The organism is Cryptosporangium japonicum, from assembly GCF_039524755.1.
Classification (GTDB): domain Bacteria; phylum Actinomycetota; class Actinomycetes; order Mycobacteriales; family Cryptosporangiaceae; genus Cryptosporangium; species Cryptosporangium japonicum.
This window is the reverse complement of the sequence record NZ_BAAAGX010000012.1, coordinates 1-113,475: the sequence shown is the minus strand read 5'-3', so window position 1 is coordinate 113,475 and position 113,475 is coordinate 1. Positions and strand designations below refer to the sequence as shown.

At 71.9% G+C, this 113,475-nt stretch carries 109 protein-coding genes, 1 pseudogene and 1 riboswitch (1 of these 111 only partly in view); of the genes and pseudogenes, 43 read left to right on the top strand and 67 right to left on the bottom strand.

What is annotated here, in order from left to right:
* From ABD437_RS16005 to ABD437_RS15995, 3 genes are all read right to left on the bottom strand, one after another.
* Nucleotides 1-86, bottom strand: partial view of a response regulator transcription factor gene (locus tag ABD437_RS16005; protein WP_051569974.1) — the start only. The gene continues 610 nt to the left of window position 1, outside the view; the window shows 86 of its 696 coding nt (coding positions 1-86); the start codon lies at nt 84-86; its stop codon lies beyond the left edge, outside the window.
* Nucleotides 87-245: 159 nt separating this feature from the next.
* A complete protein-coding gene (locus ABD437_RS16000; RefSeq protein ID WP_344649632.1) occupies nt 246-1,805 on the bottom strand; it encodes a sensor histidine kinase in 1,560 nt (519 codons plus the stop codon).
* Between the two features lie 124 nt (nt 1,806-1,929).
* Complete coding sequence (locus tag ABD437_RS15995; RefSeq protein WP_344649631.1) at nt 1,930-3,717, bottom strand: AMP-dependent synthetase/ligase; 1,788 nt, start codon at nt 3,715-3,717, stop codon at nt 1,930-1,932.
* A 99-nt stretch (nt 3,718-3,816) separates the two neighbouring features.
* Between ABD437_RS15995 and ABD437_RS15990 the strand changes: the two genes are divergently transcribed.
* The 6 genes from ABD437_RS15990 (at nt 3,817) to ABD437_RS15965 (ending at nt 8,195) form a co-directional block, all read left to right on the top strand.
* A complete protein-coding gene (locus tag ABD437_RS15990) occupies nt 3,817-4,626 on the top strand; it encodes a metallophosphoesterase family protein (RefSeq protein ID WP_344649630.1) in 810 nt (269 codons plus the stop codon).
* Nucleotides 4,627-4,635: 9 nt separating this feature from the next.
* Entirely contained in the window at nt 4,636-5,079 is a 444-nt protein-coding gene (locus tag ABD437_RS15985) for an SRPBCC family protein (RefSeq protein ID WP_344649629.1), read from the top strand.
* Nucleotides 5,070-6,218 carry an ArsA family ATPase gene (locus ABD437_RS15980; RefSeq protein WP_344649628.1) on the top strand — a complete coding sequence of 383 codons (1,149 nt, stop codon included), beginning with the start codon at nt 5,070-5,072 and terminating at the stop codon, nt 6,216-6,218. Before ABD437_RS15985 ends, ABD437_RS15980 begins: the two co-directional genes overlap by 10 nt.
* Complete coding sequence (locus ABD437_RS15975; protein ID WP_344649627.1) at nt 6,215-6,478, top strand: hypothetical protein; 264 nt, start codon at nt 6,215-6,217, stop codon at nt 6,476-6,478. Before ABD437_RS15980 ends, ABD437_RS15975 begins: the two co-directional genes overlap by 4 nt.
* A 107-nt stretch (nt 6,479-6,585) precedes the next feature.
* On the top strand, nt 6,586-7,530 hold the full coding sequence (locus tag ABD437_RS15970) for an ROK family glucokinase (RefSeq protein ID WP_344649626.1): 945 nt from the start codon (nt 6,586-6,588) through the stop codon (nt 7,528-7,530).
* Nucleotides 7,527-8,195, top strand: a complete 669-nt coding sequence (locus ABD437_RS15965; RefSeq protein WP_344649625.1) for an endonuclease/exonuclease/phosphatase family protein — start codon at nt 7,527-7,529, stop codon at nt 8,193-8,195. Before ABD437_RS15970 ends, ABD437_RS15965 begins: the two co-directional genes overlap by 4 nt.
* Here the strand turns inward: ABD437_RS15965 and ABD437_RS15960 are convergent.
* From ABD437_RS15960 to ABD437_RS15950, 3 genes are all read right to left on the bottom strand, one after another.
* The gene (locus ABD437_RS15960; RefSeq protein ID WP_344649624.1) at nt 8,185-8,406 is read right to left on the bottom strand and encodes a hypothetical protein; all 222 of its coding nucleotides are present in this window, start codon (nt 8,404-8,406) and stop codon (nt 8,185-8,187) included. The two genes, ABD437_RS15965 and ABD437_RS15960, sit on opposite strands and share 11 nt — an antisense overlap.
* 82 nt (nt 8,407-8,488) lie before the next feature.
* The gene (locus ABD437_RS15955; protein WP_344649623.1) at nt 8,489-9,574 is read right to left on the bottom strand and encodes a hypothetical protein; all 1,086 of its coding nucleotides are present in this window, start codon (nt 9,572-9,574) and stop codon (nt 8,489-8,491) included.
* On the bottom strand, nt 9,571-10,350 hold the full coding sequence (locus ABD437_RS15950; protein ID WP_344649622.1) for an alpha/beta hydrolase: 780 nt from the start codon (nt 10,348-10,350) through the stop codon (nt 9,571-9,573). Before ABD437_RS15950 ends, ABD437_RS15955 begins: the two co-directional genes overlap by 4 nt.
* A gap of 200 nt (nt 10,351-10,550) precedes the next feature.
* On the opposite strand from ABD437_RS15950, the gene ABD437_RS15945 reads away from it, so the two are divergent.
* From ABD437_RS15945 to ABD437_RS15935, 3 genes are read left to right on the top strand one after another with little or no spacing between them, the layout of a single operon-like run.
* The gene (locus ABD437_RS15945) at nt 10,551-11,261 is read left to right on the top strand and encodes a lysophospholipid acyltransferase family protein (RefSeq protein ID WP_344649621.1); all 711 of its coding nucleotides are present in this window, start codon (nt 10,551-10,553) and stop codon (nt 11,259-11,261) included.
* 7 nt (nt 11,262-11,268) lie between these two features.
* Nucleotides 11,269-12,396, top strand: a complete 1,128-nt coding sequence (gene macS, locus ABD437_RS15940) for a MacS family sensor histidine kinase (RefSeq protein ID WP_344649620.1) — start codon at nt 11,269-11,271, stop codon at nt 12,394-12,396.
* Nucleotides 12,383-13,033 carry a response regulator transcription factor gene (locus ABD437_RS15935; protein ID WP_344649619.1) on the top strand — a complete coding sequence of 217 codons (651 nt, stop codon included), beginning with the start codon at nt 12,383-12,385 and terminating at the stop codon, nt 13,031-13,033. The genes macS and ABD437_RS15935 overlap by 14 nt, the downstream gene beginning before the upstream one ends.
* Here ABD437_RS15935 and ABD437_RS15930 read toward each other — a convergent pair.
* Both ABD437_RS15930 and ABD437_RS15925 read right to left on the bottom strand, forming a co-directional pair.
* A complete protein-coding gene (locus ABD437_RS15930) occupies nt 12,997-16,593 on the bottom strand; it encodes an AAA family ATPase (protein ID WP_344649756.1) in 3,597 nt (1,198 codons plus the stop codon). The genes ABD437_RS15935 and ABD437_RS15930 overlap by 37 nt on opposite strands.
* 470 nt (nt 16,594-17,063) lie before the next feature.
* On the bottom strand, nt 17,064-17,753 hold the full coding sequence (locus ABD437_RS15925) for a Crp/Fnr family transcriptional regulator (RefSeq protein WP_035850016.1): 690 nt from the start codon (nt 17,751-17,753) through the stop codon (nt 17,064-17,066).
* A gap of 243 nt (nt 17,754-17,996) precedes the next feature.
* Here ABD437_RS15925 and uvrC point away from each other — a divergent pair, with 243 nt between their 5' ends.
* From uvrC to ABD437_RS15900, 5 genes are all read left to right on the top strand, one after another.
* Nucleotides 17,997-20,123, top strand: a complete 2,127-nt coding sequence (gene uvrC, locus ABD437_RS15920; RefSeq protein ID WP_344649618.1) for an excinuclease ABC subunit UvrC — start codon at nt 17,997-17,999, stop codon at nt 20,121-20,123.
* Nucleotides 20,120-21,046 (top strand): RNase adapter RapZ, encoded by a 927-nt coding sequence (gene rapZ, locus ABD437_RS15915; RefSeq protein WP_425558159.1) that lies wholly within the window; start codon nt 20,120-20,122, stop codon nt 21,044-21,046. The genes uvrC and rapZ overlap by 4 nt, the downstream gene beginning before the upstream one ends.
* 160 nt (nt 21,047-21,206) lie before the next feature.
* A complete protein-coding gene (locus ABD437_RS15910; RefSeq protein WP_344649617.1) occupies nt 21,207-22,148 on the top strand; it encodes a gluconeogenesis factor YvcK family protein in 942 nt (313 codons plus the stop codon).
* A gap of 66 nt (nt 22,149-22,214) precedes the next feature.
* On the top strand, nt 22,215-23,195 hold the full coding sequence (whiA, locus tag ABD437_RS15905; RefSeq protein ID WP_344649616.1) for a DNA-binding protein WhiA: 981 nt from the start codon (nt 22,215-22,217) through the stop codon (nt 23,193-23,195).
* 1,424 nt (nt 23,196-24,619) lie between these two features.
* Nucleotides 24,620-24,928 carry a hypothetical protein gene (locus ABD437_RS15900; RefSeq protein ID WP_344649615.1) on the top strand — a complete coding sequence of 103 codons (309 nt, stop codon included), beginning with the start codon at nt 24,620-24,622 and terminating at the stop codon, nt 24,926-24,928.
* A 204-nt stretch (nt 24,929-25,132) separates the two neighbouring features.
* On the opposite strand, the gene ABD437_RS15895 is transcribed toward ABD437_RS15900, so the two are convergent.
* The 7 genes from ABD437_RS15895 to ABD437_RS15865 all read right to left on the bottom strand — a co-directional run bounded on the left by ABD437_RS15895 (nt 25,133) and on the right by ABD437_RS15865 (nt 31,381).
* Nucleotides 25,133-25,441 (bottom strand): SCO4225 family membrane protein, encoded by a 309-nt coding sequence (locus tag ABD437_RS15895; protein WP_344649614.1) that lies wholly within the window; start codon nt 25,439-25,441, stop codon nt 25,133-25,135.
* 47 nt (nt 25,442-25,488) lie between these two features.
* Nucleotides 25,489-26,337, bottom strand: coding sequence for an STM4011 family radical SAM protein (locus ABD437_RS15890; RefSeq protein ID WP_344649613.1), 849 nt, complete (start codon nt 26,335-26,337; stop codon nt 25,489-25,491).
* Entirely contained in the window at nt 26,337-27,644 is a 1,308-nt protein-coding gene (locus ABD437_RS15885; RefSeq protein ID WP_344649612.1) for an STM4012 family radical SAM protein, read from the bottom strand. Before ABD437_RS15885 ends, ABD437_RS15890 begins: the two co-directional genes overlap by 1 nt.
* A complete protein-coding gene (locus ABD437_RS15880; RefSeq protein WP_344649611.1) occupies nt 27,641-28,432 on the bottom strand; it encodes an STM4013/SEN3800 family hydrolase in 792 nt (263 codons plus the stop codon). Before ABD437_RS15880 ends, ABD437_RS15885 begins: the two co-directional genes overlap by 4 nt.
* Nucleotides 28,429-29,481 carry an STM4014 family protein gene (locus ABD437_RS15875; protein ID WP_344649610.1) on the bottom strand — a complete coding sequence of 351 codons (1,053 nt, stop codon included), beginning with the start codon at nt 29,479-29,481 and terminating at the stop codon, nt 28,429-28,431. The genes ABD437_RS15880 and ABD437_RS15875 overlap by 4 nt, the downstream gene beginning before the upstream one ends.
* A complete protein-coding gene (locus ABD437_RS15870; protein ID WP_344649609.1) occupies nt 29,478-30,389 on the bottom strand; it encodes an STM4015 family protein in 912 nt (303 codons plus the stop codon). The genes ABD437_RS15875 and ABD437_RS15870 overlap by 4 nt, the downstream gene beginning before the upstream one ends.
* 89 nt (nt 30,390-30,478) lie before the next feature.
* A complete protein-coding gene (locus tag ABD437_RS15865; RefSeq protein WP_344649608.1) occupies nt 30,479-31,381 on the bottom strand; it encodes an STM4015 family protein in 903 nt (300 codons plus the stop codon).
* A gap of 191 nt (nt 31,382-31,572) precedes the next feature.
* Here ABD437_RS15865 and ABD437_RS15860 point away from each other — a divergent pair, with 191 nt between their 5' ends.
* The 7 genes from ABD437_RS15860 to ABD437_RS15830 all read left to right on the top strand — a co-directional run bounded on the left by ABD437_RS15860 (nt 31,573) and on the right by ABD437_RS15830 (nt 38,707).
* Nucleotides 31,573-32,073: an NADPH-dependent FMN reductase gene (locus ABD437_RS15860; RefSeq protein WP_344649607.1), complete on the top strand. Its 501-nt coding sequence runs from the start codon at nt 31,573-31,575 to the stop codon at nt 32,071-32,073.
* Nucleotides 32,070-32,558, top strand: a complete 489-nt coding sequence (locus ABD437_RS15855; RefSeq protein WP_344649606.1) for a flavin reductase family protein — start codon at nt 32,070-32,072, stop codon at nt 32,556-32,558. The genes ABD437_RS15860 and ABD437_RS15855 overlap by 4 nt, the downstream gene beginning before the upstream one ends.
* 45 nt (nt 32,559-32,603) lie before the next feature.
* Complete coding sequence (locus tag ABD437_RS15850) at nt 32,604-34,835, top strand: Hsp70 family protein (protein WP_344649605.1); 2,232 nt, start codon at nt 32,604-32,606, stop codon at nt 34,833-34,835.
* A gap of 190 nt (nt 34,836-35,025) precedes the next feature.
* Entirely contained in the window at nt 35,026-36,030 is a 1,005-nt protein-coding gene (gap, locus tag ABD437_RS15845; protein ID WP_344649604.1) for a type I glyceraldehyde-3-phosphate dehydrogenase, read from the top strand.
* 1 nt (nt 36,031) lies between these two features.
* On the top strand, nt 36,032-37,231 hold the full coding sequence (locus tag ABD437_RS15840; RefSeq protein ID WP_344649603.1) for a phosphoglycerate kinase: 1,200 nt from the start codon (nt 36,032-36,034) through the stop codon (nt 37,229-37,231).
* 1 nt (nt 37,232) lies between these two features.
* Nucleotides 37,233-38,036: a triose-phosphate isomerase gene (gene tpiA / locus ABD437_RS15835; protein ID WP_344649602.1), complete on the top strand. Its 804-nt coding sequence runs from the start codon at nt 37,233-37,235 to the stop codon at nt 38,034-38,036.
* Nucleotides 38,037-38,071: 35 nt separating this feature from the next.
* Nucleotides 38,072-38,707, top strand: a complete 636-nt coding sequence (locus ABD437_RS15830) for a thiamine diphosphokinase (protein ID WP_344649601.1) — start codon at nt 38,072-38,074, stop codon at nt 38,705-38,707.
* On the opposite strand, the gene ABD437_RS15825 is transcribed toward ABD437_RS15830, so the two are convergent.
* From ABD437_RS15825 to ABD437_RS15790, 8 genes are all read right to left on the bottom strand, one after another.
* Nucleotides 38,680-39,399: an ABC transporter permease gene (locus ABD437_RS15825; RefSeq protein ID WP_344649600.1), complete on the bottom strand. Its 720-nt coding sequence runs from the start codon at nt 39,397-39,399 to the stop codon at nt 38,680-38,682. The genes ABD437_RS15830 and ABD437_RS15825 overlap by 28 nt on opposite strands.
* Complete coding sequence (locus ABD437_RS15820; protein WP_344649599.1) at nt 39,399-40,355, bottom strand: ABC transporter ATP-binding protein; 957 nt, start codon at nt 40,353-40,355, stop codon at nt 39,399-39,401. The genes ABD437_RS15825 and ABD437_RS15820 overlap by 1 nt, the downstream gene beginning before the upstream one ends.
* On the bottom strand, nt 40,352-41,218 hold the full coding sequence (locus tag ABD437_RS15815) for an ABC transporter permease subunit (RefSeq protein WP_344649598.1): 867 nt from the start codon (nt 41,216-41,218) through the stop codon (nt 40,352-40,354). The genes ABD437_RS15820 and ABD437_RS15815 overlap by 4 nt, the downstream gene beginning before the upstream one ends.
* Nucleotides 41,215-42,192: an ABC transporter ATP-binding protein gene (locus ABD437_RS15810; RefSeq protein WP_344649597.1), complete on the bottom strand. Its 978-nt coding sequence runs from the start codon at nt 42,190-42,192 to the stop codon at nt 41,215-41,217. The genes ABD437_RS15815 and ABD437_RS15810 overlap by 4 nt, the downstream gene beginning before the upstream one ends.
* Before the next feature lie 200 nt (nt 42,193-42,392).
* Nucleotides 42,393-42,962 carry a Uma2 family endonuclease gene (locus ABD437_RS15805; RefSeq protein ID WP_035850050.1) on the bottom strand — a complete coding sequence of 190 codons (570 nt, stop codon included), beginning with the start codon at nt 42,960-42,962 and terminating at the stop codon, nt 42,393-42,395.
* A gap of 96 nt (nt 42,963-43,058) precedes the next feature.
* Entirely contained in the window at nt 43,059-43,790 is a 732-nt protein-coding gene (locus ABD437_RS15800) for a Uma2 family endonuclease (RefSeq protein WP_344649596.1), read from the bottom strand.
* Between the two features lie 77 nt (nt 43,791-43,867).
* Nucleotides 43,868-45,961 (bottom strand): 3-hydroxyacyl-CoA dehydrogenase NAD-binding domain-containing protein, encoded by a 2,094-nt coding sequence (locus tag ABD437_RS15795; protein ID WP_344649595.1) that lies wholly within the window; start codon nt 45,959-45,961, stop codon nt 43,868-43,870.
* A complete protein-coding gene (locus ABD437_RS15790; protein WP_344649594.1) occupies nt 45,958-47,160 on the bottom strand; it encodes a thiolase family protein in 1,203 nt (400 codons plus the stop codon). Before ABD437_RS15790 ends, ABD437_RS15795 begins: the two co-directional genes overlap by 4 nt.
* Nucleotides 47,161-47,297: 137 nt before the next feature.
* A riboswitch (ZMP/ZTP riboswitch) is annotated at nt 47,298-47,392 on the top strand.
* Nucleotides 47,393-47,416: 24 nt separating this feature from the next.
* On the opposite strand from ABD437_RS15790, the gene ABD437_RS15785 reads away from it, so the two are divergent.
* A complete protein-coding gene (locus tag ABD437_RS15785) occupies nt 47,417-48,673 on the top strand; it encodes a serine hydroxymethyltransferase (RefSeq protein WP_344649593.1) in 1,257 nt (418 codons plus the stop codon).
* 48 nt (nt 48,674-48,721) lie between these two features.
* On the opposite strand, the gene ABD437_RS15780 is transcribed toward ABD437_RS15785, so the two are convergent.
* The gene (locus ABD437_RS15780; protein ID WP_425558165.1) at nt 48,722-49,990 is read right to left on the bottom strand and encodes a ribonuclease D; all 1,269 of its coding nucleotides are present in this window, start codon (nt 49,988-49,990) and stop codon (nt 48,722-48,724) included.
* A 318-nt stretch (nt 49,991-50,308) separates the two neighbouring features.
* On the opposite strand from ABD437_RS15780, the gene ABD437_RS15775 reads away from it, so the two are divergent.
* Both ABD437_RS15775 and ABD437_RS15770 read left to right on the top strand, forming a co-directional pair.
* On the top strand, nt 50,309-51,409 hold the full coding sequence (locus tag ABD437_RS15775; RefSeq protein WP_344649591.1) for a trypsin-like peptidase domain-containing protein: 1,101 nt from the start codon (nt 50,309-50,311) through the stop codon (nt 51,407-51,409).
* Between the two features lie 30 nt (nt 51,410-51,439).
* Complete coding sequence (locus ABD437_RS15770) at nt 51,440-52,297, top strand: hypothetical protein (protein ID WP_344649590.1); 858 nt, start codon at nt 51,440-51,442, stop codon at nt 52,295-52,297.
* 6 nt (nt 52,298-52,303) lie between these two features.
* Here ABD437_RS15770 and ABD437_RS15765 read toward each other — a convergent pair whose 3' ends face one another.
* Nucleotides 52,304-52,879 (bottom strand): DUF3000 domain-containing protein, encoded by a 576-nt coding sequence (locus ABD437_RS15765; RefSeq protein WP_344649589.1) that lies wholly within the window; start codon nt 52,877-52,879, stop codon nt 52,304-52,306.
* 175 nt (nt 52,880-53,054) lie between these two features.
* On the opposite strand from ABD437_RS15765, the gene hemE reads away from it, so the two are divergent.
* Nucleotides 53,055-54,194, top strand: a complete 1,140-nt coding sequence (hemE, locus tag ABD437_RS15760) for a uroporphyrinogen decarboxylase (protein ID WP_344649588.1) — start codon at nt 53,055-53,057, stop codon at nt 54,192-54,194.
* A 28-nt stretch (nt 54,195-54,222) separates the two neighbouring features.
* Here the strand turns inward: hemE and ABD437_RS15755 are convergent, their stop codons facing one another.
* Nucleotides 54,223-55,269: a DUF4349 domain-containing protein gene (locus ABD437_RS15755; protein WP_344649587.1), complete on the bottom strand. Its 1,047-nt coding sequence runs from the start codon at nt 55,267-55,269 to the stop codon at nt 54,223-54,225.
* 209 nt (nt 55,270-55,478) lie between these two features.
* Between ABD437_RS15755 and hemG the strand changes: the two genes are divergently transcribed.
* Both hemG and hemQ read left to right on the top strand, forming a co-directional pair.
* Complete coding sequence (hemG, locus tag ABD437_RS15750; protein WP_344649586.1) at nt 55,479-56,951, top strand: protoporphyrinogen oxidase; 1,473 nt, start codon at nt 55,479-55,481, stop codon at nt 56,949-56,951.
* Nucleotides 56,944-57,651 carry a hydrogen peroxide-dependent heme synthase gene (gene hemQ, locus ABD437_RS15745; RefSeq protein ID WP_344649585.1) on the top strand — a complete coding sequence of 236 codons (708 nt, stop codon included), beginning with the start codon at nt 56,944-56,946 and terminating at the stop codon, nt 57,649-57,651. The genes hemG and hemQ overlap by 8 nt, the downstream gene beginning before the upstream one ends.
* A gap of 33 nt (nt 57,652-57,684) precedes the next feature.
* Here hemQ and msrB read toward each other — a convergent pair whose 3' ends face one another.
* From msrB to ABD437_RS15730, 3 genes are all read right to left on the bottom strand, one after another.
* Nucleotides 57,685-58,104 (bottom strand): peptide-methionine (R)-S-oxide reductase MsrB, encoded by a 420-nt coding sequence (msrB, locus tag ABD437_RS15740; protein WP_344649584.1) that lies wholly within the window; start codon nt 58,102-58,104, stop codon nt 57,685-57,687.
* Between the two features lie 22 nt (nt 58,105-58,126).
* Nucleotides 58,127-60,676, bottom strand: a complete 2,550-nt coding sequence (locus tag ABD437_RS15735) for a lamin tail domain-containing protein (protein ID WP_344649583.1) — start codon at nt 60,674-60,676, stop codon at nt 58,127-58,129.
* A gap of 181 nt (nt 60,677-60,857) precedes the next feature.
* Nucleotides 60,858-62,144 carry a class I SAM-dependent methyltransferase gene (locus ABD437_RS15730; protein ID WP_344649582.1) on the bottom strand — a complete coding sequence of 429 codons (1,287 nt, stop codon included), beginning with the start codon at nt 62,142-62,144 and terminating at the stop codon, nt 60,858-60,860.
* Nucleotides 62,145-62,408: 264 nt separating this feature from the next.
* On the opposite strand from ABD437_RS15730, the gene ligD reads away from it, so the two are divergent.
* Complete coding sequence (gene ligD / locus ABD437_RS15725; protein ID WP_344649581.1) at nt 62,409-63,449, top strand: non-homologous end-joining DNA ligase; 1,041 nt, start codon at nt 62,409-62,411, stop codon at nt 63,447-63,449.
* A gap of 39 nt (nt 63,450-63,488) precedes the next feature.
* Entirely contained in the window at nt 63,489-64,283 is a 795-nt protein-coding gene (locus tag ABD437_RS15720) for a dienelactone hydrolase family protein (protein WP_344649580.1), read from the top strand.
* A 71-nt stretch (nt 64,284-64,354) separates the two neighbouring features.
* Here the strand turns inward: ABD437_RS15720 and ABD437_RS15715 are convergent, their stop codons facing one another.
* Genes ABD437_RS15715 through ABD437_RS15705 form a run of 3 tightly spaced genes read right to left on the bottom strand, consistent with a single transcriptional unit; the run spans nt 64,355 to nt 67,802 of the window.
* Nucleotides 64,355-65,902, bottom strand: a complete 1,548-nt coding sequence (locus ABD437_RS15715; protein WP_425558164.1) for an alpha/beta hydrolase — start codon at nt 65,900-65,902, stop codon at nt 64,355-64,357.
* Nucleotides 65,903-65,931: 29 nt separating this feature from the next.
* Complete coding sequence (locus tag ABD437_RS15710) at nt 65,932-67,074, bottom strand: ATP-dependent DNA ligase (protein ID WP_344649578.1); 1,143 nt, start codon at nt 67,072-67,074, stop codon at nt 65,932-65,934.
* 5 nt (nt 67,075-67,079) lie between these two features.
* Nucleotides 67,080-67,802, bottom strand: coding sequence for a pyrimidine reductase family protein (locus ABD437_RS15705; RefSeq protein WP_344649577.1), 723 nt, complete (start codon nt 67,800-67,802; stop codon nt 67,080-67,082).
* Between the two features lie 22 nt (nt 67,803-67,824).
* Here ABD437_RS15705 and zapE point away from each other — a divergent pair, with 22 nt between their 5' ends.
* Together zapE and ABD437_RS15695 are read left to right on the top strand one after the other, a co-directional pair.
* Nucleotides 67,825-68,832, top strand: coding sequence for a cell division protein ZapE (gene zapE, locus ABD437_RS15700; protein WP_344649576.1), 1,008 nt, complete (start codon nt 67,825-67,827; stop codon nt 68,830-68,832).
* 213 nt (nt 68,833-69,045) lie between these two features.
* Nucleotides 69,046-70,995 carry a sensor histidine kinase gene (locus ABD437_RS15695; RefSeq protein WP_344649575.1) on the top strand — a complete coding sequence of 650 codons (1,950 nt, stop codon included), beginning with the start codon at nt 69,046-69,048 and terminating at the stop codon, nt 70,993-70,995.
* Nucleotides 70,996-71,014: 19 nt separating this feature from the next.
* Here ABD437_RS15695 and ABD437_RS15690 read toward each other — a convergent pair whose 3' ends face one another.
* Complete coding sequence (locus ABD437_RS15690) at nt 71,015-71,383, bottom strand: response regulator transcription factor (RefSeq protein WP_344649574.1); 369 nt, start codon at nt 71,381-71,383, stop codon at nt 71,015-71,017.
* A 133-nt stretch (nt 71,384-71,516) separates the two neighbouring features.
* Here ABD437_RS15690 and ABD437_RS15685 point away from each other — a divergent pair, with 133 nt between their 5' ends.
* The 10 genes from ABD437_RS15685 to ABD437_RS15640 all read left to right on the top strand — a co-directional run bounded on the left by ABD437_RS15685 (nt 71,517) and on the right by ABD437_RS15640 (nt 79,578).
* A complete protein-coding gene (locus ABD437_RS15685) occupies nt 71,517-73,859 on the top strand; it encodes a chemotaxis protein CheW (RefSeq protein WP_344649573.1) in 2,343 nt (780 codons plus the stop codon).
* Nucleotides 73,856-74,308, top strand: coding sequence for a chemotaxis protein CheW (locus tag ABD437_RS15680; RefSeq protein WP_344649572.1), 453 nt, complete (start codon nt 73,856-73,858; stop codon nt 74,306-74,308). The genes ABD437_RS15685 and ABD437_RS15680 overlap by 4 nt, the downstream gene beginning before the upstream one ends.
* 3 nt (nt 74,309-74,311) lie before the next feature.
* Entirely contained in the window at nt 74,312-74,587 is a 276-nt protein-coding gene (locus ABD437_RS15675) for a hypothetical protein (RefSeq protein WP_344649571.1), read from the top strand.
* A gap of 145 nt (nt 74,588-74,732) precedes the next feature.
* Nucleotides 74,733-75,704: a hypothetical protein gene (locus tag ABD437_RS15670; protein ID WP_344649570.1), complete on the top strand. Its 972-nt coding sequence runs from the start codon at nt 74,733-74,735 to the stop codon at nt 75,702-75,704.
* Nucleotides 75,705-75,822: 118 nt separating this feature from the next.
* Nucleotides 75,823-77,004 (top strand): protein-glutamate methylesterase/protein-glutamine glutaminase, encoded by a 1,182-nt coding sequence (locus tag ABD437_RS15665; protein WP_344649569.1) that lies wholly within the window; start codon nt 75,823-75,825, stop codon nt 77,002-77,004.
* Nucleotides 77,001-77,852 (top strand): CheR family methyltransferase, encoded by an 852-nt coding sequence (locus tag ABD437_RS15660; protein ID WP_344649568.1) that lies wholly within the window; start codon nt 77,001-77,003, stop codon nt 77,850-77,852. Before ABD437_RS15665 ends, ABD437_RS15660 begins: the two co-directional genes overlap by 4 nt.
* Nucleotides 77,853-77,866: 14 nt before the next feature.
* Complete coding sequence (locus ABD437_RS15655; protein WP_035850078.1) at nt 77,867-78,244, top strand: response regulator; 378 nt, start codon at nt 77,867-77,869, stop codon at nt 78,242-78,244.
* Nucleotides 78,241-78,717, top strand: a complete 477-nt coding sequence (locus ABD437_RS15650) for a chemotaxis protein CheX (RefSeq protein WP_344649567.1) — start codon at nt 78,241-78,243, stop codon at nt 78,715-78,717. Before ABD437_RS15655 ends, ABD437_RS15650 begins: the two co-directional genes overlap by 4 nt.
* Nucleotides 78,714-79,076, top strand: coding sequence for a response regulator (locus ABD437_RS15645; protein ID WP_035850079.1), 363 nt, complete (start codon nt 78,714-78,716; stop codon nt 79,074-79,076). The genes ABD437_RS15650 and ABD437_RS15645 overlap by 4 nt, the downstream gene beginning before the upstream one ends.
* Before the next feature lie 4 nt (nt 79,077-79,080).
* Nucleotides 79,081-79,578 (top strand): hypothetical protein, encoded by a 498-nt coding sequence (locus tag ABD437_RS15640; protein WP_344649566.1) that lies wholly within the window; start codon nt 79,081-79,083, stop codon nt 79,576-79,578.
* Between the two features lie 36 nt (nt 79,579-79,614).
* Here the strand turns inward: ABD437_RS15640 and ABD437_RS15635 are convergent, their stop codons facing one another.
* The 5 genes from ABD437_RS15635 to flhA all read right to left on the bottom strand — a co-directional run bounded on the left by ABD437_RS15635 (nt 79,615) and on the right by flhA (nt 87,610).
* Nucleotides 79,615-80,445 carry a helix-turn-helix domain-containing protein gene (locus tag ABD437_RS15635; RefSeq protein WP_425558158.1) on the bottom strand — a complete coding sequence of 277 codons (831 nt, stop codon included), beginning with the start codon at nt 80,443-80,445 and terminating at the stop codon, nt 79,615-79,617.
* A 4-nt stretch (nt 80,446-80,449) separates the two neighbouring features.
* Entirely contained in the window at nt 80,450-81,232 is a 783-nt protein-coding gene (locus ABD437_RS15630) for an alpha/beta fold hydrolase (RefSeq protein ID WP_344649753.1), read from the bottom strand.
* 78 nt (nt 81,233-81,310) lie between these two features.
* The gene (locus tag ABD437_RS15625) at nt 81,311-81,607 is read right to left on the bottom strand and encodes a hypothetical protein (RefSeq protein ID WP_344649565.1); all 297 of its coding nucleotides are present in this window, start codon (nt 81,605-81,607) and stop codon (nt 81,311-81,313) included.
* Nucleotides 81,607-83,724 carry a hypothetical protein gene (locus tag ABD437_RS15620; RefSeq protein WP_344649564.1) on the bottom strand — a complete coding sequence of 706 codons (2,118 nt, stop codon included), beginning with the start codon at nt 83,722-83,724 and terminating at the stop codon, nt 81,607-81,609. Before ABD437_RS15620 ends, ABD437_RS15625 begins: the two co-directional genes overlap by 1 nt.
* A 1,804-nt stretch (nt 83,725-85,528) precedes the next feature.
* A complete protein-coding gene (gene flhA, locus ABD437_RS15615; RefSeq protein WP_344649563.1) occupies nt 85,529-87,610 on the bottom strand; it encodes a flagellar biosynthesis protein FlhA in 2,082 nt (693 codons plus the stop codon).
* 116 nt (nt 87,611-87,726) lie between these two features.
* Here flhA and ABD437_RS15610 point away from each other — a divergent pair, with 116 nt between their 5' ends.
* A complete protein-coding gene (locus ABD437_RS15610; RefSeq protein WP_344649562.1) occupies nt 87,727-88,977 on the top strand; it encodes an EAL and HDOD domain-containing protein in 1,251 nt (416 codons plus the stop codon).
* Nucleotides 88,978-89,049: 72 nt separating this feature from the next.
* Here the strand turns inward: ABD437_RS15610 and ABD437_RS15605 are convergent, their stop codons facing one another.
* The 27 genes from ABD437_RS15605 to ABD437_RS15475 form a co-directional block, all read right to left on the bottom strand.
* Nucleotides 89,050-90,150, bottom strand: a complete 1,101-nt coding sequence (locus tag ABD437_RS15605) for an EscU/YscU/HrcU family type III secretion system export apparatus switch protein (RefSeq protein ID WP_344649561.1) — start codon at nt 90,148-90,150, stop codon at nt 89,050-89,052.
* A 3-nt stretch (nt 90,151-90,153) separates the two neighbouring features.
* Complete coding sequence (fliR, locus tag ABD437_RS15600; protein WP_344649560.1) at nt 90,154-90,918, bottom strand: flagellar biosynthetic protein FliR; 765 nt, start codon at nt 90,916-90,918, stop codon at nt 90,154-90,156.
* A complete protein-coding gene (locus ABD437_RS15595; protein WP_344649559.1) occupies nt 90,915-91,190 on the bottom strand; it encodes a flagellar biosynthetic protein FliQ in 276 nt (91 codons plus the stop codon). The genes fliR and ABD437_RS15595 overlap by 4 nt, the downstream gene beginning before the upstream one ends.
* Nucleotides 91,191-91,199: 9 nt before the next feature.
* Complete coding sequence (gene fliP, locus ABD437_RS15590; RefSeq protein ID WP_344649558.1) at nt 91,200-92,009, bottom strand: flagellar type III secretion system pore protein FliP; 810 nt, start codon at nt 92,007-92,009, stop codon at nt 91,200-91,202.
* Nucleotides 92,006-92,440, bottom strand: coding sequence for a flagellar biosynthetic protein FliO (fliO, locus tag ABD437_RS15585; protein WP_344649557.1), 435 nt, complete (start codon nt 92,438-92,440; stop codon nt 92,006-92,008). The genes fliP and fliO overlap by 4 nt, the downstream gene beginning before the upstream one ends.
* Nucleotides 92,437-93,198 (bottom strand): flagellar motor switch protein FliN, encoded by a 762-nt coding sequence (fliN, locus tag ABD437_RS15580; protein ID WP_344649556.1) that lies wholly within the window; start codon nt 93,196-93,198, stop codon nt 92,437-92,439. The genes fliO and fliN overlap by 4 nt, the downstream gene beginning before the upstream one ends.
* On the bottom strand, nt 93,195-94,151 hold the full coding sequence (locus tag ABD437_RS15575; RefSeq protein WP_344649555.1) for a flagellar motor switch protein FliM: 957 nt from the start codon (nt 94,149-94,151) through the stop codon (nt 93,195-93,197). Before ABD437_RS15575 ends, fliN begins: the two co-directional genes overlap by 4 nt.
* 76 nt (nt 94,152-94,227) lie before the next feature.
* Entirely contained in the window at nt 94,228-94,689 is a 462-nt protein-coding gene (locus tag ABD437_RS15570) for a flagellar basal body-associated FliL family protein (protein ID WP_344649554.1), read from the bottom strand.
* 85 nt (nt 94,690-94,774) lie between these two features.
* Nucleotides 94,775-95,671, bottom strand: coding sequence for a flagellar motor protein MotB (locus tag ABD437_RS15565; RefSeq protein WP_344649553.1), 897 nt, complete (start codon nt 95,669-95,671; stop codon nt 94,775-94,777).
* A gap of 1 nt (nt 95,672) precedes the next feature.
* Nucleotides 95,673-96,440, bottom strand: coding sequence for a motility protein A (locus tag ABD437_RS15560; protein WP_344649552.1), 768 nt, complete (start codon nt 96,438-96,440; stop codon nt 95,673-95,675).
* Nucleotides 96,440-96,715, bottom strand: a complete 276-nt coding sequence (locus ABD437_RS15555; RefSeq protein ID WP_344649551.1) for a flagellar FlbD family protein — start codon at nt 96,713-96,715, stop codon at nt 96,440-96,442. Before ABD437_RS15555 ends, ABD437_RS15560 begins: the two co-directional genes overlap by 1 nt.
* Before the next feature lie 96 nt (nt 96,716-96,811).
* Nucleotides 96,812-98,011, bottom strand: a complete 1,200-nt coding sequence (locus ABD437_RS15550; protein WP_344649550.1) for a flagellar hook protein FlgE — start codon at nt 98,009-98,011, stop codon at nt 96,812-96,814.
* A gap of 32 nt (nt 98,012-98,043) precedes the next feature.
* The gene (locus tag ABD437_RS15545; RefSeq protein WP_344649549.1) at nt 98,044-98,811 is read right to left on the bottom strand and encodes a flagellar hook capping FlgD N-terminal domain-containing protein; all 768 of its coding nucleotides are present in this window, start codon (nt 98,809-98,811) and stop codon (nt 98,044-98,046) included.
* Nucleotides 98,812-98,813: 2 nt separating this feature from the next.
* Nucleotides 98,814-100,631: a flagellar hook-length control protein FliK gene (locus ABD437_RS15540; RefSeq protein ID WP_344649548.1), complete on the bottom strand. Its 1,818-nt coding sequence runs from the start codon at nt 100,629-100,631 to the stop codon at nt 98,814-98,816.
* Nucleotides 100,628-101,683, bottom strand: a complete 1,056-nt coding sequence (locus ABD437_RS15535) for a transglycosylase SLT domain-containing protein (protein WP_344649547.1) — start codon at nt 101,681-101,683, stop codon at nt 100,628-100,630. Before ABD437_RS15535 ends, ABD437_RS15540 begins: the two co-directional genes overlap by 4 nt.
* A gap of 22 nt (nt 101,684-101,705) precedes the next feature.
* The gene (locus ABD437_RS15530) at nt 101,706-102,179 is read right to left on the bottom strand and encodes a flagellar FliJ family protein (protein ID WP_344649546.1); all 474 of its coding nucleotides are present in this window, start codon (nt 102,177-102,179) and stop codon (nt 101,706-101,708) included.
* Entirely contained in the window at nt 102,179-103,531 is a 1,353-nt protein-coding gene (locus tag ABD437_RS15525) for a FliI/YscN family ATPase (RefSeq protein ID WP_344649545.1), read from the bottom strand. The genes ABD437_RS15530 and ABD437_RS15525 overlap by 1 nt, the downstream gene beginning before the upstream one ends.
* Nucleotides 103,528-104,253 carry a FliH/SctL family protein gene (locus ABD437_RS15520; protein WP_344649544.1) on the bottom strand — a complete coding sequence of 242 codons (726 nt, stop codon included), beginning with the start codon at nt 104,251-104,253 and terminating at the stop codon, nt 103,528-103,530. Before ABD437_RS15520 ends, ABD437_RS15525 begins: the two co-directional genes overlap by 4 nt.
* Complete coding sequence (fliG, locus tag ABD437_RS15515; protein WP_344649752.1) at nt 104,237-105,250, bottom strand: flagellar motor switch protein FliG; 1,014 nt, start codon at nt 105,248-105,250, stop codon at nt 104,237-104,239. The genes ABD437_RS15520 and fliG overlap by 17 nt, the downstream gene beginning before the upstream one ends.
* Before the next feature lie 2 nt (nt 105,251-105,252).
* A complete protein-coding gene (gene fliF / locus ABD437_RS15510; protein ID WP_344649543.1) occupies nt 105,253-106,866 on the bottom strand; it encodes a flagellar basal-body MS-ring/collar protein FliF in 1,614 nt (537 codons plus the stop codon).
* A 3-nt stretch (nt 106,867-106,869) separates the two neighbouring features.
* Nucleotides 106,870-107,166, bottom strand: coding sequence for a flagellar hook-basal body complex protein FliE (gene fliE / locus ABD437_RS15505; RefSeq protein ID WP_486304007.1), 297 nt, complete (start codon nt 107,164-107,166; stop codon nt 106,870-106,872).
* Between the two features lie 90 nt (nt 107,167-107,256).
* Nucleotides 107,257-107,661, bottom strand: coding sequence for a flagellar basal body rod protein FlgC (locus tag ABD437_RS15500; protein ID WP_344649541.1), 405 nt, complete (start codon nt 107,659-107,661; stop codon nt 107,257-107,259).
* 16 nt (nt 107,662-107,677) lie between these two features.
* The gene (gene flgB, locus ABD437_RS15495) at nt 107,678-108,076 is read right to left on the bottom strand and encodes a flagellar basal body rod protein FlgB (RefSeq protein WP_344649540.1); all 399 of its coding nucleotides are present in this window, start codon (nt 108,074-108,076) and stop codon (nt 107,678-107,680) included.
* 54 nt (nt 108,077-108,130) lie between these two features.
* Nucleotides 108,131-108,451, bottom strand: coding sequence for a hypothetical protein (locus tag ABD437_RS15490; protein WP_344649539.1), 321 nt, complete (start codon nt 108,449-108,451; stop codon nt 108,131-108,133).
* Between the two features lie 2 nt (nt 108,452-108,453).
* Entirely contained in the window at nt 108,454-108,843 is a 390-nt protein-coding gene (fliS, locus tag ABD437_RS15485; protein ID WP_344649538.1) for a flagellar export chaperone FliS, read from the bottom strand.
* A 13-nt stretch (nt 108,844-108,856) separates the two neighbouring features.
* Complete coding sequence (fliD, locus tag ABD437_RS15480) at nt 108,857-110,188, bottom strand: flagellar filament capping protein FliD (protein ID WP_344649537.1); 1,332 nt, start codon at nt 110,186-110,188, stop codon at nt 108,857-108,859.
* Nucleotides 110,189-110,255: 67 nt separating this feature from the next.
* Complete coding sequence (locus tag ABD437_RS15475) at nt 110,256-111,116, bottom strand: flagellin N-terminal helical domain-containing protein (RefSeq protein WP_344649536.1); 861 nt, start codon at nt 111,114-111,116, stop codon at nt 110,256-110,258.
* 173 nt (nt 111,117-111,289) lie between these two features.
* On the opposite strand from ABD437_RS15475, the gene ABD437_RS15470 reads away from it, so the two are divergent.
* Nucleotides 111,290-112,432 carry a sensor histidine kinase gene (locus tag ABD437_RS15470; RefSeq protein WP_344649535.1) on the top strand — a complete coding sequence of 381 codons (1,143 nt, stop codon included), beginning with the start codon at nt 111,290-111,292 and terminating at the stop codon, nt 112,430-112,432.
* On the opposite strand, the gene ABD437_RS15465 is transcribed toward ABD437_RS15470, so the two are convergent.
* Entirely contained in the window at nt 112,416-113,204 is a 789-nt protein-coding gene (locus ABD437_RS15465; protein ID WP_425558157.1) for a PHP domain-containing protein, read from the bottom strand. The genes ABD437_RS15470 and ABD437_RS15465 overlap by 17 nt on opposite strands.
* 79 nt (nt 113,205-113,283) lie before the next feature.
* Nucleotides 113,284-113,475 (bottom strand): annotated as a pseudogene (locus ABD437_RS15460) (sigma-70 family RNA polymerase sigma factor); the annotation flags it as partial.

Below are 113,475 nucleotides of genomic sequence, written 5' to 3'. Positions count from 1 at the left end.
TCGTGGTCGTCGACGAGGAGAACAGTCGTTACCCCGCCGCTGGCCTCGCCCCCCGGCGGGCTGGGGAAGGACCTGTTGTCAGTCACTGTCTGGCCGCACCTCCTGCAGCGTCACGTTATACGATCCGTCGCCTAAAGTTCTCATATCAGGGTCTCTGTAGGTGATGGCCAGCAAGAATGCATTCCGTCCCGCCACAGTGGACGGCTAAACGCCGAGAAAACGGTCGTTGATGTGAATTATGCCATTTAGCCGGCGGTTCCTTGTCGTGATTTCCCGCCCAGGACAACACGCACCGTGGTCCCTTTGGGGGCACGCGGCACGATTTCCAACTCCGCCCGCACCCGATTGGCCCGTTCGGCCATGATCGTCATTCCGTAGCGGCCCTCCGGCCGGTCCCGGCCGAGCCCCTTGCCGTCGTCGCTCACCTCGACCTGGGCGAACGGCGGATCCACCTCGCAGGTGACCCAGAGGTTGGCCGCGCCGGCGTGCTTGCGTGCGTTCGTCACCGCCTCCTGCGCGATACGGAGCAGCTCGGACTCGACGGCGGCGGGCAGCCGCGCGGTCGACTCGTCCAGCGACAGGTGCACCCGCAGCCCGGCCGACGACCCGATCGTGCGGGCGTAGTCGGCGATCGCGCTGCCCAGCCCGCCGTGCCGGTCGACGTCGCTGCGCAGCTCGAACAGGCTCAGCCGCAGCTCGGTGATGACGCGGGTGACCTCGGCGCGCAGCAGCCGCAGCGTGCTCTCCGCCGCCTCGCTGCCCGACGGCAGGTCGGCGATCGCGTTGTCGATCCCGTAGCCGACCATCACCAGCTCCTGGGCGACGCCGTCGTGGATCTCGCGGGCCAGCCGCTGACGCTCCTCGACCGTCGCCAGCCCGCGCACCTCGTCGAAGAGCAGCGCGGTCTCCAGCCGCAGCGCGGCCCCGTTGACGACCTCCACCGCTTCGGAGACCGCGGCCGGCGGATAGGCGCCGGTCCGGTCGGACTCCAGCACCACCAGGCCCACGGTGCGCACACCGGTGATCATCGGGATCACCAGTACCGACACCGGCGTCCCCGGGCCGGCCCGGTCGAGGGACCGGCTGGAGAGCTGGGGCTGCTGGCTCGCCCAGGTGTCGGCGAGCGGGGTGTCGGCGTCGAACGACGTCTCCCAGGCGACCCGGCCGGGCGCGCGCTGGGTCAGGACCTCCAGCCGGCCGCCGCCGCTGCCGGTGAGCACCGCGCTGCGGTCGGTGGCCGCGACCTGGTGCAGCTCCTCGAGCAGCCGGTCGCCCAGGCTGCCGGGGTCGAGGCCACCGGGCAGCTGACGCGCGATCGTGCGTAGCTGGGTGAGCAGCCGGGCGGCCTGGACGAACTCCGGCTCGACGGCGTCGCTGCGGCTGCGGACCAGCCGCTGCACGGCGAGACCGAGGACGCCCGCCACCGCGGCCAGCACGGTCCACTCCAGGGCCGCCAGCCCGAACGAGGACGACCCCAGCTGGTCCTGCAGCCCGCCGGCCACCACCAACGCCACTGCGGTGACGCCGACCAGCGCGCCGAGCTCGGCCAGGCCCGCGATCGCGCCGACCGCGAACGCCGGCGCGGCGAGATAGGCCAGCACGAACGCCGGGTGGACGAACGCCTCCTCGGCGGGCGGCGTCGCGGCCGCCATCGCGACCACGATCACCTCGGCCAGCCAGCCGATCCGCGCCGGCCAGGCCCGCTCCGGGGCCACCAGGCCGGGCGCGGCGGCGAGCGCGAACAGCGCACACCAGAGCAGCGTCGGAGCGATCGAGCGGGTGCTCGCCAGCGACAGCACGATCACCAGCGCCAGCAGGCAGCCGCGGATCAGGCGGGTCAGCGCGACGGTCTCCAGCAGCGCCGACGCCGGCGGGAGGGCACGGAGCCAGGCCGGTTCACGAAGCGCGGGGCTGCCCCGCAGGCCCCGGTCAGGTGTAGATAGCGGCGATCTCGTCGGCGTACTCCTTCTCCACGACGGAGCGCTTCAGCTTCATGCTCGGCGTCAGCTCGCCCGTCTCTTCGGTGAAGTCGCGGGGCAGGATACGGAAAACCTTGACCTGTTCGGCGCGCGACACGGCTTGGTTGGCGTCGTCCACCGCGGCCTGGATCTCCGCCCGCAGGTCGGGATCCTCCGCGAGGTCGCCCACCGTAGCGTCCGCGGGCTTTCCCTGCTTGTCCTTCCACGGCCCGAACGCGTCCGGGTCGACCGTCACGACCGCGCCGATGAACGGCTTGCCGTCGCCGACGACCATCGCCTGGCTGACCAGCGCGTGCGCGCGGATGCGGTCCTCGAGCACGGCCGGGGCGACGTTCTTGCCGCCGGCGGTGACGATCAGCTCCTTCTTGCGGCCGGTGATCGTCAGGAAGCCCTCGTCGTCGAGCGTGCCGAGGTCACCGGTGTGGAAGAAGCCGTCCTTGAGCGCTTCGGCGGTGGCGGTCGGGTTGTGCCAGTACTCCGAGAACACGTGGTCGCCGGCGATCAGCACCTCGCCGTCGTCGGCGATGCGCACGGTCATGCCGGGCAGCGGGCGGCCGACCGTCCCGAGCTTCACCGCGTCGTCGACGTTGGCCGCGGTGGCCGGCGAGGTCTCGGTGAGCCCGTAGCCCTCCGAGACCCACAGCCCGATGCCGCGGAAGAAGTGCGCGAGCCGCGGGCCGAGCGGCGCGCCGCCGGAGATCGCGTGGGTGCAGGAACCGCCGAGCGCGGCCCGCAGCTTGGCGTAGACCAGCTTGTCGAAGAGCGCGTGCTGGGCCTTCAGCAACAGCCCCGGCCCGCCGGAATCCAGGGACTCGGAGTACGCCACCGCCACCCGGTCGGCCCGGTCGAAGATCGCGCCCTTGCCCTCTTTGTGGGCCTTCTGCTTGGCCCCGTTGTAGACCTTCTCGAACACCCGCGGCACGGCCAGGACGAACGTCGGGCGGAACGTCTGCAGGTCGTTCATCAAATTTTTGATGTCCGGCGCGTGGCCGAGCGTGGCCCGCGACTGCACCGCGCCCAGCTGGATGAGCCGCGCGAACGCGTGCGCCAGCGGGAGGAACAGCAGCGTCGACGCGCCCTCGTTGAACATGCTCGGCAGCATCGGCAGCGCGTTGCCGACCTCGAACAGCAGGTTCTTGTGGGTGAGCACGCAGCCCTTCGGGCGGCCGGTGGTGCCCGAGGTGTAGATGATCGTCGCGGTGTCGGCGGGGCCGAGCGCGGCCCGCCGTTCGTCGACGTCGGAATCGGGAACGGACGCTCCACCGGAGATCAGCAGCTCCACCGCCGAGGCGTCGATCTGCCACACCTGGCGCAGCGCGGGCAGCGAGCCGCGGACGGTCTCGACCTGGGACTGGTGGTCGGAGGTCTCGACGAAGACGCCGACCGCGCCCGAGTCGCCGAGGATCCACTGCACCTGCTCGGCCGAGGACGTCTCGTAGATCGGGACGGTGACGGCGCCGGCGGCCCAGATCGCGTAGTCGACGAGCGTCCACTCGTAGCGGGTGCGGGCCATCAGGCCGATCCGGTCACCCGGTTGGACGCCGGAGGCGATCAGCCCCTTGGCGACGCCGACGACCTCGTCCCGGAACGTGGCGGCCGTGACATCCGTCCAGGCGCCGCCGGAAGGCCTGCGGAACGTGACCTTGGTCGGCACCTCCTCCGCGGCGCTCCAGACCGGATCGGTCAGATTTGCCCCGTCCGGGACGGTGTAGACGGCCGGCTGAGCGAACTCACGCACCACGGCCTCCCATTCCTGTGTCGCGTTCCCACTCCCAACGCTATCCGAGGTGGTGCGGGTCACGGTGGTCGCCGTCGCCTCCGGTGGCAAGCTTGGTGGGTGCCCCGCCTCCACGTGGTCTCCGACGTCCACGGCCGCGCCGACGCGCTGGCCACCGCCGGTGACGGTGCCGACGGCCTGGTCGTTCTCGGCGACCTGCTGCTCTACCTCGACTACGCCGACCCCACCCAGGGCATCCTCGCCGACCTGCTCGGCGCGCAGGCCGGCGCCGAGTTCGCGGCGCTGCGCAAGGAGCACCGCTTCGGTGACCTGCGGTCGATCGGCGCGCAGCTGTCCCAGGTCGACGACCTGCCGGGCGCGGTCACCGAGGCGGCCCGCGAGCAGTACGCCGAGCTGTTCGGCCTCATGCCGACGCCGGCGTACTGCACGTACGGCAACGTCGACATGCCGGCGCTCTGGCCGGAGTTCGTCGACGACAAACACCGCATGTTCGACGCCGAAGTGGTGGAGATCGGCGGCTGGCGCTTCGGGTTCGTGGGCGGCTGGCCCCGCAAGATCCTCCCGGCGGCGCAACCGGTGACCCGGGCGCCGCGCATCCCCCCGATTCCGTTCGGCGCCGATTTCTCCCCGGCGGAGTTCGCCGCGAAAGTGGAGTCGCTCGGCCCGGTCGACGTGCTCTGCTCGCACGTGCCCCCGGCGGTACCGGAGCTGCGCTGGGACACCGTCACCCGGCGGCCCGAGGTCGCGTCCGAGGCGCTGCTCGAGGCGATCCACACCCACCAGCCCCGGTACGCGCTGTTCGGTCACGTCCACCAACCGCTCCAGCAGCGGCTGCGGATCGGGCGCACCGAGTGCGTCAACGTCGGTCACTTCCGGGCGACCGGCAAACCCTTCGTGCTGGAGTGGTAAGCAGGACACATGGCGGACTCCTCCCAGCAGTCGATCACGATCCCCGCGCCGGTCGACACGATCGCGGCGGTCATCAGTGACTTCGCGTCCTACCCCGAGTGGGTCGACGCGGTGAAGAGCGTGGAGATCGTCAGCGAGTACGAGGACGGCTACGCCCACCGGGCCACATTCGTTCTCGACGCCGGCCCGGTCAAGGACGAGTACACGCTGGAATACGCGTACGCCGAGGACCTCACCCGGATCGAGTGGACGCTGGTCGAGAGCACGGTGATGAAAGTCCAGGACGGCAGTTACGACCTGGTCGACAACGGCGACGGCACCACCGAGGTCACCTACACGCTGACCGTGGACATCAACCTGCCGATGCTCGGGATGTTCAAGCGCAAAGCCGAGAAAATGATCATGGACACCGCGCTCAAGGATTTGAAGAAGCGCGTGGAATCGTGCGTGTAGTTCTTTTCACCGGTAAGGGCGGAGTCGGGAAGACCACCTCCGCGGCCGCCACCGCCGTGCTGGCGGCCCGGTCCGGTGCCACGCTCGTCGTCTCCACCGATCCCGCGCACTCGCTCGCCGACGCGCTCGGCGTCCCGGTGGGTGCCGAGCCCACGCCGGTCGCCGACGGCCTGCACGCCCAGCAGGTCGACCCGCAGGCGCGCTACGAGCAGTACTGGGGCACGCTGCGCGGCTACCTCACCGCGGTGCTGCGCCACGGTGGCCTCTCCGGCGTCGCGGCCGAGGAGATCATCGTCCCGCCCGGCCTCGACGACCTGTTCGCGCTCTTCGCCGTGCACGACGAGGCCCGGTCCGGCCGGTGGGACACGGTGGTCGTCGACTGCGCGCCGACCGCCGAGACGCTCCGGCTGCTCACGCTGCCCGACGTGCTCGGCTGGTACACCGACCGGCTGGCGCCGCTGCACCGCCGGCTGGCCGGAGTCGCGCGTCCGGTGCTCGGCCGGGACCTGCAGAACCTTCTTCCCGACGACGCGGTGGTCACCGCCGTCCAGCGGTTGCGTACGGCGCTCACCGAGGTCAGGGACCTGCTGACCGATCCGCTCACCAGCGCGGTCCGGCTCGTCCTCACGCCCGAGGCCGTGGTGCTCGCGGAAGCGCGGCGCACGTTCACGGCGCTGGCGCTCTACGGTTTCGTGGTGGACGGCGTCGTGGTCAACCGCGTGATCCCGGACGGGGACGACCCGTGGCGGGCCGGGTGGGCCGCCGCCCAGCGTGCCCGGCTGGCCGAGGCGGCGGAGAGCTTCGCCGGTGTGCCGCTCCGGACGGCGCCCTACCTGGCGGGCGAGCCGGTGGGCGTACCGGCGCTCACCGAGCTCGCCGAAGCGCTCTACGGCGACGACGACCCGGTGGCCGCCGTGCCGGTCGAACCACCGCTGCGCCTCGACGACGACGCCGTGCTCTCGGTGGCGCTGCCGCTCGCCGACCGTTCCGAGGTCGCGCTGTCCCGCGTCGCCGACGACCTGATCCTCACGGTCGCCGGGCGGCGTCGGCTGCTGGCGTTGCCGACCGTGCTGCGTCACCGTACGGTCGCCGGGGCCCGGTTGCGCGACGGCCGCCTGGAAGTGAGGTTCGAAGGATGAGTGCACCTCCGCCGCCCGGTCCGCTCGTCGACGAGGCGGTCAGACTCGCCGAGGCGCTGCTGCACCGTGTTCGCGGCGACGGCGCTCCCGATCTGCCGCCGGAACTCGTGGCCCGGTTCAGCGGCGCGGTGGCCGACGTGGCGGTCGCGGGCGCCGGGTTGTTGCAGGTCGTCGCCGAGGTGGCGCGGGAGTGGGGCCGCCCGGCCGAGGCGGAGGAGCCCGGTGCCGAACCCCCGGTCGAACGGATCGACATCAGCTGAAGTTTCGGGCGGCACGGCGGAGCGATGATTACGCGTCGAGCGGCGTGCCATACGCTGCGCAGAAGCGTGACGCTGACCGGAAGGGTGCTAGGTGTGGTGAGGGGCGCGTGAGCCTGACCGTCGGAGTCGACGTCGGAGGAACCAAGGTACTGGCCGGAGTGGTGACTCCGGATGGGGAAGTGCTCGCCACGGTTCGGCGGCCCACCCCGAGCCAGGACGTCAACGACACGGCCCGTGTCATCGCCGAGGTCGTGCGTGAGCTCGACGAGGACTTCTCGATCGAAGCGGTCGGCGTCGGCGCAGCGGGCTGGATCGATGCATCTCGTTCGGTCGTGCTACACGCGCCGAACCTGGCGTGGCGGCGGGAGCCGCTGCGTGACCGCATCCAGGAGCGGGTCGACCTGCCGGTCGTCGTCGAGAACGACGCGAACGCGGCGGCGTGGGCCGAGTACCGGTTCGGCGCCGGCCAGGACCAGCACCACCTGATCCTGATCACGGTGGGCACCGGTATCGGTGGCGGCGCGGTCGTCAACGGTGAGATCTACCGTGGGCACTTCGGGATGGCCGCCGAGTACGGGCACACCCGCGCGGTGCCGGACGGGCACCCGTGCGGCTGCGGCGCGAGCGGGTGCTGGGAGCAGTACGCGAGCGGCAAGGCGCTGGTGCGCTTCGCCAAGCAGCGGGCCCGCGAGGACGCCACGAGCGCGCGCGTGCTGCTGGAGATGGCCGGCGGCCAGGCCGACGCCATCGACGGCCCGATGGTGACCAGGGCCGCGCAGTCCGGCGACCCGGCGTCGCTGGCCTCGTTCACCGAGCTCGGTGACTGGCTCGGCTGGGGCATGGCCGATCTGGTGTCCGGCTGGGATCCGCAGTGCATCATCCTCGGCGGCGGGGTCGCCGAGGCCGGTGACCTGATGTCGGTTCCGGCCCGCGAGACCTACGCCAAGGTGACCGCGCTGCGTGGGCGCACCGAGGTGGCCGAGGTGCGGATCGCGGCGCTCGGCAACAAGGCCGGCCTGATCGGCGCCGCGGATCTCGCGCGCATCCGGTGACCACCTGGCTGCGGCTGCTCGACTGGAACATCCGCGGCCTGCGTAACGACGCCGACGCGCTGGTGCGGACCGTCCGGGGCGTCGACCCGCACGTCGTCGTGCTGCAGGAAGCGCCCCGGGTGCTGCGCTGGCGGGCCCGGGCGGCGTCCCTGGCCCGCCGCTGCGGCCTGGTCGTCGTCCAGGGTGGGGCGTCCGGGAACCTGGTGCTGTCCTCGCTGGCCGTCTCCGTGCGCGACGCCGCGGTGGTGCGGTTGCCGCTCACCCGGTTCCAGCATCCGAGGGCGGCCGTGGTGGTGCGTGCCTCGTTGGCCGGTGCGCCGTTCACGGTGGCCGGCGTCCACCTGGGACTCACCGAGCCCGAGCGGGTCGGGCACGTCCCGGTGCTGCTGCGTGCGCTGGCCGGCGAGGAACCGGTCGTGCTGGCCGGCGACGTCAACGAGACCGGCGACGGCCCGGCCTGGCGCGCGCTGGCGTCGCAGCTCACCGACGCCGGTGCGAACGACCCGACGCCGACGTACAGCACCCGCTCGCCGCGCCGCCGGATCGACGGGATCTTCGTCTCGCCCGGTGCCCCGGTGCGTAACTACCGGGTACTGACCACACCCGACGTCGCGCTGGCCAGCGACCACCGCCCGGTGGTGGCGGAGATCGGGCTCAGGCGCTGACCCGAGCGGCGGCCAGCCACCGTTCGAGCGGCAACGAGCTGCCGCGGCGCACCGACTGACCGGCGTCGAGCAGCACGGCGTCCGGGGCCTCGGCGAGCTTGGCGATCTCCGTGCGCGCCAGCAGCGCCTCGCGCTCGGGCTCCTCGAACCACTCCGGGTCGTGCCCGGTGAGCGCGCACCAGAGGGCGAGTACCTGTTCGTGACGGGCCATCGTCACCACCTCCCACCGTCCACGGTGAGGGATGCGCGCTACACGCTGTGAACCGCCGCGTGACCGTCCGGGAAATTCGTGATCACACCACGGCTCCGTCGTCCGGGTCGTCGTCGTTCCACCCGTCACGCAGACGCCAGACCAGCGCACCGGCACCACCGAGGATGCCGCAGAGCGAGAGCAGCAGGCGGACGTGCTCGCTGAGCCCGAGCGTGTCCGAGCGGAACAGCAGCACCAGGCCGGCCGCGATCGCCAGGAGCGCACCGATGACCGGCGCGGACATCCGGGGGAGCGGCGGTGGTGGCGGCGGTTCGTACCCCTCGTCCTCGTCGACCGCGAAGTCGCTCGGCGGGGCGTCGGTGCCGGTCAGGCGGTCACGCCCGAGCGGGCGCCCGGTGTCTTTCCCGGCGCCGGACGGCTCGGCGGACGGCGCGTCGGGGGCCGGTGCGTCGTCGGTCCGGCCGGCCGGTTCGTCCGGGCGGACCGGTTGATCGGCCGTGCCCGGCGTGCGTACCGGCAGCGGGTCGGCGGTGGGGTCGGTGAGGGCGGGCAGAGCCGCGGTGCCGTCGGCGGGTGCCGCGTTCTCGGCGGCTCCGTTCCCGGCGGTCTCGGTGCCGGAGGACGCGCCCCCGGTCGTCCCGCTGCCGGTCGTCCCGCTGCCGGTCGTCCCGCTGCCGGTCGTCCCGCTGCCGGCTGGCCCGCTCCCGGTCGGCCCGCTCCCGGTCGGCCCGCTCTCCGGCGGGTCGGTCAGCGCGCGGCGGCGTGGCCGGTCGGGGGCGGCCGTCGCGTCGTACCCGGCGATGATCCGTTCCCACTCGACGTCGACGTCGATCTCGATCGGGCGGGAGGCGCCGGGGGACTCGGTGCCGTCGGACGCCGCGGCGGACCGCGCGTCCTCCTGCACGGCTTCGAGCAGGCCGCGGGCTTCCTCCAGCCGGTCGCGGTCGACCCAGAGCCGGTCGGTGGGCCGGGCCGGCAGCGACGTCGACCGGACGACCGGGTTCAGATCGGCGCTCGGCGCCAGGTACGCGGCGATCCCGATGACGCCCAGCACGTCGAGCAGGTGTTCGCCGATCCGCGGATCGACGTCGGCGAGCGCGACGAACTCGGTCGCGTCCAGGCCGTTGTCACGCCGGCCCCGGTACGGGCGCCCCGAGGTTCCGGTCATCGGTGGCCTGCCGGGGACAGCAGTGACGCGACGAACTCCGCGCTTCCCGCGAAGATCGTCGGTGCATCGTTGTCGAGCGTCGCCACGTGGTAACTCTCCCGCAATACGACTTCGGACTTCACGGCGGAGGCGACGCCGGCCAGCAGCGCCTCGCCGCTCGCGGGCTCGACGACGTGGTCCTCCGCGCTGCGGAAGAGCCGCACCGGCGCCGCCACGCGCCCCAGCTCGGCCCGGACGACCTTCCAGAGCTGCGACAGCGAGGCGGCGGCCTTGAGCGGCAGCCGGTCGTAGGCCAGCTCGTGCGCACCGGGCTTCTTGATGTCGTCGCTGATGCCCGGGAACGAGCCCAGTACCCGGCTGACCACCGGCAGGAGCGCGGCGTCCTTGCGCAGCGTGAGGTACGAGGGGTTCACCAGCAGCAGGCCGGCCGGTTCGGTGGCCTTGCCGGCGTGGACCTGGGCCAGCCGGGTCACCAGCGTGCCGCCCATCGACAGGCCGCCGGCGACCACCGGCACGCCTCGGCTGTGCAGGGACAGGTACTCGTCCTCGACCGCTTTGTACCAGTCGTGCCAGGTGGTGCGGTTCATGTCCTGCCAGCGGGTGCCGTGGCCGGGCAGCAGCGGGCAACTCACGGTGTAGCCGGCGGCGTGCAGCGCCTCGCCCCACGGGCGGATCGACTGCGGGGTGCCGGTGAAGCCGTGGCTCAGCAGGACGGCCGCGGGCGCAGCGGGCCCAGCGTCGAGGAGGAATGGTTCTGCACCGGGCAGCACGGACATTCCCACCTCCCCAGGGACTCGGCTCGTCAGCCCCGTGCGGAGGGCGCGAGCGTCGGCTCCATCGTGACACGAGGCGGCGTCATCGGCCCCGCGTTCGGAGCACCTCGGCCAGATCGAGCGTGGTGAACGCCACTGTCGGGTAGACCGACGACGAGGGCGGTGAGGGTACGCTCGACCGGCGCGGGTCACGAGGAGGAACGGTGTTTTACTGGGTGTGCAAATACATCCTGATTGGTCCGTTTCTCCGGCTCTTTTTCCGGCCGGTGCTGGAGGGTGTCGAGCACATCCCCACGTCCGGGCCGGTCATTCTCGCGAGTAATCATCTTTCGTTCAGCGACTCGTTCTTCTTTCCGCTGATGTGCCCGCGCCGGATCGTTTTCCTGGCCAAAGCGGAGTACTTCACCGGTAAGGGGCTCAAAGGCCTGTTTTCCCGATTGTTCTTCAGCGCGGCCGGCTGCGTCCCGATCGACCGCACGTCCGGCTCGGCCGCCGAGGCCGCGCTCGTCACCGGCGCGCGGGTGCTCGGCGAGGGCCAGCCGCTGGGCATCTACCCGGAGGGCACCCGTTCGCCCGACGGCAAGCTCTACCGGGGCAAGACCGGCGTGGCCCGGCTCGCGCTGCAGACCGGGGTGCCGGTGGTGCCGGTCGCGATGCTGAACACCCATCACGTGCAGCCGATCGGCCGCCTCGTCCCGAAGGTGATGCGGGTCCGGATGCGGGTCGGCAAGCCGCTGGACTTCTCCCGCTACGCGGGGATGGCCGGCAACCGGTTCGTCGAGCGGTCGGTGACCGACCAGATCATGTACGACCTCATGCAGCTGTCCGGCCAGCAGTACAGCGACGTGTACGCCGCGTCGGTGAAGAACGGGTCGGGCGCCGCGCGCCCGGCGCAGGAGCCCGTTGCCGCCTAGCCCGCCCGTGGGTGACCGGCGGCCGGCCGGCTTCACCGTCGAGGTCACCGGCTGGCGGGCGTTGGCCGCGTTCCGGTTCCTGACGCTGGTCTACGCGGTCGCGCTGAACCTGGACGACCTGGGCCGGGTGAACAGCCCGGCCTGGTGCGTGGCGACGCTCGCGGTGATGGCGGCGTGGAGCGTCGTCTCCTCGTACTGCTACGCCCGTCCGCGGCTGCGCACCCCGGTGCTGTTCGTCGTCGACCTGGCGGTCACGCTCGCCACCGTGCTGGCGACCCGGCTGGTCGAGACGCCGGAACGGATCGCCGGCGGTGAGTTCACCGTGCCGACGGTGTGGGCCTCGACCGCGGTGATGGCCTGGGCGCTGCGCTGGGAGATCGTCGGTGGCCTGCTGGCGACGCTGGGCCTGGGGGTCGCGAACGTCGTGGTGGTCAGCGGACAGCCGACCAGGGGCACCGTGCACAACATGATTCTGGTGCTGCTGGCGGCGATCGTCATCGGCTACGTCGCCGAGGTGCTCCGCCAGGTCGACCGGCTCCTGGTCGACGCCTGGCAGGAGCAGGGCGCGGTCGCCGAGCGCGATCGGCTGGCCCGGCAGATCCACGACGGTGTGCTGCAGGTGCTGGCGCTGGTGAAGCGGCGGGGAACCGCGCTCGACGGCGAGGGCCGGGAGCTGGCCGAACTCGCCGGTGAGCAGGAGGCTGCGCTGCGTGCGCTGATGACCCGCGGCTCGGCGGCACCGTCGGACGGCGAGGTGGATCTCGTCGCGCTGGTCACCCCGGCCACGGTCAGCCCGTCGATCGAGCTGGTGGCGCCGGCCGAGCCGGTCATGCTGCGGGCCGCGGTCGCCACCGAGGTCGCGGCCGCGGTCGCCGCGGCCCTGCACAACGTGTCCGAACACGCGCCCGGCGCGCACGCCTGGGTCGTCATCGAGGAAGAGCCGGACGCGGTACTGGTGACCGTGCGCGACGACGGGCCCGGCATCCCGGACGGCCGGCTCGCCGAGGCCGCGGGGGAGGGCCGCCTCGGTGTGGTCCAGTCGGTCCGCGGCCGGATCCGCGAGCTCGGCGGCACGGTCGTGATCACCAGCGCGCCCGACGAAGGAACCGAGGTGGAGCTGAATGTCCCCCGTTAGGGTCATGGTCGTCGACGATCACCCCATGTGGCGCGACGCGGTGGCGCGCGACCTCGGCGACGCCGGGTTCGACGTGGTCGCCACCGCGGGGGACGGCGCGGCGGCGGTGCGGATCGCGGCGGCGAGCCGGCCCCAGGTCGTCGTCATGGATCTGCAGTTGCCCGAGCTCTCCGGCGTCGAGGCCACCACGCGGATCCTGGCCGCCGACCCGTCCTGCCGGGTGCTGGTGCTCTCGGCGAGCGCGGAGCGGCCGGACGTACTGGACGCGATCCGGGCCGGCGCCACCGGCTACCTGGTGAAGTCGGCCGGGGCCGGTGAGCTGATCGACGCCGTCACCCGCACCTCACGGGGCGAGGCGGCGTTCACCGCGGGCCTGGCCGGGCTGGTGCTCGGGGAGTACCGGCGGCTCGCCGCGGGGCCCGAGCCGGCCGCCGGACCGGCGTTGACGAGCCGGGAGACCGAGGTGCTGCGGCTGGTGGCCCGTGGGCTCACCGCCAAGCAGGTCGCGACCCGCCTGAGCCTGTCGATCCGGACGGTGCAGAACCATCTGCAGAACGTCATGGACAAACTGCAGGTGCACAACCGGGCCGGGCTGGTGCGCTACGCGATCGAGGCCGGGCTGGACGAGGAATCCTGACCGGCCAGCGGCCCGGGATCGTCCGGCACGTCCGGGTTGTCTAACGGATCGGTGGTGGCGAACCGCAGCAGCAGGCGGGCCCGGTTACGCAGCCCGAACGTGGTCAGGCGGGTGGTGAGCTCCGGCACCGGTGCGACCTCGCCGGCCCGGGCCGCGCGCAGCGACCAGGCGGTGGCCAGCGCCGCGTCGGTGGCGTCGCCCATCCGCTCGTAGACCGACGCGGCGACCGCGTGGTGCAGCGCCGCGGTGCCGTGGTCGCCGTTGTGCGCCGCCTGGGCGCCGTTGACCACCGAGCGGGCGGCACGCACCCAGAGCGTCTCGCGCGGCGCGGCGTCGAGCACACCCTTCAGCCACCCGGCGGACTCCTCGCCGTGCGCGCCGCACTTGACGCCGGTGAGCACCGCGGCGTGCGCGGCGGCGGCCAGCCACTCGCGCGGCGCCAGCGCCTCGGCCGAGTGCTCGGCCTCCAGGCGGCGCAGCGCGACGGTGGCCTGCTCGGCCGAGCCGTTGACCGCGCGGTAGAGCGCGGCGTGGGCGAGCGCGTTGGCCATCGCCAGCCGGCTGCCGTGCCGGGCGGCGGTGACGACGATGGCCTCGGGGTTGAAGCCGGTGTCCTCGCCGCGCAGGGCCCGCAGCCAGGCCGCGAGCGTGCGCAGGTGCGCCCACTCGGCGTCGAGCGACTCGTCACCGGTGAACGCGGCGTCGGCGGAGGCCAGCGTGGCGTCCCAGTCGCCGTCGAAGTACGCACGCATCGGCGTGTGGCCCGGGTGCGGCGCGCCGCGGAAGCTCAGCGTCGTCGCCGCGGCCTCGTCCAGCAGCGCGAAGCTGCGGGCGATCTCGCCCTCCTCCTGCAGCGCGCTGGCCAGGTTCTCCGACGCCCGGCGCAGCGAGCGCAGGTGATCGGTGCGGCTGCGGTCGACCGCGCGTTCGAGCAGCGTCAGCCCGGACAGGTCACCGGCCAGGTAGCGGGCCGCGCCCTCGGTGATCTGCGCGTTGACCTCGAGCTCGGGCAGGCCGAGACGGCGGGCCAGGTCACCGGCGGTCTTGGCCGCGGTGGTGGCCTCGTCGACCTCGTAGCTCATCATCCGCAGCCGGGCCAGCTCGGCGTGGGCGGCCGCGCGTACCGGGCTCTCGTCGCCGGCGCCGTAGGGTGCCAGCGCCCGGTCGAGGTGGGCCAGCGCCGCGGTGCGGTCACCGCGGGCCCAGGCGACCTGGCTGAGCAGCGTCCGTGCGCTCGCGGCGGCGTCGCGCGCCCCGAGCACCTCGAGCTGGCTCGCGCACCGGGCGACGTCGGCGGCGCCCTGGAACTCCTCCGGCGCCCCGGTGAACCGCAGCTTCCACCGCAGCACCAGCGCGGACAGGCGGGACACCTCGTCGTCCCGAGCGGCCGGGTGTTCCAGCGCCGCCAGCTCCTCGAGCGTCAGCGTGTTCGCGTCGTCCCAGAGCGCCAGCGCCTTGTCGAGCAGGTCGACGGCGGTGGGCGCGGCGTGCAGGCTGGCGGCGCGCTCGGCCGCGGCCACCAGCGCGGTGCGGGCCGGCTGGAGGAACGGGCGGACGTCCATGTGCAGCGTGCGGGCCAGCTCCAGCGCGGCGACCCGGTGGTGCGCGACCGCGTCGACGGCCTCGGTGGTGCGGCCGGTGACGTGCGACTGCAGCCAGCGGGCGGCCCGCTGGTGACGCACGACGCGCAGCGCGCGGGGCTGACGGCGGTAGGCGAGGTCCCGGACGACCGCGTGCGAGAACGCCAGCGCGGGTTCGCCGGCCAGCACGTGCCCGGTGGCCGGCCGGATGAACGCCTTCGCGCGCAGCTCGGCCAGCAGCGCCTCGACCTCGTCGCGCGCCAGCTCGGCCACCGTGGCCACCGCGCCGGGCCAGAACACCTCGCCGATCACCGCCGCGGCCTGCAGCGCACGCTGGCTGCGGGGCCCGAGCAGGTCGACGCGGCTGGCGACCACCGAGAGCACCGAGTCGGGCAGCGGGAGCGCGCCCTCGGCGTCGTCGCTCTGCTGGTCGGCGAGCATGCGGACGTACTCGTGGGCGTAGAGCGGGGTGCCCGCGGCGAGCACGGTGAGGTGCTCGAGCGCCTCGTCGGGGATCGGCGAGTCGACCGCGAGCGCGCGGAACAGCGTCAGCGTGTCGTGCGGGTCGAGCGGCGGGAGCTCCACCAGCGCGTGACGGGGATGGCTGGCGTCGTACCACTTGGGCGGCAGCTCCGGGCGGGCGGTGCCGAGCACCAGCAGCGGCCCGTCGACGGTGTCGACGAGCTGCCGGAGGAAGTCGAGCAGCGGCGGTTCGGCGAGCGCGAGATCCTCGATGACGACGACGAGCGGGCGGCGCGCGGCGAGCCGGGCGAAGAACATGCGCCAGGCGGCCTGGGCCTCGTCGGCCTCGACCGGGGGAGCGGCGTAGCCGACCAGCGGCGCGAGCGCGTCGACCACGCTGCTGCGCTCGGCCGTGGTGAGCAGGCCGTGCAGCGAGTCGACGACCTTGCGGCGGGCGGTGTCGGCGCTGTCGGACTCGAGTACCCCCGCGTACCCGGTGACGACCTCGGCGACGGCCGCGAACGGGCCACCCTCGCCGCCGGCCAGGCAACGCCCGCCGACCCAGCGGACGCCGACCGGCATGGCCTGCTCGGCGTGGCGGTTGAGTTCGCGCACCAGGCGGCTCTTCCCGACGCCGGCCGGGCCGACGACGGTGACCAGGCGCGGGGCCCGGTCGTCGACGGTGGCGCGCAGCAGCCCGGCGAGGTGGTCGAGGTAGGGGCCGCGGCCGACGAACGGACCGTGGTCGCGGTGGCGGTCCCAGCGGCGCTGTACCAGGCGCAGCGGACGCCAGACCGGGACCGGCCCGGCCTTGCCCTTGACCATGACCGGCGGCATCTCGGCGTACTCGACGTACTCGCGGCTGGCGCGCCAGGTGGCCGAGGAGACGACGATGCCGCCGACCGGTGCGTGCGACTGCAACCGGCTCGCCAGGTTCACCACGTCGCCGGCGACCAGGGCCTGGCCACCGTCGCGGATCGCGTCCAGGTCGACGACGACCTCACCGGTGGCGATGCCGACGCGGGCACGCAGCGGACCGGACGGGCCGATGATCCGCCCGTCCAGGTCGGCCTGGAGCTCCAGCCCCACGCGGACCGCGCGCACGGCGTCGTCCTCCTGGGTGACCGGTGCGCCGAACACGGCCATCACCGCGTCGCCGATGTACTTCTCCACCACGCCACCGCGGCGGCGGATCGCGCGCGCGACGGTGTCGAAGTAGCGCTGCTGGAGCGCGCGCAGGTCCTCGGGGTCGAGCCGTTCCCCGAGGTTGGTGAAGCCGGTGAGGTCGACGAACAGGATCGTGACGACCCGCCGCTCCTCCCGGGACGCGACGCCGGGCACGGGCAGGCCGCGGGCGGCCGGGTCGAGGTCGACGGCGCAGTGCGGGCAGGTCTCGGCGGTCAGCTCGACGCCCGCGGCGCAACTGGGGCACTTGCGCAGCAGCGCGGAGCCACAGCGGCCGCAGAAACGGTCGCCGGGCCGGCCCACGGCGGCGCAGCGTGCGCAATGCGTGTCGATGGGTCCTTCACCCCCGCTTGCAAGGTCTTCCAGTACACCAAATCTGTCAGCGGTCGTGTATTTGCTGTGAATCGTCTCAGTGGCCTTCGCCGAGAGCCACCCATCCGGCCGAAGATCATCCGGTCGGAGCCATTCTCAGTCGTCTACCGGACGCTTCGCTGACACGACGGGGCGGGGTGCGACTACCGTGTGTCGCGACTTGAGCGGTGGGGTCCGGTGCGTCCGGTGAACCATGCCGGATGGAGGCGATTTCCCGCAATGCCCGGAATGTCGAGTATGGTCACCGTGACGCTGAAGACGTCATGGGTCGACTCCGCGGGAATCGGTCATCCGGAGGGCTCCACGGTCCGGGTTCCCGAGACGGTGCTCGACGAGTTGGTCTCCACCGGCGTCATCGTTACAGACGCGACTGAGACATGGGTCACGTGCGACTGATCTAGTCGCTCAACGTGACGAATCCAGGGGAAAGCTCACGTCATGCCGGCCCGGCGGCGGAGCGCCGGGATGTCGGTGACGACGATCTTGCGTCCCTCGGTGTGCAGCCAGCCCCGGGTCGCGAACGTGCCGAGCGCCTGGTTGACGCTCTGCCGCGAGCCGCCGGCCATCTCGGCCAGCTGGGTCTGGTTCAGATCGATCGTCACGACCGGTGACCGGTTGTCACCGACGAGGCGGATCAGCGTCTTCGCGACGCGGCCCGGGAGGTCCAGGAAGATGTGGTCGGACGTCTGATCGGTGAGCCGGCGGATGAGCCCGCCGAACGAACGCATCACCCCGTCGAGGATCGGCGGCTGGGTGCGCACGAGCTCGAGGAACGCGCCCCGGGAGAGCGCGAGGACGTGCGTCTCCTCCAACGCCTCCGCCGACGCCGAGCGGCTGCCGCCGTCGAGCAGCGCCAACTCGCCCAGCACGCCGGGCGGGCGCACCACGTAGAGCAGCGCGCGATCGCCGGTGGGGGCGGTGCGGAACACCGAGACGGCGCCGCGGCGGACCATGATCAGCGAGTCGCCGGGGTCCTTCTCCAGGAACAGGAGCTGCCCGCGCCGGTAGCTGCGCGGCACGGCCGCCGCGGCCACCCGGCTGCGCACGGCGGGCGCGAGGCCGGCGAAGAGATCGACACCGGCCAGCGGGTCGTCGGCCTGCGGAGTGCCCGGCGCGGTCATCGCGGCCCCTTCGTTCGGGTCGGTACGGTCACGGCCTGTACCGTGGCCGGGTTCGTCCCGGTCGTCGTTCCCCCGGCCTGCATCGTCCCGGTCGCCTCGTTCCGTGGTCGCGTCGTCATCTGGCGAACCATGATGCCGTGTCGTGTCGGATGTCTGACAGCGGGATCGGCGGAAAGGCGATATGTAGCCCGGTCGCCGGTTCGCGGAACGGGATTGTCGGAGGGCCCGACTAGGCTTTCCAGCGTGCCCGACCCGTCCACCTACCGCCCATCTCCGGGAACGATCCCGGAGTCACCTGGTGTCTACCGTTTCCGGGATTCTCGGGGCACGGTCATCTACGTCGGTAAAGCGAAAAACCTCCGCAACCGTCTGAACTCGTACTTCGCCGATCCAGCTGGCCTCCACCCGCGTACCTATCAGATGGTCACGTCCGCGGCCAACGTCGACTGGGTCGTCGTCACCACCGAGGTGGAGGCGCTGCAGCTGGAGTACTCCTGGATCAAGGAGTACGACCCGCGCTTCAACGTCCGCTACCGCGACGACAAGAGCTACCCGAGCCTGGCGGTCACGCTCTACGAGGAGTATCCCCAGCTCCGGGTGATGCGCGGCCCGAAGAAGAAGGGCGTGCGGTACTTCGGCCCGTACGCGCACGCGTGGGCGATCCGCGAAACCCTCGATCTGCTGCTCCGGGTCTTCCCGGCACGCACCTGCTCCACCGGTGTGTTCAAGCGCGCCGGGCAGATCGGGCGGCCCTGCCTGCTCGGCTACATCGACAAGTGCTCGGCGCCGTGCGTCGGCCGGGTGTCGGCCGAGGAGCACCGGGAGATCGTCGAGGACTTCTGCGACTTCATGGCCGGCAAGACCGATCAGATGCTGCGCCGGCTCGAGCGGGAGATGCAGCGCGCCAGCGACGAGCTCGAGTTCGAGCGGGCCGCCCGGCTGCGTGACGACATCGGGGCGCTGCGCCGGGCGATGGAGAAGCAGGCCGTCGTCTTCGGCGACGGCACCGACGCCGACGTGATCGCGTTCGCCGACGACGGCCTGGAAGCCGCCGTGCAGGTGTTCCACGTCCGCGGCGGGCGGGTCCGCGGCCAGCGCGGCTGGGTCATCGAGAAGGTCGAGGACCTCGGCGTCGGCGACCTGGTCGAACAGTTCTGCCTGCAGATCTACGGCGGCGACGACGCGAGTGAAGTGGTGCCGCGCGAGGTGCTGGTGCCCGAGCTGCCCACCGACGCCGGTGTGCTCGAAGAGCTGCTCTCGGAGCTGCGTGGCAGCCGCGTCGCGCTGCGGGTGCCGCAGCGGGGCGACAAGAAGACGCTCATGGAGACCGTCAAGCGCAACGCCGAGCAGGCGTTCAACCAGCACAAACTCAAGCGGGCGAGCGACCTCACGGCGCGGTCGAAGGCCCTGCAGGAGATCCAGGACGCGCTGCTGCTCGACGAGGCGCCGCTGCGGATCGAGTGTTACGACATCTCGCACGTGAGCGGCACCGACATCGTCGGCAGCATGGTGGTCTTCGAGGACGGGCTGGCCCGGAAGTCGGAGTACCGGCGGTTCGCGGTGCGCTCCGGGCCGGACGGGCCGCCCGACGACACGGCGTCGCTCGCCCAGGTGCTGCGCCGGCGCTTCAACCGGTACCTGGACGCCCACGCGGAGACCGGCGATCTGCCGGGGGAGGCCGACGGGGAGCCGGATGCCGGGTCCGAGGCCGGGTCCGAGGCCGGGGCGGAGGCCTCGGCCGATCGCGGCGTGCCCGTGGGCATCGATCCGGCGACCGGGCGTCCCCGGAAGTTCGCCTACCCACCCAACCTCGTCGTCGTCGACGGGGGCGCGCCCCAGGTGGCGGCGGCCGCGCGGGTGCTGGCCGAGCTCGGCATCGACGACGTGGCGCTCTGCGGGCTCGCGAAGCGCCTGGAGGAGGTCTGGCTGCCCGGCGACGACTTCCCGCTCGTCCTTCCGCGCACCAGCGAGGGGCTCTACCTGCTCCAGCGCGTGCGTGACGAGGCGCACCGGTTCGCGATCACCTATCACCGGCAGAAGCGCTCGAAGCGGATGACCGAGTCGGCGCTCGACGACGTCCCCGGCCTGGGCGAGGCCCGGCGCAAGGCGCTGCTGCGCCAGTTCGGGTCGCTGAAGCGGCTCCGGCAGGCGTCGGCCGACGAACTGGTCAGCGTGCCCGGGATCGGGCGCCGCACGGCCGAGGCGATCGTGGCCGCGCTCGCCGGTGACACCGCGGTTCCGGCGGCCCGATCAGCCCCGGAAGCGACCAAAGACACCGAAAAGTCTGGTGTGCGGGCTGCGGGGACTAGCGTCGACGCAGCAGAATCAGGAGTAACAACGCTGCGAGCGGGGAGACACGAGGACCGATGACGATCGGGGAACGGTCGCCGGGCGCCGACGATCTCGGGGACGTGGACGGCATCGCCGCCGCACGAGCGGAGATGGACCTCGTCGTGGTCACCGGCTTGTCCGGGGCCGGCCGCAGCACGGTGGCCCGTGCGCTGGAGAACGTCGGCTACTACGTCGTCGACAACCTGCCGCAGACGCTCATGGTCACGATGGCCGAGCTGGCGTTCGCCTCCGGAGGTGCGGGCCGGCGCACCGCGATGACGCTCGACGTCCGGAGCCGGGCGTTCTCCACGGATCTGCTGGGCGCGGTGGCCGATCTGCGCACCCGGGGTTTCCATCCCCGCGTGGTGTTCGTGGACGCGTCCGACGACGTTCTGATCCGGCGGTTCGAGAGCGTTCGCCGGGCGCACCCGCTGCAGGGGGAGGGCCGGCTCGCCGACGGAATCGCGGCCGAGCGGGTATTGCTCGCCAACGCGCGGGAAGTCGCCGATGTGATCATCGACACGAGCCTGCTCAACGGGAACCAGCTCCGTGGGCGCATCGAGGAGTTGTTCGTCACTCCCGAGCGCACCCTCCACGTCACGACGCTCTCGTTCGGCTTCAAGTACGGGCTGCCCGCCGACGCCGACCTGGTGGTCGACATGCGGTGGCTGCCCAACCCCCACTGGGTGCCCGAGCTGCGGCCGTTCAGCGGCAAGGACCAGGCCGTCAGCGACTACGTGATGGCGCAGCCGGGCGCGGTGGAGTTCCTCGACCAGTACGCGGCCGTGGTCGCGATGGCGACCGACGGCTACAAGCGCGAGGGCAAGCGTTACCTGACCATCGCCGTGGGATGCACGGGCGGTAAGCACCGCAGTGTCGCCAGCGCGCTCGCTCTGGCCGCGCGGCTGGAGGCCCGGGGCATCCCCACCACCGTGAGCCACCGGGACCTGGGCCGGGAGTGACGGCCGGCGCGGAGCACGGTACCGTCCGCCTCCGCTACGCGTTGCCGATGAAAGGCGCAGCGCGAGGCACTAACGCCGCGAATCGTGCCGTCACGGACGTGCGGCGGTGTACCGATGGCATTCGGCAGAGGGGCGGACGGGAAATGGGACGGCGAGAGGCGTGATCGGCTCGGACACCGAGCGGCCTCCCCGAGTAGTGGCGTTCGGCGGCGGCCACGGGCTGTTCGCCTCGCTCAAGGCGCTCTGTCTGCTCGGGATCGAACCGACGGCCGTGGTGACGGTCGCCGACGACGGTGGCTCCAGCGGCCGGCTGCGTCGCGAGTTCGGGGGCATTCCCCCTGGTGACCTGCGTCAGGCGCTGGTCGCGCTGGCCAACCCGGCCGACCCGGTGACCGCCGCGGTGTTCCAGCACCGCTTCCCCGGCAAAGGTGAGCTCGGCGGGCACGCGATCGGCAACTTGATCATTTCCGGGCTCACCGACATCCTCGGCGGCACCGTGGAGGCGCTCGAGCACGCGTACCGCGCGCTCGGCTGCCGGGGCCGGGTGCTGCCGATGGCCGCGGAACCGCTGGACATCGAGGCCGACGTCGCCGGTGCACTGGGCAACGTCGTCACCGTCCACGGTCAGCACGAGGTCGCCAGCACCAAGGGGCAGGTCCGGCGCGTCCGGGTCACCCCGGCGGACGCGCCGGCGTGCGCGGAAGCGGTCGAGGCCGTGAACATGGCCGACGCGCTGGTGCTGGGCCCCGGCTCCTGGTTCACCAGCGTGCTCCCGCACTTCCTGGTGCCCGAACTGGCCGACGCGATCGTCAGCTCGCCGGCCCGCCGGATCGTCGTGCTGAACCTCAGCACCGACGGTGAGACCAAGGGAATGCCGTTCGACGGGCACCTCCATGCGCTGGCCGAACACGCTCCGGCATTGAAAGTGGACGTCGTGCTGGCAGATCCACACATCGTCGGGGACCACACCGGCCTGTCGCGTGCGGCAGAATCTCTGGGGGGACGACTGGTTGTGGCGCCGGTAGCGGCGTCCGACGGAAGTCCGCGGCACGATCAGCAGGCTCTCGCCACCGCGCTCCGCGGAGTGTTGGGCACCGGCTGACACCGGTCGGCTGGGGCCGCCGTGCGTGCCGCAACGGGGGCAGAGCGAGACGACTGGAGCAGCGCGATGGCGATGACGGCCGCGGTCAAGGACGAGTTGAGCCGGGTCGTGGTCACGAAACCCTGTTGTCGCAAATCCGAGATGGCGGCGCTGCTCCGCTTCGCCGGCGGCCTGCACATCGTCGCCGGGCGCGTGGTGGTGGAGGCCGAGCTCGACACCGGCAACGCCGCCCGGCGTCTGCGTCAGAGCATCGCCGAGGTCTACGGCCACGGCAGCGAGGTGCACGTGCTCACCGCGGGCGGGTTGCGCAAGACCAGCCGTTACATCGTGCGGGTGGTGCGTGAGGGTGATTCGCTGGCCCGTCAGACCGGTCTGCTCGACGTCCGGGGCCGGCCGGTGCGTGGGTTGCCGCCGCAGGTCGTGTCCGCGGCGGCGTGCTGCTCGGAGGCGGCGTGGCGGGGTGCGTTCCTGGCGCACGGTTCGCTCACCGAGCCGGGCCGCTCGGCCGCGCTGGAGATCACCTGCCCCGGGCCGGAGGCCGCGCTGGCCCTGGTCGGGGCGGCCCGGCGCATCGGCGTCACCGCGAAGGCCCGCGAGGTGCGCGGCGTCGACCGCGTCGTCGTGCGTGACGGCGACGCGATCGGTGCATTGTTGACCCGCATCGGCGCCCACGCCAGCGTGCTGGCCTGGGAGGAGCGGCGGATGCGCCGGGAGGTGCGGGCCACCGCCAACCGCCTGGCCAACTTCGACGACGCCAACCTGCGCCGCTCGGCCCGGGCCGCGGTGGCCGCCGGCGCGCGCGTGGAACGGGCGATGGAGATCCTCGGCGGGGACGCGCCCGAGCACCTGCTCGCCGCGGGGCGGCTGCGGTTGGCTCACGGCCAGGCGTCGCTGGAGGAGTTGGGTTCGCTGGCCGATCCGCCGCTGACCAAGGACGCGGTAGCCGGCCGCATACGGCGTTTGCTGGCGCTGGCTGACAAGCGCGCTCACGACACGGGAATTCCGGACACGGAGGCCAGCGTGACCCCGGAGATGCTCGCCCCCTGACCCTGCTCGCTGCGGCTGCGGTGCTCGCGGTGCCACGGGGCGCGGCTGCGGTGCGACGGGGCGCGGCTGCGGTGCCCGCGGTGCGACGGGGCGCGGCTGCTGTGCCCGCTGTATCCCGGGGTGGCTGCGGTGCCCGCCGTATCCCGGGACGGCTGCGGTGCTCGCTGTATCCCGGGACGGCTGCGGTGCTCGCTGGGTCCCGGGGCGCGGCTGCGGTGCTCGCGGTGTTGCGGGTGCGGCTGGGGTGCCCGCTGGGTCGCGGGGCACCGCTGTGGTGCTCAGTATCGCGGGAGGCCGCTGTGGTGCTCGGTATCGCGGGGTGCCGTTGTGGTGCTCGTGGTGTCCCGGGACGGCTGCGGTGCTCGCTGGGTCCCGGGGCGCGGCTGCGGTGCTCGCGGTGTTGCGGGTGCGGCTGGGGTGCCCGCTGGGTCGCGGGGTGCCGCTGTGGTGCTCGTGGTGTCGTGGGGCGCGGCTGTGGTGCTCGGTGCTGCGTGTGCGGCTGCGGTGTTCATGGTGTCGCGAAGCCGCGGCGGCGGTCCTCGCTGTGTTTGCGGGTGCGGTGTGCGTGATGTCGCGGGGTGTGGTCGTGATGCTCCCGGTGGTGCGGGGCGGTGTGCGGTGCCCCTGGTGTCGCTGGGGTGCCGGCTTGCTGCGGGCGTCTGTGGCGGGGTGCGTGTTGCCGTGAAGCGCACGCTGTATTGCCGGTGTACCCATCACCCGGCGTGCGCCGCCCGGCTTAAGGTATGCCGGGTGCGCCGATTGCCCGAGGCTTGCGGCGTTGCTGGGTGTAACGGGGCGTCCGGGGCGTAACGCATTGCCCAGGCGGCGCCGTATCGCCCAGGGCACGTTGCGTCGGCCGGGTGTGCGGCGCGGTGCGGGTGTGCGGCGCGGTGCGGGTGTGCGGCGCGGTGCGGGTGTGCGGCGCGGTGCGGGTGTGCGGCGCGGTGCGGGTGTGCGGCGCGTGCGGCGCGGTGCGGGTGTGCGGTGCGGCGCGGGTGGGTCGTGCTACGAGTAGGCGGGCCACACAGGCGCGTGTGACTCGATATGAGGTATGCGCCGTACTGCTGTGTGTGCCTCGGGTCGTGGCCGTGCACTCATACCGGTCCCACTTCGGCGTGCGCTGTACCGCTGAGTTGCCCGCGCTGTGGCCCCCTCTTCGCGGGGTAAGCCGCGCAGCGGGAGTACCGCGGCAGTGGGGGCGTACCGCGCCGTGAAGGAGGCCGCATTGCCTCCCCGTGCCGCGGCCCATGAAGTGCTCTGGGCCGCGGGATGACTGGGCGGTGCCGGGCTCCGCTGGAAGCCGCACCTAGCCCTGGCCTCGGGATGATTGGGCTGTGCCGGGCTCCGCTGGAAGCCACACCTAGCCCTGGCCGCTGGTGCTGCCCGTGGGCGCCGGCGCTGGTGCTCACCACTGGGTGCCGGCGATGCGGCTGCTGCTGGTGTCGGTGGTGGGGCTGCCGCTGGGCGTCGGTGGTGGGACTGCTGCCGGGGTGTCGGTGGTGGGGCTGCCGCTGGGTGTCGGTGGTGGGCTGGGCGCTGGGCGGAGATGGCTGGATGGGGTGGCTGACATTGTGCGGTCTGCGCCGGGCGAGGGCTCGGCGGAATTGCTGCCAATGACCGCTGGCCGCAAACTGCTGGCCGCAAACCGCTGCGCCATCGGGCGGACCTGCTGGGCGGAATCTGCTGCTGGCTGCAGGCCGCATCGGGTGACCACCAACCGTCGAGCGCAGTAGCTGGGCGGAATAACTGTCGCCGGGCGGTCGGCATCGGGCGAGGCCGGCATCGGGCAAGGTCGGCATCGGGTGATGGGCCACAAGCAGTAGCCATCAGGCGGCGACATCAGGCAGGACATCAGGTGGTGCTATCTAGCCGTGACACCAGGTGGTGGCATCAGGTGGTGGGCGTCAGGGGTGGCTGGGTGGCCCGTGGGCGTGCGGTCAGAGAGCGGGACGGCGGCCGGAGCGGCGGTACAGGGCGACCATCCCGCCGATGAACGCGGCGTTCGCCACCGCCGCTACGGCGCAGATGCCGTAGAACACAACCGGCCCGAGTGCCGAGTCAGGGGTCACCGCCAAAAGCGGCAACGAGAACGGCATTGTCGCGAAGATCAGCCAGACGCCGGCCAGGTTGGCGTCCGGCTGGTCCCACGTGGCGAGGCTGAACGTGACCACGGCCGCGACGGCGGCGACGGCGATCAGGTAGGCGCGGGAGAACCAGTTTCCGAAGGCGAGCTGAAGGATTCGCATGCGTTTACTTTCGCCGGTGCGCAACCGCGTCGCGTGAGTGCTTGTACCTAGAAGCCGTGGGGTATTCGTTCCAGCACCCCGCCGGCGAACACGTCGTACAGCGGCAGGGTCTCCAGGTGCACGTAACCGATGTGGCAGTCGCACGTCGCCACCGGGCAGGCCCGGGGCCGCAATGCCTGCCGGTAGGAGCCGTCGTACAGGTTGCCCAGCGGCTCGTCCACGAAATGGCAGCGCCGGACGCTGCCGTCGCCGCGCACCGACAGCACGGTGTCGCCGGTGCGGCACGGCCGCCCGGCCGAGAGGTGCGGCCGCGCGCTGTAGGAGAACAGCGGGTCGATCGCCGCCCAGCCCCGTTCCTCGGCCGGGGTGTACACGTGCCCTTCGGCCGCGTTGACCCAGAGGTAGACGCCCTCGGGGAGGGCCTCCCGCAACCAGCGCGCGTCATCGTGGTGCGCGGGCAGCCCCACGATGCCGACCGAGAACCGCACGCCCCACGAGTGCAGCGTCGCGCAGCGGGCCAGGAACCGTCCCCGGCTGATCTGGGAGGGGTGGTAGGTGGCCCAGAGCGCGAGCCGGTCGAGGTTCGCGTCGGCCATCCACGCGAACCGGGCCGACAGGTTGGTCTGGATCGCCACCCGGCCCACGTGCGGCAGGTGGGACAGCTCGGCCAGCGCCCGCCGGTACCAGGAGCGGGTCAGCCCTTCGCCCCACGGCGTGAACAGCACCGAGATCCGGTCGTCGTCGGGGTTGCGGGTGACCCAGTCGGTGAAGCGTTCGAGCGCCTCCCGGTCGGCCGTCAGCGTCGCCGGGCTGTCGCGCCGCTTGGCGAACGGGCAGTACGCGCAGTCGTAGTTGCAGCTCGCGAGCGGGCCGCGGTACAGGATCGAGAGGTCCATCAGCGCGTCACGTGCTCACGCATGGCGCTGCGCACCGCGTCGGAGACGAGCCACGGCCCGATCGCGTCGGCGCGCTCCATTCCGGCGGGGGTGAGCGCCACCGCCGAGGCCCCGCGCACGAGCCACTCCCGTTCGGCCAGCCGGTCGAGCTCGGGGAAGTCGGCGTCGAGTGGGGTGCCGAACCGCGCCTCGTAGGCGGCCGGATCGAGGCCGTCGGAGCGCAGCAGCGACTTCACCAGCCAGCGGCGTCGCTGCTCGGCGTCGTCGAGGTGGTACCCGACCTCGGCGTGGTCGAAGTCGGACGCCGGGCGGCGGACGTAGTCGTCGATGATCGCGCGCACCTCACCGATGCCGACCGCGTAGTCGAACGAGTAGTGCAGGTCGGTGGTGTACGAGCGGGCGCCGCAGCCGAGCCCGACCATGCCGTCGTCCTGGCAGCGGTAGTCGCCGCTGTCGTCGGGGGTGGGTGCCCGCCGGAAGTGCCGCAGTGAGAGCTGGCGGTAACCGGCGGCGGTCAGGTGGTCGCGGCCCTGCCGGTACAGCGCGAGCCGGTGGGCGTCCCAGGCCGGGTCGCTCCCGTCGGCGTTCCGCCGCCCCAGGCCGGTGAGCGGCCGGACGTAGAGCGGGTAGAGGAACACCTCCTCCGGGGCCCACCGCAGCGCCGTGGTCAGCGAGTACTCCCAGCTCTGCGCGGTCTGCCCGGCGATGCCGTAGATCAGGTCGACGTTGAGCTCCGGGATGCCGGCGGCGCGGATCGTGTCGAGTGCGCGGTCGACCTCGGCGCGTTTCTGCGGCCGCCCGGCCGCGTGGGCCTCGTCGTCGAGGAAGCTCTGCACACCGATGCTCACCCGCGTGGTGCCGCGCTCGGCGAGCACCGCCAGCCGCTCCGGCGTCGCGGTGGCCGGTGACGTCTCGACCGACGTCGGTACCGCGCCGCGGCCGAAGGCGTCGAGGACGTCGAACAGCTCGGTCAGCTCGGGCGCGGTCAGGTAGGTGGGGGTGCCCCCGCCGACCGCGGTGCGCGCGACCGACACCGGGCCCAGCGCGTCCGCGACCCGCCGGGCCTGGACGCGTAGCTGAGCGAGGTACGCGCGGACCTGCTCGGCCGGCGGGTTGGCGCGCGTGAAGAGGTTGCAGAACCCGCAGCGCATCTCGCAGAACGGCAGGTGGGCGTAGAGGAACAGCGCGTCGGTGGGTTCGGCCGCCCAGACCTCGCGCAGCGCCGGGCGGGGACGTAACGGCCGGTAGGCGGTCTTGTGCGGGTAGGCGTAGAGGTAGCCCTGGTACGGCGAGCCGTCGAGCGTCACGGGAGGACCACCTCCGCGTACGGCACGGTCCAGACCACCTCGTGGGCGATGCGGTGCCCGACGTGGCCGTCCTCGCCGTAGGCCGTGCCGTGGTCGGAGGTCAGGATCGCGGCGCAGGGACGCCCGCGCCCGGTGACCGCGGCGACGAGCCGGGGCAGGTGCGCGTCGACGTACTCCAGCGCGGCCGCGTGGGTCTCCCGGGAGTCGTGTTCGGCGCCGGCCCGGTAGTGCCGGTTGGGCTGGTGCAGCGCGGCAACGTTGACGAAGAGGAACAGCGGGCGGGCGCGGTCGAGCCCGGCGACCACCGTTTCGATCCGGTCGAGCTGGGCCTCGAAACACCCCGGGTTCGTGACGCCGAACGCGGGTTCCCAGTGCGACTCGGCGAACAGGCCCGGCAGCACCCGGCCGAGCGCGGAGACCGGGTTGAAGAAGCCGACACCACCGACGCAGACCGTGTGGTAGCCGGCGCCGGCGAGCGCGGTGACCACGTCGGGCTCCTCGAAGACCCAGGTGTCGTCGCTGGTGGACTCGCTGCCGGGGAACGCGGCGGCGAACCGGCGGGGATGCGGGCCGGGAGTGGTGGGGGTGGGCAGGAAACCGGCGAAGAACGCCTGGTGGGCGGCGTAGGTGAAGCTCGCCGGGGTGTGGCGACGCTCCCACCGGCCGCCGGGGAGCAGCCGCGCCAGGTTGGGGGTGCGACCGGCCGCGGCCAGCTCGGCCGCGACGTCGTGACGCAACGTGTCGAGCGTGACGAAGAGCAGGTCGTGGCTGCCGATGAGTCGTCTCATACCCGTGCTCCCACCGCGTCGAGCTGCGCCTCGTAGGTGTTGCGGCCGTGCGCGTCCAGGACGCCGGGCAGCAGATCGCCGAACGCGTTGACCTCGGCGACCGCGTGGCTCCGCCGGTCGACACCGACCATCAGGTCGACGCCGACGTGCGGGCTGCCCGGGAAGCACGCGGCGGCCTCGACGCAGGTGGCCAACGCGGACCCGTACGCGTCGGCGCCGATCAGCGCGCGGACGGCGTCGACGTCGCCGCGGGCGTTGCCCAGGTGCAGGTTGGTCATCGGGGTGCGGCTGGTGCGCACCACGACGTGGCCGGGCACCCCGCCGACGACGAGTACCCGCAGGTCGAACACCCGGCCGCCGAGGCTCGCCTTCGGGAACCAGCGTTCGACGTGCAGCCCGTCGGGGGCCAGCCGGTCGACGATCGCCGCGACCTCGTGCTCGGAGGTGTACCGGCGCACCCGCAGCGAGTTGAAGAGCGCTCGGTCGGTCAGCTCCACCGACGTGACCGCGTGGGCCCGGCCCTCGGCGGCGTGCAGCGCGACCACACCGGACGCGGACGAGCCGTGCGCCGGCTTGACGAACACCCGCGCCCAGCCCGCGGCACGCATCGCCGCACGCAGCTCGTCGTACCCACCGACCGCGGCCGGCAGGGCCGCCGGGACGGGAACACCGCGGGACGCCAGGTGGGCGTGGGCCACGCGCTTGTCGAACATGACCGCGATCTCGTCCACGTCGTGCAGCAGCCGCGCGCCGGACGCCTCCGCCGCGGTGGCCACCCGCCCCAGCCCGGCCCGGAGCCCCCGGTACCAGGCCGCGCCGCCGACGATCTCGCCGAACTCCGCCGGCCGGTCGGCCCTCCGCAGCAGCCGGTCCACCTCGGCGTCCTCGCCCGGCGAATCGATCCGCACCAGCGCACCCGCCGGGACGGCCACCGGGCCGCCGGCGACCGCGCGCCACGGCAGCACCTCGACGCCGTGCCCGGCCGCACGCGCCGCCGCGGCGAACATCGTGGCCCGCCGGCTACCCGGGTTCCCGACCAGCGCGATCATTCGCCGACCGCGACGTATCGTTCGTCCTCGGGTTCGCCCGCCTGCGACTCGCTCGCGTCGATCCGCACGTCGGGCAGCGCACCACCCAGCCGCTCCAGACCCTCCTCGCTGACCGAGTGCCAGTGCAGATCCAGCGAGGTGAGGTGGGTGAGCGACTGACCGTCGAGCAGCTGGCCGACCCCCTCGTCGCTCAGCAGCCCGAGCGAGAGGTCGAGCGACGTCAGCCGGGGGACGATCGGCGCGCCGGCGAGCGCGGCGGCCAGCAGGTCGGCGAACTCGCAGTTGCGCAGCCCCAGGTGCCGCAGCGCGGGCAGCCGCTCACCGACGAGGATCGGTGCGACGTCCTCGAGCGTGGTGTCGCAGCCGTACTCCTCCTCCCCGAACCACAGCTCGAGGTGCTCGAGCGCGGGGAGGTCGCTCGCGGCGACCGCACGGGTGACCCCGGCGGGCAGGCCACCGGTCTCGAACGCCAGCTCACGCAACGCGGCGTGCGCGATCGGCTCCATGACCAGGCCCGAGGAGCCCCGGACCCGGAAGACCTCCAGCTTCGGGAACGCGGCGAAGAGCGGCGTGATGTCACCGTGCTGGATCCAGGAGATCTCGCACTCGTCGGGCGAGATGTCGGCGAGGAACAGCGCCCGCAGGTCGGGCAACCGGTCGGCCAGCTCGAGGATCTCCGCGACCGGAGCGGCCTCGAACGCACCGCCCCAGTTGCCGATCACCAGCGCTTGCACCGACACCTGCTCGACCAGGCGCGAGAACTGATCGAGAAGCGGCTCGGTGCCCTCGTGGAAGGCCGGGGGAATCTTCCAGGCCGCCTGCTCGATGCCGGCGCGGAGGCCGTCCTCCACGGCGACGACCGGGAGTCCGTAGAAGCGGGTCAGTTCCTCGTCGCTCGGGATGGTCACCGGAAACTCCTAAGTGGATGGCGGGCCGAATTGCGGCGGAGGGTAACAAGCGCCCCCGACATTTCCGTGAACCCCACTAGCAACTCTGTTCACTCGCCGACCGCTACGTACCGGTAGCGCTCACCGAGCTGCGAATCCCCGGTGTCGAGCACGACGCCGGGCAGCGCGGCCGCCAACGCGCCGAGCGCCTCCTCGCTGACCACGTGGTGGTGCAGATCGAGCCGCTCCAGACCGCTCAGGTCCTGACCGGCCAGCAGCGCACGCACCCCGGCATCGCCGAGCAGCCCCAGCGACAGGTCGAGCGTGGCCAGCCGCGGTACGACGGGCGCGTGAGCGAGCGCGGCCGCGACCTCGTCGGCGATCTCGGCGTTGCGCAGCCCCAGGTGACGCAGCGCGGGAAGGCGCTCACCGGACAGGATCCCGGCGAGGTCCTCGGCGGTCGCGTCGCCCCCGTAGTCCGGGGTGCCCAGCCACAGCTCCAGGTGCCGCAGCGCCGGGAAGTCGCTCGCCCCGACGTCACGCACCACCTCGCGCGGCAGCCCGCCCGACTCGAACGTCAGCTCGCGCAGCGTCTCGTGCCGCACCGGGCCCAGCCGCAACGCCTCGCTGCCCCGGATGCGCAGCACCTCGAGCGCGCCGAACACCTCGAACAGCGGCGCGACGTCGCCCAGGCGGATCCAGGAGATCTCGCACTCCTCGAACGTCATCTCGGCGAGGAACAGCGCACGCAGCCCCGGCATCCGCGGTGCCGCCGCGACCAGCTCGCCGATCGGCGCCGGGTTCTCGTAGCAGTCGCCCCAGTCGCCGACGACCAGCGCCTCGACCGTCGTGTAGTCGGCCAACTCCTCGAGCCGGAGGGCGAACTCGCCGCGCGCCGCCTCGAGACCCGGGGAGATCCGCCACGCCGCCGGCCCCTCGACCGGCTCCCCGTCGAGCGGCCACGCCCGTACCGGCAGCCCCGCGAACGTGCTCAGGTTCTCGTTGATCGTCACGGTCGGGACGCTAGCAACGCCGACCGACATTCCGTTCCGGCTGTCCACCGGCCCGATCTGTCGTCGAGAACTGTCGAATGCCCTTAACCCACGGCGGGAGCGATTGGGATTGTGTGATGCAGGGCGCAACGTTGTCTCTGGACGTTGGGCCGGTTCTGGCGGACGGTGTTCAGGAGCGAGGGAGACTTTCGATGAACGTGGCAGTGGTGGTCGGCAACCCCAAGCCCCGGTCGCGCACCCTCGACGCGGCGACGCGGGTGGCCCGTGAGCTCACCGGTCAGGAGCCGGCCACGGTCGTCGACGTCATCACGCTCGGCGCCGGCCTGCTCGGGTGGGGCGACGCCGACGTCGCCGCGGCGGTGGAGAAAGTGCGTTCGGCCGACGTCGCGGTGTTCGCCAGCCCCACGTTCAAAGCGAGCTACACCGGCGTCCTCAAGCTCTTCCTCGACCAGTTCGCCACCGCCGAGGGCCTGGCCGGCGTGGTGGCCGTGCCGGTGATGCTCGGCGCCGGGCCCGGCCACGCGATGGCGCCCGACCTGTTGCTCAAGCCCGTGCTCGTGGAGTTGGGAGCGTCCTGCCCGACGCCCGGCCTCTACCTGATCGACTCCACCTACACCGACAGTTCGGCGATCGCCGACTACGCGAAGCGCTGGTCGGGCGCGGTGGCCGGAACCGCGTCCGGGCTGCGATGAGGGCCGTCACGGGCGCGGCGCCCCGGGAACTGCGCGACGTCTACGGGGCGTTCCCCAGCGGCGTCGTCGGGCTCTGCGCGCTCGTCGACGGCGTACCGGTCGGCATGGCCGCCAGCAGCTTCGTCGCGGTGTCGCTCGAGCCGCCGCTGGTGGCGGTGTGCGTCCAGAAGACGTCGACGACCTGGCCGCGGCTGCGTGAGCGGCCGCGCCTCGGGGTGAGCGTGCTGGGGGAGTCGCACGACCTGGCGGCCAAGCGGCTGGCCGCGAAGACCGGTGACCGGTTCGAGGGCCTGACGATCGGCACCACCGACGGCGGGGCCGTGCTCATCGAGGGCGCGAGCGCGTGGCTGGAGTGCACGATCGACCGTGAGGTGCCTGCCGGTGACCACGACATCGTCCTGCTGCGCATCGAGACGTTCGAGTACGAACCCACCGTCGCGCCGCTGGTGTTCCACTCGAGCGGGTTCCGGCGCCTCTCCGCCTGAAAAGCCCGTTGTCCGTCAAGGAACACAGTCACCTACTGTTGCGGCGTGGTCGTGGACTCCTTTCGGCTCGGCATCGACTTCGGGACGTCCAGCACCGTCGCGGCGCTGGTCGGCCCGGACGGCCGGGTGCGTCCGCTCCTGTTCGACTCCTCGCCCCTGCTCTCGTCCGCGGTGTTCGTCGGCCCCGACGGGACGCCGCTGACCGGCGTCGACGCCGAGCGGGCCGGCCTGTCGTACGCGTCCGGCCTCGAGCCCAACCCCAAGCGCCGGATCGACGACGGGACGCTCTGGCTGGGGGAGCGTGAGGTCGGCGTCGTCGACCTGATCGGCGTCGTGCTCCGCCGGGTCGCGGAGGAGGCCTACCGGGTGACGGGGCGGTCACCGGCCGGGGTCGTGGTCACCCACCCGGCGGCCTGGCGGCAGGCCCGGCTGGGCTTGCTGGCGGCCGCGGCGGCGGCGGCCGGGCTCGGTGACGTGCGGTTCGTGCCCGAGCCGGTGGCGGCGGCGGCGTACTTCGTCCGGGTGCTCGGGCACGCGCTCCCGGCCGACCGGTGCCTCGTCGTCTACGACTTCGGTGCCGGGACGTTCGACGTCAGCGTCGTGCGCCCGGCCGGGCCGGGGTTCGAGGTCGTCGCGTCCGCGGGGTTGCCCGACGTCGGCGGGCTCGACCTGGACGCCGCGGTGGTCGCGCACGCCCGCGCGCTGACCGGGGGAGCGGCCGACGCCTGGTCGCGTCTCGACTGGCCGCAGACACCGGCCGACCAGCAGGCCCGGCACGCGCTCTGGCGCAGCGCCAAGGCCGCCAAGGAGCAGTTGTCGCGCCACCCGGCGGCCGATCTGCACGTGCCGCTCGTCGGCGCCGACGTCCGGGTGACGCGTGAGGAGTTCGAGAAGCTCGCGACCCCGCTGCTCGATCGCACGTCGGCGTTGACGCTGAGCGTGCTCCGCGAGGCCGGGGTCGCGCCGGAGCAGGTGGCCGGGGTGTTCCTGGTCGGGGGCTCGTCCCGGATCCCGCTGGCGGCCACGCTGCTGCACCGGACGCTACGCATCGCGCCGACCGCGCTCGACTACCCCGAACTCGTCGTCGCCGAAGGCAGCCTCCACGCACTCAACCCCCCGCCGTTCACGGCCGCCCCCGCGCCACCGGGCACCCAAGCGCCACCGCACCCCGGCGCCCCCGCAGCGCCGGTCCGCCGCTCTTCCCGAGCGTCCCGAGCGAGAAAACTGCTCGCCGCCGGAGCCGCCGTCGTCGTCGTCCTGGCGATCGTCGCGACGGTCGTCGTGCTCAAGTCGTTGGCCGACCCCGGCCCGATCACCGGCGCCACCAAGGGCCCCACCCTCACCGGCCACACCGACGACGTCACCGCGGTCGCGCTCGGCGGCCCGGACGGATCGCTGGTCGCCAGCGCCAGCGACGACGACACGATCAGGTTCTGGGGCGTCGAGACCGGCAAGAAGGACGGCCCCGACCTGACCGGCTTCTCGATCGCGCCGGACGAGATCGACTTCGACCCCGACGGCCGTCGCCTGCTGACGCTGTCGGGCTCCACCGTGCAGCTCTGGGACACCGAGAAGCGTCGCAACGCGTTCGACACGATCGACGAACTCGACACCGAGACCGGCCTGCCGAGCCCGGGCTCGATCGCCGACGTCGCGTTCGTCGACGGCGGCAAGCGGGTCCAGGCCGCGTTCTCCTACGGCTCGGTGCTCACCTGGAACACCTCCGACGGCAAGCGGGTCGGCACCTACCCGACCGTCGCCGGCCCGGACAAGCTGTTCTCCGACGTCGCGCTCAGCCCGGACGGCAAGCGGCTCGCCACCGTCGCGAGCAAGGACGGCCTGCGCGTCTACGACGTCGAGAAGAAGTCGCTGGTCGGCGGGGAGCTGAAGACCACGGACGGCTACTCCTCGTTCGATCACCTGACGTTCTCGCCCGACGGCACGCGCCTGGCCGTGACGAACTCCTACGACGTGGTCGTCTTCGACGTCGGCAGCGGCAAGGTCGTCGACACGTTCGAGGGCCACACCGGCTCGATCAACACGCTGGCGTTCAGCCCCGACGGCACGGTCCTCGCGTCGGCCGGCAACGACAACCGGATCCTGCTCTGGGACCTCGTCGCCCACCGCGAACTCACCACCGCGCTGACCGGGCACCAGAAGAAGACCGGCGATTCCACCAACTCGATCACCGGTCTGGCGTTCAGCGCCGACGGCAACCACCTGGCCAGCTCGAGCACCGACAAGACGGTCATCCTCTGGCGAATGACCCGGGACTGACTCCGCCGAACGAGTCCCGGAACGCGAGATCGACGCTGAATCGATTCGGCGGGACCGGTACGATGTGACCCGCGGCTCATCGATAGGCTCGACGTCGAGAATGACGTCTCGTCGCCGGTCGGGGGCCCACGGATCGCGGCCGTCGGAGGGGACGAATGAGCCGCACTAATTCATCGGCGAGGGAGTACGCGTGACCATCCGGGTAGGCATCAACGGGTTCGGACGTATCGGGCGCAACTTCTTCCGTGCCGCCCTTACGTCGGGCGCCGACATCCAGGTCGTCGGGGTCAACGACCTCACCGACAACGCCACGCTCGCGCACCTGCTCAAGTACGACAGCATCCTGGGCCGGCTGCCCGCCGAGGTGAAGGCCTCCGCGGACGAGATCACGGTCGGTGGCCAGACGATCAAGGCCCTCGAGGAGCGCGACCCGGCCAAGCTGCCGTGGGGCGACCTCGGCGCGGACGTCGTCATCGAGTCGACCGGCTTCTTCACCGACGCCACCAAGGCGAAGGCGCACATCGACGGCGGCGCGAAGAAGGTCATCATCTCGGCGCCGGCCAAGAACGAGGACGTCACGGTCGTCATGGGTGTGAACCACACCGACTACGACCCCGCGTCGCACCACATCATCTCGAACGCGTCCTGCACCACGAACTGCCTCGGCCCGCTGGCCAAGGTGCTCAACGACGAGTTCGGCATCGTCAAGGGCCTGATGACCACCGTGCACGCCTACACGCAGGACCAGAACCTGCAGGACGGCCCGCACAAGGACCTGCGCCGCGCTCGCGCCGCCGCGCTGAACGTGGTTCCCACCAGCACCGGTGCGGCCAAGGCCATCGGCCTGGTGCTGCCCGAGCTCAAGGGCAAGCTCGACGGCTACGCGCTGCGGGTGCCGATCCCCACCGGTTCGGCCACCGACCTCACGGTCGAGCTGGGCCGCGACGCCACGGTCGAGGAGATCAACGCCGCGTACCAGGCCGCCGCGAACGGCCCGCTGAAGGGCTACCTGTCCTACAACAGCGACCCGATCGTGTCGTCGGACATCGTCACCGACCCGGCGTCCTGCATCTACGACGCGCCGCTCACCAAGGTGATCGGCAACCAGGCCAAGGTCGTCGGCTGGTACGACAACGAGTGGGGCTACTCCAACCGTCTCGTCGACCTGGTCAACTACGTCGGCAAGACGCTCTGACGTGAAGAGCCTCGACGACCTGCTCGCCGAGGGGGTTGCGGGTCGGCGCGTCCTGGTACGCGCCGACCTCAACGTCCCGCTCGACGGGCAGCGGATCACCGACGACGGCCGCATCCGCGCGGTGCTGCCGACGATCACCGCGCTCCGCGACGCCGGCGCGAAGGTGGTCGTGTTCTCCCACCTCGGCCGCCCCAAGGGCGCACCCGACCCGAAGTACTCGCTGGAGCCCGTCGCCCAGCGTCTCGAGGAGCTGCTCGGCGCCCCGGTGACGTTCGCTACCGACACCGTCGGCCCGCAGGCCCAGGAAGCCGTCGCCGGCCTCGGCGACGGTGGGGTCGTGCTGCTGGAGAACCTCCGGTTCAACGCCGGGGAGACCAGCAAGGACGACGCCGAGCGGCGTGCGTTCGCGTCGGAGCTGAGCAACTTCGCCGGCCAGGACGGCGCCTACGTGGACGACGCGTTCGGCGCCGTGCACCGCAAGCACGCCAGCGTCTACGACCTGGCCGAGCTGCGGCCGGCCTACGCCGGTGGCCTGGTGCGGCGCGAGCTCGAGGTGCTGCGCACGCTCACCGGTCAGCCGGAGCGCCCGTACGTGGTCGTGCTCGGCGGCAGCAAGGTCTCCGACAAGCTCGGGGTCATCGACGCGCTGCTGCCCAAGGTCGACACGCTGCTCATCGGCGGCGGCATGTGCTTCACGTTCCTGGCCGCCCAGGGCCACGGCGTGGGCGACTCGCTGCTCGAGCAGGAGATGATCGACACCTGCAAGCGGCTGCTCTCCGAGGGCGGCGACAAGATCGTGCTGCCCACCGACGTCGTGCTCGCCGACGACTTCAGCGCCGACGCCAACACCAAGGTCGTTCCGGCCGACGCGCTCGAGGACGGTTGGAAGGGCCTGGACATCGGCCCGGAGTCGGTGGAGCTGTTCGCGGGCAAGCTGGCCGGCGCGAAGACCGTGTTCTGGAACGGCCCGATGGGCGTGTTCGAGCTCGCTCCGTTCGCGGACGGCACTCGCGGGGTGGCCGAGGCCGTCGCTTCGGTGGACGGCCTCACGATCGTCGGGGGTGGCGACTCGGCCGCCGCGGTCCGCCAGCTCGGCATCGACGAAGCCCGGTTCGGCCACATCTCCACCGGTGGCGGCGCCTCGCTGGAGTTCCTCGAAGGCAAGGAACTGCCCGGCGTCGCTGCACTCGAAAGGGCCTGACATGGCGAAGAAGGTCACCTTCGACCGGCGCCCGCTGATCGCGGGCAACTGGAAGATGAACCTGAACCACCTCGAGGCGATCTCGCTCACCCAGAAGGTGGCGATCAGCCTCACCGAGGAGCAGCTCGACCTCGTCGAGGTCGCGGTGATCCCGCCGTTCACCGATCTGCGCAGCGTCCAGACGCTCGTCGACGGCGACAAGCTGCTGCTCGTCTACGGTGCGCAGGACCTGTCGCCGTTCGACAGCGGGGCCTACACCGGCGACATCTCCGGTGCGATGCTGGCGAAGCTCGGCTGCACGTACGTGGTCATCGGCCACTCCGAGCGGCGCGAGTACCACAACGAGGACGACGCGCTGGTCAACGCGAAGGTCAAGGCCGCGTTCAAGCACGGGCTCACGCCGATCCTGTGCGTCGGCGAGGGCCTCTCCGTGCGCGAGGAGTCCCAGCACGTCTCGCACTGCACGTCGCAGCTCGACGCGGCGCTGGCGAAGATCCCGGCCGAGCAGGTCAAGGACATCGTCGTCGCGTACGAGCCGGTGTGGGCGATCGGCACCGGCAAGGTGGCCAGCCCGGAGGACGCGCAGGAGGTCTGCGCGGCGATCCGGGCGCGCCTGGCCGAGAAGTACTCGCCGGAGATCGCCGACGGGATCCGGATCCTCTACGGCGGCTCGGTGAAGGCCAAGAGCGTCGCCGGCATCATGGCGCAGCCCGATGTGGACGGCGCGCTGGTGGGCGGCGCGAGCATCGACGCGGACGAGTTCGCGACGATCGCCCGCTTCCCCGAGCACGCGACCGCGAGCTGAGCACGACACCCTCCGGCGGTTCGTCCCTGGTCATCGTGGTGGCCGGGGGCGAGCCGCCGGTCGCGTCCGTGGTGGCGGGCCTGCCGCGCGGCGCGTTCGTGGTGGCGGCCGATTCGGGTGTGGACGGCGCGCACGCGATCGGGCTGCGTGTCGATCTCGCGATCGGTGACTTCGACTCCGCGTCCGCCGACGCCGCCGACCGGGTCGAAGCCGCCGGTGGACGGGTCGAACGGTATCCGGCGGCGAAGGACGCGACCGACCTGGAGCTGGCGCTCGACGCGGCGCTGGCCCGGAAACCGTCCGGGATCGTCGTGCTCGGGGGTGCCGGGGGCCGGTTCGACCACTGGCTCGCGGTGGCGTTCCTGCTGGCGTCGCCGCTCTACGCCGGGGTGGCGATCCAGGCCCGCTGGGCCGAGGCGACGGTGACCGTGGTGCGGTCCTCGGAAGTCACCCTGAGCGGGCACCCGGGCGACATCCTCACGCTGCTCCCGGTGCACGGGCCCGCGCGAGGCGTGCGTGCCGAGGGCGTCGAATGGCCCCTCCACGACGAGGATCTGGCACCGGGCACGACTCGCGGTGTCTCCAACGTCCTCACGCGCACCACCGCCCGGGTGAGTGCGCGTGAGGGGGTCCTGCTAGCCGTTCAGCCGGTCTCGCCGCGCACCGAGTAGGCGCTCAGACGGTCGATCGCCAGCGTGGTCGCGGCCACCGCCAGTACCGCCGTGGCGAGCACCGCGTAGAGCGCCGACAGGTTCGCCGTCACCAGATCGGTGGACGCGACCCGGTCGCCCACCGCGACCGCGAACTGGCGGATGCTCAGCCACCGCACCCCGGACAGGATGCTGACCAGCGTCCCCTCCCAGATCACCAGGTAACCCAGGGCGATCAGCACCGGCCGCCGGCTCACGACGCTCAGGGCCACGAACAACGTGCTGTACGCGACCGTGCCGACGAACGCACCGACCGCCAGCCCGACGCCGAGCCGGGGCGAGTCCACGATCACGCCGGCGACGAACATCGGCACCGCGGTGGCCAGCGTGGTGATGCCGATCGCGACGGCCAGCTTCGTCAGCACGATCGTGCCGCGCGGGACCGGCGTGGTCAGGATCGTGACCGCACTGCCGTCCTCCAGCTCCGAGCCGAGCACACCGGTGCCGACGATCATCGCGATCAGCGGCAGCACGACCGCGAACCCGACCTGGGTCAGCACCGGGTCGGCCCACCGATCGGGCGAGACCCCCGATGCCCGCCCGATCAGCGTCGCCACGATCAGCAGCAGCGGCAGCGGCAGCAGCAGGAAGAAGCGACGCCGGCCGAGCAGCCCGCGAGTGGTGATCCGAGCGATCACTCCGGCGACAGCCATCACTGGCCTCCTTCGATGAGGTACGAGAAGACGCTCTCCAGCGACTCGTCGGCCGGAAGCACCTGGTAGAGCCGCACTCCGGCGGCGCGGGCCGTCGACGGCAGCGCGCGGGTGAACGCGCCGTAGTCGCGGGCCCGCACCAGCAGCCCCGGCGGCTCCAGTTCGATGCCGGAAACACAGTCCAGGCCCAGCAACGCGACGCCCAGCGCGCGGTCGTCGCTGGAGGCGAGCCGGAACTCGTGCGGACGCTGTGTCATCAACCGTCGGATCGCGCGGTGATCGCCGGACGCGGCGAGACGGCCGGCCACCATCACCTGGATCTGCTGGGAGACCTGCTCGACCTCCTCCAGGATGTGCGAGCTGAACAGCACCGTCCGGCCGTCCGAACCCATCTGGTGCAGCAGCTCCATGAGCTCCAGGCGCTGCCGGGGGTCCATGCCGTTGAACGGTTCGTCGAGCAGCAGGACGGCCGGGTCGTGCACCAGCGCGGCCGCCACCCGGGCGCGCTGGCGCATGCCCTTGGAGTAGGTCGCGATCCGCCGGTCGGCCGCGCTGCCCAGCCCCACCATCGCGATCGCCCGGTCCGCGGCGGCCCGCGGGTGCGGCAGCTTGTGTAGCTTCGCGGTGGCCTCGACCAGCTCCCGGGCGGACAGGAAGCCGTACGTGTCCTCGCGGTCGACGACCAGCCCGAGCGACGCGTAGATCCCCGGGTTGCGCCAGACCGGGGCGCCGCCCAGCTGGATCGAACCCCGGGACGGCTGCAGGAGACCGGCCATCAGGTGCAGCAGCGTCGTCTTTCCGGCTCCGTTCGGGCCGAGCAGGCCGGTGACGCCGGTACCGATCGACATCGAGATGTCGTTGACCGCGACGACGTTGCCGAACCAGCGCGACACTCCGTCGATCTCGAGCACGGTCTGCGCCGGAGCCTCGGATCGCGTGACGGTATCCGCAGTCATGCCGGAACCTTTCGGTATCGGGCCACCAGCAGCGCGGTGCAGGCGGCGATGACGACGACGGCGTACACCAGCAGCAGGGGCCCGTGGACGACCTGGTCGTCGCTGTACGGGACCTTGCCGTCCGCGTAGAGCCAGACGCTGAGGTAACTCAGTGCGGTCGGCGGGCTGACCATCGAGACCAGCTCGGTCGTTCCCTCGCTGCCGCCCAGCTCCTGGGCGAGGCCGACCGCCGGAAGCGCGATGAGGAACACCGCGACGACCGCCGCGGCGGCGATCGCCCGGCGTCGGATCAGGGCCGCCACCAGCAGGGAGATCGTCGTCAGGACGAGCGCGTGGGTGGCGGCGTGGGCGAGGCCCTGCGCCGTGTCCACCGCGGCGTCACCGACGCCGCTCGCGCCGTCCTTGGTGGAGAGCGCCCCGCCCGCGAACATGATCAGCAGCGGACCGGCCAGCACCAGGAAGATCGCGGTGACCGCGCCGCCCAACCGGGCCAGCGCGTAGTCCGAGCGCCGCAGCGGCCGGGCCAGGTACAGCCCCAGCACCCGGGTCTGCTGGTCCCGGGAGGTCAGCTCGGGCGCGACCGCGGCCAGCAGCAGGATGACCAGCGTCGCCATGTTGTCGACGAACTGGGGACCGTCCATCACGGCCTCGCCGGTCTGCGCCTTGATCGCGGTCATGACCACCGCGACGGCGGCGATGATGCCGATGATCGTCCAGCTGAAGATCTTCGCCTTCACCCCGCGGCCGAGACCGAACGCGGTGCGCACGGTGTGGGCGTAGAGCGTGCGGAACGCGTACCCGCGGCCGAGCCGCGGCCCGGTGTACCGCCGGTACCCGAGATCATGGATGACGCCGGTGGTCACGAGGCCCTCGCAAAGAGTTCGGCGACGCGGTGGCGCCGCTGGTCCAACCGGTGCAGTGCCAGATGGAGGTCCGCGACGGCGTCCAGGATCTGGTCGTAGGTACGCGGGTCGACGAGCGGCACGACGACGGTACGCCCGTCGTGGGTGGCCTCGACCTCACGCGAACGCAGCAGCTCGGCGAGCGCGGCGGCCCCTCCGGCCCTACGCCCCCCGCCCGCCCGCCCGGAATCGGAAGAAGATTCTTCGACCTCGACGACCAGCTCGTCCTGCCCGGCGGTCATCGCGTCGACGCGGTCGGCGCGGAGCAGCTTGCCGCCGTCGAGCGCCACCAGGTAGTCGCAGATCCGCTCGATCTCACCGAGCAGGTGCGAGCAGATCACCACCGTGATGCCGAACTCGGCCCCGATCCGGCGGACCAGGTCGAGCATCGCGTCCCGGCCGGCCGGGTCGAGGCCGTTCGTCGGCTCGTCGAGCAGCAGCAGGTCGGGGTCGTGCACCAGCGCCTGCGCGAGTTTCACCCGCTGCTTCATGCCGGTGGAGTAGCCGCCGATCTGCCGGTAGCGCTCCTCGTAGAGGCCGACGTGCCGGAGCGTCTCGGAGGCCCGCTCCCGCGCGGTCGCTTTCGGCAGCCCGCTCATCCGGCCGAAGTGCGTGACCAGCTCGGCCGCGGAGATGTCCGGCGGCAGGCAGTCGTACTCGGGCATGTAGCCGACCCGGGCGCGCACGAGCTCGCCGTCGACGGTGGGGTCGAGCCCCAGGACCTCGATGGTGCCGCTGGAGGGCGGCAGCAGCCCGAGGACGATCTTCAGGAACGTCGACTTCCCGGCGCCGTTCGCACCGACGAGGCCGACCACACCGCCGGTCGTCTCCGTACCGGAGACCACTGCGGAGTCGATCGTGACGGACAGGTCATCAAGCGCCCGTACGCCACCGTCGTACTGTTTCGCCAGGGATCGAGTCGTTATGACGGTCACGGCGGGTAACTGTAGGGAGTCCTACACCGGCGGCACATCGGGAATACCCCTGAGCCGCGTCCCTGGGAATCTCCGCCGGAGGAACGACAAGCCCGTTGCCCGCGGGGGTGTCGCGCGGGCAACGGGCGGCAACCGAGCGACAGATCCCGGACCGACCCCGCCGGTAAACCGGTCCGGTGGGTCCTCCCGCTCGGAGACTGTTACCGCCAGAGGGCGGGGTCGATCTGGATCTGGAACGGCTCTTCGAGCGTGAACAGATCGCGGTGCTCGGTGGGCTTCTCGTAGGTCTTGTTGCCGCCGAGGCGATAGGCGTAACAAATGACCTCGGGCTCGGTCTCCAGCCGCAGATACAGCGGAATTCCCCAGGCCGCGTACACCGCCACCTTGGTGGTGCGGTCGGGCGTGTAGGAATGCCGCGACACCACCTCGGCCGCGAGCGAGACCTCGTGCGGATGCGCCCAGCCGCGGTGCGCACCTCGCCGGGTCAGTTCACGCGGAACGACGAGGATGTCGGGAGCCCGCAGCTCGGCCACCACCCGGCCGTCGTAGATCCGGACCTCGCCCTCCTGGACCGGCCAGTACTGGCTCGGGCACTGCTCTTCGAGGACGTTCGCCAGCCGGCGGCACGCTTCCTGGTGCCAGAACGTGGGCCGGGGCGAGACGACCAGCCGGCCGTCCTCGATCTCGTAGTGCACGCCCTCCGGGACCTGCACCAGCTCTTCGTCGGACCATCCGTCCGGGGGTTCGTAGAGTCCTACCGCGGCTGTCATGCCGGTCACCGTAGGGACTGGTGTGAGCGCTGGTGATCCCTCCACGTATAGCTATGCGTCCCGCGTGCATCAGCCCGACGCTCCAAGCACGCTAAGTCAGTGCAACGCACCCAGGTCGATTCGAATCGGGTACGGATCCTCTGTCTCGAAAACGTCGGTGTGCTCCACCGGAGTGCGATACGTCTTGGATTCCGGATCCAACCGGTACTCGTAGAGTGCGACCGAAGGCTCACGCTCGATGCGAAGGTAGAGCCCGATTCCCCATTCGGCGTAAACTCCGACCTTGGTGATGCGGTCGGCCACTTTCGAACCGGACGAGACGATCTCGGCGGCGACCGGGACTTCGTCGGGCTTGATCCATCCCCGCGGAGCATTCCGCTCCCGAAGAGCGCGCGGAAGCACCATCACGTCAGGTATTCGGCGCTGCACGATGAATCCGTCATCATTCTTCACGCGGATTTCGCACTCGTAGAGGGCGATCAGTTCGCGGGGGCAATGTTCGCGGAGGGCGGCCGTGACCACGAATCCGGCATCCTGGTGCCAGGGAATTGGCTGCGGGGTCACCCTGAGGTTTCCGTCCTCGATCTCGTAACGCACGCTCTCCGGAATTTCGTCGAGCATGTCGTCGGTCCACCCCACCGGCCCGGGCCTGGTGCTCAGGCTTTGGAAACCTGCTGTGGCTGTCATGAGATCGAAGCTATCGGGTTCCTCGACGGAATCGGCATCCCGGAACGTATCTGTGGATAGCGAGCGGTATAGGTTCTCGCGGACCCGCTTTCGGTAAACGATCGCCTCGGGATTCGGCTCGATCGGGTCGTCTCTATCCACAGATCGAGGTTATCCCTTGACGGCGGCGGCCCGGCCCCCTTCGAGGGATGCCGGGCCGCTGGCGGAACGTGCGGGGATCAGGACGGGAGGCTGGCTACTCCGGGGGCCAGGAAGCGCTGGCCGGTCACCTTCTCCGCGACGCCGACCCGGTCCAGGTACGGCGTGATGCCGCCGAGGTGGAACGGCCACCCGGCGCCGAGGATCATGCACAGGTCGATGTCCTGCGCGGCCGCGACCACGCCCTCGTCGAGCATCAGCCGGATCTCCTCGGCCAGCGCCGCCAGCGCCCGCTCGCGGATCTCGTCGGCGCTGGGGCCGCCACCCCGCGGCCCGTACAGCGCCGCGACGTCGGCGTCCACGACCGGCGCGCCCGACGACCAGTCGAGGAACGCGGTCTTGCGCGCCTCCACCACCTTGCGCATGTTCTCCGACACGTAGAACCGCTCCGGGTACGCCGAGTGCAGCGTCTCGGACACGTGCAGCGCGATCGCCGGGCCCACCAGCTGCAGCAGCAGGAGCGGGCTCATCGGCAGCCCCAGCGGCTCCAGCGCCCGGTCGGCCTCGAGCAGGTCGGTGCCCTCGTCGATCGCAGCCGTGACCTCACCCAGGAAGCGGGTCAGCAGCCGGTTGACCACGAACGCCGGGGCGTCCTTGACCAGCACGCACGACTTGCCCAGCGTCTTGCCGACCGCGAACGCGGTGGCCAGCGACGCGTCGTCGGTCTGCTCGGCGCGCACGATCTCGAGCAGGGGCAGCACCGCGACCGGGTTGAAGAAGTGGAACCCGACGACCCGCTCCGGATGCTGCAGCGTCGACGCCATCTCGGTGACCGAGAGTGACGACGTGTTCGTCGCGAGCACGCACGAGGGCGACACCACGGCCTCGACGTCGGCGAACACCTGCTGCTTGACGCCGATCTCCTCGAACACGGCCTCGATGACGAAGTCGGCGTCGGCGAACGCGTCCTTGGTCAGCGAGCCGGTCACCAGCGCCTTGAGCCGGTTGGCCTTGTCCGGGGAGACCCGCTTGCGCGTCAGCAGCTTGTCGATCTCGCCGTGCACGTAGGCGACGCCCTTGTCCAGGCGTTCCTGGTCGAGGTCGGTCAGCACGACCGGCACCTCGAGCTTGCGCGCGAACAGCAGCGCGAGCTGACCGGCCATCAGGCCGGCGCCGACGACCCCGACCTTGGTCACGGGACGGGCCAGCGAACGGTCCGGCACGCCCACCGGCCGCTTGGCCCGCTTCTGCACCAGGTCGAACGAGTACAGGCCGGCGCGCAGCTCGTCGCCCATGATCAGGTCGGCGAGCGCCTCGTCCTCGGCGGCGGTGCCGTCCTCGAACGTCGACGTCTTGGCCGCGGCGATCAGGTCGAGCGCGCGGTAGGGCGCGGGGGAGGCGCCGTGGACCTTGCCGTCCGCGACCGCGCGGCCCCAGGCGACGGCGTCGTCCCAGGCCTGGCCGCGGTCCACCGCCGGGCGTTCGACCACGACGTCGCCGCGGAGCACCCCGGCCGCCCATTCGATCGACCGCTCCAGGAAGTCGGCCGGCTCGAACAGCGCGTCGCCGATGCCCAGCTCCAGGTACTGCTTGGGCTTGAGCATCTTGTTCTGGTTGAGCGCGTTCTCGACGATCACCGTCACCGCGTTGCCGGCGCCGATCAGGTTCGGCAGCAGCCAGGTGCCGCCCCAGCCCGGTACCAGGCCGAGGAACACCTCGGGCAGCGCCAGCGCGGCCGCGCCGGAGGAGACCGTGCGGTAGTCGCAGTGCAGGCCGATCTCGATGCCGCCACCCATCGCGGCGCCGTTCACGAACGCGAACGTCGGCACCGACGCGTTGCGGAGCCGGGCGAACGCCGCGTGCCCGAGCCGGGCGATGGCCAGGCCCTGCGAGCGGTCGGTGATCCGTCCGACGCCCGACAGGTCCGCGCCGACCGCGAAGACGAACGGCTTGCCGGTGACGGCGATCGCCTTCACGCCCGGCGACCGCGCCTCGATCTCGTCCAGAGCGGTGTTCAGCGAGGCCAGCCCGCCCGGGCCGAACGTCGACGGACGCGTGTGGTCCTTGCCGTTGTCCAGCGTGATCAGCGCGATCTCGCCGTCCAGGCCGGGCACGCTCAGGTACCGGACGAAGGCGTTGGTCACGACCTCGTCAGCAAAATCCGGCGTCGTCACTTGGTGCCCTCCCAGTTCGGGTTCTCCCAGATGACCGCCCCGCCCATGCCGATGCCGATGCACATCGCGGTGAGGCCGTAACGCACGTCCGGACGCTCCGCGAAGTGCCGCGAGAGCTGGGTGAAGAGCCGGACGCCGGAGGACGCCAGCGGGTGCCCGATCGCGATCGCGCCGCCCCACGGGTTGACGCGCTCGTCGTCGTCGGCGATGCCGAAGTGGTCGAGCAGCGCGAGCACCTGCACCGCGAACGCCTCGTTGAGCTCGAACAGGCCGATGTCGTCGATGCTCAGGCCGGCCTTCGCGAGGGCCTTCTCGGTGGCCGGCACCGGGCCGATGCCCATCACCTCGGGCTCGACACCGACGTACGCGAACGACACCAGGCGGGCACCGATCGGCAGCCCCAGGGAAACGGCCACGTCCTCGGCGGCCAGGATGCTCGCGGTCGCGCCGTCGTTCAGGCCGGCCGCGTTGCCCGCGGTGATCCGGCCGTGCGGGCGGAACGGGGTCTTGAGCCCGGCCAGGCCCTCCAGCGTGGTCTCCGGGCGCGGCGGCTCGTCGGCCGTGGCCAGGCCCCAGCCCTTCTCCGCGCCGCGGGTGGCGACCGTCACCAGATCCTGCTGGATCTTGCCGTTGGCGAGCGCCTTCGCGTACTTCTGCTGGCTGCCGAGCGCGAACGCGTCCGCCCGCTCCCGGGTCAGGTGCGGGAAGCGGTCGTGCAGGTTCTCCGCGGTCTGGCCCATGACCAGCGCGGAGGTGTCCACGATGCGCTCGGAGATGAACCGCGGGTTCGGGTCGACGCCCTCGCCCATCGGGTGCCGGCCCATGTGCTCGACACCACCGGCGATCGCGACGTCGTACGCGCCGAACGCGATGCCGCCGGCGACGCTGGTGGCCGCGGTCATCGCGCCGGCGCACATGCGGTCGACCGCGAAGCCGGGTACCGACTTCGGCAGCCCGGCCAGCAGCGCGGCGGTGCGGCCGATCGTGAGGCCCTGGTCACCGGTCTGGGTGGTGGCCGCGATGGCCACCTCGTCGATGCGCTCCGGCGGCAGCGACGGGTTACGGCGGAGCAACTCGCGGATGGTGCGGATCACGAGGTCGTCGGCGCGCGTCTCGGCGTAGATCCCCTTCGGCCCGGCCTTGCCGAACGGGGTGCGGACGCCGTCGACGAAGACCACGTCACGGCTCTGACGGGACACAGGTCCTCCACGGATTGGAAGTATCTGCCACGAATGCTACTCGCCGGTAACACCGGCCGGTAACGCACTCAAAACGTGTGACGCGGCACACCGCCCATGTAACACGGCGTCGGGTGCTCGTCCCCTCGCCGCTAGGGTGGAGGCGTCGCGACTGGCGCAGTCAAAGGTGGAAGCAACCACCGGGAAGCGACATGGATCCCGTACGAAAACACCGTGCGCCTGGGTGGCGGGGCTGACGACATCAGGGAGCTTTTCGATGACGCTCAACCAACCGCCCACCCCGCATCTCGCCGCGGAGGACCCGGACGTCGCCCGGCTCGTCGAGGCCGAGGCCCAGCGCCAGCAGGACACGATCCGGCTGATCGCGTCGGAGAACTACGTGTCGGCGGCCGTGCTCGAGGCCACCGGGTCGGTGTTCACGAACAAGTACTCCGAGGGCTACGCCGGCAAGCGGTACTACGAGGGCCAGCAGCAGGTCGATCCGCTCGAGGAGCTGGCGATCGCCCGCGCGAAGGCCGTCTTCGGCGCCGAGCACGTCAACGTGCAGCCGTACTCCGGCTCACCGGCGAACCTCGCGATCTACCTCGCGGTGCTCAAGCCGGGCGAGACCGTGCTGGGCATGGGCCTGCCGAGCGGCGGCCACCTCACCCACGGCTGGAACGTGTCGGCCACCGGCAAGTGGTTCAACGCCGTGCACTACGGGGTCCGCAAGGAGACCGGCCGGGTCGACCTGGACGAGGTGCGTGACCTCGCGCTGAAGGAGCGCCCCAAGCTCATCTTCTGCGGCGGCACCGCGGTGCCGCGCACCATCGACTTCGCCGGCTTCGCCGCGATCGCGAAGGAGGTCGGTGCGGTGCTCGCGGCCGACGTCGCGCACATCGCCGGGCTCATCGCCGGCGGCGCGCACCCGTCGCCGGTCGGCCACGCCGACATCATCTCGACGACCACGCACAAGACCCTTCGCGGTCCGCGCGGCGCGATGCTCATGTCCACCGACGAGTGGGCGAAGCCGCTGGACAAGGCCGTGTTCCCGGGCCTGCAGGGCGGGCCGCACAACCACACCACGGCGGCGATCGCGGTCGCGCTGAAGGAGGCGGCGACGCCGGAGTTCTCGGCGTACGCGCACCAGATCGTGGCCAACGCCAAGGCGCTCGCCGACGCACTGGCCGAGCGCGGCTTCGACCTGGTGTCCGGCGGCACCGACAACCACCTGATCCTGGCCGACCTGTCGCCCAAGGGCATCGGCGGCAAGCCGGCCGCGAAGGCGCTCGACCGGGCCGGCATCGAGCTGAACTACAACACGGTGCCGTTCGACCCGCGCAAGCCGTTCGACCCGTCCGGCATCCGGATCGGCACCGCGGCGGTCACCACGCGCGGGCTCGGGGTCGCGGAGATGCCGCTGATCGCGGACTTCATCGACCGCGCCGTAGCCGCCGAGGGCGACGACTCCGCCCTCGACGCGATCGCCGCCGAGGTCCGCGCCCTCCTGGCGTCGTTCCCGGTTCCCGCCTGACCCGAGTGGTCCCGTTCGGGCGGGTCGGAACCCGCCCGAACGGGACCGCTACGCGGTGGCCAGCGCCTCGAGGAGGCCCGGGCCTACCAGGGCTATCTGCCACTCGCGGGCGCCCAGGGTGCGGAGGGCCTGCTCGACGCCGTCGAGGTCGACCGGGTCGGGCGGTGACCAGCAGAGCCGGCGGACGGTGTCGGGCGAGATCAGATTCTCGGCCGGCACGTTGTGCTCGGTCGACAGGCCGCTGACCACCGCTTTCGCCCGGGTGAGGCGGGTCGCCGCCGCCGGGTCGCGGTCGGCCCAGCGGTGGGCCGGCGGTGGTCCGTCCCCGCCGGTCGCGGTCGTCGGCAGCTCGTCCTGCGCCAGCGCCCGTGCCGACGCCAGCGCCCCCAGCCACGTCCCGGCCAGCCGTCGCGTCGCCCGCCCCGAGTACACCGGCAGCGAGAGCAGCGCCCGTTCGTCCGCGGGGTCGGCCTGCGCGGCGGCCACGATCGCCGAATCCGGCAGCACCCGCCCCGGCGCCAGGTCGCGGCGGCGGGCGATCTCGTCCCGGGCCTCCCAGAGCGCACGCACCCGCGCCAGCCCCCGGGCGGTACGCACCCGGTGGATCCCGGACGTCCGCCGCCACGGCTCGGCCCTCGGTGCCGGCGGCTTGCTCGCCACCAGCGCGGCGAACTCCTCCTCGGCCCACGCCTGCTTGCCCTGACGCTCCAGCTCCTCGGCGAGCGCGTTACGCAGCTCCACCAGCAGTTCGACGTCGAGCGCCGCGTAGGTCAGCCACTCGACCGGCAGCGGACGCGTGCTCCAGTCCGCCGCGGAGTGGCCCTTCTCCAGCGTGCGGCCCAGCACCCGCTCGGTCATCGCCCCGAGACCCACCCGCTCGAACCCGGCCAGCCGCCCGGCGAGCTCGGTGTCGAAGAGCTTGCGCGGACGCAGCCCCAGCTCCGCGAGGCAGGGCAGGTCCTGCGAGGCGGCGTGCAGCACCCACTCGGTGTCGACGATCGCGGCGTCGACCACCGCCAGGTCGTCGAACGGGAGCGGGTCGATCAGCACCGTGTGGCCGGCCGTCTCCCCGCCGCGCCGCAGCTGCACCAGGTAGGCGCGCTGGCCGTAGCGGTAGCCGGAGGCGCGCTCGGCGTCGACCGCGACCGGCCCGCTCGCCGCGGCCAGGCGCGCTGCCGCCTCGGCGAGCGCGTCGGCGGTGTCGACCGGCTCCGGCGTGCCGTCACGCGGAACCAGCAGCGGCACCGGAGCGGGAGGTTCGTCGACCGACCCGGTCGTCGGGCGCAACGTCGGCTGCTCCGTGTGGTCTGCACCCATGTTCGCCGCGTCGTTCACGCCTTCACCGTAGCGAGACGGTCGGTCGCGGTGGGTGTCGGCACGCTCGATGGACCCCCGAGCGGGGGTCCGACCGGCGTCGGATGCACGTCAGAACCCCTGTGACGTGTCGACCCGGTCGACGCCGATCAGTACGGTGAGGTCTGGTAAGCCGGTGGAGAAGGGCAGCTCACGATGTCAGACCGCGGGGACGACACGTCCGCTGCGCCCGCAACGCACGGTGCACCGACCGGCCCGTTACCGGGCCCGCGGCCGCCGGTCAGTGGCTGGCCGCAACCCTCCCAGTACAGCGGCTCGCCGGTGCCCCCGCCGACGCCGAGCCAGACCACGGGCCCGGCGCCGAGCCGCCCGACCGAAGCGTTCGCCCACCCCACCAGCTCCTTCGCCCCGCCGACCAACGGGTACGGCGCGTTCGGCACCACCGCGCCGGAGTCCGCCCCGCCGGCCTCGGCGCCCCCGTACGGCACCGGCTACCCGCACCCCGGCACGCCGGCCCCCGGCTCCGGGTTCCCCGGCAGCGGTTTTCCCGGCTCGGGTGGTCCGACCAGCGCGGCGCCGTTCGGGTCCGGGCCGCCCGGCGGCGGGTTACCCCCGGCGCGTGCCGACCGGGGCCCGCGGCCGTTCGGCCTGATCGGGCTGGTGCTCGCGATCGTGCTGCTGATCGTCGTCATCGTGCAGGGCGTTTTCCTGGTGAACCTCTCCGGGGACCTGGACGACGCCCAGGCGGCGCAGACCAAGGCCGAGACCGCGTCGGCCAAGGACCGCGAGGACGCGTCGAACCTCACCAAGCGGGTGCAGTCCCTCGAGGAACGCACCGAGGGCACGCTCAACTCCACCGCGGTCGCCAAGAAGGTGCTGCCGTCGGTGTTCAGCGTGCGCGCCGGTCAGGCCACCGGCACCGCGTTCGCGTTCGCCACCGCCCCCGGCGGCGGCACGCTGCTGATCACGAACTACCACGTCGTCGACTCGCTGGTCTCCTCCGGCGGGAAGAACGCGACGATCACCCGCGACTCGGAGACCTACCCGGTCACGATCGAGCAGACCGACAAGAACCGCGACCTGGCCGTCCTGAAGACGAAGGCGAAGTTCACCCCGCTCAAGCCGTCCGAGGAGGAGGTGGAGCCGGGTGACCCGGTGATCGTCGTCGGTGCGCCGCTCGGTCTGACCGACACCGTCACCACCGGCGTGGTCAGCGCGATCCGCGACGACGTCGAGGGCCTGGCGACGCGGGTCATCCAGTTCGACGCCGCGATCAACCCCGGCAACTCCGGCGGGCCGGTGATCAACGCCGAGGGCGAGGTCGTCGGCATCGCGCAAGCCAAGATCATCGCCGAGGGAGCCGACGGGCTCGGCCTCGCCATCCCCATCGGCGAGGCCTGCAAGGGCCTCCTCTCCTGCTGAACCGCCACCTGAACGACCCTGGAGGCACCCGTGTCCGACCCGGGCTACGGCAACCAGAACGGCCCCTACCAACCAGGTTCCCCCTACCCGACCGACCCGCGCGCCACGCCACCGCCGGCGGCCGACCCGTGGGCCCAGCCCGCCGCGAGCCCGTTCCCGGCGACGTCCGGCACCCCTGACGAGTACGCCGCGCCGGTGTCGGGGGCCGAGTACTCGGTGCCGGGGCTCGCCCCCCAGCCGGTTCCGCCCACGTCCGCGCCGCCGACCGCAGTGCCCGGCCACGCACCCGCGCCGGTGTCGGCACCCCCACCTCCGTCGGCACCGCCGCACCCCGGGGTGCCCAATTACGGGCGGCCGGCGTCCGCCGGCTACGGCCCGGCCTACGCCACCGGGCCGATCCCGACCGGCGGTTACCCCACCGCGCCGTTACCCGGTGCGGCCGAGGTGGGCCCGTCGGCGGTCGGACGTCCGCCGGGCGGCCGGAACCGGCTGGTGGCGATCCTCGGGGCGGCCACCGCGGTGCTGCTCGTCGTCGGTCTCACGATGAGCGGGCTGTACATCGCCAAGAACGGCGAGCAGAACGACACCCAGGCCAAGCTCACCGCGGCCGAGAAGACGATCGAGGAGCGCGACTCCAAGGTCTCGACGCTGGAGAAGGACCTCACCGACACCAAGACCAAGCTGACGAACACCGAGCAGCAGCTCGACGGCACGAAGGACTCGCTGGGCACCGCGAACTCCGACAAGCAGATCATCGCCAAGTGCCTGAAGCTCGTCATCCAGGCGCTGGACGCGATCGGCAAGGGCGACAAGGCCAAGACCGACTCGCTGATCGCCCAGCTCGACGCGCCCTGCACGAAGGCCGAAAAACTCCTACCGGCGGAGTAGACGCTCTCAAGCCGAGTTGTGGTGGGCCGCCAGGAGCGTGACTCCGGGCGGGGGGAGGCCGGCCGTCGAGGCCAGCAGGCCGCACCAGGCGTCCAGGTGGGGCGCCAGGTCGGGTGCGGTGTCGAGCATCGGCGTCCAGGACGCGCGTACCTCGACGTCCGAGCTGGTCGGCGGCCCGGCCAGATCGCCGAACCGGGTGGAGCTGACCTGCGTCACGGTGCCGCCGATGGCCCCGTACCGGGCGCCGGCCAGGTCGAGGGCGTCGAGGAGCCAGCTCCAGCCGACCGCGGCGAGCATCGGGTCGGTGCCCATCTCGGATTCCAGCTCCGCGGTGACGTACGAGACCACCCGCCAGTGCCCGTCCCAGGCCTCCTGGCCGGACGGGTCGTGCAGGACGATCAGCCGGCCGGTGGCGACCTCCTCGTCGCCGCGGACGACGGTTCCGGAGAGGGCGAAGCTGCGCGGGGCGAGCCGCTGCGGTGCCGGCACCTCCTCGAGGAGGATTTCCGGCCGGGTCCGAACCGCGCGCAACGTCGCCACGGCGCGTGCGAAGGGGTCAGGCTCGGCGCCGTCGGGGGCCATGCTCCAGAGCGTAGGGGGAGCGGCGGAGGCCGCGCAGCGCGGCGCGCCGTTCGCCGGCCGTGCGGGCGTGCGTCCGCGGATCCGCGGACCGGGCCGACGACGACCGCGCCACCACGGGTCGCGGGCGAACGCTCCGCCGGACGGCGACGCGCGCCGCCGTGAAACCATGGCCGACATGACCGACACCGCAACGCCCATCGGCGGCACGCCGCGCCCCGCGGTCGATCTCGGCTCGGACGCCGCAGCGCGGCAGGTCACCGGGCGTGCGCCGGTACCCGCCGAGCTGGCCGACGGGCCGTTCCTGCGGGCCTGCCGACGCGAGTCGGTGACGCACACGCCGGTGTGGTTCATGCGTCAGGCCGGCCGGTCCCTGCCCGAGTACCGCAAGCTGCGCGAGGGCATCGGCATGCTCGATTCCTGCCGCCGGGCCGACCTTGTGACCGAGATCACGCTGCAGCCGATCCGGCGTCACCACGTCGACGCGGCGATTTTCTTCTCCGACATCGTCGTGCCGCTGATCGCGGTCGGGGTGGGGCTCGACATCGTCGCCGGGGTGGGCCCGGTCGTCGACGAACCGTTCGGCTCGGCCGCCGACCTCGAGCGGCTGCGTCCGCTGGAGCCCGACGACGTCCCGTACGTCACCGAGGCGGTCGGCACGCTCGTCGGCGAGCTGGGGGCCACCCCGCTGATCGGTTTCGCCGGTGCGCCGTTCACGTTGGCGAGCTACCTGGTGGAGGGCGGCCCGTCCCGGACGCACGCCCGCACCAAGGCCCTGATGTACGGCGAGCCCGAGCTCTGGCACGCGCTCTGCGACCGTCTCGCGACGATCTCGTCGGCGTTCCTGCGCGTGCAGATCGCGGCCGGTGCGTCCGCGGTGCAGCTGTTCGACTCGTGGGCCGGAGCGCTGTCGGAGGCCGACTACCGCACGTACGTGCAGCCGCACTCGGCCCGGGTGCTGGCCGAGGTCGGGGCCACCGGGGTACCGCGCATCCACTTCGGGGTGGGTACCGCCGAGCTCCTCCCGGCCATGGCCGAGGCCGGGGCCGACGTGGTCGGCGTGGACTGGCGTACGCCGCTGGCCACCGCGTCCAGCCGGGTCGGCCCCGACCGCGCGGTGCAGGGCAACCTCGACCCCGCGGTGCTGCTGGCCGACGAGCGGGTAGTGGCCGAGCACGTCCGGCGGGTGCTCGCGGACGGGGCCGCCGCACCGGGGCACATCTTCAACCTGGGGCACGGCGTGCTGCCGGAGACCGACCCGGGTGTGCTCACCCGGGTCGTCGAGCTCGTCCACGAGCACTCCCGCCGCGAGGGCTGAGCCGGGCCGGAGCCCGGCTCAGCCACGGTCAGGAGGTGGGCCGCTCCGGGCCGTCCGTCGGCGCCGGAGCCGCTGGCTCCTGGGGTGAGGGAGCGCCCGGAGCCGGTGTTCCGGCCGGCACCGGAGCGGGTTCGGCGGCCGGGTCCGGCGCCCGGAGGAACCGGTAGAGGTCCGACGGCGCGGGGGACACCGGAGCGGGGCGGCGCGGACGGTAACGGCGCAGCGCCCACCAGAGCGGCACACCGATGATCGCGAACCCGATCAGGAACGGCGCGAGCCACCCGAGGATCGTCAGCAGCACGACGACGGTCGTGACGAACGCGCTCCAGCCGTTCTGCAGGCCGACGAGCAGCCCGCGCTCCTGCTTCGGCTCGGGCTTCGGCGGCGCCGACGGCTCGGTGAGCGACAGCGTGATCGTCGAGTACGAGACCTGGTCGGTGAGCGAGCGCTTGGCCGCCTCGGAGGTCGCCAGCTCGCTCTCCCGCGTGGTCAGCTCGCGCTCGATCGTCGTCAGCTCGGTGATCGACGTGGCCCGCCGGAGCAGCGCCCTGACCCGGCTGACGCTGGCCCGCTGCGCGGCGATCCGCGCGTCGATGTCGATCGAGGCCGTCTGCTGGTCCGCGGTGCCCAGGTTGCGTGAGGTCTCGGTGCCGAGCTTGGCGAGCGCGTCGATGGTGTCGGTGAACCTCGTCGACGGCACCTTGAGCGTGAGCGTGGCCGAGATGTCGTCGTCCGGGCCGGTGACGTGGCGTTCGTCGGCGGCGACGTAACCGCCGGCGGCCTTCGTCGCGGCGATCGCTGTCCGGGCGGCGCCGGGCACGTCGCCCGCGGTCACGTCCATCGCCCCGGTGTAGACCAGCGGCCGGCTCGCGGTGCCGAGCTGGGTCGGCCCGGTGCCGGTGCCACCGGACTTCTGGTCCTGGGCGCCCTGCGGTGCCGGGGCGGCCAGGTCACGGCTGGTCTCCGCGGACGAGCCGGAGTCGTCGGCCCCGCCGCCGCTGCACCCGGCGAGCAGCAGGCCGGCCAGTAGCACTGCGGCCAGTGCCGGCAACCGGCGCCGGTGGCGAACGTCCATGGTGGTCCCTCTCGTCGGCATCGCGGATTCGAACCTGTGCGACTACGACGTGAGCGTGGCCCTCGCGGTTGCATCCCCACCGGCTTCGTTGCCGCCTCGTTGTGACGTCGTGACCGGGTCGGATCCGGGAGCCCGGACGCGTGACGCTGCCCACCATCGGCTGATTCGCGGGGGTCGGCGCGGGCACCGGGCGTGCGAGGTGCGGCACGATGGGTTCCGTGCTGTTCGAGGACCGATTCACCCGACCCCCGCACGTCGTCGTGATCGGCGGTGGCATCGCCGGTCTCGCCGCCGCGCTCCGCCTGCGTGACGCCGCGCCGGAGGGCACGACGGTCACCGTGGTCGAGCAGGCCGGCAGCGTCGGCGGGAAGCTGCGCACCGGCCGGGTCGCCGGGGTGCCGATCGAGGACGGCGCCGAGTCGTTCCTGCTCCGGGTGCCCGAGGGCCGGGCACTGGCCGAGCGGGTGGGCCTCGGGGACGACCTGGTCAGCCCGACGGCGTCGGGCGCGACGGTCTGGGTGGACGGCTCGCTGCGTGCGCTCCCGGCCGGCACCGTGCTGGGCGTCCCGGTCGACCTGGAAGCGGTCGCCGCGTCCGGGGTGCTGAGCGACGAGGGCCTGGCACGCGTGCGGGCCGAACCCGGACGGCCCGGTACGCCCCTCGGTGAGGGGGACGTCGCGGTCGGGGCGTTGATCGCCGACCGGCTCGGGCCCGAGGTCGTCGACCGGCTGGTCGAACCCCTGCTCGGCGGGGTCTACGCCGGTCGCGCCGACCGGCTCTCGCTGCGCGCGACGATGCCCGCGCTGGCGGCCGGTCTGGCCGACCAGCCCTCCCTGCTCAAGGCCGCGCGGGCCAACCGGGGCACGGCCGCGCCGAACACCCCGGTCTTCGGCACCGTCCGCGGCGGGCTGTCCCGCCTGGTCACGGCCGTCGCCCACGAGTCGAGGGCGGCGATCCGCACCGGTCTGCCGGTCCGCTCGCTGCGCCGGACGCCGGACGGCTGGCAACTCACGCTCGGCTCGGCCGGCTCGGTGGGCGTCGGCACGACGATCGCCGCCGACGCCGTCGTGCTCGCGGTGCCCGCCGCCCCGGCGTCGCGGCTGCTCGCCGACGTGCACCCGGTCGCGGCCGGGACCGTCGGCGTGCTGGAGTACGCGAGCGTGGCGCTCGTGTCGCTGGTGCTCCCGGGCCGGGTGGCGCTGCCGCCGGGCACCGGCGCGCTGGTGCCCGCGAGTTCCGGCCGGCTGGTCAAGGCGGTCACCTACGTCTCCCAGAAGTGGGGGCACGTGCTGGACGGGTACACCGGCGAGCCGGTCACCGTCGTGCGTGCCTCGGTGGGCCGCTACGGCGAGGAGACCGCGCTCCAACTGGACGACGAGTCACTGATCGCCGCCGTGCGGGCCGAGCTCGCCACGCTCGTGCCGCTCGCGGCCGGCTGGCCGGCGCCGCTCGGGGCCCAGGTGAACCGCTGGGGCGGCGCGCTGCCGCAGTACGCGCCGGGCCACCTCGACCGGGTGGCGTCGGTGCGGGCCGCGCTGGCGGCCGAACCGACACTGGCACTGGCCGGGGCCGCCTACGACGGCGTCGGCATCCCGGCCTGCATCCGCTCGGGGCAGGCCGCCGCGGACCGAATCCTGGCTGCTCTGCCGGCCATCAGGAGAGGAGAGCCTGTTCATGGCTGAGGGAAACAACCCGAACGCCCAGCGGATCCGGGAGCTCAACGACTCGATCCGCTACACGATGTGGTCGGTGTTCCGGGCCTCGGACCGGCTCCCGGCCGACCGGACGTCGCTGACCACCGAGGTCGAGGAGCTGATCGAACAGCTCGGGCAGAAGGACGTCGTGGTCCGCGGCGTCTACGACGTCTCGGGGCTGCGTGCCGACGCCGACTTCATGGTGTGGTGGCACGCGCCGACCGCGGACGCACTCCAGGAGGCGTACGCGCGGCTGCGGCGCACCGAGCTGGGTGCGCACCTGCAACCGGTCTGGTCGCAGCTGGCGCTGCACCGCCCGGCCGAGTTCAACCGCAGCCACATCCCGGCGTTCCTGGCCGAGGAGCAGGCACGCGACTACGTGTGCGTGTACCCGTTCGTCCGGTCCTACGAGTGGTACCTGCTGCCGGACGAGGAGCGCCGCGCGATGCTCGCCGAGCACGGCAAGATGGCGCGCGGCTACGCCGACGTGCGTGCGAACACGGTCGCGTCGTTCGCGCTGGGCGACTACGAGTGGATGCTGGCGTTCGAGGCCGACGAGCTGCACCGCATGGTCGACCTGATGCGTGACCTGCGGGCGTCGACCGCGCGGCGTCACGTCCGCGAGGAGGTGCCGTTCTACACCGGCCGCCGCAAGCCGGTCGCGGAGATCGTCGCCGCCCTGCCGTGAGACGGGTCCGGGGCCCGAGAGGGCCCCGGCTCCTCACTTCTCGGCCGGCTCCAGCGTCAACGAGATCGAGTTGATGCAGTACCGGTCGTCGGTCGGCGTGCCGTACCCCTCGCCGTGGAACACGTGCCCGAGGTGCGAGTCGCACGTCGCGCAGCGCACCTCGACGCGGCGCATGCCGAGCGTGTTGTCCTCGATCAGGACGACGTTCTTCGCCTCCGACGGCGCGTAGAAGCTCGGCCAGCCGCAGTGCGATTCGAACTTGGTCTCGGACCGGAACAGCTCCGTCCCACAGGCACGGCAGTGGTAGACACCGACGGTCTTGGTGTCGGTGTATTCCCCGGTGAAGGCCCGCTCGGTGCCGGCCTCACGAAGAACGTGGAACTCCTGCGGGGTGAGCTGAGCGCGCCACTCCGCATCCGACTTGACAACAGTCGGCCGCGTCTGCTGAGTCATGCCCCCAACGGTACCGCGCGGTTCACGGAGTTGCCGGGGCCGAATCGTCCGGCGAGGCCTCCGAGCCCTTCGCGAGCCGCAGGTAGCCGACCAACGGATCGCGGTCGGACCAGCGGGACGCGAAGTCGGCCTGGGCGTGCACGACGTCCACCTCCGCGCCGCCGCTCAGCGCGGGGCTGACGAGCACGTGGTCGAGCAGGAACGCGTTGCCCTCGGACACCACGCTGTACCGGTCGGCGGCCGGCAGCTTCGTGGCGACGTCGTCCAGCGTGCCGCCGTCGGTGAGCAGCCCGAGCGTGGGGGAGCCGTCGGTGTCGGCGATGCCGCCGACCACGACCACCGCCGCGTCCCGGTCGGCGCCGAGCAGTGCGTCGACGAACGTGCGCACGGCCGACGCCTGGCTTCCGCGCTGCTGCTCGGACGTCTGACGCGGTGGCTGCTGCCGGCCGTAGAGCGGGCCGTCGCCCCGGCCGGACGCGAAGTCGTTGCCGACGACGAACACGGTCCGCCCCCGGAACCGGAACTCGCCCGCGAGCGACTTTCTGGCGTCGCGGAACGCGGTGGCGTTCGGGGCGACCCGGCCCGGCGAGAGCGTCAGCGCGACCTCGCCGTCCGTGGTCTCGACCTCGGTGCCCTGGGTGGCGTCACCGGCGCCGCGGTCGACGAACGACACGCGCGCGGGGTTGAAGAGGAAGCCGATCCGGCGGTTCTCCGCGCCGGAGCCGTCCCGCCGGCTGACCGGATCGATCTGGCGCACCTCGTACCGGGGGCCGCCGGCGGCGCGGATCGCCTCGACCAGGGCCGCCCACCCCTTCTCGGCGCCGACCTCGGTGTCGTAGTCGGCGCCGTCGTCGTCGGGCATCTCCTCGACGACGAGGACGTCGGGCGCGCGGAGGCCGCGGACCACGGTGGTGGCCAGCTGCCGGAGACGGCCGCCGGCGCCGTTCGGGTCCGCGCCGCTGATGTCGATGCTGGAGACCGTCAGCTCGTCGGGCTTCGGCGCCCGCGCGGTCTCCGGTTTGGTCTTGCCGGCCCGGATCGCCGGTGTGGACAGCAGCTCGACCCGGTAGTCACCGGCGCCGTAGTCGAGCACGCCGTCGAGCGAGCCGGGCAGCTGGTCGCCCACGTTGGCCACCGGGAGCGGCGTCAGCAGGTCGTCGAGCACGATCCGTTCGGTGTTGGGATCGGTGTCGGTCAGGCGCAGGCCGCCGTGGGTCGTCCGGGAGGAACCGGCGCCGCCGGCCGGAAGGACCGGGAGCTGGCCGTCGACGCTGGTGGGGCCGACGACCGTCGGGTTGGTGAGCCGCACCAGCATGCCCTCGAGCGATTCGTAGAAGTCGAGCGCGTTGAGCGTCGGTGCGAACAGCCGGGTGGATTCGACGTCGCCGGGAGCGTCCGTGCGGATCTGGGTGGGGGGCATCCGGCCGCCCGGTCCGATCAGGACCGGCACCGGCCGCCGGGCCGCGCTGGAGACGACGGAGACCGTCGGCCGGATCAGCTCGGTGGTGGTCAGGTTGTCGGCACCGGCGGCGCCGCCGGGCCGGTACTCGGTGACCGTGCCGGCCACCCGCACCGTGTCGCCACTCTGGACCCGGGGCGCGTTGCCGGTGTAGACGAACAGCCCGTCGCTGGTGGCCGGATCGTCGTCGGGGTCGGGATCCTGCATCCAGAACCCGGTGCGCCCCACCGCGGTGACCACGCCGGGGACCGAGGTGACCAGGCGCCCGGCGAGCGGCGACGTGTGCGAGCGGCCCTGGATGTCGGCGATGCGCGCGGTGCGCCCGGCCTTGTCGCCCTGGCCGCCCGGCGGCGCCGGCGTGGCCACCACGAAGTCCGCGGCGTTGCTGCCGCTGTCCACCCCGCCGCTGCCGTCGATACCCGGCACGCCGCGGTCCTGCTGTTTCGCGTTCTCGACACCGGCCGGGCCGCCCGGGTCGTCCTCGATCGTCGAGGTGCCCTGGTCGGCCGGGACCGTGATGTCGCGCCGGACGATCGAGGTGGTGTTGGAGAGCGCCGGGGCGGGGCGGCCCTCGGCGTCGTCGGCGTTGCCGTAGCCGACGAAGTCACGCACCCCCTCGACGGTGGTGCAGCTGGCGACGCAGTGCAGGGCCTCCACCGCGTGGACGAGCGCGACCTTGCCGCTGGTGGACCCGAGGTCGAGCGAGCCGGTGATGTCGGCCTTCGGCAGGTGGGTGGTGCCGTTCTGGCCGCCGGCCTGCGCGATCAGGTACCGGCCGCCGGCCGGGATGCGCCCGGACAGCTCGGTGACGCCCCAGGCCCGCTCGCGCGGCGGTGCGTACTGCACGCTCCACCCACGCAGGTCGACCGGTTCGTCGCCGCGGTTGGTCAGCTCGACGAAGTCCGCGGTCCAGATCGAACCGGGCTCGCCGCCACCGCCGTAGATCTGGCTGATGACGAGATCGGCGGGGCGGGACGCGGTGCCGACCGTCGACGAGGTGGCGGTGGCGCCCAGCGCGATCGCGAGGAGCAGGACCGGGAACGCGGTGGGTAAGTAGAACGAGAGCTTCGTGAACTCGTTGCGCCGGGCGTGGCGCTGGGGACGCCTCGTCACCGCATGCCTTACCTGATGCGCATGCCTCCCCGACGTACGGTTCCGTCCCACGAGCGAACACGCTACCGGGGGAGTACGACGATTCGGGTACGGGCGTAGAGGCCCTTAACCCTCGGTAGCCGGTCCGGTGGACTGGACCGGCTACCGGGGGATACAGGGGTCAGCCGAACGGCCGAGTCGGTCAGTCGACGCTGGCGTACGACGCTCGTGTCGGCGGCATGTGGCTCTGGCCCTTGCGGTCCGGGCGCACCGCGAGCACCTGGTGGATCGCGATCCGGTTCCGGTCGAACGCGAGCGCCGAGCCGGCCATGTAGAGGCGCCAGACCCGGGCCCGGCCGACGCTGGTCAGCCGGACGGCCTCGGACCAGTTCTGCTCCAGATTGCTCACCCAGGCCCGCAGCGTCCGCGCGTAGTGCTCGCGCAGCGACTCGACGTCACGCACCTCGAACCCCACGGTCTCGAGCTGGTCGGAGATCCAGCCGACCGACTGCAGTTCGCCGTCCGGGAACACGTACGCGGTGATGAACGTCCGCTCGGTCTTGCCCTGCCGGCGCGACTGGAGCGTCTCGGTGACCGTCGGCGGCTGGGTGATCTGGTGGCTGAGCAGCCGGCCGCCCGGTTTGAGCAGGCCGTAGAGCAGCTCGGCGTAGCCGCGCCACTGGTCGGTGCCGACGTGCTCGGCCATGCCGATGCTGGAGATCGCGTCGTACGGGCCGTCGTCGATGTCGCGGTAGTCCTGCTCGCGGATCTCGACCAGGTCGGCGACGCCCGCCACGGCGGCACGCTTGGCCGCACCGACGGCCTGCTCGTGGGAGTTGGTGACGCCGACGACGTGCACGCCGTACTCACGGGCCGCGTGGATCGCCATCGTGCCCCAGCCGCAGCCGACGTCGAGCATCCGCATCCCGGGCTCGAGGCCCAGCTTGCGGGCGATGAGCTCGACCTTGTTGGTCTGGGCCTGCTCGAGCGTCGTGGCCGGGTTCTCCGCGTCCAGGTCCGGCCAGTACGCGCACGAGTACGTCATCGACTCGCCCAGCACGAGCCGGTAGAAGTCGTTGCCGACGTTGTAGTGGTGGCCGATGGCCGCGGCGTCCCGGCGGATGCTGTGCAGCATGCCGGTGGTCGGGCGCATCTCCTCCGGGGGCGGCGGCGGGTTGCTGCCGATCGCGCCGAGCCGCATCGCCGAGGCGACGAGCAGGCGCTTGTCGGCGCTGGAGAGGTGCATGCCCTGGGTCGCGTCGAACAGGTGGAGCATGCGGTCGAGCGCGCCGATGAAGTCGCCTTCGACGGTGAGATCGCCGGAGACGAAGGCGCGGGCCATCCCGACCTCGTTCGGCGACCAGACCAGCCGTCGCAGGGCGCGGCGGTTGCGGATCACCAGGGTGGGGCCGCCCTCGTGATCCGAGGGGCCGAGAGTGCTGCCGTCCCAGGCCCGGATGCGGACGGGAGGCTCGGCCCCGAAGATCATGTTGACTACAGGGTGTAACCGGTCGGCAACCGTGGCATGCTCTGACGCCAGGTACGTCATGACTGCTTGTCCTTTCGCTCACCCACCGTGGGAGCGCGGTGGAGTCACGAGGTCTTGTTGGCAACCGCAACTATGAGGTTGCTTAAACCAACTTCTTTTCGTCGATCATGCACCCTGAAGAGCGCCTGACGCGTCGAATAAATACGGTGATGGCGACCACAGCTGTTAGCCGTGCGCGGGTATTCCCGCCGGTACCGTGCTGACATGGCGTCCAAAGCAGCGTCTCCGGCCGTTGAGCTCACCGTCGGCGACCGGACGGTCCGCATCAGCAACCCCGACCGGGTCTACTTCGACGACCCGCACGCCACCAAACTCGACATCGCGAAGTACTACCTGTCGGTCGGCGACGGCATCGTGCGAGCGCTCCGCGAACGCCCGTGCATGCTGCACCGCTACCCCGACGGCGTGTACTCCGGCGGGGTCGAGGGCGAGAAGATCTACCAGAAGCGGCTGCCGAAAGGCGCGCCCGACTGGGTGCAGAGCGTCCAGGTCAAGTTCCCCAGCGGGCGGAGCGCCGACGAGCTGTGCGTCACCGAGCTCGCGTCGGTGATCTGGGCCGTGCAGATGTCGACGGTGGAGTTCCACCCCTGGCATTCCCGGCGGGCGAACACCGAGCAGCCCGACGAACTGCGCATCGACCTCGACCCGCAGCCCGGCACCGGGCTCGCCGAGGCGCGCCGGGTCGGTGGGGTGGTGCACGAGATCCTCACCGAGCTGGGCTGGACCGGGTGGCCCAAGACGTCGGGCAACCGCGGCATCCACATCTACGTCCGGATCCGGCCCGACTGGACGTTCACCGAGGTGCGCCGGGCCGCGCTGGCGTTCGCCCGCGAGGTCGAGCGCCGGGTGCCGGACCTCGCCACCACCGCCTGGTGGAAGGAGGAGCGCGGCGAGAAGGTCTTCGTCGACTTCAACCAGAACGCGCGTGACCGGACGATCGCCAGCGCCTACAGCATCCGCGGCCGGGCCGGCGCGTTGGTGTCGGCGCCGATCACGTGGGACGAACTGCCGGACGTGGAGAGCGAGGACTTCACGATCCGCACCGTGCCGGAGCGGTTCGCGTCGCTCGGCGATCTGCACGCCGGGATCGACGAGGAGTCGGTGGGGATCGAACCGTTGCTGGAGTGGTCGGAGCGGGACGCGCGGGACCATGACCTCGGCGATGCCCCCTATCCCCCGAACTACCCGAAAATGGAGGGGGAGCCGATGCGGGTGCAGCCGTCGAGGGCTCGCAAAAGGGAGTAATCCCCGGCCGGAGGGTGACGCGGGCCACATCTTCGGGTCATGCTCGACGGTGACCGGCACTCCGGTGCGACCCGCCCACAGGAGGCGCGCATGCCCGAGCAGGCCCGAACCTCGTTCAATCGCCCGCAGCGGACGCTTTCGCCGCACAGTCACCCGCAGGCCGGTACCGGAAAGGCGGCCGCGGTCGGCACCGAGCACGTGTCCGACGTGCTCGTCCGGGTCAGCGACGCGGAGCTCGAGGGGCGGCTCGGTCTCCCGGAGACCGCGCGGGGTGTGGTGGTGTTCGCGCACGGTTCGGGTAGTTCGCGGCACAGCCCGCGTAACCGTCAGGTGGCCAAGGCGCTCTACCGCGCCGGGTTCGCGGTACTGCTCGTCGACCTGTTCACCCCGGCCGAGGAGCAGGAGGACCAGCGCACCGGCCGGGTGCGGTTCGACATCGACCTGCTCGCCCGGCGGGTGGACGAGTCGGTGGGCTGGGTGGGGGAGCACGCCGACACCCAGGGCCTGCCGGTCGGGCTCTACGGCGCCAGCACCGGGGCCGCGGGCGCGCTCGCGGCGGCCGCGCAGCGTCCGGAGACCGTGCGTGCGGTGGTGAGCCGCGGTGGCCGGCCCGACCTCGCGAGCAGCTGGCTCACCACGGTGGCGGCGCCGACGCTGCTGGTGGTCGGCGCACTCGACCACCCGGTGCTCGAGCTCAACCGCCAGGCCGCGGACGCCCTGGGCGGCCTCGCCCGCGTCGAGGTGGTGGCAGGCGCGACCCACCTATTCGAAGAACCAGGCTGCCTCGACTCGGTAGCGACCCTGACGACAGCCTGGTTCCAGCAGCATTTGTGAAATGCGCCGGAGGCGCATTTCCGCTCTGACCTGGAGCCCGCCCAGGGCGTCGTTCTGGGCGGGCCGCCCACCTAGTTGGCCGGGCAGGTGAGGCCGTCGGGTGGGGGGTTGGTGGTCAGCAGGTAGTTGCTGATGTTCTCCCGGATGCAGGTCGTCTGCGGGTATGCCGTGTGCCCCTCGCCCTGCCACGTGACGATATGGCCGGTGCCGAGTCCACCGGCGAGCTTGGCGGTGTTCGCGTACGGCGTCGCCGGGTCGCCGGTGGTGCCGACCACGACGATCGGCGGCGCGCCGAACGCCGCCCCGACCGGGTACGGGTCGTGCGAGCCCGGCCAGACCGCGCAGCTGAGCAACGTCATCGCCAGCGGGGCGCCGAACAGCGGGTACTTGCGCCGCCACTCGGTCTGCAACGTGCGGACCTGCGCCACGGTGGGCGGGTTCCGCTCGTCGGTGCAGCCGATCGCGGTGAACGCGTCGGTCATGTTGTTGTACGAGCCGTCGGCGTTGCGCCCGGTGAAGCTGTCGTTCAGCGCGAACACGGTCGTGGGGTCGCCCTTGGCCACGTCGGCGATGGCCTTCTCCAGCGTCGGCCACTGCGACTTCACGTACAGCGCCGCGGTCACCGCGGAGAGCACGTGCCCGGTGGTGGCCGTCCGCTTCTCGCCGCCGCGCCCGGCCACCGGCTTCCGCTGGACCTTGACCAGCACGTCGTGCAGCGTGCGCCGGGCTTCCGGGCCGATCAGGCAGTTGGCGCCCCGCGCCCGGCACGCGGCCGCGAAGTTGTCGAACGCCTTCTCGAAGCCGGCGGCCTGCCCCTCCGAGGCGGTGATGCCGTCGAGGTTCGGGTCGACCGCGCCGTCGAGGACGAACGCCCGGATGCGCCCGGGGTAGAGGTGGGCGTAGACCGCGCCGAGCAGCGTGCCGTACGAGTAGCCGAGGTAGGTCATCTTCGCGTCGCCGACGGCCTCGCGGATCGCGTCCATGTCGCGCGCGGTCTGCTCGGTGCTGTAGTAGCCGAGCGACTGCCCGTACTTGCTCACGCACGGGTTGATCGACGCGCGCCAGAGCTTGACCTGCGCGTCGAACTCCGACTGCGGCGCGGGATCGGGGTTGGCCGCGGTGGTGGCGTCCTTGCTGGCCGCCGAGAGGCAGTCGACCGGAGCGGACTTGCCGACGCCGCGCGGGTCGAACCCGATGACGTCGAAGCGCTCCATGACCTCGCCCGGCAGGAACAGCGGGGTCTGCGCGGCCAGCTCGATGCCGGAGGCGCCGGGACCACCCGGGTTGACCAGCAGCGAGCCGATCCGGTTCTTCTGGTCGGTGCGCCGCACCCGCACCATCGCGACGTCGAACGTCGCGCCGGTGGGGTTCGCCCAGTCCTGCGGGACGCGCACCGCCCCGCAGTCCACCCGGACGCCGGAGAGCGACGTGCCGATCGACCGCTCGATCTCGGCTTTGCAGTCCGTCCACTTCGCCGTGCTCGTGTCCGGAGCGGCCGAGGGAGCGGCCGAGGGCGCCGAGCTCGACGAATCGGCGCGGGGGACGGTTCTCCACTCGCCGTCGGCGACGTTCGTGCCGCACGCGGACAACCCGACGGCGGCAGTGATGCTGACTATCACGAGGGAGAGCCGGGGGGAGCGGCGCAACTTCACGGAGAGCCCTTCAGTACGCGTTCCAGGTCAAACCGGACAGGACGGTCGAGCTGAGCATAAGTGCATGAACGGGGTTCCCGGTCGGGTCGCCAACGCTCGAAACGCGCAGTATGCCGGAATCGGTCGCCTTCCATGTGGTCGTAGGCCACTTCGACGACGAGCTCGGGCCGCAGCGGTTGCCACGACAGGTCCTTCTTGCCGGTCCACCGGCTCGGTGCGCCGGGCATGCGGGTGGGGGCCGACTCGCCCGGCGGCGGTGCCTCCGCGGTCTGCTCCGCCCACGCCGACCACGGATGCTCGGACACATCGGACAGCCGGTACTGCTCCAGCTCCTCCACCAGCTCCGCGCGCCGCTTCGCGGTGAACGACGCCGACACCCCGACGTGGTGCAGGTTCCCCTCGTCGTCGTAGAGGCCGAGCAGCAGCGAACCGACGATCGGGCCGGACTTGTGCCAGCGGAAGCCGGCCACCACGCAGTCGGCCGTGCGGGCGTGCTTCACCTTCTTCATCGTGCGCTTGCCGGGCTCGTAAGGACCGTCGGCCGCCTTGACGATCAGCCCGTCGAGCCCGGCGCCCTCGAACTGCTCGAACCACGACCGGGCGGTCTCCGGGTCGGTGGTCACCGGCGTGAGGTGGGTGCGCGGGCCGGACGGGCCGCCGTCCTCCCCGAACAGCGTGGCCAGCCGGGCCCGGCGCTCGGCGTACCCGGCCTCCAGCAGCGACTCGTCGCCGAGCGCCAGCAGGTCGAACGCGATGAAGTGCGCCGGCGTCTGCTCGGCGAGCAGGTTGACGCGTGACGCGGCCGGGTGGATGCGCTGCGCCAGCGCGTCGAAGTCGAGCCGGTCGTCGACGACCACGACGAGCTCGCCGTCGACGACGCACCGCTCCGGCAGCGAGCTACGAACCTCCTCGACCACCTCGGGGAAGTAACGCTGCAGCTCCTTGTTGCCGCGGCTGCCGAGCACGACCCGATCGCCCTCGCGGAAGATCAGGCAGCGGAACCCGTCGAACTTCGGCTCGTAGTACAGGCCCTCGCCGGCGGGGATGCCTTTCACCGGGCTGGCCAGCATCGGGTCGACCGGGGGTGCGACCGGCAGCCCCCACTGCACGTCTTCGTCACTGCCGGAACCTGGACTCATGCCGGTCAGTGAAGCAGAGAGGGGCGACAATAACGCAGCAACAGCACACCCTCGTCTTCGACGACGTGGGCGAGCGCGAGCGACCGGGGGTCGGGGGAGTGGGTGCCGGCGCTGATCCGGCCCGGCCCACCGCCGGCCAGCTGCGGGCTGATCGTCAGGCAGATTTCATCGACGCGGTCCGCGGCGGTCAGTGAAGCGAACAGGTGCGGTCCGCCCTCGCAGAGCAGCTGGCTCAGGCCGCGCTCGCGCAGCGCCGCGGTGAAGTCGGCCTCGTCGATCACGTCGGCCACCGCCTCGATCGCGCGGCGCCGGTCGGCCGGCGCGTCCGGGCCGGTGACCACGATCGGACGCACCGGCGCGTCGACCAGCGACGGGTGCGTCGGCGGGATCGAGAGCGACCCGGAGACCACGACGAGCGTCGGCACCGCGGCCAGGCCGAGCGCTTCGCGGCGGGCGCGCCGCTCGGCGTCGAGCGTCACCGGGCCGTAGTCCTCGGCCAGCGCGGTGCCGGCCGCGACCACGAGACCGTCGCACCAGCCACGGAGGAGCTTGAAGACCCGCTTGTCGGCCGGGCTCTGCAGGCCGGCGGAGAGACCGTCGACGCTGACCGCGCCGTCGACGCTGGCGACGAAGTTCATCCGCAGCCGCGGCACGCTCCGGTCGGTGGCGTACAGCCGCTCGAGCGCGGCGTCGTCGAGGTCGGCGGCGGCAGGGTGCAGGAGGCGCATGGGCCCACCGTAGGCTCGTACTGTGCACCTCTCCGACCGGCAGCCCGAGGTCGCTCCGGCTCGGCTCGTCGCCGAACTCGTTCCACCGCCCCGGTTCGCGGACGCGCGCTTCGAGACCTACCGCCCCGATCCGAACGAGCCGTCGCAGGCCGCGGCGCTCGCCGCCGTCCGGGCGTTCGCCGAGCGGCTGTCCGCGCCACCGCCGCGCAAGGGCCTGTTCCGGCGCGCGGCCCGTACGCCGGAGCAGAAGCCGGGCATCTACCTCGACGGCGGTTTCGGCGTCGGCAAGACGCACCTGCTGACCTCGCTCTGGCACGCGGCGCCGCAGCCGGCCGGGTACGGCACGTTCGTCGAGCTCACCCACCTGGTCGGTGCGCTCGGCTTCGCCGGCACGGTGGACGCGCTGGGGACGCTGCGCCTGCTCTGCGTCGACGAGTTCGAGCTCGACGACCCGGGCGACACCGTGCTGGTCTCGTCGCTGCTCACCCGCCTGGTGGAGCGTGGGGTCGCGTTGGCCGCGACGTCGAACACGCTGCCCGACAAGCTGGGTGAGGGCCGGTTCGCCGCCGAGGACTTCCTCCGCGAGATCCAGGCGCTCTCCGCGCGCTTCGACGCGGTCCGGGTCGACGGCCCCGACTACCGGCACCGGGACGCGGTCGAGCCACCGGCGCCGCTCGACGAGGACACGGTGGCCGAGCGGGTCGCGGCGCACCCGGCGGCCAGCATCGACGACTGGCCGACGCTGCTGGCGCACCTGGCGAGCCTGCACCCGTCCCGGTACGGCGCCCTGCTCGACGGCGTCGAGGCGGTCGGGCTCACCGGGTTGGCGCCGGTCGGCGACCAGAACACCGCGTTGCGCGTCGTGGTGCTGGTGGACCGGCTCTACGACCGCAGCCTGCCGGTGTTCGCGTCCGGCCGTCCGGTCGACGCGATCTTCCCGCCGGAGATGCTGGCCGGTGGGTACCGCAAGAAGTACCTGCGCGCGCTGTCGCGGCTCACCGCGCTGGCCCGCGAAGGCGCTACTCGGTAGACGGGCCGTTCGGGCGCTGGGGCGGGCGGGGCGTGCGGTGCTGACAGGAGCACCAGGTGCCACCGCGGCACTCGGCGTGGCGACCCTCGCGACAGGCCGGACAGATCACGTCCCCAGTGTGCGACGGACCCGGGTACCCCTGGTAAGGGGAGTGAGTAATAATAAGTCGCCGCGAAAGGGGCATTTGTTCTGAAGGGGTGGTAACACCTGCGTATGACCTCACCGGCGAGCACCGTACGCGCCGTTGCCGGCGCGCTGGTGGCGCTTCTCCTGTTGCTCGGCGGCGCCCGTCTGGCCGTCGGTCACTACGTCGCGTCCCGGTACGACGAGCGGGTACGCCGCGCGACCGACGCCGCGGCGGCCAACGCCGACCTGCTCCGTTCCCTCACCGAAGCCCAGACCGGCCTGCGCGGCTACCAGCTGACCGGCGACCCGTCGCTGCTCGACTCGTACCGGCGTGGCCTGGCCGGCTACGCCACCGCGCGGTCGGCGGTCCGCGAGGCCGCCGACCACGATCCGCTCCGCACGCTGGTGGCGGCCGAGGTCGACGAGGCCGACGCCTGGGTGGCGTCCAGTGCCCCGCTCGGCGACGCCCCGACCGGCAGTGCCGACGTCTCGGTGATTCTGCGGGGCGAGCGGCAGTTCGCCCGGCTCCGATCGGCGAACGCCGACGCCACCCGGGAGTTCGACGCCGAACTCACGGCCGAGCGCGAGCGTGCACGCCGGGTCGGGCAGGTCAGCGACCTGGTGACGGCCCTGCTGGCGGTGCTCGCGGCCGGGCTGGTCGTCGCGCTGGGGCGGCGCGCCGACCGAGCCGCCGGACCGTTCGAGGAGATGCGCACCGTCCTCGCCCGCCTGCGCGCGGGTGACCGGTCGGCGCGGGGGCGGCCGACCGGTTCGCCGGCCGCCCGGGAGGCCGTCGAGGCGCTCAACGAACTGGCCGAGGACCACCAGCGGCTGCACTCGTCCGAGTCGGGCCGGGCCGAGGCCCGGCAGCGTGCCCACGACCTGGGCGCCAACGTCCGGGCGACGCTCGATCCGGGTGCCCTCCTCGACGAGGTCGTCGCCGGTCTCGGCGCGGTGCTCGAGGCCGACCACGTCTATCTCCGGCTCGCCGACGGCGCGGACCGGCTCTGGAGCCGCCCCGGGCTCGCCACGCCCGCGGTCGAGTCGCTGCGTGCCGGTGAGCCGGTACCCGGTGCCGCGCTGACCACGATCTTCACGATCGACGCCGAGTCGACCGGCTCGCTCCTGCTGGTGCGTGCCCGCCCCTGGTCCGACGACGAGCGGGTGCTGCTGGACGCGGTCGCCGCCGACACCGGCCGCGGGCTGCACGTCGCCCAGGTCTACGAGCACCAGCGGGAACTGGCCGAGCGGTTCCAGGACCTCGACCGCCAGAAGACCGACTTCATCTCCACCGTGTCGCACGAACTGCGGACGCCGTTGACCAGCATCCTCGGCTACCTGGAGATTCTGCTCTCCGGTGACCAGGGTGAGCTCACCGATCCGCAGGAACGCAGCCTGAAAGTGGTCGAGCGCAACGCCGAGCGGCTGCGTGAGCTGGTGGGCGACCTGCTGACGCTGTCCAGGATCGGCTCCGGGAGCCTGGAGATGACCGCGACCCGCGTCGAGGTGGGGTCGCTGCTCGACGGGGTCCGCGAGGTGTTCGGGCCGGTCGCGGCCGGTGCGGGGGTGGCCCTGGACGCCGGCGGGGGAGACGGGCTCGCGGTGGTGGGCGACGATCGGCAGCTCGAGCGGGTGCTGCACGACGTCGTCGGCAACGCGGTGAAGTTCACGCCGGACGGCGGGTCCGTGCGCGTCGCCGCGCGCGGCGAGAACACCCGCGTGGTGTTCGAGGTCGTCGACACCGGCATGGGGATTCCGGCCGCCGACCAGGACCGGTTGTTCCAGCCGTTCCAGCGGGCGTCGAACGCCGTGACCAGCGCGGTGCAGGGCACCGGCCTGGGGTTGGCGATCGCCCGGTCGATCGTCGAACGCCACGGCGGCGAGGTGACGCTGCGCTCCGCGGTGGGTGAGGGCACGACGGTCACGATCGCCCTGCCCCGCGCCGTCGGCGCCGTCTCGGAGTCCGAAACCGCGCTCGACCCCCGCGAGGCCGCGATCCGGGCCGCCAAGGCCAGGGCCCTCTCGCGGGCGCGCTAGCTCGGGTCGAGCGGGCCGCTCACGCCGGGCCGAGGATCGCGGCGATGCGGGCGACCAGCTCGCGAGGGCTGAACGGTTTGACGACGTAGTCGTCGGCGCCGACGTCGAAGCCGGCCTCGATGTCGGCCTCCTGGGCCCGCGCGGTCAGCAGCAGCACCGGAACCTTCGCGGTGGCGGCGTCCTTGCGCAGCTCGCGGCACACCTCGAGGCCCGACATGCGGGGCATCGAGACGTCGAGCACGACGAGATCCGGCGTGGTCTCGCGGGCGGCGGCCAGCGCCGCCGCACCGTCGGTGGCGGTCACCAGGTGGTAACCCGCCTGCTTCACCTTGAAGGTCACCAGCGCCAAGATGTCCGGATCGTCGTCGGCGATCAGAACCGTACTCATCTAGCCCCCAGTACGCCGCCCAGATAACCGACATTAGCGTAGTTAGCATACCGAAAGGTGCCCGACCCCGCCTTTCCCTCAGGTGAACCCCTGTCGCGTCGAAGAAGTGCGTGACGACCCAAGGGAGACAGACGTGGACGAGTTGGACGACATCGTTCAAGAGTTCCTGGTCGAGAGTCATGAGAACCTCGACCAACTCGACCGGGACCTGGTCGCGCTGGAGCAGCACCCGGACTCTCGTGAATTGCTGTCCAGCATCTTCCGCACGATCCACACGATCAAAGGCACGAGCGGGTTCCTCGCGTTCCACCGTCTGGAGACGGTGACGCACGCGGGTGAATCGCTGCTCTCCCGGCTCCGCGACGGCGCGCAGTCGATGAACGTGGAGAGCGCCAACGCGCTGCTGCGCATGGTCGACACGGTCCGGGGCCTGCTGACCTCGATCGAGGAGAACGGCGCCGAGGGCGAGGTCGACGTCCAGAGCGTCATCGAGCAGGTCACCGCCTGCATCGAGGACGGGTCGGGCAAGCCCAAGGCGGCTCCGGCCGCGGCCGCACCCGCGGCGGAGGCCCCGGCTCCCGAGGCGCCCGCCGACGAGCCCGAGGCTCCGGCCGCCGAGGCGCACGACGAGCCCGAGCCCGAGCCGGCCGCCGAGGAGCCCGCGCACGAGGAGCCGGCCAAACCCGCGGCGCCCGTCCAGCGTGCCGGCGGTGCCGGTGCGCCTCCCGGCCCGCCCGAGCCCGGCGAGGAGGGTTCCGCGCCGCAGCGCCGGAGCGTCGCCGAGAGCTCGATCCGTGTCGACGTCGACCTGCTCGACGCGCTCATGCGGCTGGTCGGTGAGCTGGTGCTCACCCGCAACCAGCTGGTCCGCGGCGTCTCCGAGATGAGCGACCCGGCGCTCACCCGCACCACCCAGCGGCTCAACCTCATCACCTCCGAGCTGCAGGAATCGGTGATGAAGACCCGGATGCAGCCCATTGACCAGATCTGGTCGAAGCTGCCCCGAGTCGTCCGTGACCTCTCCAGCCAGCTCGGCCGCCAGATCCGCCTGGCGATGGAGGGCAAGGACACCGAGCTCGACCGGTCCCTGCTGGAGTCGGTCAAGGACCCGCTGACCCACCTCGTCCGCAACGCGGTCGACCACGGCATCGAGCCGCCGGACGTCCGCCAGGCCGCGGGCAAGAACCCCGAGGGCACGCTGACGCTGCGCGCGTACCACGAGGGTGGCCACGTGGTCGTCGAGGTCGCCGACGACGGCGCCGGCATCGACCCGGAGCGGGTCGCGGCCACCGCGCTCGACCGCGGCGTGATCACCCGCGACCAGCTGGCCCGGATGGAGACCAGCGACATCCTCCAGCTGCTGTTCCAGCCCGGCTTCTCCACGGCGAAGAAGGTCACGAACGTCTCCGGCCGCGGCGTCGGCATGGACGTCGTCAAGACCAACATCGAGAAGATCGGCGGCACCGTCGACGTCGACTCGACGCCGGGTCGCGGCACGGTCTGGCGCCTCACGATCCCGCTGACGCTGGCGATCATCCAGGCGCTCACCGTCGAGTGCAGCACCGAGCAGTACGCGATCCCGCAGATCGCGGTGGACGAGCTCGTGTTCGTCGACGGCTCCTCGGACAAGAACATCGAGCACGTCTCCGGCGCGCCGGTCTACCGGCTGCGCGGCAAGCTGCTGCCGCTGGTCCGCCTGGACGAGAGCCTCGGCCTGCCGGTCGGCTCCAACGACAAGGACGTCTACATCGCGGTTCTCCAGGCCGAGGGACGCCGCTTCGGCCTCGTCGTCGACCGGGTCCTCAACACCGAGGAGATCGTGGTCAAGCCCTTGGCGACGCTGCTCAAGGACATCGGCGTGTACCAGGGGTCGACGATCCTCGGCGACGGAAAGGTCGCGCTCATCCTCGACGTCCAGTCGCTCGCCCGCCGCTCGCTGCTGGCCGCCCAGGCCGTCGAGAAGAGCGGGCTCGGGGCCGAGTCCCAGCAGTCGCAGAACCGGCAGGGCAGCGGCAACCGCCTGCTCATCACCGGGGTCGGCGACCGCCGCGTCGCGGTGCCGCTGGACATGGTCACCCGGCTCGAGGAGTTCCCGATCGAGAAGATCGAGCGGGTCGGCAGCCGGGAAGTGGTGCAGTACCGGGGCCGGATCCTGCCGCTGGTGCGCCTCGCGCACCTGCTCGGGGCGTACCCGGCCGAGGACGGCGACTCGGTGCCGGTGGTCGTCTACAGCGAGCGCGGCCGCAGCGTCGCGCTCGCGGTGGAGAAGATCGTCGACATCGTCGAGGACTCGACCGACACCCACAGCGACCTGGACGACTCCGGCCTCACCGGTTCGGCGGTCATCCAGCAGCGTGTCACCGAGATGCTCGACGTCCGGCAGGCGATCCTGGCGGCTGACGTCAACTTCTTCGACGCGATGGACGAGTACGAGGACCAGTACGCCGGCGGTCTCGAGGAGATGAGCGCGGTATGAGCTCGCGTCAATACACCACCTTCGAAGTGGCGGACCAGCTGTTCGGGGTCGACGTCGCCAAGGTCGTGGAAGTGCTGCGCTTCAGCGAGTACACGCGCGTCCCGCTGGCCGACCGGTCGGTCGGCGGCCTGATCAACCTGCGTGGTCAGGTCATGGCCGCGGTGGACCTGCGGGTGCGGCTCGGCCTGGAGCCCAGGGACATGTCCAAGCCGTCGATGAACGTCATCGTGTCGGAGGAGGGCGAGGCGATCAGCCTGCTCGTCGACAAGATCGGTGACGTCGTCGAACTGCAGTCCGACACGTTCGAGCCGCCGCCGGACACGCTCGCCGGACCGCTGCGTGAGCTGATCATCGGCGCGTTCAAGCTCGACAGCCGGCTGATGCTGGCGCTGGACGCGAAGCGCGCGGTCGACCTGGCGTCGAGCACGGCCAAAGCCGCGGCGAGGTAGACCATGTCCCGATCGAAGACGAAGACCGACGCGCTGACCGCCGAGGAGCGTGGGCTCCTGGACTCGGTGAGCGAGCAGGCCGCGCTGCTGGCGATGCTCACCGGGTCGGTGCCGACGGCGGGGGAGCCGCCGACCGGCACCGTGGACCTGATCGGCGCGCTCGGCCCACTGGAGCACCCGCACACGCCCGGCAGCGACCCGCTGCAGGCGTTCGGGCTCGTCGCCCCGCGGTTCGCCCGGGACGCCGAGAGCGTCGCCACCGAGCTCGGGGCCGCCTGAGCACATCACCGTCCGTGACGGTATGCCGTAGTTCACACCAGAGGACGTCGCGCGCTTGAACCGATCGCGCGACGTCCTTTTTGGACGTATCCCATCCGCCGGTGAACCCTTGGCGGACCGGCGAACGGCTGTCAGACTGGCATCCGTGTACAGCCTGGTCAGCGCCCCCGTTCTCGGTTTCGACCTCACCCGGATCGAGGGTGGGGCGGCCGTCTCCGACGTCCTCACGCGTGCGCTCACGCTGACGCCGGACGATCTGGAGGTGCTCGCCGAGTACCGCTCCGACGACGGTCAGCGGGCCGATCTGTGGGCCGCCGTCGAGATCGCCACCACCGTTCAGCCTACGGTCCGTGACGTCGCCGGGCTGAGCAAGGCCGACCCGGACGCCTCGGTGGAGAAGCGCGCCAGCGCCGCACTCGGCCTGCTGCAGCGGGCGCCGCTGGGCACCGTGGACGGCCTGATCCAGTGTGCCCGGTACGACGTCCTGGACTGGACCTGGAGCGCGGCCGACGGCTCGGAGTCCGGCCGCGCGCCCCAGTTCCCACCGGTGCAGCGCGACGGGGAGCCGGTCCCCAAGCCGGCCAAGGTGCAGTCGGAGGCCGCCTCGGCGGCCACCGCGGTGATCTGCGACGCGCTCGTCGCCGGGTACCTGCGCTCACAGCTCGACGACGACACCCGGCGGCGCCTGGCGACTCCCTGGGTGGCGGCCAGCCGTCGCCTCCCGGAGCGGGAGACCGCGCTCGGCCCCACCGAGTCGTCCGTGCGCGCGCTGCTCGACCGGGTCGGCAGCCTGAGCCAGCAGGACGGTGCGCGGCTGTACAAGGCGGCCGAGGCCGGTCGGCGCGACTCGGCCAGCTGGGCCCCGGCGATCCACTCGGCGTCCTGGGCCGTGCACCTGGCCGGCCGGATCCGCGAGGCGGCGGCGGCGCAGTTTTTACTGGTCCAGGCAGTGGAGACCAGCGGGATACCGATCACCGAGCGGGCCGCCGGCGTGTGGAACCTGCTCAGCGGCGCGATGCAGGCTCTCGCGGCGCGCGACCTCGTCGACGCCGCGACCGCGCACCGCTTGCTCGGCCCGGTCCTCGCGACTCTGGGACCGTCCGCGCTCGGCTCGTAACCCGGGTCACACCTTTCGCTCAGCCTGCCCGTCCGGTGACCGATAGGGACGCCGTGACGGCCCCGAGGTGCGTCCCGTCCTGCTGCGGCGTGGGCCTCGGCACGGGAAGGCGGCGCGTGTGATCAAGGTTCTAGTGGTCGACGACTCGGTCGTCGTCCGGCGCTTGATCGTTGACGCACTCAGCGACGATCCCGGCATCGAGGTCGTCGGTACCGCGTCGAACGGGCGACTCGCTCTGGCGAAGATCGAGGAGCTCAAGCCGGACGTCATGACGCTGGACATCGAGATGCCGGTGCTCGACGGCATCGGGACGCTCAAGGAGCTGCGCCCGAAGCACAAGCGCCTCCCGGTGATCATGTTCAGCACGCTCACCGCCAACGGCGCCTCGGCGACGCTGGAGGCGCTCTCCGCCGGCGCCACCGACTACGTCACCAAACCGGCGAACGTCGGCAGCGTCCGCGAGTCGATAAAGAGCGTCCGCGAGCAGCTGATCCCGCGCATCTACGCGCTCGGGCCCAAGCAGCGGCCCGGAGCCGCGCCCACCCGCCCGGGAATGCCGCCGGCACGCCCCGGCACGGCACCGCCCGGCCGCCCCGGCGCCCCGCTCGCCGGCCGTCCCCCGCTCGGTTCGCCGGCCGCCCCGTCCGGGGGCATCCGCGCCCCGATGCGGCCGGCGAAGAGCAAGACCCCCGGTCAGCGGATCGACGTGATCGCGGTCGGCTGCTCCACCGGCGGGCCGGATGCGCTGGCCAAGGTCGTCCAGGGCTTTCCGAAGGACCTCCCGGTTCCGGTGGTCGTCGTTCAGCACATGCCGCCGATTTTCACCAAAATGTTCGCAGATCGCCTAGATCGGGCAAGTGCAGTAAAAGTGGTCGAAGCGACGGCGGACATCCCCTTGGATGCCGGGACGGTATACATCGCGCCCGGCGACAAGCACCTGGAAGTCGTCCGGAAAGGCACTTCCGTGCTCACCAAGCTGCACGAGGGACCGCCGGAGAACTCCTGCCGCCCGGCGGTGGACCCGCTGTTCCGATCGGTGGCGACGGTCTTCGGGGCGCACGCCCTGACCGTCGTGCTCACCGGCATGGGACAGGACGGCAAGAAGGGCTGCGAGGTTCTGGCGAAGGTCGGTAGCGAAATAGTGGTCCAGGACGAGGAGACATCTGTGGTCTGGGGCATGCCCGGGGCCGTCGCGCAGGCCGGGCTCGCCGACGTGGTGCTGCCGCTCGGCTCGATTTCCGACACTCTGCTCAGTCGCGTCGGCCACGGCCGAACCAACCGGTTGGCGGTGGTCCGATGAGCCTCGCGGCGCACGAGTTCCAGTTCGTCAGCAGCCTGGTCCGCCGCGAGGCGTCGATCGTGCTGGAACCGGGCAAGGAGTACCTGGTCGAGGCGCGGCTGCTGCCGCTGGCACGCAAGGCGGGGCTCGCGTCGGTCACGGAATTCCTGCTCCGGGCGCAGAGCCCGTCCGGCCGGCAGGACCGCGACAGCATCGTCGACGCGCTGACGACGAACGAGACGTCCTGGTTCCGCGACCGCGAGCCGTTCACCGCGATGACCGAACTCGTCATCCCGAACGTCGTGAAGTCACGCGGACCCTCGCGTCACCTGCGGGTCTGGTCGGCGGCGTCCTCCAGCGGCCAGGAGCCGTACACGCTGGCGATCCTGCTGAAGGAGAACCTGCCCCCCGGCTGGACGTACGAGATCCTCGGCACCGACATCTCGACCGAGATGCTGGCCCGGGCCGAACGCGGCCGGTACAGCCAGCTGGAAGTCAACCGCGGCCTGCCCGCCCCGCTCCTGGTGAAGCACTTCACCCGGGCCGGCGCGGAGTGGGAGGTCGCGGCGCCGATCAAGAAGGCGGTCTCCTTCAAGCGGCTCAACCTGGCGGCACCGTTCCCCCCGATGCCGGCCTTCGACGTGGTTTTCCTGCGCAACGTCCTCATCTACTTCGACGTGGAGACCAAGCGGGGCGTGCTCAAGCGCATCCGGAATCTGCTGAAGCCGGATGGGTGGCTCTTCCTCGGCGCCGCCGAGACCACGATGGGAATCGACGACGGCTTCGAACGCGTCGTCACCGGACGGACGTCGGCCTACCGGCCGCGGACCGGTACTTCGGCGCCGGTCGGCGTCACGGGGAAGGGGTGAGGCGAGTGCTCTGCATGGTCATCGACGACTCGCGAGCGATGCGACTGATCCTTCGACGCATCGTCACCGGTCTGAACTTCGACGTGGTCGAAGCCGGCAACGGGCGGGAGGCGATGGACCGCCTCGAGGAACTCGAGGCGGTTCCGGAGCTGGCCCTCATCGACTGGAACATGCCCGAAATGAACGGTCTGGAGTTCGTGACCGCCGTTCGCGCGGACAAGAAATACCGGGGGATGACCCTGATGATGGTGACGACCGAGAGCGAGCACGGACAGATCGTCCGCGCGCTCGCGGCCGGCGCGCACGAGTACGTGATCAAGCCGTTCACGCCCGATGCGATCGTCGACAAGCTGGTCATGCTCGGCCTGATCCCGGACGGAGCGCACGCGTGAGCGCGACGATGGCCCCGACCGGCGACGACCTGCAGCAGATCGCCGAGCAGGTGTGGGCCTCCTACCTCGACACCGACGGCGCCAAGCCGCTCATACCGCTGCCGCCGGACAAGCTCTCCAAGGACGTCGTCGCCGGTGTCGCGGTCAGCGGGGCCTGGCACGGTCTGGTGCTGGTGGCGTGCTCGGACGTGGCGTCCAAGGAAGCGGCCGCGGCGCTGCTCGGAATGGAGTCCGACGACGTCACCGAAGGCGACGTCGACGACGCGCTCGGCGAGCTCGCGAACGTGATCGGCGGCAACGTCAAGAGCCTGCTGCCCGAGCCGTGCACGCTCGGACTTCCCGAGGTGCACAACAACGCCGACGGCGACCCGTGGCTTGCCGGCGACGAAATATGCCGGTTTGAGGCGACCTGGATGGGTGAGCCTATGGAGGTCAGCGTGCTGGAGAAGCCGCAAGGGGGAGGGACCGAATGAAAATCCTGATTGCCGACGACAGCCGGGTGATGCGCCAGATCGTGACCCGGACGCTCAGGCAGGCCGGGTACGACGGCCACGACCTGGTCGAGGCCGAGGACGGCGCCGAGCTGGTCGCGAAGGCGAACGCCGACAGCTTCGACCTGGTGCTGTCGGACTGGAACATGCCCAATCTGACCGGCATCGAGGCGCTCCGCGCGCTCCGGGCCGGCGGCAACAACACGCCGTTCGGCTTCGTGACGTCCGAAGGCACCCAGGAGATGCGCGACACGGCTGCCGCGGGCGGCGCGCTGTTCCTGATCGCGAAGCCGTTCACGGCGGAAATGTTCAAGGAACAACTGGACTCGATTCTGGGGTGACCGGATGACACAAGCCACTACCCAGCTGCCGTCCCCGAAAGACGTCCGGGACATGCTGGAAGAACTGCTCGGCAAGGACATCACGGTGGGCGACGGCAACCCGCCGTCCGCGGCCGACCTGCAGAAGGCCACCGTGGCCGTCTACATCGACGACAGCAACAAGGTCACCGGTGTCAGCGGGATGGACCTGCCGCTGTCGGCGTGGATCGGTGCGGCGATCGGCCTGATCCCCAAGGGTGGGGCCGAGGCCTGCGTCGAGGACGGCGACCTCTCCAAGATGGTCGGCGAGAACGTCCGCGAGGTCTGCAACATCATGGCCGCGCTCCTCAACAAGGAGGGCACGCCGCACCTGCGGCTGGAGAAGGAAAGCGTGTACCTGCCCGGCGAGCCGGCTCCGGCCGACATCCAGGGGCGGTGCGTCGCGCTCGGCGCCCGCCTCGACCTGGCCGTGGCCGTGGCCGGGTACGGCTCCGGGCGGCTCTGGATCTCGCTGGCGGGTTGAGATGGGCGGCGGCATCGGGGTGACCGCGCCGCGCGGTCACCCCTGACGCCGCTCCGGCCAGGCGACGTCGTCGACGGCGAGGAACGGCCTCGTCGCCACGGCGGACGGGGTCGCCCCGGTGAACGCCAGCACCTCGCGGTGCAGATGCGACTGGTCGGCGTACCCGCACTCGGCCGCCACCCGCGCGGCACCGCGCCCGCCCGCGAGGCGGTGCGCGGCGTCGTCGAAGCGGACGAGCCGCGCCGCCTGCTTGGGCGTCAGGCCGATCTGCGACCGGAACCGCGACCACAACCGCTGACGACTCCAGCCGACGTCGGCCGCCAGCCGTTCGACCCGGACGTGCCCGCGGCTCCGGCGCAGCCGCGCCCAGCAGTACGCGACCTCCGGGTCGGCCGCGCGCCCCTCCTCGAGACGCGCGGCCAGCGCCGTGCGGGCGATCGCGAACCGGTCCTCCCAGCTCGCCGCGGCCAGCAGCCGCCCCCGGAACCGCCGGGCGTCGCGCCCCCACAGGTCGTCGAGGCCGACCAACTCGCCGGCGAGGTCCGCGCCCAGCACCGCGTGCGCCACCACCGGCGACAACCGCACCTGCAGACACGCGAAGCCGCCGGCCGGGCCGCAGCCGCGCGCCCCCCGGGGCACCAGCCCGGCGACCACGCATCCCCGCCGCCGGGCGCCGGTGGCGTCGGCGACGACCAGTGACTCCTCGCCCAGGTCGAGGATCAGCGACACGGCGGAGTGCGGAACCATGTCGACGTCGATCGGCGTGCCGGAGTGGTCGCTGAACGCCGCCATCGTGACGCCGGGCGGCCCGGACCGGCCGGGAACCGTGATGTCCCAGCCCGGCGCACCGGCTCGCGCGGATCGCACGGCCTCAGCGTACGAGCGTGGCGGCGAATTCCAGCAGGAGCGCGGCGGTCGGCTCCGGCGCTTCGAGCGGCGGGGTGTGGCCCACCCCCGGCAGCAGCTCGATCCGGGCGCCGGGCACGACCCGGTACGCCTCGGCCGACGACGCCAGCCACCGCTCGTCGTCGGCGCCGAAGATCACCAGCAGCGGGAGCCCCGAGCCGCGGAGCCGCTCCGGCAGGCCGCGCTGTCCGAGGTAGTCCTGATAGGCGTTCAGCACGCCGCGGAAGTCCCGGTGGGGCATCCGTCGCAGCTGCTCGAACCACTCCTCGGGGATGTGCACGCCGGCGGCGGTGCCGCGGGCCGCCTTCGCCATGCTCCTCGGGCTGCGCAGACGCCAGAGCAGCGCGCCGGGGAACCGGGTGCGGACCAGCCGGAAGAGCAGGCTCTCCGGGAGTTGGGCGGCCAGGTCGGGGCCCATGTCGAGCAGCGCCACGGCCGCCGTGAGGTCGGGACGCTCCTCGGCGAGCGCGGTCGCCAGCATGCTGCCCGACGAGTGCCCGACCGCGGTCACGCGCGTGCGCCCGAGCCGGTCGAGAACGGCGGCGATGCGGCGGACCTGGGTCGCGACGTCGTAGCGCGGCGGAGTGCCGTGGCCGAGCAGATCGACGCGGACGACGTAGTGGCTCTCCGCGAGCGCGGGAACCACCGGGGTCCACATCGCGCTCGGGGCGGCGGCGTTGGTGAGCAGCAGCAGGGTGGAGGTGTCCGGGTCGCCGTCCACCAGTACCTGCACGTCGGAATCGGGCATCACGATCGTCTCCCGCGGTCGAGTCGGACCGCGAGCGTCTCCCGTGCGCCGGAACGGCGTCTTGAACGAATGTTCCCGTCAGGCGGGGCCGTTGCCCTCGGCTTCGGCGGCGGCGGCCTCGGCGGCGGCACGGCGCTCGGCCTCGGCCTGGCGCATCTCCTCGAGCTGACGCTCCAGCTGGTGCTCCTCGTGGATGCGTTGATAGGTGTTGTAGAGCATCCGCAGGAACCCCAGCATGACCGCCGCCACCAGCACCGCGATCAGGTAGCGGATGAGTGCGGTGTCCATGTCGAGGTCCCCGACCACGAACGCCTGCCACAGCGCCGGCCCCGCCAGCAGCGCGGCCAGCAGCAGCACGGAGTAGCGGGCGAACATCAGAGCCCGCCCGGCTCGTCGTCGGGCCACCAGACCGGACCCGGGTGACCGTTCGCCGCCGGCCCGGGCGCGCCGTACCCGTTGACGCCCCGACCGTTGAGCTCGTGACCGTTGAGCTCGTGACCGGGCGGCGGGTACTCCACCGGCGCCGACGCGCGGTACCCCACGTCCGGGGCGCGGTGCGTCGTTCGCCGTGACCCGGCCGGCTCCTCCGCGACCGCCGCGTGGGCACCGCGGTGGCCGGCCGGCAGCTCCAGCGGCATGACCGGCGCGATCGGGCCGTCGGGCAGCGGGCCGCCGGTGAGGCGCTCGCACAGCAGCGTGGTCCAGCGTCGCGCGGTGGCCGGTCGGCCGTCCAGCATCACCACCGGCAACCCGAAGTGCAGCACGCTGCCGGGCTCGACGGTCTCGTCGGCGCCGTGCACGGCGAGCGCGTCGACCCGGTCGAGCGCGTCCAGGAACCGGGCCGTGTCGGCGTTCTTGCGCGTCGCGTCGACGCAGGCCCAGACCTGCGTCGGGGCGAGCGCGGCGATCGTCGCGCGCGGCGAACCGTCGGCGGACGGCGTCACCGCCGCCGGACGGCCGATCGGCGAGCCCGCCGTGGCCTCGACGACCACGATCCGCGGACCGGCCGACGAGTGCAGCTCGGCCGCGCGCCGGACCGCTTCCTCCGGGCCGGAGATCCGGTGCGAACGACGCAGACCGGTGCCCGCGATCGAGCCCGCGACCAGCGTCGCCGACGGATCGATACCGGCCGACAACGCGGCGATCTGCCCCGCCACCACGAGCGCCGGTTCGGTGTCGCCGACGATCACCAGCACCTCACCGGGGCGCGACGGCAACGCGGGCGGGTAGGGCAGCCCGGCCACCGCCCGAGCCACCGCGGTCCACGGATCCGGACCGACCGCGCGGGCCGCGATGTGCACCGGGACGCCGTTGCGGACCAGCTGCACCGCCGGATGGTCGTAGCCGTTGCGGGTGGCGGGTTTGGGAGGCAGCCTTCGGACCGGTTGGACGGCGGTGGGGGGTCCGTCGTTCTCGCCGTACCCACCGGGGCCCATCGGCCCGCCGTGGTTTCCGCTCACGCCGTGGTTTCCGCTCACGCCGTGGTTTCCGCTCACGCCGTGGTTTCCGCTCACGCCGTGGTTTCCGCTCACGCCGTGGGGTCCGCCGTTCGGTCCGAGCGGGATGTTCGGTCCGGTCGCGCCGTTTCGTCCGGCGGGGGTGTGCGGTCGGCCCGCGCCGGTCGGTCCGCCCCTGCCGTGAGGTCCGCCCGGGGTGGTCGGGTCGCCCGGGCCCGGAACGCTGGCTCGTCCGGTCGCGGAAGGAAGGTGATCGGCACCGGGTGCCACGTACCCCGAGGCCGCGAGATCCGGACGCGCGACCGCCGCCGCACCCCACTCCGCCGCCGCGGCGGGAGCGGAACGGCGCGGCGCCGGAGACACCGGGTGAGCCCCGCGCACGGTACGCCGCCGCGATTGCGGCCGAGCGATCGGAACCTCCGCCGTGACCGCGCTTTCCTCGTCCTCGTCGAGGTCGTCGAGGTCGTCGAGGTCGTCGAGCTCGTCGAGCTCGTCGACGACCGAGAACTGGTGCCCGACGGTCTCGTAGTGCCCGGCCGGTTCGCGGTCGGATTGTGGGAGGCGACCCGGTTCCGCGTTGCCTTCGGCATCGTTGTGGCGCCGTGCTCCGACCAGGCGCTGCGGACGTTCCTCGCGTTCCGCATCGCCGTAGCGAACCGGCGCGTCGTGATCCAGTGGCCCGTCGTCGAGGTCCGGGTGGCGTTGCCGATCGGGCGCGTCGCGGTGCTGCGGGTCCCCGTGCTGTTCCCCCGCATCGTCGCGTCGTGCGCCGTCACGCCGTCGCCCACCGGCCGTGGAGGAGATGGCTCGTTGGCGCGAGCTGTCGGCAGCCACCGCCGGGTCGTCCGGGGCGTCGGAACCAGCCGCCTCGTCGGGCGCCGAACCATCGGCACCGGGGCTCGACACGATCCGCATGCGCCCATTACGCCGACTCGCGTTGCGCTGCTCGTTCTCCGCGGCCTCAGCGGCAAGCTCCGCCGCCCGCCGCCGCGCCCGTTCGGCGAGCTTCGCGGCGACCGAAGGCCCAGTCAGCATCGGCCCTCCGCTCGAACCGGCTTCCGCGCCACCCCCACGCCCAGCAGCTCCTCGCCCAGCAACTCCTCGCCCAGCAACTCCCCGCCCGCCACCGCCGGCCCCAGCGGTCCGAACCGCAGCGGCCCCAGCGCTGGCAACTTCAGCGCCCGCAACTCCAGCGCCGGCCGTTCCGGCCCCAGCCGTTCCGGCCCCGGCAGTTCCGGCCCCGGCGGTCCCGCCCTGCCCGGCGGTCCCGCCCTGCCCAGCAGTCCCGCCCTGCCCGACAGCCCCGCGCCCGGCATTGCCGGCTCCGGCAGGCCCGTGTCCGGCATTACCGGTCCCGGTAGCTTCGTGCCCGGCCAGACCGGTCCCGGTAGCTCCGTGCCCAGTCACATCGGTCCCGGTAGCTCCGCGCCTGGTGATACCGGCCCCGGAGGCCCCGCGCCCGGCACTGCTGGCCCCGGAAGCTCCGCGCCCGGCACCGCTGGCCCCGGAAGCTCCGCGCCCGGCACCGCTGGCCCCGGAAGCTCCGCGCCCGGCACCGCTGGCCCCGGTGTCCCTGGCCCCGGTGTCCCTCGCATCCCTGGTCCCGGCATCCCTGGTGCCCCCACGCCCAGCAAGGTTGCGCCTTGCGCTCCAGGCTTCAGCACCCCCGCCCCCGGCAACTCCGGACCCGATGCCTCCGGCTCCAGCACCTCCGGCTCCAGCACCTCCGGCTCCGGCACCTCCGGCTCCAGCACCTCCGGCTCCGGCACCTCCGGCTCCGGCACCTCCGGCTCCGGCACCTCCGGCTCCAGCACCCCCGGCCCCAGCGGTCCCAAGCCCGGTGCCTCCGTGATCGGCGCCCTCGCCCCCAGCGAAGCCACGCCCCGGATCCCAACCATTGGCATCCCCGGCTCCGGCGCCCCCGTGTCCGGCGAAACCATCCCCGGCAGCCCCGTGTCCGGCGAAACCATCCCCGGCAGCCCTGTGCCCAGCGCCTCCGGCTCCAGCGCCCGCGGTTTCACGGCCACCGTGCTCGGCACCATCGGACCCAGCAAACCCACGGCCACCATTCGTAGCCTCGGCACCTGCAGCCCCAGCACGCGCGCCCCCGGCACCCATGCCCCCGGCACCGGCGCCCCCGGCACTGGCGCCTCGGGGGACCTCGAGCCCTCGATCCCCAGTGCCCGGTCCGACCGGCGAATCCGCGTCCCCGGCATCAGCCAACCCGTCGAACACCCCGGCCCGCCCCGGACCGACCCCCGAACCCGGCCGCTTCCCGGACTCGATCGTGCGCCGTGCCGCATCCCCGCTCCGCGCGGCCAACACCTCCGCGAACAGCGCCGCGTTCCCCGGCCGCCCCGGCGCGTTCCCCGCCCCCGGCGCGTTCCCCGCCCCCGGCGCGTTCCCCGCCCCCGGCGCGTTCCCGGGCAGAGCCGCGTTCCCGGGCCCAGCCGCGTTCCCCGGCCCGGAAGCCGGCCCGAAATTCGGCTCTGGAGCCGGCCAGGCTCCCGGCCCAGCCCCCGACCGAGACCCCGGTCCAGCTCCCGACCGAGACCCCGGTCCAGACCCCGGCCCCGACCGAGACCCCGGGCCTTCGATCGAATCCTGTGCCTCCGCCCGCGCGAGCAGCGCCGTCAACCCGTCCGCGTCCTCGTCGACCTCGGCCCCGTCCTCGCCCGGCGACTCCTCCGGATCGAGGATGTCGACCGCGATCTCGAAGCGCTGCTTCGCGAAGAAGCCGGCCAACCCCCCGCTGCGCACCCGTTCGGCGGACACGATCCGTGCGGCCGACCCGTGTTCCTCCTTGATCTTCGCGAGCAGCGATTCCAGATCCGGACCCTCAAGCAACAGCCGGGTAGACACCGCCCACCACCCCCACGGTCTCGATCTGGGCGGAGACGCCCGAGATCTCGGTGTACGACAGCACCGGGAGGCGCGGCGTCGCGAGCCGGACCAGCCGCTGCAGCGGCAATCTCAGGACCGGCGAGCAGACCAGCACCGCGGTGGTGCCGCGCTGCTCCGCCGTGTCGAACAAGCGGTGCGCTTCGGTGACCAGCGCCTCGGCCCGCGCGGTGTCGACGCCGAGCTGGATGCCGCCCTCGCCGGGGCGCAGCGACTCCAGCAGCGCCTGCTCGATCTGCGGGTCGAGCGTCATCACGGGCAGCCGCCCTTCGACGACGTAGTGGTTCGCGATCGCCGGGCCGAGCGCGCTGCGTGCGGCCTCCAGCAGGCCGTCGGGGGTGCTGCCGGCCTTCGCGGCCAGCGAGAGGCCCTCGAAGATCCGCACCAGGTCGCGGATCGGTACGCCCTCGTCGAGCAGGTGCTGGAGCACCCGCTGGATCTCGCCGAGGCTGAGCAGCGCCGGCGTCAGCTCCTCGATCACGACCGGGTGCGACCGCTTCACGACCTCGGTGAGGTTGCGGACGTCCTCCCGGCCGAGTAGCCGCGACGCGTTCTGCCGGACCACCTCGGCCAGGTGCGTGATCACCACCGAGGCCCGGTCGACGACGGTCGCGCCCATGATCTCGGCCTGGTGGCGCAGCTCGGCCGGGATCCACTTGCCTTCCAGCCCGAACACCGGCTCGTGCCCGGCCCGCCCGGGCAGCGCTTCGAGCCCGTCGCCGATCGCCAGCGCGGTGCCGGGCGGCGCCTGCCCGCGGGCCACCTCGACGCCGCTGATCCGGATGCCGTAGCTGGACAGCGGCAGGTCCAGGTCGTCGTGGGTGCGTACCGGCGGCATGATGATCCCGAGCTCGAGCGCGACCTTGCGACGCAGCGCACGTACCCGGTCGAGCAGGTCGCCGCCGGACGTGTCGACGAGGTCCACCAGGTCGGGCGCGAGCGCGAGTTCGAGCGGGTCGACCCGCATCTCGCCGAGCAGCGCTTCCGGCGAGTCGGGCGACGGCCCGGTCGGCGCGGCGGAAGCGGCCTGCTCGGCGGCCGCCTCCTCGAGCTTCTGATCCGCCGAGGGCAGCCGGGTCGCGAGGAACAGCGTCGCGGCGCCCAGCAACAGGAACGGCAGTTTGGGCAGGCCGGGGATGAGGCAGAGCGCGAGCGCGGCGGCCCCGGCGATCTGCACCGCGCGTTTCTGCGCGCCGAGCTGCCCGACCACCGACGTCCCCATGTCGCCGGACGTCGCCGAGCGGGTCACGATCAGACCGGTCGACACCGATAGCAGCAGCGCCGGGATCTGGGAGACCAGACCGTCACCGATGCTCAGGAGGCTGTAGGTGTTGACCGCCTCCATCGGGGCCATGCCCTTCTGGAGGATCCCGACGGTCATGCCACCGATCAGGTTGATCGCCGTGATGACGATCGCCGCGATCGCGTCACCTTTGACGAACTTCGAGGCACCGTCCATCGAGCCGTAGAAGTCGGCCTCGGCGGCGACGTCCTCGCGGCGGCGGCGCGCCTCGGCCTCGTCGATCAGGCCGGCGTTGAGGTCGGCGTCGATCGCCATCTGCTTACCGGGCATCGCGTCGAGCGTGAACCGGGCGCCGACCTCCGCGACGCGCTCGGCACCTTTGGTGATGACCAGGAACTGGATGACGACCAGGATCAGGAACATCACCAGGCCGATGATCAGCGAGCCACCGACGACGAAGTGACCGAAGGCCTCGATGACGTGCCCGGCGAACCCGTCGAGCAGCACCAGACGGGTGGCGCTGATGTTGAGCGCGAGCCGGAACAGCGTCGCGACGAGCAGCAGCGCGGGGAAGATCGAGAAGTCCAGCGGGCGCGTGACGTACAAGCTGACCAGTACGATGACCAGCGACAACGTGATGTTCAAGGCCAGCAGGATGTCCAGCAGAAAGGTCGGCAGCGGCACGACCATCATCACGATGATGGATACGATGCCGACCGGTACGGCGAACGGCCCGATCGCCTTGAAGTTCACGGCGCTCCGCAGGTACGACGACATGCCCGATCCATCGGGCTCCCCGCTGCCGTCCTGGCTCGTGTCCCATCGGCACCGGGGCCCGGCGCCTGAGTAATTCTTTTGCTTCACCCGGCGCATCACCCGCCGATGTCATCGACGTGCACCCAGTCCCCGCGCCGCCGCAGCCCGTCGCGGACCGAACCGAGACGCTCTACGTGGCCCGGCAACCCATCGTGAACCGCGAGGGACAACTGGTCGCCTACGAGCTCCTGTTCCGTGACGCTCCCGGCGCGACCGCGTCCACCGAGCGTGCCGCGGCGGCCACCAGCCGGGTGCTGGTCAACGCGTTCGCGGAGTTCGGGCTGGAGCGCCTGGTCGGGGACCGGCTCGGGTTCGTCAACCTCACCGCCGAGTTCCTCGCCGGTGACCTGCCGCTGCCGTTCGCGCCGGACCTGGCCGTGCTGGAGGTGCTGGAGACCGTCGAGGTCGACGACCGGGTGGTGGCCGGCGTCGCCGACCTGGCCCGGCAGGGGTACGCGATCGCGCTCGACGACTTCGTCTGGGGCACCAGCATCGACCGGCTGCTCGACTACGCTTCGTACATCAAGTTCGAGGTCGCCGGCGTCGATCCGGCGCTGCTCGGTGAGCGCGTCGCGACCGCGCGCCGACGTCGCCGGGGCATCACGCTGCTGGCCGAGCGCCTGGAGACCGACGCGGACTACGAGCTCGCCCGCGACCTGGGCTTCGAGCTGTTCCAGGGCTATCTGCTCGGCCGGCCGGAGACGTTGAGCGCGGAGGCGATCAGCCCGTCGAAAGCACGTCAGCTCGAGCTGCTCGGCCTGCTGACCAGTCCCGACGTGGACCTGCCCAAGCTGTCGGCGGTGATCGCCGCCGACCCCGGGCTGGCGCTGCGCATCCTGCGGGCGACGAACTCGGCCTCGATCGGGCAGCGGCGCCGGATCGCGTCGATCCAGGACGCGGTGGTCATCCTCGGGCTCGAGCGGCTGCGTCAGTGGCTCGCGGTGATGATCGTGAGCGACCTGTCGGGCGCCGGCGAGGCCGACCTGTCGATCCCGATGGTGCGCGGCCGGTGGATCCAGAACATCGCGACGCAGGCGCACCTGCCCGCCGACGTCGGCTTCACGATCGGCCTCCTGTCCGGCGTGGCGGAGCTGCTGGGCGTCGACGCCCGTGACCTCGCCGATCGGTTGCCGCTCACCGACGAGGTGCAGGCCGCGCTGGTCGAGGAGCAGGGTGAGTTCGGCGTCGTGCTGAACGCGATCCGGGCCTACGAGTCCGGTGCGCGCGGGATGGCGCGGGTGCAGAACAAGCTCTCGCTGGCCGTGCTCGCGAAGAGCTACCTCGAGGCCGCCGCCTGGCAGGTCTCCACGTCCTCCGCAATTCGCTAGCGAGGCAATTCGCTAGCGGGGCGATTCGCCAGCGAGGCCGTTAGCTAGCGGGGCGGAGCCGCCGGGACGCCGCTATTCGCTCGGGAGCGCCACCCGGCGGTTGGCCGGCAGCGTGTGGGTACCGGCCGCGGCGCCCTTGGCCTTCAGCGACATGACGAACGCCAGCACGGTCGCCACCGCCGCGTAGAGCTCCGGCGGGATCTCCTGCCCGATGTCGCACGCCTTGTACAGCGTGCGGGCCAGCGCGACGTCCTGGATCACCGGCACGCGGTTCTCGGTGCCGAGCTCGCGGATCTTCTGCGCGATCGTTCCGGTGCCTTTAGCGACCACCCGCGGCGCGCCTTTCAGCGGGTCGTACCGGAGCGCGACCGCGTAGTGCGTCGGGTTGACGATGACGGCGTCGGCCTTGGGGACGTCGGCCATCATGCGGTTGCGGGCCATCGCCATCTGCTTGGCCCGGATCGCACCCTTGACGTGCGGGTCACCCTCGGTCTTCTTGTGTTCTTCCTTGATGTCCTGCTTGCTCATCCGCAACTGCTTGTCGGTCCGACGCTTGGCGACCGCGTAGTCGGCGGCGGCCATCACGAGCCCGGCCGCGGCCGCCGACCGGATCAGCCGCTCCACCGTGACGACGACCTGCTCCATGATCACTTCGGTGGGGATCTGCCCGTTGCCCATCAGGACCGGGATGACGTCCTTGATCGACCAATAGAGAACGGCGCCGATCACCCCGCTCTTGACGATCGTCTTGATCGCCTCCCACAGCGCGTGCGGGCCGAGGATCTTCTTGAGTCCGGAGAACGGGTTGAGCTTGCTCAACTTCGGCTTGAGCAGCTTCGTCGCGAAGTTCAGGCCGCCCTGTGCGGCGGTGGCGCCGATGCCGGTGAGCATCATGCCGATCGCGAGCGGCGCGACCGCGAGCCCGATCGCCGGCAGCAGGTCGGGGATGAGCGAGAGCATGCGGCCCGCGTCGGGGTTCTCGATGACGTCGATCGCCTTCTCGAACAGCGTCCGGGCGCGGTCCATCATCGCGCGGATCACCATCGGCAGCAGGAAGCTCGCCAGCAACATGCCCACCCAGGCCCCCAGGTCGGGGGTGCGGGCTATCTGGCCCTCCTTGCGGGCCTTCTTCTTCTTTTGCGGTGTCGGCTTCTCGGTCTTCTCACCGGACATGGCTCAGGCCCTGATCACGGTCATCACGGCCACCACCGCGGTGTCGACGACCTCCTCGACCATGCCCGGCACGATGCCGATCGCCAGCCCGCCCAGCAGCATCGTCATCAGGATCTTGACCGGAAAACCCAGCGAGAACGCGTTGAGCGCCGGCGCCGCCCTGGTGAGCAGGCCGAGCGCGACGTCGGTGCAGAAGAGCACTGCGATCAGCGGTCCGGCGATCTGCAGCGCGGCCAGGAACATCTGCCCGATGCCCTCGGTCAGCACGTGGCCCAGCGCGGCGAACGACAGCACGCCGGTCAGCGGCACCGCGTCGTAGGACTCCGCGAAGCCCCGGATGATCAGCGCGTGGCCGCCGGTGGCGAACAGCAGCGTCGTGGCGAGCAGGTTGTAGAAGCGGCCGAACGGGGCGGTCTGCGTGTTCGCCATCGGGTCGTAGGCCATCGCCACCTGGAAACCGCCGAACATGTCGATCAGGTCGCCGGCGACCTGGAAGGCGGTGAACAGCAGCGAGGTGATGTAGCCCAGCGCGGCGCCGACCACGACCTGCTGGGCGGCGCTGGACACGAGCGGGGCCCACTCCATCGGCGGCGCCTGGCTCTGCACGGCCGGTCCCACCGCGAGGGCGATCGAGAGCGCCAGGATCGCCTTGATCCGGGCCGAGATCATCGGCGCGGCGAACGGCGGCACCACGACCAGCCACGCCGACGCGCGGACGGTGGCCAGCAGCAGCGCCACCACCTGCGACCCCTCGAACTGCCAGGTCATGACCCGGACAGCAGCGTGGGTATCCGGGCGTAGATCTGCGTCGTGTACGACACGAGCTCGTGCAGCATCCAGTTGCCGCCGAGCAGCAGCGCCGCACCGGCGGCGATGGCCTTCGGCACGAACGAGAGCGTCTGTTCCTGGATCTGGGTCACCGACTGGAACAGCGAGATGAGGAAACCGACGGCGAGCGTCGTCAACAGGATCGGCGCACTGAGCTTCGCGATGATCGTCATCGTGAAGAGCCCGATCTCGATGATCTGCGCATCGGTCATGGCGTCTCCCTACCGGTAACTCGCGACCAGCGCGGTCACGACGAGGGTCCAGCCGTTGGACATGACGAACAGCAGGAGCTTGAACGGCAGCGACACCATCACCGGCGGCAGCATCATCATGCCCAGCGACATCAGCGACGCCGACACGACCATGTCGACGACGATGAACGGCAGGAAGATGACGAACCCGATGATGAACGCGGCACGCAGCTCCGACAGCACGAACGCGGGGATCAGCACCGGCAGCGAGACGTCGTCCTTGTTCTTCGGCCTCGGCTTGTCGGCCACCCGGTTCATCAGCGCGATCTCGTCCTTGCGGGTGTGCTTGAGCATGAACTCGCGCAGCGGTTGGACGCCGTCCTGGAACGCCTCCGTCTGGGTCTTGGTGCCCTTCAGGTAGGGCTGGACGCCCTGCGAGTTCACCTGGCTGAGCACCGGCGTCATGATGAAGATGCTGATGAACAGCGCCAGGCCGGCCAGGACCTGGTTCGGCGGGATGGTCTGCAGCCCGAGCGCGTTGCGGATGATGCTGAGCACCACGAACACCTTCGTGAAGCAGGTGCAGAGCAGCATCACCGACGGGGCGATCGAGAGCACGGTCAGCGCGATCAGCAGCGTGACCGCGGTGCTGGGCTTGCCGTTCGGGCCGTTGTTGACGTTGACCGTCACTTGTCCGCCCGGCGGCACCGGGGGAGTGGGCGCGGCCGGTTCGACCACCGGAGGGCCGAGCGGAGCCGCGGGCGCGGGAGCCGGATCGCCCCAGACGACCAGGGCGATGACGAAGCCGAGGAGCAGTAGCCCCGCCGCCCGACGGTTCATCGTTGGCGGCTCGCGCGATCGCGGACGAACCCGGCGACCTGCGACCAGGTCGACGGCGAGAGCACCGATCCGGCCAACGGGCCCGGCCTCGTCTCGGGCGCGGCGTGCCGGGCGGAGCGTCGGTTCGTGAGCACGTCGTCGGTACCGGCGTGCTCGGCCAGGACGTCCGCGAACGCCGGTCGTTCGAACGCGCTCAGCGGGGCCTCGGTGAGGTACGTGACCTGGGCGTCGGTGACGCCGAGCACCAGCGCCCGGTCGTCGACCTTCACGACCGCCACCGACGCGCCGCGGCTGAGCTGCTGCCGGGAGAGCACCGAGAGCGACGCGGTGCCCCGCCCGATCGGACCGCGCCGGACGAGGCGGGCGAGCCCCCACATCAGGAACAGCACGACCGTCAGGGAGAACACCGCCCGGAGCGTGGCCTCGATCATGAGCCGGACGGCCGATCGCTGTCCGGCGTGATGATCTCGGTGACCCGGATCCCGAAGTTCTCGTCGATGACCACGACCTCGCCGCGGCCGATCATGCGACCGTTGACCAGGAGGTCGGCCGGGCTGCCGGCCAGCCGGTCCAGTTCGACGACCGAGCCCGGCGTCAGCGAGAGCAGGTCGCGCACGGTCATCCGGGTCTGACCCAGCTCCGCGGTGACGTCCATCTCGACGCCGTGCAGCAGGTCCAGTCCGTGCTGCAGCGGGGCCCCGCCACCGCCTCCGCCGCCTCCGCCGCCCGCGGCGATGCTGGTCACCGACGTGATCAGCAGACCGACCAGTGCCCGGACGCCGCTGTCGTCGCTGAGCAGCACGAACGCGGCGTCACCGGACTCCGACAGCGCGGTGAGCCCGGCCTCCAGGTCGGGCACCGGGATGCCCTGCTCGACCACGACCGCGCCGAGCGTCCCGGCGGCGGCCTCGGCGACCGGCTGGAGGGCCTGGGTGAGGTCGAGCGCGCCCATCGGGCTCTCGGCCAGCGCGTCGACGAGGTCCTGGCTGACCGCGACCAGGAGCTGGCCCTGCGCGGCGCCGGAGAAGCTGGCGAGGACACCTTGACCGACCAGGCCACCGCTGTCCGGGGTGACCTGGGGGTCACCGGCGGTGAGCGGGTCGACCGCAGGCAGCAGCGGCAACGCCGCGGTGGCGGCGGCGCCGACCCGCGCGAGCACACTCGCTGCGGCCTCTGTGGATGCGGTCAACGCCTGGCGTCCTCTCTCGGGGGATCGACGACCAGACACGCCAGCCGCGCACCGTGGTTACCGGGGACGGCGTGAGCCAGCGTGATGCCGTTGGTGCTGACCGTGAGGGGCCGGTTGACCGGGTGGCCGAGGGACACCACGTCGCCCGGCTCGAGCGCGACGATCTGCTCCGGGTACATCTGGGTGGTGCCGAACCGCACGACCACCGGCAGTTTCGCGCCCAGCAGGCCGCCGGTGAGGTTGCGCAGCGCCAGTTCCTTGGCCATCCGCTCGGCCGGGGTCAGCGCCGCCGCCTCGTCCGCCTTCTGCAGCGCCTGCATCACCGCCGCGAACGGCAGGCACATCGTGGCGATGCACTCCTGGCTGCCGACCTTCATCTCCAGCGAGACGACGACCATCGGGTCCGACGGCGCCGCGGCCTGCGCGAACTGGGGGTTGTACTCGATCGCGCCCGCCTTGGGCTCGATCTTCTTGACGGTGTCGAACGAGTACCGGAACTCGCCCAGGATCCGGTCGAGCAGACCCCGGAACAGGACGGTCTCGATCTCCGAGAGCTCGCGCTGCGGCTGCGCTCCGCCCGGCCCGCCGAGCAGGTGGTCGATGCAGGCCAGTGCCATGTCGACCGGGATCTCGAGCAGCGTGATGCCGGGCAGCGGGGAGAGCGTCACCATCGTGAGCAGCGTCGGGTTCCCGATCTGGGCGATGTATTCGTCGTAGCTGAGCTGCTCGATCGAGACCAGGCTGACCTGGGAGATCGCCCGCAGGCTCGAGGTGAGCAGCGTCGTGTACTGCCGGGCGAACGTCTCGTAGGTCATCTGCAGCGTCCGGGCGTGCTCCCGGGACAGTTTCGTCGGCCGGCGGAAGTCGTACGGCTGCGGACCGGCGCCCTTGGATCGCCGTGACAGCCGGCCGGCGGTGCGGGGGGCGCCGGCGGGCGCGGACGACGAAGTCACGTCGGCCCGATCGGACGTGCGCGTTGCTTTCTGAGAAGAATGCCGTGTATGTGATTGTGAACGGCGATAGCGCTCGTCACTGGATGACGAACTCCGTGAAGTACACCGCCATCACGTATTCCAGTTTCTCCTCGGTATAGGCCTTGACCACCTTCTCGGTCAGCTCGGCCTTCTCTGCTTCGCGCTGCTTGTTCGTCGACAACTCGGCCACTTCCAGGTTGCTGAACTGCGAGATGACGATGTCCAGGGCCTTGCTGGTGTCCACGGCCTCGGCGGCGTTCGTCGTCGTCTGCAGGGCGATGGCGATCTTGAGGTAGTGGCCGTCGGCCAAGTTGACCGTGATGGCGTCCGCCACGACGACGGCGCTCGGGGTGGGCTCGGGATGGGCCTCCTCCTCGCCGGAGTGGGAGAAGAACGCGAAGTAGGCGCCGACGCCGCCGCCGATGAGCACCACCACCGCGGCCACGATGATGATGAGCAGCTTCTTCTTGCCGCCGCCCTTCTTCTCCTCTTTGTCGTCTTTCTCGTCCTTAGCCATCACACGTCCCGCTCGTCATTTTTCGCACTTTAGTGGGGTGAATCGGTCTCCGTCGAGCTATCGGGGGTCGTGGCGAAGCGAGGCCTCAGATCGCCTTCGCGGCGGAGGGCAGCAGCGAACTCGTGTCGTCCGGCAGATCGGAGAGCACGATGATCTCCACCCGGCGGTTCAGCTTGACCGAGCGGACGTCGCTGGGACTGATCAGCGGTTTCGTGCCGGCGAAGCCGACCGCGCGCAACCGGTTCGCGGCGATGCCCTCGTTGCCGATCAGGTACCGGACGACCGCGCTGGCCCGGGCCGTGGACAGTTCCCAGGCCGACGGGTAGTTGCGTGTCGGCACCGGCAGCTGGTTGGTGTGACCGTCGACCTCGATGTCGTTGGGCAGCGACTTGAGCGTGGGGCCGACGGCGTCCAGGATCTTCTGACCACCCGGCCGCAGGATCGCGCTGTCGCCGGAGAACACCACCGAGCTCGTCACCACCGTGACGACCAGGCCGCGCGAGTCGATCGTGAACGACGCGTCGCCCTCCAGGCCGTTCTTCTTCAGCGCGGCTTTGATCTTCTTCTCGGCCTCGGTGAGGTTCTGCGCCTCGGCCTCCGCGGCCAGCATCCGGGTCTGGGCCTTGGCCAGCTCCGCCGCGGACACGGCCTTCTTCACCAGGGCCTTCTCGGACTCGGTCAGCTGCCCCGCCGGGCCCGATCCGGCCGCCAGGTCCAGGCCGGCGCTGTCCGAGGCGCTGCTCTGCAGCACCGAGCTGGAGCCCTGCAGCACGGCGTTGGTGCCGAACGCCTGGTTGAAGCCCTCCTGCAGCTGGACGACCTTCGTCTGGTCGACGTTGCTCATCGCGAAGAGCACCAGGAAGAGCACCATGAGCAGCGTCATCATGTCCGAGTAGCTGACGAGCCACCTTTCGTGGTTCTCGTGCTCCTCGTGCTCTTCGTGCTTCTTGCGTTTGCCGCCCCCGTGGCCCCCGCCCGACATGTCAGGCGGCCGCCTTGGCGGGCGCCGGGTTCGGGAGCAGCGCCTTCAGCTTCTGGGCGACCAGACGCGGGTTCGCCCCGGCCTGGATCGCCATGATGCCCTCGATCGACAGGTTCATCTGGTCGACCTCGAGCTCGCTGACGCGTTTGACCCGGGACGCGATCGGCAGCCACATCAGGTTCGACGACATCAGGCCCCACAGGGTCGCGACGAACGCGGCCGCGATGACGTGACCCAGTTTCTCCGGCTGGGCCAGGTTCTCCAGCGCGTGGATCAGACCGGTGGTGGTACCGATGATGCCGATCGTCGGGGCGTAGGACCCCAGGTCGGTGAAGAACTTGGCCGCGGCCTTGTCGCGCTTCTTCTTCGCCTCGATCTGACCCTCGAGGATCTCGCGCAGCTCCTCCGGGTCGGTGCCGTCGACCGCGAGCTGCAGCCCGTCCTTGAGGAACGGATCGTTGACGTCCTTGATCGCGTCCTCGAGCGCGAGCAGGCCCTCCTTGCGGGCCCGCTCGGCGAGCTTGACGATCGTGTCGACGGACGCGCCGGCGTCGATCTTCTTCGCGGTCAGCGCGGCGATGAAGTTCTTGCCGAAGCCGATCGTGTCGGCCATCGTGGCACCGGTCATCGAGGCGCAGATCGCGCCACCGAACACCAGCAGCAGCGGAGCGGGCAGAAAGATCGACCCGATGTGGCCGCCCTCGAGGATGATCGTGGTGAAGACGATCGCGAACGCCACCACGATCCCGATGATGCTTGCGGGGTCCATCAGCGCTCCGGACGGTGCAGCGGGACGACGATCTGCGAGGCAGGGTCGTCCATGGCGGTCAGGGTCGGGTTCTGCGGCTCGAGCACGGCTCGTTGGGCCTCGGCGATGACCGCGGCCCGGTACTGACGGATGAGCCGGGTGACGTCGGTCAACGACTCGAGGACGATGTACTTCGTGTTGTCGACGAGCGTGATGACCGTGTCGGGCGTGGCATCGGCGCGCTCGATCAGGTCCGGGTTCAGCGCGAACTCCTGGCCGTTCAGCCGCGTCAACACGATCACACCTGTGTCATCGGCGGGTGGCGCGCGAGGGTGAGGAAACGGTGCAGGACGGGTGCGAGCCGGGCTCGGACCCGTCCCGCACCCGTCAGGTCACCGCTTCAGGTTGATCAGGTCGTTGAGCAGCTCGTCGGAGGTGCTGATGATCTTCGAGTTCGCCTGGAAACCGCGCTGGGCGATGATCAGGTTGGTGAACTCGCTGGCCAGGTCGACGTTCGACATCTCCAGCGTGCCGCCCATGATCGCGCCCCGGCTGCCGCCGCCGGGTGTGCCCATCTGCGGCACACCGGAGTTGACAGTGGTCCGGAACATCGACCCACCGGCCTTCTCCAGACCGGCCGCGTTGTTGAACGACGCCAGCGCGATCTGGCCGAGCGGCTTGCGCAGGCCGTTGGTGAACGAGCCGACGAGCTGGCCGTCCTTGGTGATCGAGAAGCCCTGCAGCGAGCCCATCGCGTAACCGTCCTGCTTCTGCGGCGCGACGGTCGTGGTGCCGGCGTAGTTCGTCAGGCCGGCGAGGTCGACCGCGATGTCGCCCGCCGCGGCCGGGAACGTGAGGGTGTTCGGGTTGGGCGTGGTGCCGGTCGCCGAGAACGTGATGTCGCCGCCGTCGTAGTCGGTGGTCCCGTCGCTCACCTTCACCGACCAGGTGTCGGTGGAGGCGCCCTTGGTGAGCGTCAGCGTCAGCTCGGACGCGTTGCCGGAGCCGTCGTAGATCGTCAGCGACGGGGTGATGACCGTACCCTCCGGCGCGTCGCTGGGGAGGTTGCCGGAGAAGGTCACCGCGGTGCTCTGGGACGGTGCGAGCAGCGTGTTGATCGGCAGCGCCAGGTCGGTCGGCGTGGTGTTCGACGCGATGACGCCCTGGGCGTCGGCCACCCAGCCCTGGACGCGGGCACCGTCGTTGGTGACCAGGGCGCCGTTGGCGTCGAACGAGAACGAGCCCGCCCGGGTGTAGAGCGTCTCCTGGCCGGTCTTGACCGTGAAGAAGCCGTCGCCGCTGATCATCAGGTCGGTGCTGCGACCGGTGGTCTGGGCCGAGCCCTGGGTGAAGTTCGTGGAGATGCCGGCGAGCTGGACGCCCAGGCCGACCTGGGCGGGGTTCGTGCCGCCCTGGACCGATCCCTGCGGCGAGGCCGGTGCCTTGAGCATCTGGTTGAGCGTGTCCTGGAACACCGCCTGGCTCGACTTGAAGCCGGCCGTGTTGACGTTCGCGATGTTGTTGCCGGTGACGTCCATCATCTGTTGGTGGGCGCGGAGACCGCTGATACCGGAGAAGAGCGAGCGCAGCATAGATCGGTTCCTTTGCTTCGGTAGCGCGGGCGCTAGGCGCCGGGGTTGGTGGCATCCGGCGCGGTGCCGGGTGTGGTCGGGCCGGGTGGCGTGGTCGGCGACGCCGTCGCGGGATCCGGGCTCCCGGTACTGACACCGCCGGGCGCGGCACCACCGGGAACCGCGGTGCCCGGAGCAGCGGTGCCCCCCGGTGCCGTGGTGCCGCCCGGGGCGGTGGTGCCGCCCGGGGCCGTGGTGCCGCCCGGGACGGTGGTGCCTCCCGGGGCGGTGGTGGGGAGCGGGGACTGCGGTGTGGTGGCGCCCGGTACCGCGTCGCCGATCGGGGTGACCACGTCCTCCGCGCCACCCGCCACCGGCGACGTGGTGGTCGACAGCCCGACCTTCCCGACCGCGGTGACGCTCGCCATCGGGATCGACAACCCGTTCACGGTGACGCTCGGATTCGACCCGAGCGTCGCCCCTTCCACCTTCCCGGTCACCGAGTTGCCGGCCGCGTCGGTGTACGTCACGTCCTTGCCGACGAGGTTCGCCGCGCCGAGCGTCAGCTGCGCGGTGAGCATCTGCTGCTGCACCTCGGCCAGGTCCGTGAGCTTCTCGACCGTGGTGAACTGCGCGGTCTGCGCGACGAACTCGGTGCCCTGCGCCGGGTTCATCGGGTCCTGGTACTTGAGCTGGGCGACGAGGAGCTTGAGGAACGCGTCCTTGTCCAGGTCGGCCGACGGCGGCTTCACCGGGGCGGCACCGAGCGCCTGGTTCAGCGTGGCGCCGACGTTGGAGGATTCCGAGAACGGGGCGGTCATGGCTACACCTGCAGGTCGAGGGCGTGGCGGCCGGCGCCGGTCGGCGTCGGCCCGGTGTATCCGGCCGGGCGCGGCGCAGCCGGGCGGCCGGTGTCGTTGCCGGTGCCGGTGTCGCCCGGCTGGCCGTTCCGGCCGGGCTGCCCACCGGGCCCCTGGCCGGTGGCGGCGAACTGGCGGTTCTGCTGCCCGGCGGGCGAGTCGCCGAAGTCGAACGCCGCGCCGGTGAACCCGGCGTCCTCGAGCTGCTGTCGCAGCTCGGGCAGCGCGGCCCGCAGCGTCTCCCTGGTCATCTCGTTGGCGCCGCCGAAGTGCAGGTGCACCTGGCCGTTGCGGATCTCCGCGACGACGCTGATCGTGCCCAGGTCGTCGGGGCGCAGCTCCATCGCGATCCGGTGGACGCCGTCACCCTGCGTCCGCAGCGGGATGATCTGGTCGGCCACCTGCGCCGCCGGCGGCGGGGGAGGCGCCTGGTCGGGTGCGTTCGCGCCGGTGAGGTCGAGCTGCTGGGGCTGGCTCACGTCCGGCGTGTGCAGCGGGGTGAACGCGGTCGCGTCCGGTGCCGCCGGCGCGTTCGCCGCGGCCAGCGCGTCGGTGAAGCTCTCCTCGGCGCCACGTTCGGTGTCGCCCCCGGTGCCGGTGTCACCGGTCGTCGACACGTCGACGCCGAGCGCGCCCGGGACGTAGCCGGGCCGGTCGACCGGCGCCGGGATCGGGCTGCCGGGCGCCGGGACCGGTGCCGCGGTGAGCGCGGGGTCGGGCGCCAGGAACTGGCCGAGCTGCGCCGCGGTGGCCTGGACCGCGGCCACCTGGGCGGCGGCGTTCTGCGTCGCGGTGGCCTGGGTCGCGGCGAGCTCGGCGGGCGAGAGCTGCCGCCCGGACTTCGTGACGACCGGTGGGGCACCCACGTTCTCCGCACCGGCCAGGCCGCTGAGATCGATGCCATGGCCCACCCCGGCCGGTTCGCCGGTCGTACCCGCTCCCGGCACCCCGGCCCCCGGGGTGCCGGTTCCGGGCGTCTCCCCGCCGGCGAGCGCGCCGGCCTCACCGAGCGCGCCGGTGAACGCGGCCAGGTCCACCTCGGCCAGCGCCGCCGCCGCGGCCGCGCTGTCCGCGTTGGCGGTGATCGCCGCCTCCACCGCCGGCCGCGCCTCGGCCGCGCCGACCACGGTCAGCTCCGGCAACCCGAACGCGCGGGTGCTCGGCGCGTCCGCGGCCCCCGGGCCCACCGCGTCCCCTGGGCCCGGTGCGTCGGCGCTGGTGAGCCCGCGGAGCCCGGCCAGCCCGGCGAAGCCCGGTGAGCCCTTCGCGTTCAGCCCCAGCGTCGCCGGGTTGAGCACCGGCCCGGTCGCGACGCCGCCCTCGCCCTCGGTGACCACGCCGATGCCGACGACGGCGACCGGCGGGGCGTCGGCGTCGATGTCACCGGCGCCGCCGGAACCGAGCGCGAGCTGGCCGTGGGCGAGCAGCGCCGCGGGCAGCGCGAGCGCACCGGCGGTGTCCGACGGTGGCATGCCGGTCATCGTGGTGTGCCAGGCCTGGTTCAGCACCGCGCGCCGGCCGCTGTCCTCCTCCGGCGCCTTGGCCGGTTTCTGCTTGGTTTTGGGCCCCTCCGAGGAGTCCTGCTCGGAGATCGTGGTGTCGTCGGCGCCCTTGCTGCCCGAGGCGGCCTGGAGCGCGGCGACGAACTGTTCGTCGTCGTTCTGGCCCTGGCGCCCGGCGCCGTCGGTCTCCGTTTCGGCGGCTCCGCGCGCGGGCGCGGTGTTCGTCGCCATCATCAGCGACATCGTGTTGTGGGACGCGGGAAGGGGAGAGATGCTCACGAGGCGTCCTTTCCGAGCGCACGCAGGGCGTTCTGCACCTTGACGACGTACTGCTGGGTCTCCGCGTACGGCGGGATGCCGTCGTAGCGGCGGACCGCGCCCCCGCCGGCGTTGTAGGCGGCGAGGGCCAGTGGCAGCGACCCGAACTCGTTCAGGTGCTGTTTGAGCAGGCGGGCGGCACCGTCCACGGCCTGTCGGGGCTCGAACGGATTGACGCCCAGCTCACGGGCGGTGGCCGGCATGATCTGCATCAGCCCGCGCGCACCGGCGGGGCTCACCGCGTCGGGATCGTAGTTCGACTCGATCTTGGCCACCGCCGCCAGCAGCGCGGGGGAGATCCCGCGGCGGGCACCGGCGGAGGTGAACAGGTCGGCGAACGGCACCCCGGCGAGCACCCCGGTGCTGCCGGCACCGCCGGCCGACGAGCCGAGCGCGGCGTTGCGCAGCAGGCTGCCCGCCGCGTTGAGCGCTGACGTCTGCAGCTCCTCGGCGGGCAGCACGCGGCGGATCGAGGTCGGCGTCTCGTAGATCGGCCCGACTTTGACGTTCTCCCCGGGCTGCGGCGCGTGCAGCATCCGGTTCTTGCCCACGTAGATGCCGATGTGCTCGTAGCCGTCGAAGACCAGCAGGTCACCGGGCTTGGCCTGGCTGAGCGACGGCACCGCGGAGCCCTCCAGCCGCTGGTGGCGCACCAGCCGGGGCAGCTCGACGCCGAGATCCTTGAAGACCCGCTGCACCAGGCCGGAGCAGTCCAGCCCCTTGGCCGGGTCGGTGCCGCCGAACACGTAGGGCACACCGAGGTACTTGCGGGCGGCGGTGACCACGTCCGCGCCGGTCGGGCCGCTGGGGCTGAGCGCGTTCCCGACCCGGTCGACGGTGCTGCTCCCGGCGGTGCCCGCGGTGGCTTCCGACTCGCTCGTGCGGGCCGCGTCGAGCGCGACGGCGAACCCGGTCGGCTGCTGGCCCACCCCGGCGCCGAACCGCGTCGCGGTCTGCGCGATCTGGCTCTGGATCGCCAGCATTCGCGACGTGATGTCCGCCAAACCGGTCAAGGATGCCCCCTCGTTCCCTGCGTCAGGGGCCGTCGTCGACCTCGGCAGAGTTCTCCGTGTTGCCCATCGGCGGGTTCGTCCGCGACCTTCGGGTTGTGGCCAATTCGTCGACGAGGACCTGGTCCTCGGCCAGCTCGGCCGCGGCGCGTTCGGCCTTGTGGCGTTCCTCGAGCTTCTCCACCGCCCGCCGGGCCTGGGACGCGTCGGTGTACTCACGCAGCTTCTCGGCCACCGCGGCCTGCGCGTCCACCACGACGCGCTGGGCCGCGAAGAGCTCACCGGCCAGCGCCTGCCTGGCCGAGATCGCGGCCACGTACGACCGGGCCAGCGCCGCCTCCGGCAGCTGACGCCCCCGCAACGTCTCGCCGCTGCGCTCCACCATCAGCTCGGCCTCCCGTAGCGCGGCCCGCGCGGCGAGCACCTCGCCGCGCAGCGCGTCCTCCTTCGCCTGACGCGCACGCAGCACGGTGGCGAGCCGGAACCGTTTCTTGGCCATCAGCCGGAGTTCAGCAGCTGGGACATGGCGTCCCAGGCGGCGCCGGCCGGATACGGGTCACCGAGGCTCTGCCGCAGGAACGCGGTGATCGCCGGCCAGAGCTCGCGGGCCCGGTCGGCGTCGGGGTTGGTGCCCGGCACGTACGCGCCGATCTCCAGCAGCTCACGGACGTCGCGGTAGGCGGCCATCAGCCGGCGCAGCTCGCTCGCCATCGCTTTCTGCTCGCGGGTCGTGATCGCGCCGGACACCCGGGAGACCGACTCCAGCACGTCGATCGCCGGGAAGTGCCCGGAGGTCGCGAGCTTGCGGTCGAGCACGACGTGCCCGTCGAGGATCGAGCGGGCGGTGTCGGCGATCGGCTCGTTCTGGTCGTCGCCCTCCACCAGCACGGTGTAGAGACCGGTGATCGTGCCCGCCGACCCGGGCCCGGCGCGTTCGAGCAGCCGGGGCAGCAGCGCGAACACCGACGGCGGGTAACCCCGGGTGGCCGGCGGCTCGCCGGCCGACAGCCCCACCTCGCGCTGGGCCATCGCGGTCCGGGTGAGGCTGTCCATCATCAGCAGGACGTCCTTGCCGCGGTCGCGGTACCACTCGGCGATCCGGGTCGCGACGAACCCGGCACGCAGGCGCACCAGCGGGGGCGTGTCGGAGGTCGCGACGACCACGACGGCCCGCGCCAGCCCCTCCGGCCCGAGGTCGTGTTCGAGGAACTCGCGCACCTCCCGGCCACGTTCGCCGATCAGCGCGACGACCGTGATCTCGGCCTCGGTGCCCCGGGTGATCATCGACATCAGGCTGGACTTGCCGACGCCGGAGCCGGCGAAGATGCCGATGCGCTGCCCCCGGCCGCACGGCACCAGCGTGTCCAGCGCGCGGACGCCGAGCGGCAGCGGGAAGCGGATCAGCCCCCGCTCCATCGCGGTCGGCGGCTCGCCCTCGACCGAGACCCACTCGGTGTTGACCAGCGGCGGCCCGTTGTCCATCGGCCGCCCGAGGCCGTCGAGCACCCGGCCGCGCAGCGACTCGCCGACCTGGATCTGCAGCGGCGATCCGGTGTTGACCGCGCGGTCACCGGCCCCGACGCCCCCCAGCGGGCCGAGCGGCAGGCAGGAGAGGCGGGCGCCGTCCAGCGCCACCACCTCGGCGGCGATCGTCGTGTTGTCCTCGCGCCCGGAGCCGCCGCGGAGCCCGGCCATCCCACCGACGCCGCCGATCCGCACCAGGTCACCGACCCGCCCGGGCACCCCGACGACCGACACCGACAGGCCCAGCACCGAGTCGACGCGGCCGGTGACCTCCGGCCGGGCCGCGCGGATCGCGGGCGCCAGCCGGTGCTGGAGCAGCCGGCTCACCACGGCTGATCTGCCGCGTCGACCATGCCCAGCGCTTCGCCGACACGCAGCAGCGCGGCCGAGAGACGGGCGTCGACGACCGTCGCGTCGCTCTCGGCGATCGCGTCGCCGCTGGCCAGCGACGCGTCCGGCTCGAGGGTGACGGTGCGGCCGTCGATGACCAGCGGACCTTCGTGGTCGGCCTCGGCGGTGAGCGTCGCGTGGTCGGCCGGGTTGACCCGCACCAGTACCGGCCGGCCGACCGGCACCAGTTCGAGCGCGCGCGCCACCGCGTCGCGTCCGGGGGAGTCGGCCAGCGCCAGTTCCCGGCCCAACACCGCCTCGGCCAGCACGAACGCGGCGCTGACCAGCTCGTTCTCGAGTTCCATCGCGCTCGGCGCGGCCCGCTGCTCCAACGCGCTCGCGGCCGCGGCGACCGTCTGCAGCGCCCGCTGGAGGCCGGCCAGCCGGGCCTGCTCGAACCGCCGGGTCTCCTCGTCGGCGGCCCGGCGGGCGGCTTCGGCCTCGAGTTTGGCCGCGCGCTTGCCCTCGGCCCACCCGGCCGCGAACCCGGCGGCCTTCGCGGCCTCCTTCGCGGCCGTGAGCTCGGCGTCGACCGCGGGGACGCGCGGCACCCGCGCACCGGCCCGGCCGAGGTCGGTGTGGAACGACGCGCTGACCGCGACGTCCGCGGCCGCGCCGCGCAGCACGCCGCTCGCGGTCGGGTCAGGCGACGAACTCATCGTCGTCTCCCCGCCGGATCGTGATCTGGCCCGAGGCTTCCAGCGCCCGGATGTTCTGGACGACCTTCGCCTGCGCCTCCTCGACCTGGCGCAGCCGCACCGGGCCGAGCATCTCGACCTCGTCGGCGAGGTTCTCGGCGGCCCGGCCGGACAGGTTGCGCATGATCTTGTCGCGCACCGCGTCGTTGACACCCTTGAGCGCGGTGGCCAGGTCGGCCGACTCCACCTGGCGGAGCACCAGCTGGATGGAGCGGTCCTCGAGTCCGATGATGTCCTCGAACATGAACATCTTGCTGCGGACCTCTTCGGCCAGCTCCGGGTTGAGCGTCTCCAGGCCCTCCAGGATCATCTTCTCGGTGCCGCGGTCGGCCCGGTTGATGATCTCCACCAGCGGTTGCAGGCCGCCGACGACCGACATCTCGGTCGGCTGGAGCACCGAGGAGAGCTTGCGTTCGAGCGTCTCCTCGACCTGCCGGATCGTGTCCGGCGAGGTCCGGTCCATCACCGCGATCCGGTTGGCGACGTCGGCCTGGAGGGTGGGGGAGAGCCCGGAGAGGATGCCCGACGCCTGCGTCGCGGTCATGTGGGCCAGCACCAGCGCGATCGTCTGCGGGTGCTCGTCCTGGAGGAACGAGAGCAGCTGCCGGGCCTCGGCCCGCTGCAGGAAGTTGAACGGGACGTCCGCGATGCTCTTGGAGAGCCGTCCGATCAGGTCGGCGGCCCGTTCCGCGCCGACCGACGCCTCCAGCAGGTCGCGCGCGTAGTCCAGGCCGCCCTGGCCGGCGTACTTGTTCGCGGTGGCCAGGTCGTGGAACTCGAACAGGACGTCGTCGGCGATCTCGGTCTCGATCTGGCCGAGCCGCGCGATCTCCGCGGTCAGCTCCTCGATCTCGTTCTCGCGCATCTGCGCGAGGATCTTCGAGGACGCCTCCTTGCCCATCTGCACGAGCAGGATCGCGGTCTTGCGCAGCCCGGAGAGGTCGGAGCCGGTGGACACGGTCACCGCGACACCTCCCGGCGGTCACCGAGCCAGCTCCGGAGCAGCGCCGCCACCTCCTCGGGCTGCTTCTCCACCATCTCGGCGATCTCGCGCTGGCGGGTCTCCTTGTCCGGGCCGAGGCGGGTCGGGCCGGCTTCGATCGCGGCGGGCGCGTTCGCCGCCTCGAGCTCGCGCATCCGCTCCCGTTCGAGCGCGGCCTGCATCTCCTCGAGCTGCAGCCGCTCGGACGGGGTGAGCGTCGTCCGCTGCTGCTTCTTGCGGTTCTTGCGGCTGACGAACGCGGCGATGATCATCAGCAGCGCGATCAGCCCGATCGCGGCGCCGCTCTTGACCGTGCCCATCAGCTGGGCCTGCTTGGCCGCCGCCTGGGATTCGGCCAGCTCCTTGGCCGCGGCCTTCGCCGCCGACTCGTCGAACGGCAGCGCGGTGACCGCGAGGCTGTCGCCGCGGGTGGTGTCCAGCGCGGCCGCGGACTGCACCAGCGTCTGGATCTTCGCGGTGTTGGCCGACGCGGGGACGTTGGAGTCCAGCAGCACCGCGATGCCCATCCGGCGGATCGCGCCGGGCGCGGAGTTGCGGGTCTCGGTCACCGAGTTCACCGCGTTGTTCCGCGTCGTGGTGCTGTTCTCGTAGTTGTTCGAGCCGTTGGACCCGCTCGGGACCTGGATGTTGTCCGGTCCGAGCACACCGCCGACCGCGTTGCCGTTGCCGGAGAACGTCTCGGTCTTCTGCGACTCGGCCAGCGGCTGGGTGTTCGCGTCGGAGTTGTAGGTCTGGGTCTTGGTCTGCGTGTTGTCGTAGTCCAGGTCGGCGGTGACCGTGACCGCCGCCTTGCCCTTGCCGACGACCTGCTCGAGCATCGACCGGATCGAGTCCTGCATCTTGCCCTCGAACGCGACCGTCTGTTTGCTGCTGGAGTCGCCGCCCGCCGCGGTGGTGGTCTGACCGCCCTTGGCGAGCACCGAGCCGTCGGCACCGGCCAGCGTGACGTCGGCGGAGTCCATGCCCTCGACGCTGGAGGAGACCAGGTTGATGATCGCCTGCACCTGGCTGTCGGTGAGGTCCTTGCCGGCGGCCGTCTTGACCAGCACCGACGCGGTGGGCTTCTGCTGGTCGTCGGCGAAGACGTCCTTCTGCGGCAGAGCGAGGTGGACGGTGGCCGCCTCCACCCCGTCGATCGAGGAGATCGTGCTCGCCAGCTCCCCTTCGAGCGCGCGCTGATAGCTGACGTGCTGCATGAACTCCGACGTCGTCACGCCCTGCTTGTCCAGCAGCGAGTAACCGGTGTCCTCACCGGCCGGCAGGCCCTGCCCGGCCATCTGGAGCCGCAGGTCGTAGACCTGGTCCCGGGGCACCATGACCGTGGCGCCGCCGTCGGCCAGCTCGTACTGCACGTTGGCGGCGCCGAGCTTCTCGACGATCGCCGACGCGTCGGTGGGCGACAGGTTGCTGAACAGCGACGCCATCGTCGGTTTCGAGGCCCAGGACGCGAAGAAGTAGCCGCCGATGACGAGGGCCAGCACCGCCACGACGAGCACGGCCTTCTGCCCCGCGGAGAAGGCTTTGAAGCCTTCGACTCCGCGGCCCAGGGCTCGCTTCAGGCGGTCGACCATCGGTTACTGCATCCGCATGATCTCTTGGAACGCGGCCACGGCCTTGTCGCGCACGGCGACGGTCAGCTGGGTCGCGAGCGCCGCCTCGGTCGCGGCGATCGTGTAGTCGTGCACGTCGGTGAGGCTGCCGGTGGCGGCCTTCACGGCCAGCTCGTCCTTGCGGGTCTGCAGCGTCTGGAGGTTCTGCAGGCTGTCGGCGAGCTGCGCGGCGAAGCCCTTCGCGCTGTCCGACGTCTCGTCCGGGTTGGACGCGGCCGGCAGCGCGCTGCCGGTGCCGCTCATCCCGATGCCGGAGACCATCACCGGGGCGATGGGGTCACTGGCGCCGGTGGCCCCGATCGCGCCGACGGCGCCGAACGAGCCGATTGAACCGATCGGAGTCGTCACTTATCAGCCCTTCCCGAGTTGGATGGCCTGCGTGTAGGAGTCCTTCGCGCGGTCGATCACGGCCAGGTTGGACTGGTAACCGCGCTGCGCCATGAGCAGCTGACCCATCTGGTCGGCCAGGTCGATGTCCGGCATCCGGACGTAGCCCTCGGCGTCGGCCATCACGTGGTCCGGCGCGTAGACGAGGCGGCCCTCGGCCGGGCCCTCGACGATGCCGCCGACCTGCACGCCGCCGTTGCCGTCGCCGTAGTCGACCGCCTGCGCGATGACCTGCTTGGCGCGGTAGGCCTCACCACTGGTGGGGCGCACGTCGTTGATGTTGGCCAGGTTGTCGGAGACCGCGTCCAGCCACTTGCGGTGGACGGTGACGCCGGTGCTGGCGATACCCAAGGCCGGAAAGAGGCTCATATCTTCACTCCAGGATCTACGCGCCGCCGCCGGCGGCGACCGTGCGGATCCCGCCGTACTGGTCGTCCATCGCGCGGATCATCAGCTGGTACCGCAACTGGGTGTCGACGTTCGAGATGACCTCGTGGTCGAGGTTGACGTTGTTGCCGTTGATCCGGGTCGGTTCGAGCGACCGGGCCATCGAGGGCTGGGTGGCCTCGTCGGCGAGCGCCGCGCGGCTGATCGCGGCCCTGGTCTCGCCGCCGAATCCCTGACCGGCGTCGACGGCCTGCCGCAGGGCGTCCTCGAACTGGACGCGGCCGGCCAGGAACTGCGGCGTATCGATGTTGGCGACGTTGTCGGCCGTCACGCGCTGGCGCAGTGCCAGGCCGTCCATGGCGGTCTTGAGCACGGTGGAAGTGACGGAATCGAACACGTATCCCCCTACGGCGCTCAGGAGCAGTTCCTGAGTAGTTCTGGTGCAGTCCGGTCAGATCGCTTGATCCAGGTACGCCGGGCGGGCCGCGCCGCTGTCGAAGAGCTCGATCTTGCTGGTCAGCGCGGCCTGGCGCCGGTTGCCCGCCATCGCCCTGGCGATCGCCTCGGCCGCGGCGAGCTGCCGGGCCAGGATGCGGTCGGCGCGGGGCCGCAGGTCGAGCGGGAGCGGCCCGATGCCCTCCGGCGGCGACCAGGCGTCCGACGGCGGTGTCTCCCGCAGGAACTGGTCGGTCCGCAGGAGCTCCTCGATTCCGGCGACGTCCGCCTCCAACTGATCGAGCGCGTCCACCCAGGCCGACCGCCAGTCGGTCACCGTCAGGCCGACCCGACGGCCATCGCGGCCTCCCGCCAGGCGTCGCGCAGCTCGTTGGCCAGCTCGAGCGTCGACGCGGCCTTGCCGGCGTCCTGCTTGATGTTGGCCTGGACGAGCTCGGAGAGCATCCAGCGGTAGAGCGCGGCGACGTTCTCGGCGCCGTCCCAGGCGGTCAGGTCGAGCGTCGCCAGCAGTTCGCTGATGATGTCCTGCGCATGCATCAGACGCTCGCCGGCGAGCAGCCGGTTGCCGTCGCGGATCGCCTGCTCGCCCTGGGCGATGTCCTGGACGAGACGGTCGTAGAGCATCACCAGCAGCCGGGCCGGCGACGCGGTGCTGATGCTGTCGGCCAGGTAGCGGGCTCGGGCGGCGCCGGGTGGCGGGTACGTCATCGGGTACTCACTCCTAGGAGTTGCTCGCGTTGCTGGCCGCCGTCTGGCTGCTGAGCCAGCTGGACTGGCTGGACACCTTCGAGAGCGCGCTCTCCATCGCGGAGAACTGGCGCTGCAGCGCGGTGCGGCGATCGGCCAGCTTGGTGTCCCAGTCGAGGATCTCCTTGTTGAGCCGGGAGATCATCGTCGTGCCGCTCTTGATCTTCTGGGTGAGCGTGCCGTTGATCGTGTCGGTGGCGGCCGCGCCGACCTTCTGCAGTCCACCGGCGAGCCCGTCGGTGACCGCCTTCTGGACCTTGGCCGGATCCTCGTTGTAGGCCTTGAGGAAGTCGTCCTTCTTGAACTCGAGCTTGCCGCCCTGGGTGAGCTGGACGCCCATCTGCTTGAAGCTGCCGAAGCCGGACAGGCCCTGGCTCACCGTGCTGAGGATCTGGCTGGAGAGCTGGCGGACCGTGTAGTCACCGGCCAGCGGTCCGGCCGACGACTTGGCGCCGGGGGAGGACGCGACACCGGGCGCCGACGACGAACTGATCTGCGCCAGCGCGCTGTTGGCGGCGTCGACGAGCGCCTGCATCTTGTTCGCGATGCCCTCGGTGTCCTGGTTGACGCCGATCGTCACGTCGGTGGCGAGCTTGCTGGCGGTGATCGTCACACCCGGCATCGCCCCGGTGAACGTGTTGCTGCTGCTGGAGATCTTGAAGCCGCCCTGGGCGGGGTCGCCGACCGTGAGCTCGGCGTCGGTGCCGGCGCTCATCACCTTCGCGTCGGAGGTCAGGCCGGAGATCTCGAACGTGTTCGCCTTGCCGGTCTTCGTCGAGGCCAGCTGGAGCACCGGGCCGGAGTCGGTGTTCACGACCGAGGCGCGGACCGCGAGCCCGGCCTTGTTGATCGCGTCGGCGACGCCCTGGGGCGTGTTGTCGTCCACGGCGAGGTTCGTGGTCACCGCGTCGGCGCCGGTGCCGATCGTCAGATCGATGGTGCCGTTGGTGGTGGCGGGGGTGTCGGTGCCGGCGAAGGCCGAGGTCACCCGGTGGGCGGCGGCCAGCTTCGTCACCGAGAACGTCATGTCGCCGGTCTGCGCACCGGTGGACGCCGTCGCGACCACGTCGGTGGAGGAGGACGTCGCCTTGGCGCCCTTGAAGGAGTCGAACCGCGTCAGGTCCTTCGCGGCGTCGAGCACGGCCTTCATCTTGGTGTTGACGGTCTGGTAGGCCGTGTTGTTGGTGGTGTAGTCGGAGACTTTGGTCTTGAGGTTGGTCTGGGGCGCGGATTCGGCGGAGATCAGTGCGTTGATCAGCGACGTGGTGTCCATGCCGCTGGCCAGCCCGCCGAGACTGGTGACCATGGGGTTCCTCCAATGGAACAGGGGCGGTGCGCGGATGCGCACCGCCCCTGGCCGTCAGTCAGACGAATCAGCCGAGGAGCTTGAGAACGCCCTGGCCGCTCTGGTTGGCCTGCGCCAGCATCGACGTACCGGCCTGCTGCAGGATCTGGTTCTTCGAGAACTTGACCATTTCCGAAGCCATGTCGGTGTCGGTGATGCTCGACTTCGACGCGCTCAGGTTCTCGATCGCCACGTTGACGTTGTTGATCGTGTGCTCGAAGCGGTTCTGGATGGCACCGATCTGCGAGCGGACCGTCGAGACGCCCTTGATCGCGGTGTCCAGCGCGTCGATCGCGGCGCTGGCGTCCGTGGTCAGGTCGAGGCCGTTGGTGCCGAGCCCGGTGGAGTCGAGGCCCTGCAGACCGGCTGACTGCAGGGCACCGCCGGAGGTCAGGTCGATGCTGATCTGGGCGGCGGCGTTGGTGTTCTTCGACGCCGAGTCGACCTGGAACGCACCGTTGTAGCTGCCGTCCAGCAGCGCCTGGCTACCGAACTTCGTGCTCTTGACGATGCGGTCGAGCTCCTTGTTGAGCTCCTGGAACTCCGTGTTGGCCGCGGCCTTGGCGTCCGAGTCCTGCGAACCGGTGTTCGCGGCCTGCACCGACAGGTCACGCATGCGCTGCAGGATCGACGAGGTCTCGCCGAGCGCACCGTCCGCGGTCTGGGCGACGTTGACGCCGTCCTGCGCGTTGCGGGCCGCGACCGTGAGGCCGCCGATCTGCGACTTCAGGCCCTCGCTGACGGAGAGGCCGGCCGCGTCGTCCGCGGCGCGGTTGATCCGCAGACCGGAGGACAACTTCTCCATCGAGCCCGCGACCGACTTGTCGTTGACCGACAGGTTCCGGTAGGCGTTGGCGGCCGAGACGTTGGTGTTGATGCGAAGCGACATTCTGGTGTTCCTCCTGGACGAATCGTGCTTCTGGCCGGACCTTCCGTGGACCGATCACTGACGACATCGCCCGTGGCGCCACTCGTCTGAGTGGTTTCACGCAAAACTTTCCGGGGAAGATGTTCCACGCGTGTTCGAGCCTATTTTGGGGTCTAACTGCCAGTATGGGCGGTATGGATCTCCGGGCGGAACCGGACTTCGACTCGATCGCACACCTCGCCGCGGAGATCTGCGGCGCGCCGATCGGGCTCGTCACGCTCGTCGACGGCGAACAGCTCTGGTTCAAGGCGCGCGTCGGCTGCGCGCAGACCCACACCGAGCTCGACTCCTCGTTCTGCCGCCGTGCGTTCGACGTCCCGGACCTGCTCGAGGTGCCCGACGCGCTGGCCGACCCGCGGTTCGCCGCCAACCCGATGGTCACCGGCGAGCCGCACATCCGCTTCTACGCGGGTGCTCCGCTGCGCGTCGGGGAGGGCCAGGTGCTGGGCACGGTCTGCGTCCTCGGCCGCCACCCCCGCCGGCTCACCGACGCGCAGCGCCGCGCACTGCGTGCCCTGGCCCGGCACGCGACCGCCGAGGTGGAGCTGCGCCGGTACGCGCGGGAGGCCTCCGGGGCCGCCGGGCGGGCCCGCGACCTCGAGGCGCTCGAGGAGCGGATCCTGACCACCGTCGGGCACGAGCTGCGGACGCCGCTGTCGTCGATCCGGGGATACCTGGAGATCCTGCTCGACGACACCGAGCCGCTGGACCCGGCCACCGCGCGCCAGTTCCTCGGCGTCATGCAGCGCAACTCCGAGCGGCTGCTGCGCCTCGTCGACGACATGCTCACCGCGGCGGAGTTCAGCAGCGGCGGGATCTCGCTGCGCCTGGCCGACGTGGACCTGACCGAGCTGGTCACGTCGGTGGTCGAGCAGAGCCGTCCGCTCACCGACCACTCCTCGGTGCGGCTGCTCTGGGAAGCGCCCGGCACGGTCCGGGTCTCGGCGGCCCGGCGGCCGCTGGAGCAGGCGCTGCGTCACCTGCTGCTCAACGCGATCCGGTTCACGTCCGCCGGCGAGATCCGGGTGCGGGTCGAACCGTCCGTCCCGGCCGTCCTGGTGAGCGACACCGGGAGCGGCATCGCGGCCGAGGACCTGCCCCGGCTCTTCGACCCGTTCTACCGCTCGGCGTCGGCCGAGGCGGACGCCGTGCAGGGCGCCGGTCTCGGCCTCACCGTCGTGCGGGCGATCGTCGAGGCGCACGGGGGTGCGGTGGCGATCGACAGCACGCCGGACGTCGGCACCACCGTGCGGCTCACGCTCAATGCCGTTTCTTGAGCACCCAGAAGTCGTAGGGGTGCGCGCCGGGGCCGAAGCCGTGGGCCTCGACCATCGCGGCGGCCTCGAGTAGCCCGGTGGCGAGCAGGTCCGGGCGGTGGGCGTCGCTGCCGAAGCTCAGCGCGGTGCCGCCCTCCTCGCGCCACCAGCGGACGATCACCGGGTCGAGCGGGTTGCGCGTGTTCACCTCGAGCGCGCGGCCGGTACCGGCCAGGGCACGCAGGGCGTAGCGGTACTCCTCCTCGAACGCCCGCGGGTCGCACGGCCCGGCGGTGGCCGGCCAGTACCGGACCGGGTAGTCGATGTGCGCGAGGACGTGGAAAACGTCCGAGCCGGTCGCCAGCGCCGCCACCTCGGTGAGGTACCGGCGGACGACGGCCTCGGCCGCCAGCGCGTTGTAGGCGTCCCCGGCGTCGTAGTCGAGGTCCGCGGTGTGCCGGATCGTGTGCACCGAGCCGAGCGCGCGGTCGAAGCGGCCGAGCGTGACCAGGTCCGTCACGCGCTCGTGGTGCCAGTGCGGTTCGCTGAGCTCCACGCCGGTGAGGATGCGCAGATCGGGGAAGAGGTCGCGGCAGCGGGCGACCTCGGCGAGGTAACCCTCGACGTCGAGCGCCGGTGGCGTGACCACGCCGTCGGCGTCGGTGCGCTCGGCCAGCCAGTCCGGCAGCGCGCGGTGCGGGTCGGTGAGCGTCGTGAGGCCGAAGTCGGCGTGTTCGGTGAACGCGATCGACGGCAGGCCCAGCTCGACGGCGCGTGCGCACGTCCGCTCCATGTCCCCGGACGGTGCGTCCCACGAGAACTGCGTGTGCACATGCCCATCAGGTGGGTACGAGGTCATGCCTCCAGTCTTGTCACCCGGCCGCCCTGGTGGGAGTGCCCAACGGTGTGGTGTGGGACAACCTCGTGCGCAGGTCGCCGCGGGCGGCCACGTCGGCGTAGTACGCGGCCCGGCGCCGCGCGACGCAGCCCTCCGGGCGGTCCGCGCCGGCGACCTGCTCGGGGTCGAGCTGGGAGTTGATGCCGTCGCGGAGCAGGGTGAGTGC

Excerpts from the sequence above, each read along its gene's own strand:
- ABD437_RS15875 (WP_344649610.1), bottom strand. The coding sequence starts at position 29,481 with ATGATCGCGCTGGTCGGGAACCCGGGTAGCCGGCGGGCCACGATGTTC.
- ABD437_RS15705 (WP_344649577.1), bottom strand. The coding sequence starts at position 67,802 with ATGCGCCTCCTGCACCCTGCCGCCGCCGACCTCGACGACGCCGCGCTC.
- ligD (WP_344649581.1), top strand. The coding sequence starts at position 62,409 with ATGGCGTCCAAAGCAGCGTCTCCGGCCGTTGAGCTCACCGTCGGCGAC.
- ABD437_RS15645 (WP_035850079.1), top strand. The coding sequence starts at position 78,714 with ATGAAAATCCTGATTGCCGACGACAGCCGGGTGATGCGCCAGATCGTG.
- fliD (WP_344649537.1), bottom strand. The coding sequence starts at position 110,188 with ATGGTCACCAGTCTCGGCGGGCTGGCCAGCGGCATGGACACCACGTCG.
- ABD437_RS15985 (WP_344649629.1), top strand. The coding sequence starts at position 4,636 with ATGGCGGACTCCTCCCAGCAGTCGATCACGATCCCCGCGCCGGTCGAC.
- ABD437_RS15860 (WP_344649607.1), top strand. The coding sequence starts at position 31,573 with ATGAACGTGGCAGTGGTGGTCGGCAACCCCAAGCCCCGGTCGCGCACC.
- ABD437_RS15625 (WP_344649565.1), bottom strand. The coding sequence starts at position 81,607 with ATGTTCGCCCGCTACTCCGTGCTGCTGCTGGCCGCGCTGCTGGCGGGG.
- flhA (WP_344649563.1), bottom strand. The coding sequence starts at position 87,610 with ATGTCGTCGTACCTGCGGAGCGCCGTGAACTTCAAGGCGATCGGGCCG.
- ABD437_RS15880 (WP_344649611.1), bottom strand. The coding sequence starts at position 28,432 with ATGAGACGACTCATCGGCAGCCACGACCTGCTCTTCGTCACGCTCGAC.
- whiA (WP_344649616.1), top strand. The coding sequence starts at position 22,215 with ATGGCGATGACGGCCGCGGTCAAGGACGAGTTGAGCCGGGTCGTGGTC.
- ABD437_RS15550 (WP_344649550.1), bottom strand. The coding sequence starts at position 98,011 with ATGCTGCGCTCGCTCTTCTCCGGTATCAGCGGTCTCCGCGCCCACCAA.
- ABD437_RS15960 (WP_344649624.1), bottom strand. The coding sequence starts at position 8,406 with ATGGCCCGTCACGAACAGGTACTCGCCCTCTGGTGCGCGCTCACCGGG.
- ABD437_RS15630 (WP_344649753.1), bottom strand. The coding sequence starts at position 81,232 with ATGCCCGATTCCGACGTGCAGGTACTGGTGGACGGCGACCCGGACACC.
- ABD437_RS15825 (WP_344649600.1), bottom strand. The coding sequence starts at position 39,399 with ATGGCTGTCGCCGGAGTGATCGCTCGGATCACCACTCGCGGGCTGCTC.
- ABD437_RS15730 (WP_344649582.1), bottom strand. The coding sequence starts at position 62,144 with ATGATCTTCGGGGCCGAGCCTCCCGTCCGCATCCGGGCCTGGGACGGC.
- ABD437_RS15675 (WP_344649571.1), top strand. The coding sequence starts at position 74,312 with ATGTCCCGATCGAAGACGAAGACCGACGCGCTGACCGCCGAGGAGCGT.
- ABD437_RS15955 (WP_344649623.1), bottom strand. The coding sequence starts at position 9,574 with ATGACCGGAACCTCGGGGCGCCCGTACCGGGGCCGGCGTGACAACGGC.
- fliO (WP_344649557.1), bottom strand. The coding sequence starts at position 92,440 with ATGATCGAGGCCACGCTCCGGGCGGTGTTCTCCCTGACGGTCGTGCTG.
- ABD437_RS15780 (WP_425558165.1), bottom strand. The coding sequence starts at position 49,990 with ATGGGTGCAGACCACACGGAGCAGCCGACGTTGCGCCCGACGACCGGG.
- ABD437_RS15545 (WP_344649549.1), bottom strand. The coding sequence starts at position 98,811 with ATGACCGCCCCGTTCTCGGAATCCTCCAACGTCGGCGCCACGCTGAAC.
- ABD437_RS15690 (WP_344649574.1), bottom strand. The coding sequence starts at position 71,383 with ATGAGTACGGTTCTGATCGCCGACGACGATCCGGACATCTTGGCGCTG.
- ABD437_RS15570 (WP_344649554.1), bottom strand. The coding sequence starts at position 94,689 with ATGGCTAAGGACGAGAAAGACGACAAAGAGGAGAAGAAGGGCGGCGGC.
- ABD437_RS15475 (WP_344649536.1), bottom strand. The coding sequence starts at position 111,116 with ATGTCGCTTCGCATCAACACCAACGTCTCGGCCGCCAACGCCTACCGG.
- ABD437_RS15660 (WP_344649568.1), top strand. The coding sequence starts at position 77,001 with ATGAGCCTCGCGGCGCACGAGTTCCAGTTCGTCAGCAGCCTGGTCCGC.
- ABD437_RS15655 (WP_035850078.1), top strand. The coding sequence starts at position 77,867 with ATGGTCATCGACGACTCGCGAGCGATGCGACTGATCCTTCGACGCATC.
- ABD437_RS15855 (WP_344649606.1), top strand. The coding sequence starts at position 32,070 with ATGAGGGCCGTCACGGGCGCGGCGCCCCGGGAACTGCGCGACGTCTAC.
- ABD437_RS15950 (WP_344649622.1), bottom strand. The coding sequence starts at position 10,350 with ATGTCCGTGCTGCCCGGTGCAGAACCATTCCTCCTCGACGCTGGGCCC.
- ABD437_RS15755 (WP_344649587.1), bottom strand. The coding sequence starts at position 55,269 with ATGGACGTTCGCCACCGGCGCCGGTTGCCGGCACTGGCCGCAGTGCTA.
- ABD437_RS15605 (WP_344649561.1), bottom strand. The coding sequence starts at position 90,150 with ATGTCCGGTGAGAAGACCGAGAAGCCGACACCGCAAAAGAAGAAGAAG.
- ABD437_RS15695 (WP_344649575.1), top strand. The coding sequence starts at position 69,046 with ATGACCTCACCGGCGAGCACCGTACGCGCCGTTGCCGGCGCGCTGGTG.
- msrB (WP_344649584.1), bottom strand. The coding sequence starts at position 58,104 with ATGACTCAGCAGACGCGGCCGACTGTTGTCAAGTCGGATGCGGAGTGG.
- ABD437_RS15895 (WP_344649614.1), bottom strand. The coding sequence starts at position 25,441 with ATGCGAATCCTTCAGCTCGCCTTCGGAAACTGGTTCTCCCGCGCCTAC.
- fliP (WP_344649558.1), bottom strand. The coding sequence starts at position 92,009 with ATGAACCGTCGGGCGGCGGGGCTACTGCTCCTCGGCTTCGTCATCGCC.
- hemE (WP_344649588.1), top strand. The coding sequence starts at position 53,055 with ATGACCGACACCGCAACGCCCATCGGCGGCACGCCGCGCCCCGCGGTC.
- ABD437_RS15465 (WP_425558157.1), bottom strand. The coding sequence starts at position 113,204 with ATGGAGCGGACGTGCGCACGCGCCGTCGAGCTGGGCCTGCCGTCGATC.
- ABD437_RS15560 (WP_344649552.1), bottom strand. The coding sequence starts at position 96,440 with ATGGACCCCGCAAGCATCATCGGGATCGTGGTGGCGTTCGCGATCGTC.
- ABD437_RS15785 (WP_344649593.1), top strand. The coding sequence starts at position 47,417 with ATGACGCTCAACCAACCGCCCACCCCGCATCTCGCCGCGGAGGACCCG.
- tpiA (WP_344649602.1), top strand. The coding sequence starts at position 37,233 with ATGGCGAAGAAGGTCACCTTCGACCGGCGCCCGCTGATCGCGGGCAAC.
- fliS (WP_344649538.1), bottom strand. The coding sequence starts at position 108,843 with ATGACGTACCCGCCACCCGGCGCCGCCCGAGCCCGCTACCTGGCCGAC.
- ABD437_RS15620 (WP_344649564.1), bottom strand. The coding sequence starts at position 83,724 with ATGCTGACTGGGCCTTCGGTCGCCGCGAAGCTCGCCGAACGGGCGCGG.
- ABD437_RS15530 (WP_344649546.1), bottom strand. The coding sequence starts at position 102,179 with ATGGCCAAGAAACGGTTCCGGCTCGCCACCGTGCTGCGTGCGCGTCAG.
- ABD437_RS15975 (WP_344649627.1), top strand. The coding sequence starts at position 6,215 with ATGAGTGCACCTCCGCCGCCCGGTCCGCTCGTCGACGAGGCGGTCAGA.
- ABD437_RS15500 (WP_344649541.1), bottom strand. The coding sequence starts at position 107,661 with ATGAGCCTCTTTCCGGCCTTGGGTATCGCCAGCACCGGCGTCACCGTC.
- fliF (WP_344649543.1), bottom strand. The coding sequence starts at position 106,866 with ATGGTCGACCGCCTGAAGCGAGCCCTGGGCCGCGGAGTCGAAGGCTTC.
- ABD437_RS15820 (WP_344649599.1), bottom strand. The coding sequence starts at position 40,355 with ATGACTGCGGATACCGTCACGCGATCCGAGGCTCCGGCGCAGACCGTG.
- ABD437_RS15900 (WP_344649615.1), top strand. The coding sequence starts at position 24,620 with ATGCGGCTGCTGCTGGTGTCGGTGGTGGGGCTGCCGCTGGGCGTCGGT.
- ABD437_RS15640 (WP_344649566.1), top strand. The coding sequence starts at position 79,081 with ATGACACAAGCCACTACCCAGCTGCCGTCCCCGAAAGACGTCCGGGAC.
- ABD437_RS15565 (WP_344649553.1), bottom strand. The coding sequence starts at position 95,671 with ATGTCGGGCGGGGGCCACGGGGGCGGCAAACGCAAGAAGCACGAAGAG.
- ABD437_RS15470 (WP_344649535.1), top strand. The coding sequence starts at position 111,290 with ATGGATCTCCGGGCGGAACCGGACTTCGACTCGATCGCACACCTCGCC.
- ABD437_RS15520 (WP_344649544.1), bottom strand. The coding sequence starts at position 104,253 with ATGAGTTCGTCGCCTGACCCGACCGCGAGCGGCGTGCTGCGCGGCGCG.
- ABD437_RS15765 (WP_344649589.1), bottom strand. The coding sequence starts at position 52,879 with ATGGCCCCCGACGGCGCCGAGCCTGACCCCTTCGCACGCGCCGTGGCG.
- ABD437_RS15805 (WP_035850050.1), bottom strand. The coding sequence starts at position 42,962 with ATGACAGCCGCGGTAGGACTCTACGAACCCCCGGACGGATGGTCCGAC.
- ABD437_RS15710 (WP_344649578.1), bottom strand. The coding sequence starts at position 67,074 with ATGAGTCCAGGTTCCGGCAGTGACGAAGACGTGCAGTGGGGGCTGCCG.
- ABD437_RS15935 (WP_344649619.1), top strand. The coding sequence starts at position 12,383 with ATGTCCCCCGTTAGGGTCATGGTCGTCGACGATCACCCCATGTGGCGC.
- hemG (WP_344649586.1), top strand. The coding sequence starts at position 55,479 with ATGGGTTCCGTGCTGTTCGAGGACCGATTCACCCGACCCCCGCACGTC.
- fliE (WP_486304007.1), bottom strand. The coding sequence starts at position 107,166 with ATGGTCTCCGGCATCGGGATGAGCGGCACCGGCAGCGCGCTGCCGGCC.
- ABD437_RS15890 (WP_344649613.1), bottom strand. The coding sequence starts at position 26,337 with ATGGACCTCTCGATCCTGTACCGCGGCCCGCTCGCGAGCTGCAACTAC.
- ABD437_RS15680 (WP_344649572.1), top strand. The coding sequence starts at position 73,856 with ATGAGCTCGCGTCAATACACCACCTTCGAAGTGGCGGACCAGCTGTTC.
- fliR (WP_344649560.1), bottom strand. The coding sequence starts at position 90,918 with ATGACCTGGCAGTTCGAGGGGTCGCAGGTGGTGGCGCTGCTGCTGGCC.
- ABD437_RS15595 (WP_344649559.1), bottom strand. The coding sequence starts at position 91,190 with ATGACCGATGCGCAGATCATCGAGATCGGGCTCTTCACGATGACGATC.
- ABD437_RS15720 (WP_344649580.1), top strand. The coding sequence starts at position 63,489 with ATGCTCGACGGTGACCGGCACTCCGGTGCGACCCGCCCACAGGAGGCG.
- hemQ (WP_344649585.1), top strand. The coding sequence starts at position 56,944 with ATGGCTGAGGGAAACAACCCGAACGCCCAGCGGATCCGGGAGCTCAAC.
- rapZ (WP_425558159.1), top strand. The coding sequence starts at position 20,120 with ATGACGATCGGGGAACGGTCGCCGGGCGCCGACGATCTCGGGGACGTG.
- ABD437_RS15925 (WP_035850016.1), bottom strand. The coding sequence starts at position 17,753 with ATGACCGCGCCGGGCACTCCGCAGGCCGACGACCCGCTGGCCGGTGTC.